This is a genomic window from Salinimicrobium terrae DSM 17865, from assembly GCF_000424665.1.
Taxonomy (GTDB): domain Bacteria; phylum Bacteroidota; class Bacteroidia; order Flavobacteriales; family Flavobacteriaceae; genus Salinimicrobium; species Salinimicrobium terrae.
In genome coordinates this window covers 1-86,683 of the sequence record NZ_AUKI01000004.1, presented here as the reverse complement: position 1 = coordinate 86,683, position 86,683 = coordinate 1, and the positions used below count along the sequence as shown (strand labels likewise).

The following is an 86,683-nucleotide window of genomic DNA, read 5'->3' as shown; positions in this document are numbered from 1 at the left end:
CCTTGCCGGTCGAAATAGTTATAGCAAAACAGATCCTGATGCCATCTTCATGCGGATGAAGGACGATCATATGCAAAATGGGCAACTTAAACCGGGGTATAATGTTCAGATCAGTTCAGAAGATCAGTTCATTGTAAATTACACCCTTCACCAACAAACCAATGACCTCCATACTCTAAAACCACATTTGGAGAGCTACCAGTACTTATACCAAAGTCTTCCGGAATCTCTTACTGCTGATGCCGGTTACGGAAGCCAGGAAAATTATGAGTTACTATCAAACAAGGGTATCAATGCCTACGTGAAGTTCAACACCTTTGACCAGGAACAGAATAAAACAGAGAGCAAGAAGAAGAAAAACGCTTCTGCCTTCCATCGCGATCAGCTACATTACAACAAGGAGGAGGATTATTACGTGTGTCCGATGGGGCAACGAATGGATAAAATATCTCAAGGGAAGAAAATCACAAAATCAGGTTATAAGCAAACCTACAGCAAGTATAGGGCAAAGAATTGCACAGGTTGTTCTACTAAAAGCGTCTGTTTTAAAGGTAAGAATGAACGGGTTGTAGAGCGAAATCATACTCTGGAATACTACAAACAAAAGGCACGGGAGGATCTTTTATCGGAGATAGGTCAAGCCAAACTAAAAAAACGAACCGCAGATGTGGAACCGGTCTTTGCTCATGTCAAACACAATCGAAACTTTAAAAGATTTACCCACCGTGGACTGGATAAAGTGGAATTAGAGTTCGGATTACATGCCCTGGCGCATAATATTAGGAAGAAGAGTGCCTAAAATCACTCAATCTTTACTTTTTCAACAGGTAAAGAAGCAGAAAACACAACAGAAATCGACAAAAGAAGAAGACGCCTCATTTTGGTAAATGAGACGGCTTCTTCTTTTTTTATTTACATAAAAGAAGAATTTTTAGATCTTTTTTACTCTCACCGCATTCATTCCTCTGGGACCTTTTTCCAGCTCAAAAGTAACTTTGTCATTCTCCTCGATCTCATCTATAAGTCCGGTGACATGCACAAAATACTTTTCCTGACTGGTACTATCCAGAATAAAGCCGAAGCCTTTGGAGTGATCAAAAAAGGAAACTTTTCCCTCCTTGCTAAAGTCATTTTCTTCTTCCGAATCCTCTTTCTTGGGAATTCCTATTTCAATACTTTCAGCGTCAACCTCGATTTTTTGTGAAGGATCTGGCGGAGTATCGCTCAAATTGCCAAATTCATCTACATAAGCAAATTCAGAGACAGAATCCCCACTTGCCTTTCTTTCTTCCTTCTTCTTCTGCTTTTCTTCACGCTTTTTTAAGCGCTTTTTTTCTTTTTCAATCTTGTTGTACGTCTGTTGCGATTTTGCCATTAGCGAATTAATTGGGTTTTAAATGAATATAAAGTTTTTAGTTGAAGTTCAAAAAGAATTTCGGGAAAAAATATAAAAGAAGTTTTACCTAAAATAATAAAGACTTACACTAAGAGTGCAAAGTTATGATTTATTTTTGTTTTATGAGCAAAAGACTAATGCCTGATAACCAATTTTTTAGCTTTTATTTTTAGTTTATAATTCAGACCTAAAAACTTCATTTTTGGATAGAATACAGTCACAAAATCATTTTTTTACTGGAACAAGATACACAGGGATCTTTGTTTTTTCCAGGATCTTTTCGGCTACTGTGCCAAGTAAGAGTTTCTCCAGGACTGAGTGGCTGTGGGTGCCCATTACAAGCAAACTGGCTCCCCATTCTTCCGCATAACTAATTATTGTTTTAGCTGTATCTCCTTCTGCCAGGTGTGTCTTTACATTTTCATCCCGTAGATGTTGTTTGGCTTTATCCATAAATTCTTCGGCTATATCCCTCATTTCCATAGCAACGTTCATGTCTGGCCCCATTCCAGAATACCCATCGTATCCCATGAATGTTGGAAACTGGGCTCCATAAAAGCCAACATCATCCAGTACATGGATAAGACATACTTCGGCATTAAGGTTTTTTGCCAGTTCATATCCCTGTTCGGCAACTTTCTGAGAAACAGGATTATAATCTATTGCAATAAGTACTTTTTTCATAGTAGTTGGTATTTCCAGACAATTTACAAAAAAGTCTGGAGGAAAAATAGTTACCTCTTTCTCTGATGAAGCCTTGTACCATTAATGATTCAGCTTAAAAATTGTTAGGTTTTTCTTTAGTTCCTGTTAAACTTGTACGTAAAATCTTATGTATAATTTATATTAAGCAGAACCAGAAAATATAAGACATACATGGGAAAAAAAGAACTCAAAAGAAGTTTAGGATTTTGGGATGTACTTATGTTTGGAGTTGGAGGGGTTGTAGGGGCAGGTATTTACGCTATAATAGGACAGGCAGCCGGACTTAGCGGGAACATGCTGTGGGTAAGTTTCGTAATCGCAGCAACTGTAGCTTTACTTACAGGTCTCTCCTACGCCGAATTCGTGAGCCGTTATCCCGACTCAGGCGGAAGTTTTGAATACATGAAGCAGGGGCTTGGGAAAAAGACAGCTTATGGAATGTCAATTTTTATTGTGTTTACAGGAATCGTAGCTGCTGCAGCAATAGCTATAAGTTTTGCAGATTATTTGAGTAGATTAATTGATCTTCCTAATTATATCATCGTAATAGGAATTATCCTGTTAATGGGATTTTTTAATATTATAGGTGCAAAATATAGCTCATATTATAATGGTTTTGCCACGATAGTCATTTTAATAGGATTGGCAGCAGTTGTAGTTGTTAGTATTCCTGAATTTGGCACCACTCCCCTTTTTGAGACAAATGATGATGGCTGGACAGGACTTTTTGCCGGGGGAGCACTAATCTTTTTTAGTTATATAGGTTTTGAAGATCTTGTAAAAATGGCGGAAGAAACTAAAAATCCTAAAGTAAATATGCCTAAAGCAGTTATTATGAGTGGTATAATAGTGCTCATAATTTATGTTTTAATAGCGATAAGTGCAGTGAGTGTGCTGGACTGGAAGCAGCTGTCAAATTCCAATGGACCTTTGGCTGCAGTAATTGAAGCAAAGTTAGGTGCCTGGGGTGCGACTTCCCTTGTGTTTATTGCCCTGTTTGCAACCAGTAAAACAATTTTGAGTAATATCCTGGGAACATCGAGATTGCTCTACGACGTAGCAAGAGACAGTAACAAAGCCTGGCTTAAAAAATTCACGACTATCTCGGGAATTGGCAATGCCCCAAATTATGCTATCATTGCTATAAGTCTGGTAGCTATAGGATTTGGGCTCATTGGAAAACTACAGGTAGTTGCGAGCATTAGTAACATTTTTATTTTTATAGTTTTTGGAATGGTGAATGTTGCCCTACTCAATTTGAGACACAAAAAGAGAAATGAAGAGAATGAAAAACCGCCTTTTTACATTCGGCTCAATGCGAACAATATTCCTTTACCCACTGTTCTCGCACTAATCACGATCCTTATCTTGTTTGGGTTTAATATTTATAACCTGTTTCAGGGAAATCTTTAAAAAGTTATTGTTTAACTACAACAAGATTCGCAGTTGAACCCGTTAAGAGGTTCCACTCCTTTCGAATTACTTCTCTACCCTGATCATCATAAACCCTGAGTTCAGCAGTATTTGGACCGGATGTACCCTGGTTAAGAGCCTCAAATTCTATATTGTTCAGGCCACTGTCAAGTTTAACCATTATTGGTGTAAAAGTAGCACCAAGAGACATGTTCCTGTTAATTACTATTCCGTTCACCGTGATTTTTACTTTGTCACCATCAATATACTCATGATCACGACAGTATAATTCAACAAATACTCCGGTAGTTTTGAAATCCCCTAAATACTGGTCTCTGCGGAATTCTTCCCGGGCCTCTTTATCTTTTGTAAATGCCTTAGGAGTAAAATCTTTCCCTTTGAAAGTCATGAGACCATTTTCATCTGTTCTCATACTGAAGGATTTCTCTTCTTTCTCCCCCAGTTTTAATGGTTCACTTTCTGAACTTAAAATGCCTTTTTTGGAAGATAAACTATGGTTCCCCTTAGATTTTAAAAAGGAGGAAGATTCGCTTCCGGTTTTTGGGGCCATAAGTTCCCCAGGAGCTTTTACGGGAGCTGTTGGGTTATCAACCTGAGCCTGAATTGTATAAAAGGTAAGGCAGAAAATAAATAGAAATAAATTTTTCATCACCAGTATATTCTACAGCATTTATATCAAAAATTCAACCAAAATGCTTTCTGAAGCAATTTTAAAAAGGCAGCTAAAATTTTAACTGCAATTTAACCGCTAAAGATGGGGTAAATATAAGATAATCTGTAATTTAAAATAAAACAAAACCATGACTAAGAAAGAAGAACAACCAAAGAACAACAAGGAAGATATGAATCGGGATAATAACCAGAAATACAATTCTGATATTACTCCCGAAGACAAGGCGACATTAAATAACCAGAGCCAGGACCAGAAGAAAGGGGATTATTTTAAAGACAGGGATGAGCCAATTGACTATGCAGGTGCAGATCTGGATATTCCCGGGGAAGTTGACCGGAAATTTAATCCTACTACCAATAAGCCACAAGATGTGGAGAAACAAAGAAGACCAAAAGAATCGGCGAATTCTAATGACAATATTGAATCGCAAACAGAAACAGTATATAAAGGAGAAAAGGCCGAGAAATATAAAGATCCTTCCGATAAGACCAGGGACCAGAAGTAAAAAAGAAATATAAAAAAGTCACCTTTTTGGTGGCTTTTTTCATTCAAGGCGGATTTATAAGACAAGGTTTCCCTAAAAAAGTTAAGTTTTAAGGTCTTAAAAGATGTTTGCTTTTCGTTTTAAGTATTTGGTCCAAAGGATTTTACTAGCAGTTTTCTCTATACCGTATATGTCGGCTTATGTCGATAACATAGGAGGTGATCGCCGAAATTCCCAGGGTCTCCCCCTCTGCAAATTTATAAATATCGCAGAAGCCGAAATGCTTCTTTTGCCCCAGCCTGTTTCTGCTTACAACCACTCCTTCCACAATCCCGTGAGTATCATTGAAAAAGACATTTTCGACCTCAATTTCAACGGCCGGCATCTCTTTCATCTGGTCTAAGACCTCTTTAAACTCCGCTCTTCCCGAAATATCCTTCTCCCCTACTATTGTCCAGCAAATATCGTCTGTAATATGCTCCATAAAGAATTTTTCATCCCCTTCTGCGTAAGCCCTGTTTACGTCTCTTAAAAACTTCTCTTTTTCAGTCATTTTAAACACTTATTTTAATCTTAACTTATTGTAAAGCAATTAAATAAGTAAATAAATATACAATAAAAATAATTTAAATCGGTCAAGGATAAATTCAGTTTCAAAAACGGATTAAGGGAATTAAAAAAAAATCTGGAATAGGCCTGTAAAAATTTTGTCTGTAAAATCATCTTTTTTGAAACCTTTGAAAATAAAAGGATTTAGCACAAAAATTTTTAACTTTGGGATCCTTTAGATACTTGAAATTTATGCACGTCCACCATCTACTCGATAAAAATTCAATTGCCAATACATTTATTTCTCAACTTCGGAATGTAAATATTCAAAGCGACAGACTTCGCTTCCGAAGAAATATCGAAAGGCTGGGTGAGATCCTGGGGTATGAATTGAGTAAAAAGCTAAGTTTCAAAAATGTAGAGGTACAGACTCCTCTTGGTACCGCAAATGTACCGTTACACAAGGAGGAACTGGTTATTTGCTCCATTTTGAGGGCAGGCTTACCACTTCATAACGGCTTACTTAATTATTTCGACGCAGCAGATAACTCTTTCATTTCTGCATATCGTCACCATCCTAATGACGATGCTCAATTTGAAATTATAGTTGAATATCTGGCATCTCCTTCTCTGGAGGGCAAAACATTAATTCTTGCAGATCCTATGCTGGCCACGGGTCGGTCTTTTGTAAATGTGTTACAGGCTTTGGAACAAATGGGAACACCAAAAGAAATCCATTTAGTTTCGGTCATTGCTGCAAAAGAAGGAATTAAACTTCTGGAGGAAAATTTTCCCGAGAATTCCCATCTTTGGGTAGCTACTATTGATCAAGAGCTGGACGAAAGAGGTTATATAGTTCCCGGTCTGGGAGATGCCGGAGATCTCTGTTTTGGACCCAAGGAACAACATTAAACATTAGAAAGGATATCCAATCGCGAAGTTAAATACAGGTTCTGTTGGCCTGGGATCCCAGCGCTCTCCCTCTTCCAGCCAGGGAATACGCAATGGTGCTGCAAGATCGAACCTTATAACAAAGCTTTGAATATCAATTCTTAGCCCTACTCCTGCCCCCACTGCTACCTCGTTCAAAAAATCTGACTCAAAAGTACCTTTTTCAATTATTTCTCTTTGTTGATCGGTCAAATTTGTACCTGGAGGAAGATTTCTTTCAGTATTCCAAACATTTCCGGCATCTGCAAAAACAGCTCCTTTTAAGATCTGAAAGATCGGAAAACGATACTCGACGTTAGCCTCTAATCTTATATTTCCCATTTGGTCGTAATAGGAAAGATTCTCATCGGGCTCATAGGCTCCCGGACCAAGAGAGCGGATATTGAAAGCCCGAATACTGTATGGTCCTCCGGCAAAATATTGGCGACTAAAAGGCATCACATCAGAATTGCCATAGGGTACACTTAATCCTGCAAAAAACCTGGTTGCAATGGTTTGCTCCGGACTCAATTTAAAATGATATCGGAAATCTGCATCGGCTTTTGCGAATTGTGCAAATCTAAGGCCCAGGAACCTTTTCGGAGTTTCGCCGCCGCTCATGGCATCCAATGCATTTCCTGCTATGTCAAAGTTGGCATTTAAGAAAAATTGGTGAGTATCGGTGGCATCCACCATTCCGTTGTAGATAAAGGAGTAAGTGAGTCCTGCTATAAATTGCTGTTCAAAACTACGTGCGAGAAAAGTATTTTCTTCCAGGATTGCTTTAAATCTATCTGATTCATTTCCTACCTGCACATAATCTACCGAGAATGGATTGAGTTCGTGAGTAATGTACCTGTTAGCTTTCCAAATGTATCCAAAGCTACCCGATACAGAAAAGAGACTGAACAGGTTAGTACGATTAAGATATTCAAATCCTGCGCTAATCTTGGTCTTAGGAATAGAATAGTCAAACCAGTTGCTTTTTATTTCAATTATAGGAAACACCATTCTGGGAATGATAAAATCTGAGTTTAATCCTAGGAGCAGACTCGTATTCCCAACATCGGTGTCAGCCGAAATTTGCTTTTCGTATCCTACTTTACCAGTAAGCTTCAATATCTCCCCACCATGAAAAAGGTTCCGGTTAGTGTAAGTTAGTGCCAGGTGGGGGCCTGCAAAACTATTGGATTTAGTAACGGCCTGTAATTCTGCACGAATAGCTCTTTTATTTAAGGGTGACAGGTAAATATTGGCTTCAAGGTAGCCAAGGCTATCTGTAGAGAGAGAATCCAGAACATCATATCTTAGATTTACAAATTTATAAGTGCCCAAAGAGGTAATTCGTCTGCTGGTTAGAGCAGATTCTTTTGGGCTATATAGCTCCCCTTCTTCGATTAAGATAAAAGGATCCAGCTTTTCTGGCTTGAAAAAAACATCATCCTGGATGTAATTCCTTCCATTGTACCGAACACTGTCTGTATCGACAGAATCTGTACCCACACTATAATTAGGATAAATGTTTACCCGTTTAATAATATATGGTTTTATCGCTTCCTCCGGCACCTGTTTCTTCAGGCGCAGGAAAAGATCAAATTTTTTCCGGTCATATTGGTTAGTATCAGCTTCAAAAATCAAGAAATTGTTACTAAAATTGTAGTAGCCTCGTTCTTTTAAAGCATTATCTATTCGCTCTCTTTCAAACTTTAGCAGGGGCAGACTAAAAGGATCACCTTCCTCTATTAAAGATTCTGAAAGAGTTTCTTTAATTTCTTTGTAGATCCTAAGAGAATCATTATCCATTCGATATTTCTCCACGACATAGGGTTCTTCGGGAAGTGTCGCAAAGTATTGAACAGATGCCAGTTTTGCATCCCTATTTTCTTCTATCGAGAAATCCACAGTACTATAAAAATAACCTCTGTTTTCCAGTCGGTTTTTTATTAGCTCTTCGGTGTGGTATGGGTCAACATCTGAAAGATAAACCGGCTCCTCACCAAATTTTTTACCCAGAAACTTATTAATAAATCCGGGATTTTCCTTCTGTGCTTTATAGTGAAAATAAAGTCCCCAGCGGGTTCCTAGAAACTTTGCATTAGGATCGGGGGTTATTAAGGTTTGAAGTTGATCTTTGAGATCATCCTTATTTGCAATTTCATCTTCGGAGTTTAGTTCAAGATCTGCCCCGGTGTACAACAGTTTGTCTTCAGGAATGAACTTTTTGACGTTGCAGGCCTGCAGAAGTATAACGGCCAAAAATATAATAAGTCCTAAAAATCCTCTTTTTGACATGCTATTGTTCAGTTTTTTCAGGTTCTGTTTGGTTCGACTGTTCATCTTTTTCCTCTTCCCCTATTATTTGCTCCCAAAGCTCCCGGAACCTATTAAATTCCTGGGTAAAAATAAGAGCAAGACCACTCACTATCAACTGGCCATCAATGACATTCTCATAACTCCTTCTTCGGAAAGCTTCAAGTCTAAACTGGCCATCCTCTGTGAGGAGATATTCCAGGCTAACATTCCCAATAACAGGAGAGCTTTCCTCAACCTGACTACTTCCCTGCAGGTCAACCTCACTGCCTACGCTTACAATGAGACGATCGTTAAAAAGCTCTTTTTGAGCCGTAATATCAAGCTGTGTGCGTTCTTCCGGACTTGTTCCCTGGTAATCGGTATAAGAATCGAGACCAAAATTCAGATCCACACCGGTCTCCCCTAATAATCTATCTGAATATACATTCAACTGGTCTGAAATTGCTTCGTTTAAATTGTCCCTGGCGAATGAAAGTGTACCTCCACTGGCACCGTCACTTCCCGAATCGGGAAAGAACCTGTTGAGGACCAGTAGCGAGAATACCTGCTTATTAAGTTCGTTTTCCTGTTGATTTAATTGCTGTACTCTTCCGTAAACCTGACCACCAAGAGATCCCTGTGCATCTTCTGGCATATCGAGTCCGAAAGATATACTGGGTGCATTGATTTCCCCTCCTATCCTGAGGTAAACAAGGAATTCCAGCTCCTGTCGATATCTTTGCCGAACATCCATATCTGATCCCGTAATTTGGGGAGCCATTAGAGCCGAAGCAGACGTTTCCACACTATAAGAAGCAGTAATATTAAGGTCGGCATCAAGTGGGTCACCCGCCCATACGATACTACTACCCGGCAAAATATCGAATCTCCTGGTCACCAGGTTGTACAGGCTCAACTCATAATGGCCGTCCTGCAGTTCAAGCCGTCCGGACATTGTGGTTCTTCCATTAGGATAAATATCAAAAAGAAGGTCGCCGTCACCAGTTCCCCGGAAGTTATCCCCTGTTTCTTCATCAATAATAACCGTAAAGGTTGCATTTTCCTCTACAGAGATATAAGAATTCATTTTAAAGCCCGAGAAAGAAACAGCATCTTCCTCTGCTTCAGTTTGGGTAAGGATTCGGTTTGGATTTTCCCTGTTCACAAAAACTACAACTCCCTCCCGCTCCTCAAGTTCAACATTTGCTTCAGGAATAATATAGGTTAAATTTGTTTCTTCTCCTACAGTAAGATCCATTTCTACAACAGGCAACTCAAGATCACCCGTTAGGGAACCGGTGATATCAACAACTGCTTTTCCATAAAAAAGTTCATTGGCCCCCTCCTGGGAATCTACAGCTGTAAAATTTTCAGCATTAAAGCTCAAATCAAATTCTGGATTGAGATAAGTCTCTGTAAGTACTGCCCCGTCCAGTATAAGTTCGTTATTATTCAAATCCTGGATCACAAAATTTTCAAGGTAGACTCCATCGTTGTTGATCCTCAAATCTTCATCTGGAAATTCAAAAGGTGCTCCTAAGGCAGCAACTGTAAAAGCTGCGTTATTAAAATGTATGTTTCCCTCATATTGAGGATCTAAGGTGGTACCTGTAACCGACACTTCTCCCGAAAAACTGCCGCTGGTCGCACTTATGGCTTCATCTGCAAACGCTTCAACTACTTCCATCCTTATTTCGTTGAGAATTAGTTGTAGATCGAGATTTGCTGTCTGATTTGTAGCTACATAGGTGCCTGTGAGATCAAGATCTGCATTCCCTCGTAGGGCGAGGTCCATGTTATAGGAATCTACGCCTATACTGTTAGCATCTAGAGAAAGTTCTCCCAGCTGCACTCCCAATACGCCAAATTCGTTGATTAACAAATCAGCAATAAGACCTGTACTACCGAAAGGCTCCTCAATTACAAAGCTACCATTTACATTTCCTGCGGCAAGCACCTCTTCAGGATTGAGGTACGCAAATATTGACGCAAGGCTAAAATTCTCGAATTCTATTCCAATGTGTTCACTGGCTATTCCATCCACGTCATTCGAAGCCTGGAGCATTTGATTATTGCGGGTTAACAGAAATTGGTTAAAATTCCATTCATTCTCACCGATCAAAATCGCATTTTCCGGATCTATATCCCAGGGTTCCGAATTGAGTATAAGATCCTCAGGATTTATGTGAATCCTGAGCACATCATCTTCTTTTGTAGTTAAGGAACTTATGTGCATTAGCCGTTCGTCCTCATAATTTGAGGTAAAATCCAGGAATAGTTCTTCATTCACCAGTTCCCCTTCAAGAATGGTTTCCTTAATTGCAAGTGGTCCAACATTGAGACGTTCCAGACCAAGATCAAACGTGAGCTGTTCTCTGTTTGAATCCATATTGAACTGTAGGCTGTCAATTTCGCTTCCAAAGTAATGTAGGTACGGCAAACTTACCTGAGCAGCAAGTTGCTTGGTACTCTCAGCAAAATCTACTCTTACCTTTAAAGTATCCATTTCTTCCAACTGCGGAAGAAAAACTTCCTCTAAAATGGGGGAAGGGCTAACTTCTGCACGTAATTCTATATTGACAGGATTTTGCACTGTATCCAAACGTCCACCATCGTAGTAGCTTTGATAATGCCTGTCCAGAGCATTTATAAAATCCATAGGGCCGGCATTGGAACTCAAGCGAAGGTCGAGCATGCGATTGTCAACATCAATTGAAGTAGTGTCCGGCCTTACATGGGCCAGGAGATCGACTGTTCCCAGGAGGTAAGTTTCATTATCATAGACGAAAACCCCTTCGTTAATTGAACCAACCATATCGAAATTTTCGGCATTACCCTCGAAGGTGGCCCTGAGATCGAGCCCCGTATTGATTTGCCTGCTGGTAAAACCGAGTGCCTGAAGATCGGCGCCTATGAGGTTAAGATTCAGGGCAACTTTGGGAGCGATGGAATCCAGTTCCACGAAGGTTTCAAGCTCCATATTTAAGTTTTCATCTTTGTAATCAACATTTGCAAAACCTTCACCATCTTCAAGTTCTACATAAAGCTCAATATCCTCGAACTGATAATCATTATAAGTAAAACTGGAAATATTCCCCTCCACCATCGCATCAAGCTCATTTACAGTATCTCCCGAGCCTGCCGCCTGTACATCTAAACTTATAGGTCCTAAAGTTTCATTTTGAAGAAGTTGCCCCAATTCCAGTTCTGTCACCTTTATATCGGCATTAAATGCAATACCGGGAGCGGTAACAAAACGGCCATCAATATTTATTTTCCCTGCGGAAGAATTGAGGATAGCATCAATTGAAATATCATCAGCCGACCCACTGAAACTTCCTGATAAATTAATATTTTCCGGAAGCTGAATTCCAAGATCCAGTTGTTTGATAAAAGGACGAATGTCGCCCCGGGCGGAGTTAAATTTCAATTGTGGGAGATCAAATCGAAGGTTTTCGGGATCTGTGGCATTATAAATAGTACCCGAGGTGGCCGAAAGAGCAGTATTGCCCCAGTTCACATTTGCACGTTCTATAGATATTTCAGATAATTCCCCGCTGGCGTAAAGACTTCCCGAGACGCTCTTTTTGGAAAGTTCAGCAATATATTCGTTCTGCCGCAAGTCTGGTTGAAACCTGTACAAGTCCTGTAAATCCACATTAAATTCGGGCAGGTTCAGGTCAACTGTAGCATTTTCAGGATTTTCTATAAAAGAATCAAGAGATTGATAATCTATGACCAAACTTCCTTCTATCATATTGTCATTTAACCTAAGCAGCAAATCCTCCAGCAGCATTCTTTCTTCATTTATGCTAACAACGAATTCGGTTTTCTTCAAATTCAAGCCTGAAGTTTCTTTAAAATTAAGAGCTTCTACTTCGGCTCTAAGAGATTGATCGGCCAACAAGAGCTGCGGAATTCTAAGATCCAGGTCTTGCAGTCCTACAGCTTCAGGATTGAAGCTCCCGGATGTAGGACTGCTGTCATCGACGCGATATCTAAAGCTGTTATCTTCCAGAACAACATCTGAAGCCTTCACCTGCCATTCCGGCCATTGAAATCCCTGGGTTCCTCCAGAAGTTGATATGGTATCCTGCTCGGCTTGAGCTACAGCTGTCGTTTTTGTTTGTAAGTAGATCTTTGAATCATTCAAGGCAAGTCTGTCAATTTTTAGAATAGTATTTTCCAGATCGGCAGCGGGTAGTTCTAAAAGAAGATCCTGTATATCAATATCGGCCACTATCCCATCGGGAACAGAAGTGTAGGATCCTTCCACATTATTCAGTTCCAGGTTTTCCACTGCCAAAAAGGGCAATGGGATAGTATCTTCCCGGGGTGTATTGGGAGCCGGTTTTGTTTGAGCATATCTAAATCTGGTATCTTCCAGAAGAGCTTCGCCAGCTTCAAAGTGCATACTGTCAAGCTCAAATTCCTGCATCTCAAGTAGTAATCTGCCCAGGGCGACTTTAGTATCAATACCCAAATATTTATCATCATAGCTGAGTCTGAAATTGGAAATATTAATATCTCCGAGCCGAATTTCCATTGCCGAAGCAGCAGTATCTGCGGGTGTAGTGGTCGCAGTAGTATCTGCTGTTGCAAAAGCTTCGGTAAGAAAATCAAAGTTAAATCCCTGGATAGTATCTGTCCGGTCGATATTGGCTACCCCTCCGTCCCAGTCCAGGCTGTTAAGATAAAAGCCATTTCCTTTTATAAGGGGCATTAGAGAAATATCGGCTTCAAGTTCCCGGGTATATATTAAGGTATCTCCTTCTTTATCTTCCATATAAAGACCTTCCAGACTTATATCCCCGTCGAAAGTGATAAAAAGACGATCGACTTCTACAACTGTATTTGTTTTATCGGTTATGTAATCAACCAGTTTATCGACAATAATCCCCTGCCCCCAGGGACTGCGGATGAAGAGTAATAAAAGGAAAATGAAGATTACAATCCCAAACAGGATCTTAAAAAATAATTTAAGGCCGGAACCTTTCTTCTTTTCTTCCTTTTCATTTTTTTTTGTTCCCAAAGAATATCTTTCTACTTGCTCTAATGTATTTCATTTAATCTTTATCCTGAAATTCCTGAAGATAAAACACTGTTAAACAGCAGCTTTCAAAAATGGTACTTTTGACCGCGAATTTCCTGAAGATTTTTCAGGGAAAAAGATAAAAATTTCCCCGCAAGCAGCCATTTTATTAGGAATAATTTAGCAACAGGCAAAGGTAACTAATAATCTTACGTTAAAAATGGGGAGCTGAAAAAGGGTTTTCTATAATTTCGACTTCAATAAACCGTTTTTTATGTCCAAAGCTCTAAATCGTAAGCTTGAACATTTAAAACTAAAATTAAAAATCATGAAAAAAACTCTTGCCGTAACGGTACTGGCAGCAACAATGCTGACATCTTGTGTTTCGAAAAAGAAATATGTGGCACTTGAGGAAGATTACAATAACACCCGAAGTAATCTACAACAAACTCAAGTAGAAAAAGAAAGACTTGAGGAAAGATTAAATGCCATAGAACAACGGGTAGCAGATTACAACGCCAGAATTTCCTCTTTGACCGAGGAAAATGATCAAATGCTGGAAATGAATGATTTAACGGTTATGTCCAGAGCTAACAAGCAAAAGATGAGGGAAACCCTTACAAGGATTGATCCCGTGCTACTTGCTGAGGCTGAAACCCTTGAGGATTCGATAAATCTCGCGGTGGCCTACAATCTGGAAAGCCAAATAAGCAGTGGAAGTTCAGAAGATATTGACATTACAGTTGATGAAACAGTAGTGATGATCAATGTTTCTGACAAATTGCTTTTTAATAGCGGAAGTCACAGAGTGAGTCGCGACGCCTACCCCCTACTTGAAAAACTGGCAGAAGTGATTAATTCTGAACCGGCCATGGAGGTTATGATAGAAGGTCATACCGACTCTCAAACTATGGTAGAGAACTCTTACATCCAGGATAACTGGGAACTTAGTGTAAGAAGAGCTACTGCTATCGTAAGATTGCTTCAGGATAGGTTTAACGTAGAACCTGAGAAGCTTATCGCAGCAGGACGCAGCAGCTATCAACCTGTTGCCGACAATGATACTAAGGAGAACAGGGCTTTGAACAGGAGAACCAAAATTGTTATCCTTCCAAATCTTGATAAATTCCTTGCTTTGTTAGACTCAAATCAATCGGCTGCAGCACAGCCCTTAGACCAATCCAATGATTAAAATCTGGTTTAAATGATTTTAGAAGGCTGTCCGGTTGGGCAGCCTTTTTTATTTACTATTGGCCACCGCACGTTTTAACCTCTGGAATGCGACCTTTGCTTCTGAAATTAATTTTTCAGAATCGAGGTTTGTTAAACGTCCATCTTTTTTGAGGATCTTGCCGTTTACAGCCACCAAATCCACATTCATTGGCTGAGCAGCCTCAACTATCAGACTTTTAGGCTGATTCCCTGTAGAAAAATTCAGATCATCTTTCCTTAACATGATGAGATCGGCTCGTTTTCCGGGCGTAAGGCTGCCGGTAATATGACCCATTCCTAAAGCATGCGCTCCGTTTATAGTCGCCATTTTAATAACTTCGGAAGGTTTCATATAAAATTCCTCTTTAGCTTCAGCATTAGCCAGGTTCAAAAGAAGTTTCATTACAGAAAAGAGATCGGCATTTCCGGAAAGCGGGGTGGTATCCACTCCTACTGCCAGATTTACTCCGGCAGAATACAACCTGTTGACCGGTGGAAATCCATATCCTATCCGCATTTCAGAATAAGGAGTCATGGTGAGGCTGGTATCGGTCTCTTTCAGGAGTTGGATTTCAGAAGAAGTAATAGCATTTCCGTGAATAATATTCACATCTTTTCCCAATAGTCTTTTATCCGCCAAGTGCTGAATTTGCCCTTTTTGTGCTTCAACAGAACTTGCGTGTATTGCGATTCCCATGTTTAGGTCCCGTGCTTTTTCCCAATCTTCAGCAAGATTTTCATATCCCGTACCCCGGGATCCCAAACCAAGCTCTAAAAGTTTATATTTTTCGTTTCCACGAATTTCCTGAAGAACTTCCCTTATCCCACCGAAATGTGTAGCTTCACTACCAGGCTGATCGCGATATCCACCATAGAGCACCTGGGCACGAATACCAGCCTCGGCTAAGGCATTACAGCTAGCCATTACAAAGGAGGGTTTTCTGGCATTGTGGTTGAAATCACTAAGACAGGTAATACCGGAATTAATGGCTTCAGCAGCAGCATAGCGGGCAGCCAGTTCCATATCCTCTTTCGTATAATACTTTGAATAAGCAGCGGTCATAGGAAAATATCCCTGTCCTTCACTGTATCCTGCCATACTTCGTAGCAATGAGGTCCAGAGGTGCCAGTGGCAATCAATGAGCCCGGGCATTACAATCGCTCCGGAACCATCAATTACCATAATGCCTTCTGGAGGAACTATATTGCTGCCTATTTGTGATATCCCGCCATTCATGACCAGGATAGAAGCATCTTCAAGATCTCCCACCTGCTCATCCATACTTATAATATGAGCGTTTTTAATTAGAAAAGAAGTTTCCGGGTCAAAGTCCGTAACATCTAAAAAATTGTTTAGGAAAGTAAACTCCAGTGGAAGAAATCCGGCGGCAGTAAATAAACCCGAATTTTTTAAAAAATTACGTCTTCCTTTATTCATGCTTAAAAGATAGCAGGAAAAGAAAATTTGATCTCCCAAAAAATTATTAAAAGATCAAAACCCACTACGGGAGAAGAGGTTTCGAACGAATTGAAAAATATTCCCGATCTATTTGTTTTTCCTCAACCAGTAAAAATCCAAGGAATGTTTTCCCGCACCGGTAATCAAAAGCACCGTGAAAATCAGCAAATACAATATTGCCATCTCTTTACGCTGAAAAGGATCGGAGGCATGAATAATAAAAGCAGCAACAAACATTGTGATCATTAATGGAATTACTGCTAAACGGGTTCCTAAGCCGAGAATAACCAGAATTGAGCAAACAAATTCTGCAAAAACTACCAAAGCTAAGCTGGTTCCCATACCTAAGCCAAACGGATCTGCAAAAACTATTTCTTCACTTCCAAATAAATTCATAAGCTTAGGAAAGCCATGGGTTAGCATTAGACCGGCAGCACCAAGTCTCAGGATCAACAATCCAAGATCTATTTTTGAAAGTTCCAGATTGGTAGTATATGTGTTGCTCATTAAATAAAATTTGTCCTAAATATATAAAAGATCCTTAAATTCAGTAAGTAGTTGAATTTGAGATTATACCGTTATAGTTAAGAGGCTTTGTGTATTTCATCGATACTATTATGCCTTTCATCTAATTTATTCTAAAAATTTCCTTAATATTGATTTAGAAGAAAATTGAAGTGAAAATTTTTTTAATCTGTTTTAATATAATACTGTTTTTCCTGGCCGGCAAGACCTATGGGCAAGCCAGTGCCACAGCTTCTTTTACTGCCTCGGCTACCATAATTCAACCTATAGGTATTACCACTACTGCTAATATGAATTTTGCTAACCTGGATGCAAGATCCGGAGGAGCTGTAATCCTTAGTCCGGAAAATACCAGGATAAGTACGGGTGGTGTGACTCTTGCCGATAACGCTACTGTTTCTGCCGCTTCTTTTGAGGTGACCGGAGAAGAAGGGTTTACTTTTTCTCTCACTCTTCCCGAAGATGAATATGTCTTATTTAATGGGAATGAGAAAATGATCATCAAGGACTTTACCAGCAGTCTGGGAGAAAGCCAAAGCTTAAGTGGAGGATCTAAAGTAGTTAGAGTTGGAGCTACTTTAAATGTTACCCCAAATCAGATGCCGGGAGTTTACAACAGTCGGTCATCAATAAACATTACCGTAAATTATAACTGATCCGAGTAGAAAATTTTACTGCTCTCCTCTTCCAAATTTTATTTATTTCAAGTAGTTTATCGATTTTTCACTTCGTGTAACGAATAATTTTTTCTTACTCCTGCTTTTAATCCATATTTACTCAGAATTCACTGCCCCCTATCTTAAGATTCATATCCCTGCCTATTAATAAATCTGAATATTAATTATTAAGCCGCTCCGGCTTAATAAGCAGTTTTGTTACATAATTAAACCAAAAGATAAGATACTTAGTTGAGAATTCGGTTGAAGCTATAGCTAAAAAAGGGTATTATGCAATTATTATAGGTGTGACTGTAGTTTTGGTCCAGGTAGTAATTGATTTCATCTATTTTAGTCAGCTGTAGCATATCTGGAAGAAATAAATTTCTCCTTTGAGTAAAAATTAACGGGTTTTGATTGTCGGCTAATTAGTCTTCCCTGTATGTATAAATTTTTTGGAGCTCCCAAGGGGGTAACATTTCAGGTAATTGCTTAATATATATTAGGATTCATTTACTTCTAAGACTGGATTACCGGTCAAATAACATTAACTCCAGACACCTTTAATTACTTCAAATGATAATTTTCAGGCTGTTAATGGGCAAATTTTAACCTTTTTGTGTATTTCAACGAATTTGCAGTACCCTCATCGAGTTTTGTTGTAGGAGCTTTCCTTAGGGAGTATGTTTGCCTCGTTAAATAAAAAGAAACCCAAATAGTAAAAAATAATACCCATTAATTACCTACACCATGAAAAAATTTACTTTTATCTTATTCGCTCTTATCGCTGGAACAACATTTGCTCAAACTGCTACTGCTAACGCGGCTGCTGATATTGTAAGCCCACTTTCACTTACGGCAAAACAAGATTTGAACTTTGGTAAGGTTTCAAACAATACTGCTGGATCTGTTATAATTGCTACAGATGGAACAGCTTCTGGATTATCTCAAATAGGTACTACTGCTCCAGCGGCAGCAACATTTGATGTGACTGCTGCGAATAATTATAATTATACTGTTGCTTTACCAGCCTCTGCAACTCTTAGCAATGGAACTGTAGACATCACAGTAGATACATTTAAACACAATGCTTATGCAGAAGGTGCAAGCAATGCAACAGGTTCGGGTACTGCACAAACTTTTGGAGTAGGGGCTACTTTAAATGTAGCTGCTAGTCAAGCTACTGGAAATTATACTGGTCAATTTGATGTAACGGTTGCTTACGAATAAAAAATAAAACACAGTATTAGAAAACGCCGCCCTTGTGGCGGCGTTTTTTAGTTTTAAGCAACTCATTAAACCTAACCTATAGTGATTAAACTCAACCATGGATAAAATAATAATCATATTATTTTCCTTATTGTTCTCTACCCAGGTTTTTGCCCAGACATCAGCTGCGGCAACAGTTACAAGTCGGGTGACGATCATCGATCCCATTAAAATTGATAAAACGGTAGATCTGGATTTTGGAAATGTAATTAGTGCCTATAATCCCGGTACTGTGATCCTGACCCCGGAGGGTTCAAGAGTAGCTAATGGCGTGCAGATTTCATCTTCTTTCCCCGGCACAGTGAATCCTGCAGAAGCCATTGTAACTCACGGAAATAATAATTACTCTATCACCTTTCCTGAGTCCTTTGTGCTTTTTAATAGTGATAATCCGGATCAACAGTTAATAATAGATCAATTTACCGTTGAACCCGAAGAAGGACTCATTTCTGATATTATAAAGATTGGTGCAAGATTAAATCTAGAGGCTAATCAGGCATCAGGATTTTACACCAATTCTTCAGGTTTTAATGTTACGGTTACCTATAATTGATTTAAGAAAACTTTAACTTTCTCGGCTTCTTTTATTTACATTTGCTTCAGTTTAAAAATTAGAAAATTCAGCCCCCGCATGAATACAAAATTACTCTCACTTTCAATTTTATTATTGCTTTTTTCCCTTCCTGAAATTTCCATAGCCCAGGGGGATCTAATGATCATGCCGAAAAGGCTGGTCTTCGATGGTTCCCAGAGATCACAGGAGATCAACCTGGCTAATACAGGTAGTGATACTGCTGTTTATGCGATTTCTTTTGTCAATTATAAAATGACAGAGAGTGGAAATTTTGAGCAAGTTGAAGTGCCTGAAGAAGGACAGCAATTCGCCCAGGATTTTCTCAGATATTTTCCCAGGCGTGTAACTCTGGCACCCAATGAGGCCCAGACTATCAGGGTTCAAGTCACTCGTACAGGAAACCTTGAGCCGGGAGAATACCGGTCTCATATGTATTTTAGGGCTGTGGAAGAGCAAACTGCGCTTGGAACAGAAGAAGCCGAAGAAAGCGAAGGTATTTCCATAAATATCAAAACGGTTTTCGGTATTAGTATTCCAATAATAATCCGTGAGGGGGAATCTACCACACAACTTGAATTATCGAATATTGAACTTCAGAGGGAAGATGAAAACCCAAAACTTTCTTTGGTGCTTAATCGTACGGGAAATATGTCGGTATATGGCAACATTCAAGTAGATCATATTTCTCCACAAGGAGATGAAACTGAGGTTGGAATAGTAAAAGGAGTTTCTGTTTACACTCCCAACAAGAAAAGAAATTTCAGTTTTGATTTGAGAAATTCACAAGATGTTAATCTCAATAGTGGAAAGCTCCGGGTTTCTTACACCGAAGAAAATGGAAAAATTCTAGCTTCTACAGATATAGACCTCAATTAAATGTCTGGAGCCAAAACATCATTACGAAATAGTCCTTTTTCACTTGTCTTTTTCGTTTTATTGTTTTCGGGGAACTTGTTAAGTCAGGTCCGTACAGCAAATGCAGGTAGTTGGATAGAAACCAATACATGGCAGGACGGTGTTGTACCTGGAATTAATGATGTGGTTTTGCAAGATGTATTGGTACAGAATGATTCTGTAGTTATTCCCACAGGATCAACTATAGAAATTAATAATCTTACTATTGATGGTGGTGGAAAATTAGTTGTTAATGGTACTTTAATTATCCACGAAAACTTCTTTATGACTAATACATCAGTAGGTTTTTCTATGGGCTCCTCTGCCGCTGTAATTGTTTATGGAAACTTTGAAATTAAAAATCAAGTAGAAATATCTTTATCCAGTTTCTTAGTTGTCTATGGTAATTTTACAAAAAGTGGTTCATCTAACCAAGGTGACGTAACAATAGAAGATGGAAATATTTACATTTTAGGTGATGTAAACGGGAACGGTTGGCCAGATGATTTTGGCTGTACAACAGATGGGTATGAGGGAAGCACCCCAGATGAATCCCAAGACTGCGATTATGGAGGTGAACAGGATTTTGAAGATAATCAGGATACCTTTCCTGAAGAACTTATTGACTATATAAACTGCTACGATCTTAGTGATATTTCGAGTCAAATAGTATGTCCTTCACAAACAGCCACATTCAATGTTGCTGAGATTGCTGATGTAAATTATCAATGGCAGGAAAAAACTGGTGATGGAGATTGGACTCCTATAGGTTCCAATTCCAATACTCTTTCTGTTCCTAATGTTTCACTAACTGATGAAGGAAACTTTTACCGTGTAATTGTTAAACCTGCCGCCGGTAATAATTCTAATTGCAAAATTTCTATTTCCCGGAATGTTAGTCTTAGTGTCAACTCTTCCGGAATTTGGACAGGCCAGGTAGACACAAACTGGAACAATACCGCCAACTGGAGCTGCAGTACACTTCCTACTTTAGGGATCGATGTACTTATTCCAGCGGGATTAACAAATTACCCTTCTTTATTTACAGGGGCAACAAACGCTCTGGCCAGGAAACTAACTATAGAAGCCGGAGCTTCAGTAATTATTAATAACAACTGGATTAGAATGGCCGGGGACCTTCAAAACTCCGGAATTTTGAATGTTGCAAATGGCAGTGTCTCTTTGGAAGGAACCACAGTCCAAAATCTTTTTACAGGAGCTTTTACAGAAGATAATGTTCTCAATCTCAACATTAAAAATTCAGCAGGAGTTACTTCCAATGCGAACATTCGTGTTTTAAATTCTCTAAAGGTGGAAGAGGGAACATTTGATACAGGTAACTCCCTGCTTCTGGTATCCGATTCTTCGGGAACTGCCTATATCGATGGCAGCGGAAATGGACAGGTCACCGGTACTACAACAATGCAGCGCTATCTCTCAAATGCCTTTGGTTATAAATACTTTAGTACCCCATTTCAAAATTCTACTGTAGCCAATCTGGCTGCCAATTTTAATCTTACGAATTCGGAAACCGGTTTTCCTCATCTTTATGAATATCTGGAAAACAGAAAAGATTCAGTAGGAAATGATCTTACCGGCTGGCAAAAATATTTAGACTCGGCTTCAGCTTTACAACCGGGAATTGGCTATGCGATCAATCCAAGTGGAGAAACCATCCCCTTGACCTTACAATTATCAGGACAGGTGAACAACGGTGTTTTAGAGGTTGCTCTTCAAAACAATACAGGAACCTACACAAATGGTTTTAATTTAGTGGGTAACCCATACCCTTCTCCCATTGACTGGAATCTTATGGTTCCTAACCTAAACGGAATTGACAATGCCATTCATTTCTTTACAGCCACTGCGGGTAACCGGTACACTGGAACCTATACTTCTTTTGTAGACGGAATTTCTACAGATGGTCGCTCTTCCAGTATTATCCCGTCCATGCAGGGATTTTTCGTGAGAGTGAGTGACCCGATTGATGGTAATAATTCCTCAACCGCAACTTTACAATTCACTAATGCTGTAAGGACGGGGAATCAGGCGCAACAGGCCTATTATAAAACACAAAATAAAGCTGAAGTCCCACAAATAAGACTTACTGCTGCATTTAAAGACAAAAAAGTAACAGATGCTACTGTGATCTATTTCAGAAACGGGGGAACTCCCGAATTTGAAAAAGAGATAGATGCACAAAAATTACTAAATACGGCTATAGACGTCCCAAGTTTTTACAGCCTGAGTAATAAGAAAGAAAAACTCTCTATCAATGCTGTTTCAGGTTTCGGGATTGAGACTGTGGAAATTCCCCTGGGAATTTCAACCGAAAGATCGGGTGAAATACTCCTGACTCTTTCTGAAACCAGAAACATTTTTGCATCACTTCATATTTACCTCAGGGACAATAAAAAGAAGGTGCTAAAAGATCTTGATGACGATCATGAGTATTCCTTTACCTCTCAAAAAGGGGAAAATAACGACCGCTTTGTATTGGTGTTTTCCTCCAGGAAATTATCGGCTGCAGAGATTGCCCTTGCCACGGAAGGTTTTATTGTTTACAATCACAAAAAAGAAATCGTGGTAAAACTTAATCTGCTGAACAATAACAAGGGAAAAGTTATCCTGAGTAGTATGTCGGGACAAATACTTCAGAGTAAATCTGGTACCGGTAAGGAGGAGATCAGGTTTAGCGGAATTATGACTACGGGAATTTACCTGGTGACGCTGGAGACAGAAAAAGAAAGTCAAACTAAAAAAGTAATGTTTAAAGATTAAGAAATGACGAAAAAAAACTTCTTCTTATTAATCTTTTTGAGCCTCTGGAGTACTGCATTTTTTGAAATGGTTGCCCAGGAGAATCCGCCTATTCCTGTGACTGTCGAGGTGCGGAATGCACAGGGTCTCAATTTTGGAGCTTTTACTGTTGGGAATGCTGGTGGGAATGTGATTGTTAGTCCCAATGGAGACCGAACGGGGGATACAGATGTTTATTTACTCAACCTCGGAAGTCCTCACCATTATGCTATTTTTGACGTATATGCTAATCCGGGAACCCTTCTTCAGATTCAACCAGTCAACAACATTTCACTCTCAGGGCCTTCAGGAAGCAGTGTCACTTTAAGCATTGATCTATATCTGGATATTAGCACCGGTCAAACTTTTATTACAACAACTAATCCTCATGAAGTATTTGTGGGGGGAAAATTACATATTCCCAATCAGGATGCCGGACCCCCGGGGAGCTATAACGGAACTTTCACCCTAACCTTCATTCACGAATAGAAAGCCAGAATTAATGCCCTCCTCCTCCCGCCTTTTATGTTCTGACGTTTTCCAGTTCCTGGTTGTCGTTATCCTGTTATTGTGGGTTTCCAACATTGCAGCTCAGTCAACTCCGCCGGAATATGATGAACTGGGTGTCGAAATGAACATTTCCAGGTTGGGAACATTTGAAATTCCTATTGCCATTAAAGGGGAAGATGCTTATTTACCTGTGGAAGTGATATTTGACATTTTGAAGATCAAACACGAAACTAATGGGGAAGTTCTTAGCGGATTTATCATTCATCCCGATTCCACCTATATGATCAATTGGCAGCAACCGGAGATCACATACAAGGGTGAAACTTTTAGCTTATCCAAAAATGATGTTTTAATCACTCCTTCCGGAAAATACCTTAAAGCTGATTACTTCGGGAATATCTTTGACCTGGATACTCAATTCTCCTTCCGAAGCCTTTCCGTAGAGCTGGAGACAGACAAGGAACTGCCTGTAATCAAAGAAATGCGACTGCAAAAAATGCGGGAAAATCTGGACCAGGTTAAGGGTATCGTAGTTCCAGATACTTTGATTCCACCACGTTATCCTTTCTTTAAAGCCGGTACTTTGGATTGGGGTGTTGTTACTACTCAGCAGACCGGTTTTGAAAATGATAACAGACTAATGCTCGGTCTGGGAACCATGTTCCTCGGAGGGGAAACCAATTTAATGCTCAATTATTCGAGCAGGTTGCCATTTTCATCACGTAACCAATTTTATCAATGGCGTTATGTAAACAATGATAACAAGTATCTTACACAGGTAACTGCAGGACGAATTTTCACAAGGGCTACCTCTTCCCTTTTTGCACCGGTTTCCGGAGTACAGGTGACCAACAGTCCTTTTCAAAGCAGAAGGTCTTTTGGAACTTATCTTCTCAGCGATTATACCGAACCACGCTGGACAGTTGAACTCTATGTGAACAATGTGCTGGTAGCTTTCACAGAGGCAGATGCCTCAGGTTTCTACAGTTTTGAAGTACCGCTTATGTACGGTAATACAGCAGTAAGCCTCCGCTTTTACGGTCCATGGGGAGAAGAGCGAATTGAGGACAGGGTGATCAATATCCCTTATAATTTTGTTCCCAAAAATGAACTGGAATACACGCTTAGCGCCGGAGTTGTAGAAAATGAAGAGTGGAACCGGTTTAGCCGGCTCAACCTGAATTATGGTCTTAGTAACGCCATCACTATTGGTGGTGGGGTTGAGTACCTTTCTGAAGTTACCAGTGGAGAGGTTATGCCTTTTGTAAATTCTTCGGCCAGGATTGCTTCGGGCTTATTGTTCTCTGGTGAATATATGTACGGGGTCAAAGGCGAAGCATTATTAAGTTATCGTTCCCCCCGTAATTTCCAGGTAGACTTTAATTATATAAACTATGATGAAGATCAAACGGCAATAAACTACAACTATCTTGAGGAAAGAAAAGTTAGTCTCTCTACTCCTATCCGTATTAAATATTTCACCATGTTTAGCCGCTTTAGTGTAAACCAGATCATTATGCCTACCACCGAGTTTACTACGGCACAACTCCTGCTTTCAGGTGCAGTTTTTGGCATTAGCACTAACTTTACAACTTATGGGCTGTATAATGACAGGATGGACGAGCCTACTATTTATAGCTCCATATCCCAAACTTATCGTTTGCCTCAAAAGTTCTTGTTTTCTCCGCAAATTCAATATGACTTTAGCCGAAATAATTTTAACAATCTAATTCTTGAAATTGAACGTCCTTTTTTTCGGCAGGGCTTTCTTAACCTCGCCTATGAGAATAACTTTTTAAGAGAAGCTCATATTTTCGAAGTGGGATTACGTTACGCATTCAATTTTGCTCAAACTTCGGCCACCTCAAGAATTGGAAATAGAAATTCCTCCTTTGTACAATCGGCTAGAGGGAGTTTGATGCTCGATGACAATACCGGGTATGTGATGGCCAGCAACCGCACAGCCATGTCCAGAGCTGCACTTACAATAATTCCGTTCCTGGACCTAAATCGCAATGGGATCAAAGATCCAATGGAACCGGGCGTTCCGGGCCTTGAACTTAAGAACCGAAGTGGCAGACTTAGTTATGACGAGGAGGAAACAATACTTCGAATCACAGAGCTTCAGCCATATATTGACCTCGTTCTGGAATTGGATCCTTTGAGTCTGGACAATATTGCGTGGAAAATACCGAATTCAAAGATCCTGGTAAAAACTCAGCCCAACCATTTCAAAGAAATATATGTTCCTGTTGAAGTCATGGGTGAAATTGGTGGAATGGTTTATTTCAAGGATGGTACCACGAGTGGTCAGGGCAGGATTCTAATTAACATCCTGGATCAAAAAGGGGAAAAAGCTGCTCAAATACTGAGTGAAGGCGACGGATATTTTAGTTATTTAGGCCTTGCCCCCGGAACATACACTGCAGAAATTGATCCCGCACAACTTCGGAAGTTAGGATATGAAGCCACTCCCGAAAAGGTGGAATTTGAAATAGAGGTCGACCAATATGGGGATATTGTAGATACCCTGGAATTTATCCTTTCCCCGGCAGAATAGTTATTTCTCCTCCTGTAGCCATTGGGTGTGAAAAAATTCACCTCTTGCTTTGTCTTTTCTTTCATAGGTATGTGCTCCAAAATAATCCCGCTGCGCCTGGATCATATTAGCCGATGATTGTTCGACAGTGAAACTCAGCAGGTAATTTGCTGCGGCACTCATCACCGGCACGGGAAAACCGGCTTCTAAAGCTTTGCCCACCACCTTTAGCAGGGATGTTCTGAAGTTGGAGATTTCCAGAACAATTTCCTCCTGCATTAAAAGATGCTGTTGATAATTATTGAATTTAGCAACCAAATCTTCCATAAGTTTACTTCTTATAATACAGCCATTTGTCCAGATTCTTGCAATTTCTGAAAGATTTAAATTCCAATGATATTCTTTTGAAGCTGCTGTGAGCAGATCAAATCCTATGGCATGATTTACAATACTTGTGGCTTTATAGGCCTCAAAAAAAGCACTTTTAAGCTCGTTTATATTTTCACCTTCTGAAGTTTTCAGGTCATATAATTTTGCAGCAGCGGCACGCTGTTCCTTCATTCCGGAAATATTTCTTGCCATCACTGCCGCACTAATAGTGTCCAGCGGAACTCCCAGTTCCAGAGCAGCATTGGTAGACCAGCCTCCTGTGCCTTTTTGCTTGGCTGCATCCAAAATATTATCAAGTAATAATTCTCCGTTTTCTTTCTTCCGAAGTATGTCCACAGAAATTTCAAGCAGGTAACTCTGCAGTTCCCGGTTCCATTCCTCAAAAAGGTCGGCAATTTCGTCAGGTTTTGCACTGGTGTGAAATCTTAACAGGTGATAAGTTTCTGCAATGAGCTGCATTTCGCCATACTCGATTCCGTTATGCACCATTTTCACAAAATGTCCTGCGCCATCGGGTCCTACATAAGTACAGCAAGGCTCTCCGGTTTTATCCCTGGCTGCAATTTTCTCAAGTATGGGCCCTACCCTTTTATAGGAGTTTTCCGGTCCTCCCGGCATGATGGAAGGACCTTTCCTGGCACCTTCTTCGCCACCTGATACACCTGCTCCCATGAACAATATGTTCTTCTTCTTTAAATCTTTTTCTCTCCTAATGGTATCTTTATAATGGGAATTCCCTCCGTCAATAATAAGATCATTCTTTTCCAGGTATGGAAGCAAATCTTCAATGACAAAGTCTACCACTTTCCCCGCATTGACCATGAGCAGAATATTTCTGGGTTTTTCCAGGCTTTCCACAAAGGCTTTTAAATTATCATAGCCCTGAAATTTCAATCCGGCATTTTCTGAAACAAAGTTTTTTGCGATATCTACTTCGATCTTATCAATATGTCGATTGTAAACAGAAACGCTATAGCCTTTGGAAGCCATATTAATGGCCAGACTCTGCCCCATCACTCCCAGCCCAAAAAGGCCGATTTCCGCTTTGTTTTTTACTTTTTCCATGATCTCATCTATTATTTGTTCAGGAGATTGATCGACATCTACATGGATACCGTAAGACGGTAACTCAAGGGATTCATATTGTGACTGCAGAAGTTCAGGCTTAAAATAATGTCCTTCTCTGCCGGCAATGCGTGCGCGAATGACTTCATAATCTGAATGCAAAAAGATCCAGGTGATATGATCTTGCGGCAGCACCTGTAACTGCTTCCGGTATTTTTCCTTTAAAGCAGAACATGCCAGAACAGCACCATATTTCCCCTGCCATTCGGTGATTTTTATACTCAAATTCTCCAGCCATTCTTCACGATCATCATCCTTCAAGGCAACTCCGGATTCCATCTTCTTTACATTTTCAACCGGATGAAAATCGTCGGCGTCAAAAAAGGGAATTTCGAGCTGCTTTGCCAGTAATTTACCAATGGTTGTTTTTCCAGCCCCAGAGACGCCCATTACTATATAAACATGCTTCTGAATCATTTATAGTTGATGTTTAGGATCTCCAATTCCTGCATTGCTCCTCCCATTTGTACTCTAGCCGTTTCTCCAGCTTTCTTTCCGGTAAGTGCTTTGGAAAGAGGTGCTAAAAATGCTATTTTTCGTGCCTTAATATTTGCCTCGTCGACACCAACAATTGTAAAAGATTGTTCTTTACCTTTTTGTGGTCCGGCCAGAGGTCGGAAACTAACTGTTGCACCAAATCTTACCTCGTCCTGGGACTGTTCTTTAGGTTCAAGGATTCTTGCTGAACTAATCCGCTCATTTAATAGATTGAGTTTTCCATCGATTACGGCGGCAGCGTGTCGTCGATCCTTATCACTGCTAATATCCAGATTCTTTCTCTCCTTTTCCAGGGTCTCCCGTTCCTCAAGGAGTTGCCTGTGCCCCTGCGGAGTAACATAATTAATCACCCCCGCAGGTAATGCTGCTCGTGGCGGAATAAACGGCGCTTCCTCCTGGTCTTCTTCTTTTACAAATCCGCGGCTCATAGCTCTCTTTTTCTTAAAGGTCACAAATTACCCGCACAATTCAAAAATTGTATTAAATCCTGTTAATTTTGGGACATGTCTCAAAAGAAGCTATTAGTTATAGGTTATGTGTGGCCAGAACCCCAATCTTCGGCCGCGGGTGCAAGAATGATGCAGTTGCTGGAATTTTTTTCTGCGGAAGGTTTTGCCATTACTTTCGCCACCACAGCTGCAGAAACTCCCTTTATGGCCGATCTCTCTTCCCTCGGAATTACTTCCGAAAAGATAGAACTAAACAACGAAAGCTTTGACAGCTTCCTGAAAAAAATCTCTCCCCAAATTGTCATTTTTGACAGGTTTATGATGGAAGAGCAATTTGGATGGAGAGTGGCTGAAGTTTGTCCACATGCGATCAGGATTCTTGATACCGAAGATCTGCACTTTCTGCGGAAAGCCAGGCAGGAAGCGGCTAAAACCGGCAAAGAAGTTACTCCTTCCCTCCTATTTTCTGATACTGCTAAAAGGGAGATCGCCAGTATTTACCGTTGTGATATCAGCCTGATCATTTCCCCCGCTGAAGAGGATTTATTAACCGGAACATTTGGAGTACCTGAGCATCTTCTGCTTTACCTGCCGTTTATGCTGAAGGAGATTTCGGAAGAAAAGAAAAAGAGATTTCTTCAGTTCAATGAGCGACAGGATTTTGTAAGCATTGGAAATTTTCTGCATGAACCGAACAAGGATGCAGTACTTCAATTAAAAACAGAAATTTGGCCGCTCATCAGAAAAAGGATAAAGGAGGCGAAAATTCACATTTTCGGCGCCTATACTCCTCAGCAAATCCGGGAACAGCATAATACTAAAGAAGGATTTTTAGTCCATGGAAGAGCAGAATCGGCCAGGACTGAAATTGAAAAATCCAGAATTTTACTTGCTCCTTTAAGATTTGGTGCAGGAATTAAAGGTAAATTCACAGATGCAATGCAGGTGGGAACTCCCAATGTCACAACGGCTATTGGTGCAGAAGGTATGGCAGCAGAATTACCCTGGAATGGCATAATTGCCGATAATCCTGAAGCTTTTGCTGATGCGGCGGTAAAGTTGTACGAAAATGAATCGCTGTGGAGAGAGGCTCAGGAAAACGGGTTTATGATTCTACAGTCAAAATTTTCGGAAGTAGTGCATCGGGAAAGACTGCGTGAGAAACTTCAGGAGATACAACCGCAACTGGAGCGGCACAGAAACTCAAATTTCACCGGACAAATGTTACAGCATCATACTCTATTGAGCACAAAATATTTATCAAAATACATTGAGGCTAAAAATAAGAATCGCCCGTAAAACGAGCGATTCTTTCCAAACAAATAAACTAACAACTCAAAGTGAGCAACTAGGTCGCGTTCAATATTTTAACTTCAAATAGCTTTTGATGCAGCAGTTTTAATGCCTGTACTTTATTTGTGGTATCCACGAGCAGGGAAATATTGTTACTGCTTCCGCCGTAGGAAATCATCCTCACCGGCAGGTCATTTAGCAGTTCAAAAAGCCTGAATGTCTCATGATCATTAATGACTCCCTCACCTACCACGCATATAATTGAATGATCTGAATCTACAGTGATCTCTCCATATTCATCAAGTTCAGAAAGGATCTTATCGAGGTTTCTTGCATCATCAATGGTTAGAGAAATGGCAATTTCTGATGTGGTGATCATGTCGATCGCCGTTTCGTGCTTATCAAAAACATCAAAAATCTTTTTCAGGAAACCGTGTGCCATCAACATCCGGTTAGATTTAATCTTTATAGCAGTAATCCCGTCTTTGGCTGAAATAGCTTTTAACCCAATTGTATGATGTTCGTCGGAAATGCAGGTACCGGGGGCATTGGGCGTGAAAGTATTCTTTAAATATATGGGAATACCTTTTTCCTTGACCGGGGAAACTGTTTGGGGGTGCAGAATCTTTGCACCAAAATATGCAAGTTCTGCTGCCTCTTCAAATGTAAGACTTGTAAGAGCCGTTGTATTCTCAACGAATCGGGGATCATTATTGTGGAATCCGTCAATGTCTGTCCAGATCTGTACCTCTGTGGCATTTACAGCAGCACCAATTATAGTTGCGGTATAATCACTGCCTCCACGTTTTAAGGTGCTAATATTTTTATTACGATCAATTCTGATAAAACCTTGTGTAACGTAAACTTCCGATGTCACTTCGCGTTCCAGAGTAGATTTCAAAAGTTTTTGAACAGTTTGGATCTCAGGATTTTCTACGTTGGAAACATGCATAAAGTCCTTGGCATCCAAAAGTGTATTTGAAACACCCTGTTCTTCAAGATATTGAGAAAAAATAAGACTTAAGAAGCTCTCACCGAAAGTGATGACTTCTGCTTCATAAAACGGCTTGGTCTTAAGCGTTTCCTCCAGTTGGTGATACAATTCATGGAAAAGATTCCGGGTAACTTTTTTAGTTTCCTTGTTCTCAATAAGTTCTTCAATAAGTTGCAGGTGCTTTAACTTTAGCTCCAGCATCAATCCCTGTCCTTTGTCTTCCTTTCCGTAATTATAAACTTCGGAAATTTCCAGAAGTTGATTGGTGACTCCAGACATAGCTGAAACCACTACAATTTTGCGCCCTTTTTGGCTATTGATGATCTCCCTGACGTTGCGGATACTTTCCGCAGAACCAACAGAAGTTCCTCCAAATTTTAAAACCTTCATACTACAAGTTAGATTTGCATAATTACAAGATGATCTTCGGGAATTGAAAAAAATGATATCTTTTTTATACCTTTGTACAAATTGTATATTATTTAACATTGAAGACAATAAGTACATGCGTACATGATATTATAAAGCACCAACCTTTCCTGGATGATGCTTTAGCCCGGAACATCATAAACTTCAGCTCCCTGGCTGCCGATTTGCAACCACAGGTTGAAAAGGAGATGAGAAAACCGGTCAAACAAGGTTCCATAATTATGGCACTGCGCCGTTACCATCCCAAAAGAAGCAAGTTCACAACAAAGAATTTCAGGGAATTAGGGGATATGATCGTAAGATCGGGGATTACTGAATATACTTATCTAAATTCTCAAAACATTATTGCACGTAAAGCTGAACTCCTACATGCAATAAAAGATCAAACGGGTATTTTTCTTAACTATTCGAGTAACTTCCAGGAAAGTAATTTCCTGGTGTCCACAAGCCTGCAAACTGTTATCGAGGATATTTTCAAAAATGAGCAGCTCGTAAGCATATCTGAAGAGCTTTCATCAATTACAATTGCGTTGCCTGAAAAGAATACGAAAACTGTAGGACTTTATTTCTACATATTTAAGCTTTTGGCTTATGAAGGGATTCCTGTTTACGAGATCATTTCAACTTCAAATTATTTTACAATTTTCCTGGAGAAGGAATATGTGAATCAGGCATTTCAACTCATGAACGAAATTAAATCCAGTTAATTCATATTATAAATCCACAACTCATTCTGGTGGTTCATTGGAAGGTATAGTTTTTTGTCATCTTCGAGATACAGAATATCTCCCGAACTCTTTTCTGAAGAAATTACTTCTTTAAGGTTTCCCTCCATATCAATGGTATAGATCTTTCCAGTAGCCCAGTCAGAAATATAATATTCTCCGTTACCTTTTGGCTGAATACCGTCCATATTACCAATCCCTTCCTTTGATATCCTGCTGATCTCTTTTGTGGTGCGGTCCACTTTGAGAATATTACCATTTTGATCATCACCCCAGGCGGCAACGAGGATAAAACCAGGGGTTACAAATAAACCATTAGGTCTTTCCAGGTCAGGAGTACTAAGCCACTCTTCAATTTCTCCCCCATCATGCATTTTATAAATGCTACTACCGGCCAGATCTGAAAAGAAAATATTTCCTTCTTCATCCATGGCAGGATCATTAAGAGATTCTGCTCCTTCAACAGGAATTCGTCTAAGAATCTCTCCGGAGTTGATATCCATTTCCACAAGTTGAGTAACGTCGGTAACATAGAGTCGGTCACCTTTAACAAGTAATCCCTTGGGATCGTTTAAACCGGTGATCCAGTTATGCTCCTGATCTTTCCATTTCCTTGAGATTCTTGAAATAAATCCGTCTCCTTCTGTTCTGTCTGCCATGTTAGAGACGTAGAAATATTCGGTCCCTTCATCATAGATTATAGATTCCGGATGGCTAAATCCCGTTAATTTAATTTCAGGAGCTTTACCATTCTCCTGCCCTGTTGCTGCCATTCCGCAGAAAAGGATCAATAAAATTAGATGTTTCATCTTTTTTGTTTCAAGTTAATAAAAAATAGATTTATAAAAGTATCCCAAACTTGCTTCTCAAAAGTCCACTTCCAGTTAATTTTAATGAAAATAAAAAATTGTAATGAGAAAGATCATTAGAGCCTTGTTGGCAGGTTGGGGCGCCAGGAAACTTGGAGGTAAAACCGGGTGTGGATGCTTTGGCACCATTATCATTTTCATCATCTTGTGGTGGCTATTGTCCAACCTGGGTATCTAATGGTTTTTTATTGGAAGAAGTATCCAAAGCCTATGGTGAACATAATGAGACCATAAAAATAATGTTCCAGGCTTACATTGAGCAGACTTCTTGTTCGGTAATAGTTATAAATAAAGATCCAGCCTGCAAGAAAGGTGGCAATTGGAGCAACCCAATTGGCATATATGAAGTGTGTCAAACCAAAGACTACTGCGTTGCTAAACATCAAAAGATACTTTTCGGGTACTACTTTATGATACCTGTGAAAATAGTAGACCCTGTAAATGATCTCCTGCGGAAAAACTGACGCCAGAGGATATAAAAAGAAGGTTATTACATAGCTTTTAAAGTTCTCTATAGGATATACAAAGAATAACTCCGGAAAAATCCAAAAGGTAAACCACACAAGCAGAACCGTAATAATGATCATCCTGGGAACACTTTTCCACAGATAATATCTATTGAATCTGGTAAGTACATTTCGGTCAAAGGTAGGATCCTTGAGCAGCAAAAAAAGAAAGAAAAATGCAATAAGCACTAAAGGGATGATTTTGTACCACCCATCCAAAAAAGCATTAGCTATAAAGGGGAAAAAAACATAGAAAACAATAAACTCCACAACCATAAATGCTGTAGAATTGTAGACGATTTTGGGGCTCATTTTTGGATTTACTCGAAAATAAAGATTCGGATCAAAAAACTTTAGAACTCTAACAAAAAAATAAGAAATATTAACCTGTCTCAAGATTTTCTTCTTCTTCGGCCCTGCTTCGTATTTTTCTTTGCCTCAGAAGATCAATTATATTAAAGAGAACCACACAAAAGGCTACCCAAATTAGGCCACCAATAAAGCCTCCTACAACATCTGACGGGAAATGAACTCCCAGATATATTCTACTTAATCCTATGAAGAAAATCAGGGTTACAAATAACACCGTGAGGAATCCGCGCAGCAATTTATTCATTTTGATGTGGAAGATGATATAGATAAGAAATCCGTAATAAGACATAGCACTCATGGCATGTCCACTAGGGTAGCTCAAGGTCTTTATAACTACCATATGTTCCAGGGCAGGTCTTGCCCTGTCAAATACTTCTTTTAGCGCAAGATTTACAAGAAAGGAAAGGATAACTACTCCAATAAGCTGTAAAATAAATTTCTTGTTTTTCAGTTTATAAAACAAGAATAGACCGGTTATTATAGTAATAGTAATATACGCGTATAAATCTCCAAGATCTGTCACGAATATAAAGAAGTTGTTAAGCCCCGGGGTTCGAAAGGAGGTAACATAATCTGTAACTCTGTCGTCAAAGTGTCCTATAGTTTCCCCCTGCACTTCTTCTGTTAAACCTACAAACAGGTTAATCCCTAATACGAAGACTAGGAAAGCAATGAAAATAAGGAAATAAAAAGGAAAATCTGGATGTTTCCTGGAGACATGCTTCTTAAAAAAATCCACGAACTCATTGATGTACTTTTTCGTTACCTGTACCATTTGAAGTTAATTTTATCCTCCCGGTTCATCTTTGGCGGGAAAAGCTATTTCTACTTTTCTTCTGCCCCACTTAAGAGCTTTTTCTTTATCAAGCCCCATATAGATGTCGATCTTGTTTCTCCACCTTGGGTGCATTTTATCATTTACAAAAAAAACTCCTTCAAAACCTTCAATTTTTACTGGAGTATTATGTTTTAATCCTTTTCTAATAAGATCTCTTGAAACGGCAATTGATTGTACTTCGGGCCTAAGGGAATCTCCCCAGGCCGTTATAAAAGGATTACCTTCTCCCTGCTGCTTAAGGGAATTATAGGCGGAAGCCGTAACAGTGATCTTTTGCCAGTCTTCAAAATTGTATTTTTCAGCTTCAGGTTCATCGCAGCTTCCCATGGCACCTACCAAAATAAGCGGCAGTACCAGGAACTTTAAAACGAGTTTAATTGAGTACATTATGACCAACATACTAAAAAAATGAGCTTTTTACAATTATAAGGTTCAGTCTTAACCCTCCTTTAAGAGAGATATTAAAAGTATGTAATTAAACTTCTGTTTTTTCTGATTATTTTTTAGTTAATAAAGAATTTTTCCGAATTGAAGGACTAAGTGGTCATTCTTTGGCTGTCTGTCTTATTAATGTTATCTTTGCACTTTCGAAATGAGATATTTCTCAGCGCTGTTAAGGTCCTTCCTTTTTAATTTCTGTTTGATTTCCATTTCCCAAATATTTAATTGATAAAAACTTTATTATGAGTCAGGTTAAAGAAAATGATACTGTAAAAGTACACTACACCGGAAAACTTACCGATGGACAGGTCTTCGACAGTTCTTTAGAGAGAGAACCTATTGAATTCACTATGGGACAGGGGCAACTTATCCCCGGATTTGAAAAAGGTTTACTCGACATGAAAGTAAATGAAAAGAAAACTGTTGAAATTCCATCTGAAGAAGCTTATGGTGCTCCAAGAGAAGAATTGATCCAGGAGGTAGATAAAAGTCAGTTACCTGAAGAAATTAAGCCAGAACCCGGAATGGGACTAGTTTCAAAAGCCCCAGACGGTCGCGAAATGAACCTTGTGGTGAAAGAAGTAAAAGAAGATTCTATTGTTGTGGATGGAAATCATCCATTAGCAGGAAAAGATCTTATTTTTGATTTAGAAGTGGTTGAGATCAAGTAATTGGACAACTCTATCTTATAAAAAAAGACCTGCAAAAAATTTGCAGGTCTTTTTTTGCTTCATATCGAATCGAAATTAATCGTTATGCATGAATTTTTGTTTTGAAACAAGCTGTTCCCGGGTTTCCTCATTCGCAGGATCGGGCACACAACAATCTACCGGGCACACGGCGGCACATTGAGGCTCATCGTGAAAACCAACACACTCGGTACATTTATCGGGTACTATATAATAGATCTCATCGCTAAGAGGTTCCTGTGCTTCATTTGCACTCGCTGCTTTTCCATTAGGCAGTACTATGTCGCCACTAAGATCTGTTCCATCTGCATATCTCCAGTCATCTGCACCCTCGTAAATGGCGGTATTAGGACATTCGGGTTCGCACGCTCCACAGTTGATGCATTCATCGGTTATTATAATTGCCATAGCTTATTTTTGTTCTAAATTTGCACAAATTTAAAGCCAAAACAGTTCTTAAACAAATAAGGGAGATGACAATCGAGAAGCGTATAGAAAGCTTAGTAAATCTGGGACGGTTTTTTGATCAATATAAAAGGTCTGGGTATGAAAAGGATATCAACCTCCAATACAACGACCCCTATTTTGATCTGCTCCAACAGAAGATAGATTCGGCCGTACATCACAATGGTTGGTTCACTAAAGAGAATGTCCTTTTTTCATTGGAACAATGGGCTGAGGCTTTAACCCAGGAAAATCTTCAAAAATGGATTTCTGAATATAATTTTGATAAAGTAGAATCAAAGACGGTGGGAGTAATTATGGCAGGAAACATACCTTTGGTAGGTTTTCATGATTTTCTCTCGATCCTGGTAAGTGGTCACAAGGCGCTGGTGAAGCAATCATCAAATGATAAACTACTTTTACCTGTTGTTGCCGACTATCTTAAAGCTACTTCCCCTGAATGGGATGAAAAGATTGAGATCCTCCCCCACTCTGCCGATGGGGCTTCAAAAATGACAAATTATGATGCTGTTATTGCTACAGGCAGTAACAACACCGCCAGATATTTTGAGTATTATTTCGCCGGAAAACTTTCGATAATAAGAAAGAACAGAAATTCTGTTGCTGTACTCACAGGAAAAGAAACCTGCGAAGAGCTCTCTTTCCTGGCTGAAGATATCTTTAGATACTATGGCCTTGGCTGCAGAAATGTTTCTAAATTATATGTTCCCAAGAATTATGATTTTACTGGTTTTTTTGAAGCTATTTATAGTTGGAATCCAATCATAAATCAGGCAAAATACGCGAACAATTATGACTATAATAAAGCTGTCTACCTAATGAGCCAATTCAAGTTGCTGGAAAATGGATTTTTAATCCTCAAGGAGGATCGATCCCTGAGTTCTCCTATAGCCACTTTATTTTATGAGCGTTATGACGATCTGGAAGAAGTAAAAAACGAACTGGAAAGCAGAAAAGAAGAAATACAGTGTGTCGTTGGAAAAAACATTATTGAAGAAGAAATTTCTTTCGGAAAGACTCAGCAACCAAAATTATGGGATTATGCAGATAATGTTGACACTCTTGCTTTTTTGACCCGAAATGTTTAAAAATTTCAGGTTTTCACTAATAAAACCGCCTAAATTATCATTTCAATAACAGGGAATTGCCAATGATTTTCTCATATTTGTGTTTGTTAAAATATACATATGAAAAAACATAATTACAGTGCCGGTCCTTGTATCCTTCCGCAGGAAGTTTTTGAAGAGGCATCACAGGCAATATTGGACTTCAACAATTCAGGACTATCGATCCTCGAAATTTCTCACCGCAGTAAAGATTTTGTAGATGTAATGGAAGAAGCCCGCAGTCTGGCCCTTGAGCTACTGGGACTGGAAGGCAAAGGCTATAAAGCGCTCTTCCTTCAGGGAGGGGCAAGTTTGCAGTTCCTTATGACACCCTACAACCTACTTCAAACTAAAGCAGCTTATCTTAATACTGGTACCTGGAGTACTAAAGCCATTAAGGAAGCAAAGTTTTTTGGGGAAGTAAAAGAGGTTGCCTCCTCTGCCGACAGGGATTTTAAATATATTCCGAAGGGGTATTTCATACCTTCAGACGTGGATTATTTCCATTGTACCAGTAATAATACTATCTACGGTACACAGATCAAGGAATTTCCCAATACACCAAAACCCATTGTTTGTGATATGAGCAGTGATATTTTCTCAAGACAAATGGATTTCTCAAAATTTGATTTGATCTATGCAGGAGCACAAAAAAATATGGGTCCTGCGGGAACTACTCTTGTTGTGATCAAAGAAGATATTCTTGGAAAAGTTGACCGATCTGTGCCTTCAATGATGGATTACCGCGTGCATCTTAATAAAGCCAGCATGTTCAATACACCCGCTGTTTACGCAGTATATGTATCAATGCTTACTCTAAGATGGCTGAAGAAAAATGGCGGCATTGCAGGTATAGAAGAACAGAATGAGAAAAAAGCCGGGCTTCTGTATTCAGAAATAGATATAAATCCTCTTTTTGAGGGCTATGCAGATACAAAGGACCGTTCCACCATGAATGCCACCTTCACGCTCAATAATGACGATTTAAAGGAAACTTTTGATACGATGTGGAAAGAAGCCGGCATCAATGGTCTTAATGGCCATCGCAGCGTAGGGGGATATCGTGCCTCCATGTATAATGCACTCTCCCTGGAAAGTGTACAGGTACTTGTTGACGTGATGAGTGAACTGGAAAGGAAAGCCTAAACATAAAACCATAAATGAAAATTTTAGCAAATGACGGTATTGCTTCAGGTGGAAAAAAGCAACTCGAAGAAGCCGGTTTTGAAGTTATATCAACAAAAGTAGCCCAGGAGCAATTGCCCGGGTACATTAAAGAGAATGATATTAGCGGAATTATAGTCCGCAGTGCCACAAAAGTGCGCAAGGATCTGATTGATTCCTGCCCCAACCTGAAGATCATAGGTCGTGCCGGGGTTGGAATGGACAATATTGATGTAGACTATGCCCGGAGCAAAGGGGTGCACGTTTTCAATACACCGGCAGCTTCTTCAGCTTCTGTCGCCGAACTGGTATTCGCTCATCTTTACGGCGGAGTAAGATTTCTTTATGATTCCAACCGTAATATGCCTCTTGAAGGTGACTCACGATTTAAGGAACTTAAGAAAAATTATGCCGGAGGCCGGGAATTAAGGGGAAAAACCCTTGGAATAATTGGCTTTGGTCGAATAGGCCGTGAGGTAGCAAAGATCGCATTGGGAATAGGAATGAAAGTTATTGCCAGCGACAGTTCAGAGGGGGAAGCGGAAATTACTCTGGAGTTCTATAACCATCAGGAAATAAAAATCCCCATAAAGACAGAACCTGTTGAAGAATTAATTAAACATTCAGATTTTATTACCCTGCACGTGCCGGCGCAAGAGGAACCCATTCTGGGAAGAGAAGAATTTCAGAAAATGAAAGACGGTGTGGGTATAATTAATGCAGCCCGCGGCGGAGTAGTCAATGAAGTAGCACTCGTTGAAGCTCTCGAAAGCGGGAAAGTAAGTTTTGCCGGCCTCGATACCTTTGAAGAGGAACCTTCTCCCGCCATTAAAGTGCTTATGAATGAAAAAATATCATTAAGTCCTCACATTGGCGCGGCTACAAATGAGGCCCAGGAAAGAATTGGCTATGAACTGGCCGAAGAGATAATAAAAGTCCTGAATTAAACTTCTCTAAAATGACATATTTAAAGATGCTTCTGTTAAAAGAAGCATCTTTTTTTTGGTTAAAAAATAGATGCAATAAATTGTAAATCTGGGTTTTTCGTAAATTAAGAAGAAATGACCGAGAGAGATAGTTTGGATCTTTAATTACAAGACTAGTCCACGTTCAAAATCTCGAATTAAATAAAGAGATAAAGATTCCTATTGACGTAGCTGGCAAGATCTTTGGTGTTAAAGTATGATCGGTGGATTCTTAAAAGGATAATATACATGAAAAATCTTTTGTACATATTTTTGTTGGGCCTGTTCATTTACAGCTGTTCCTCTACCCGTGATAGGGATATGCTGGGGGGGCAAACAATGGTGGAAAATGATACTGTGAGAATTGCTAATGACAGCCTTGAATATGAGATACTAATAATTGATCCCGGTTTTTCCTATTTTCTTAATGCCATAGCACGCCCTGAGGGTTACCATTCTCTCGGTTACCTGGAAAACAAAAATTCTTTTTTGGTAACAGATTATAATAACCGTGTAAATCAACCTCTGCGGTACAACCCAAATATCTATGAAATGCCTATAAATTATGACCACCATATTGATTACGGCTATGATGTCAATTATAAGCTGTATAATTACTTTGTTTATCTCTCCCAAAAGTACAACCAGCGCTTTTCTGTTCCTACAAGATTGTGAATCAGCAATATTTAAACATCCACCCCGGAGATAGTTCTTCATTTTCTTTATTATATTTGCAGCATGAATAAATTGAAGCAACGTTGGGGGATTTCTTCTAACTGGCAAATTTTAATTATTTTCATTGTTTTCGGTCTTACCGGCTCCTCATCCCTGTTTTTAACAAAACCGGTTTTAGAATTTATTGGGTTTAACCGAATGAATTTTTCTTCGGACCTTTTCGGAGCTTTTAGTTATTACGCTTTACGCTTGTTGATGATCTTTCCCGTTTATCAGGTTCTTCTGGTTGCTTATGGCTGGTTATTTGGTCAATTCAGGTTTTTCTGGCAATTTGAAAAAAATATGCTTTCCCGAATGGGCTTCGGAAGGATTCTGAAATAAAGATGAAGTTGTGGCAAAAAATATCTCTTGTCCTGTTTACAGGATTGATCCTCTTCCCTTCGGCAGTAGATCTCGCTCACGTCTTCGCCGGTCATCAACATTACAGTTGTAATCATTATGCCGAATCACATTTCCATCAAAAGACAGTGGATTGTGATATATTCCACCTTCAGCAGAACCCTTTTTCCTTTCCACCACTTGACTCATGGTCATTACACGAGCCCGAGGTTGAGAATACTTCCATAGGAAAGGAATATAATTTTTTAAGTGCGTATCAAAAACTGCATTTTTCACTTAGAGCACCTCCTGCCAGAGGTTGAACCATATTGAAGAATTTTATTTCAGTTTACAACGTATTTAAAAAAATCCATGAAAAACATCATTTTTGGACTGCTATTACTGGCGGTCACAACAGGCTATAGTCAATTTTCAGCCAAAGGAATAGTTATAGATTCAGACACAGAACAACCAATAATAGGAGCTACAGTGCAGCTCCAGAAACCCGAACGTACCGCAATTACCGATCTTTCGGGAGCATTTTTACTCGAAGATTTATCTGAAGGTTCTTACTCTGTGGTCGTGTCTTCTTTGGGATACGGAACCAGAACCTATAAATTTGAATTACCAAACACACAAAATCTACAAATAGAACTTTCTCCGACTGCCATAGAGATGGAAGAAATTATAGTCTCCACCCCTTTCCATCAACTACAAAGTGAGAACGTAATGAAGGTGGAACGAATTACTGCAGAAAGTCTTAAACGAACAGGAGCCTTCCAGCTAACCGATGGAATTAGCCAGATTGCAGGAGTAGAAACACTTACTACTGGTTCGGCCATAGGAAAACCTGTAATTAGAGGCCTTAGTTCAAACCGCGTATTGGTTTATACACAGGGAGTAAGGTTGGAGAACCAACAATTTGGAGATGAACATGGTCTCGGAATAAGTAGTTCTGGGATTGAGAGCGTTGAAGTGATTAAAGGTCCTGCTTCACTTCTCTATGGAAGTGATGCCCTGGGAGGGGTCTTGTATTTAAATCCGGAACGCTTTGCTCCTGCAGATTCTACCCTCGTAGATGCTGAAACCATATATTATTCCAATACCGAAGGTTTAGAAGCTAATGTGGGAGTCAATACTTCGGCCGATAAATTAAAATTTTTGGCTCGTGGGAATTTTGCAACCCACAGTGATTACGAAACCGGTAACGGACAAAGAGTGACTAATACCCGCTTTACTGAATATGACCTAAAGACCGGTTTAGGGTATCGTAGTGACAACTATAAAGGAGACCTGCGTTATAATTTTAACAGTAGCTTCGCAGGCATTCCGGAAGATATAGGACTGCAAAGCACGTCCAAGAGTAAAATGATCCCTTACCAACAGGTGGATAACCACATTCTAAGTCTGGATAACTCTTTTTATTTCAATAACTCCAGCCTTGATGTTAAGTTAGGTTATCTTTTCAATAACCGTAAAGAATTTGAAGAGCATCACGAGGAACATGAGGAACACGGGGAAGAGGAACACGAGGGAGAAGAACACGAGGAGGAACACGAGGAGCATGAGGAAGAGGTTGGTCATGAGGAGGAAGAGCCTGCCCTTGAAATGCATCTGGAAACGATCAATTACGATGTTAAGTATCATTTTCCTGCCCGGGGGAAATTTGAAACCATTTTAGGAATTCAGGGAATGTTCCAGACTAATAAAAATTTAGCTGAAGAAATTCTCATTCCCGATGCCACAACCACAGATGCCGGAATTCTGGCTACCACGCACTATCATCTTGAAAGAATTGATTTTCAGGCAGGGTTGCGTTATGACATTAGACGGATTTCTGCTGAAGGTTATGAAAATCACGACACTGAGACGGAAGTGCCTGCACTTGAGCGGGATTTCAACAGCTATAATGGTGCCCTGGGGGTAAAATTAGATATTACCTCCCACTTTACCGGAAGACTTAATTTAGCGAGCGGATTTAGAGCTCCCAATTTAGCTGAACTTACCTCCTATGGAAGTCATCATGGAACCAACCGTTTTGAAATAGGCAATCCCGATCTTGATAACGAGCAAAACTACCAGTTGGACCTCGCTTTGGAATACAGGAATGAGCATTTCGAAGTGTTTACGAATGCATTTTATAATGCCATCAATGACTACATTTTCCTGGACCCAACAGGAGAAGTTTTTGATGAAAATCCTGTTTTCGCATATCGTCAAAATGACGCCAGTCTATATGGAGGCGAGATTGGAATACATATTCATCCCCACCCCCTGGACTGGCTTCACCTCGAAAGCAACTATGAACTAGTAATAGGAAAACAGGAAAATGACGAATATTTGCCACTTATTCCCGCACAATCCATTTTAAATACTTTATGGGTGGAAATTCCGGAAGGGAAATTATTAAAAGAAGGTTATGCAAGTCTTAGTTTAAAAACTGTTTTTGAGCAGGATAACACAAGTGCTTTTGAAACCGATACAGCAGGCTATTCTCTCTTGAATGCAGGCTTTGGAACTTCGGTCCCGTTAGACGGCTGGGAAATTAATTTTAGATTAACAGGTACAAATCTACTGGATAAGACTTATATATCTCACCTGTCCCGTCTTAAACCGGAAGGTATACCTAATATGGGTAGAAATATCTCTTTAGGGTTAGGAGTGAAATTTTAAAAGATTGAATTAAAAATAAAAAGCCGGTTGCTAAGAGCAACCGGCTTTTTTAATTTATCGAAATTCGTCTATTTAGCTTCTCACTCTTATAGGCCTTAATTCCCCATAATCCTCTCCTTTTTGCCATACGAAGGTGTAAAGCCACATTAAAGTAAAGGTTGGAATAATATCGCTAAATGGCAGGATTTCCTCAATAAATACCAGGACAGAGGCTAATTTCCCCTTTTTCCCCGGATACATGGCAGACATTTTCTTTGCGGCATAAGGTGCCCACAAAAGATCCAAAAATCCGCCAACCAAAGGTACTGCTCCACTTGCCATACCAATAGCATCGTAAAAAAGTCCTTTAATTAATAATTTCCTTTTATCTGTGTTCATCTGTTATAGCTTTTCACCTGGTAACACAAGAAAAGTGCCAGTTTAGGTCAGAGTTCATTTTTGACTTTTTTGGAAAAACTGTTTTTAAGTTTCTGAACCTTTGGATCAATGATCACTCTGCAATATGGCTGATTTCGGTTTTGATTGTAATAATCATGATGTTCCTGTTCGGCGATATAAAATTCTCCCGCCGGGGAAACTTCTGTCACTATAGGATCTTTAAAAGTCTTATCTTCTTGCAGTTTCCTGATCACTTCTTCTGCTGTTTCTTTTTGAGCATCAGAATGGTAAAAAATGGCACTACGGTAATGTGTTCCTACATCATTTTGCTGCCGGTTGAGCGTTGTGGGATCATGAGTAGCAAAAAACATATACAGTAGCTCTTCAAAAGTGACAATTTTAGGGTCAAACTTTATTTCTATTGATTCTGCGTGACCAGTTCTTCCGCCAACTACTTCACGGTACGGTGGATTTTTAATGTTTCCGCCGGTAAACCCTGATGTTACCTGCTTCACTCCTTCTACCCGCTGAAAAACAGCTTCGGTACACCAAAAACATCCTCCGGCCAAGGTGGCCTTTTCCAATTGTTGTTCTTCCATATTTTCTTTTTCCAAAAAATAGGGAAAAAGCAGCAACCTTCCAATTATAAAATTACAGGATTTCGTAACATTGCATTTCAGGAAGACACTGCCTTTAATTAAACCTAATGCTCCCTAAAAACGCGCTGTTAATATTGCTTTTTATGATCACAGCATCACTGTTTTCACAGCACAATGGACTTCGGCAGAAAAAAACATATACGACTACAAGAATTGAAAGTAAACCCGTAATTGATGGGGTGCCGAATGATGTTATATGGCAGAACATTCCCGTAGCTACCAATTTTGTAATGTATGAACCGGGAGATGGCAAGCCTTCCCGAAGTACACATCAAACCGAAGTTAAAATCGCATACAACGACGAGGCAATTTATGTGGCCGCATATCTATATGATGAAGAACCGTCCCAAATAAGACGTGAATTCGCCCAACGTGATAACATTCCCACCACAGATTACTTCTTTTTTGATCTAAACACTTATAATGACGGAGAAAATCAAACCCGCTTCTATGTTACGGCTGCAGGTACTCTTGCCGATGCAAAAATGAAAGGTGAGAATGAAGATTTTGCATATAATGTAGTATGGGAAGCAAATGTTTCCTTAGATGATGAAGGCTGGTATGTTGAAATGGAGATCCCCTACTCTGCCTTAAGGTTTCCCAAAATTGAAGAGCAGCTTTGGAGTATGCAATTAGGCCGCCACATCAGTTATCTCAACGAAACCTATGTTTGGAATTATATCAATAAATCTGTGGGGATAAGCACCCACTACAATGGCCTTTTAAAGGGGATAGAAAATATTGACGCGCCGGTACGGCTGAGTTTTTATCCATACGTGTCGGGCGAGGTCAATTATTTTGATGATGAAGCAACCACTGCTTTCAATGCAGGAATGGACTTCAAGTATGGAATTAATGATGCCTTTACTCTGGACGCAACATTAGTTCCCGACTTTGGGCAGACAGCCTATGATGAAGTTGAGCTGAATCTCGGTCCCTTTGAACAGACGTTTGGCGAAAACAGGGCATTTTTTACTGAAGGAACTGAACTTTTTACCAAAGGCAACCTTTTCTATTCCCGCAGAATTGGTGATACACCTATTGGATTTAATGAAGCCCAGGATGCGAGGCTGGAAAATGAAGACATAATAGAGAATCCTGAAACTACGAACCTCCTGAATGCTCTGAAGATCTCCGGAAGAACGGAAAACGGTCTGGGAATAGGGTTTTTTAATGCAATTACTAAAAGCCAAAAAGCCAGGTACTACAATAGAATTACTGGAAAGGAAAGAGAATTTGTGACAGCACCTTTGGCGAATTACAACATCTTTGTACTAGATCAGCAATTCGACCAAAAATCTTCTGTTTCCATCATCAATACCAATGTTACCAGGGAAGGACATTTTAGAGATGGTAATGTCACCGGATTTCTGTTTGATGTCTATAATAAAGCTAGTTCTTTTAACTTTTCGGGAGAGGCTAAGATGAGTCGGATAAATTACACCGATAGGAATAAAACAGGTTTTGCATCAGAATTCGGCTTTGCTCGCACCAAGGGAAAATTCCGCTATGGGATTTCTCATGAATTTGCCAATAAGACCTATGATATCAACGACCTGGGGTTGAATTTTATTAACAATTACAACAACTTTTTCTGGGATACCTCCTACCGCATTTTTGAGCCCCATGGAATTTTCAACAGTTACAATATCAGGTTGTATGGCAATCATCAGCGGCGCTACGATCCCGACGTTGTAGTAACAAATAACCTGGGATCCAGCTTCTTCGCAATGACCCGAGACCGTTTTGCTTTTGGAGGTTCCGTAAATTACAGCACTCCCTTTAAAGATTTTTTCGAACCCCGCCGTGAGAATTCCTTTATTACTTATTCAGAAAATGCTTCAGCTGAAGGTTGGATTTCTTCAGATTACCGAAAAAGAATTGCAGTTGATTCACGGCTGGGTTACAATAAGTATCTGGGAACGCAGCACGGTCAAATTAACTTCAGCTTTAGCCCGCGGTTGAGAATTAGCAACAAGTTCATGATCATTTACTCCTTTGAATTTATGAATGAAAATGACAGGGAAAGCTTTGTAACATTACTCCCCAAAAATGTCATTTTTGGCACCCGTTCCATGCAGAGTGTTGAAAATTCCCTGCAGGGAAATTACAATTTTAATACCCATGAAGCATTAAGTCTTAGCTTCAGGAATTTTTGGTCTTCAGCAGACTTTGGAAATAATAGCTTCACCCGCCTGCAAAGTAATGGCAGTTTAGTTCCCTTTGACTACAAACTTAATGAGGAAAATGATCCTGATGCAAATTTCAATATATGGAATCTCGACCTGAGTTACCAGTGGCGGTTTGCTCCCGGTAGTGAAATGATTCTGCTTTATCGTAATTCCCTTTTCAAGGTTGATAAGCAGAGTGAACTGGCTTATCTGGAAAGTCTCGATAATTTGTTTGGGCAGCCCGCAAGGCATAATCTTTCCCTACGTGTTGTTTATTATTTGGATTATAATACCATAAAAAATACTATTAAAGGTTAATATTGCAACAAGATCCTAAATATGATAGAAGCTCGAAACATTCATAAAAGCTACAATGACCTTCATGTTTTAAAGGGAGTAGACCTGCATATACCAAAAAGTGAAATTGTTTCCATTGTTGGCGCATCCGGGGCGGGAAAGACAACTTTGCTTCAGATTCTTGGAACCCTCGAAAAACCTGACCGAAATAAAGATAGTCTATTAAAGGTGAATGGGATAGATGTCTATTCCCTGAACTCCAAGGATCTGGCGAGATTTAGGAACGAGAATATTGGATTTATTTTTCAGTTTCACCAGTTGTTACCGGAGTTTACTGCCCTTGAAAACATTTGTATTCCGGCTTTTATCGGAAACCGAAACAAAGCTGAGACTGAAAAAAGAGCCAAAGAACTTTTGGGCTTCCTTGGACTTTCAGAAAGAGCAGATCACAAACCAGCCGAAATGAGTGGCGGGGAACAACAACGTGTTGCCGTAGCCCGCTCTCTTATTAACAATCCGGGAGTTATCTTTGCCGATGAACCTTCGGGTAACCTGGATAGTGAATCGGCAGAAAATCTGCACAAGCTTTTTTTCGACCTCAGAAAAGAATTTGGACAAACATTTGTCATCGTTACCCATAACGAAGAACTCGCGAACATGGCCGACAAAAAATTGACTATGGTAGACGGGAAAATCGTTTAAAATTTAAATGTTCCTGTAATCCATAGAAATATTTAGTATAAATCCCGAGTCACATCTCATTAAAAATTTCATGTCATTAATGACAAAAACCGAACTTAAAGAATTTCTTGACTTTAAGGTTGATCAATACAACACAGCCGAATTTATTGAAACAGATCCTGTGCAGATCCCTCATCTTTTCAGTAAAAAAGAAGACATTGAGATTTCGGGATTCTTAACAGCGACAATTTCCTGGGGTAACAGGAAAAGTATTCTCAAGAATGCCAATTCATTGATAGGATTGCTGGAATATGCTCCTTATGATTTTGTTCAAAATCATTCAGAAACTGACCTGGAAAAGTTGGAAAAATTTGTTCATCGCACTTTTAATGGTGGCGATCTAATTTATTTTATTACAGCTTTTCAAAACATTTACAGGGAGCACCAAGGCCTGGAACACATATTTAGTAAACATTCAAGTAAAGATAGCTTACAACCTGCAATCCACGAATTTAAGAAAATATTTTTCGAATTACCTCACGAGAAAAGGACCGAAAAACATGTGAGTGACCCGTTAAAGAATTCCGCAGCTAAGAGGATCAATATGTTTTTGCGTTGGATGGTACGAAATGACTCAAGGAATGTAGATCTGGGTATTTGGAAAAGTCTTTCCCCCGCTCAACTTAGTTGTCCGCTGGATGTACATTCGGGGAATGTTGCCAGAAAACTGGGACTTCTAAAGCGCAAACAAAATGACGCCAAAGCTTTGGCTGAACTTGATACAAATCTTCGGAAACTTGACCGTCAGGACCCGGTAAAATATGATTTTGCATTATTTGGCCTTGGCGTCTTTGAGAATTATTAGTCCTACTGTAGGAACTTTCTCAAATATTTTAAGTTTAATTCCAAATTTTTTAGAAGCAATTGATATCTTTAACTAGTTCTAAGGTTGATATTTATGCCCAATTCCCAAATTCAGAAAATTGGAAGCCGTCAACACCCGGCTCCCGAAGAATTTCAGATCCTAAAGACCTCTGCAGACAGCGATTTTTCTGATCTTCTTTTTCTCTGTTCCCAGGTAGTTCAGGCTCCGGCTGCGGCTCTGGTAGTTGTGGAAAATGAACGGGCGTGGATTAAAAGTACTTACGGTTTACCAATTGAAGAATTTGATACAGGGACTTCGCTGTGGGAACAGGTGCTTGAGCAGAATGAGGTTCTTATTTTTAACGAACAGGAACTAAACATTCCAGGATTTGAAAATGAAAATATCATTGCTGTACCGGTAATTACTGCAACAGGTGAAAAACTCGGCATTATTGGCCTTTTTGACCCCAAGAGCACCAGGTTAGCCCAAAACCAAAAACGTTCTTTAAAAGTTCTCGTTAATCAAATCCTAAATGATATTGCTTTTAGAAAACAACAAAACCAGTACCAGCGTATTCAGCAGGATCTGGAACAGCGTTTTAAGGAGCTGGAGAGATTTGCCAGCGTTGTATCCCATGATATTAAATCTCCCCTTGCTAACATTATTTCCCTCGTGGAATTATTAAAAGAAGAAAATAAGGAAAAATTTGATGAGGAGACTCAGCAGTATATTGAATTTCTTTCCCAGGCTTCTCACAGTTTAAGGAACTATGTTGACGGGTTGTTGGTTTTTTACCGTAGCGAACGAATTCTGGAAAAAGAGGAGGAAGATGTGGATTTAAAAACCTTCTTCAAAAACATCGTAAATCTTTACACCGTAAGCCCAAATATCCAGATCACTTACCCGGAAAAAGGGATTCTAAAAAAGGTAAATAAAGCTGCTCTTACCCAAATTTTCTTTAACCTTATAAGTAACGCGCTTAAGTATAATCATAAGGAAAAGCGCAGAGTAGAAATTGAATTCAGAAGTCTTGAGAATTTCTACGAGTTTGAGGTTAAAGATAACGGTGACGGAATACCGAGAGAGAGCTTTGGTAAAATATTCGACCTGTTCACCACTCTGGATCTCAATGACCGGGATGGCAACCCTGGAAGTGGCATTGGCCTGGCAACCGTTAAAAAAATTTTGACGCACCTGGGAGGAGATATTACAATTGAATCTGAACCGGGAGAAGGCAGTAATTTTAAGTTTCAAATTAAAAGGTCTTGCTAAGACCTTTTTTTATATTTGACAAAAGAATGCCTGCGCATGTACTTTAAATATCCGGAACTGCTTTATGCCTTGATTTTACTGGTGATCCCAATCCTGGTACACCTGTTTCAACTCCGAAGGTTCAGGACTACTGAATTCACCAATGTCAAATTCCTTAAAAAGGCTGTCCTACAGACCCGAAAAAGTTCCCGAATAAAAAAGTTTCTTATCCTTTGTACCAGGCTGCTACTTCTAGCCTGTGTCATTATTGCCTTTGCGCAACCCTACTTCCCTCCTGCTTCGGGCGAAATTAAGGAAACTGAAACGGTAATCTACCTGGATAACTCCTACAGTATGCAGGCCCAGGGAAAGAACGGCATACTTTTAAGAAGAAGCATTCAGGATCTCCTGGAGAATATTCCCGAAGAAGAAATGGTGACCTTATTCACCAATGATGAAGAATATCGGGAAATTACTGTTAACAGTTTACGTGAAAGAGTACAAGAAGAAAATTTTTCACCCACAGAACTCTCCTGGAGAGCTGTTGAATTAAAAGCTCAAAACCTTTTCCGAAATTCAACTAATTCTCAGAAAAACTTCATTGCGATTTCCGATTTTCAGCATCTGCAGGATTCTGTCTCTGCCCTGGGAAATGATATCAACACCTATCTTGTACAGTCAAGTCCGGAAAACTTCTCCAACGTTGCAGTAGATTCTGCCTGGGTTTCAAACCGGGGACTGGATGAAACTGTTCTTAATGTGTCTTTTTCGGCTTTTGGAGATAGGCAGGAGGAAGTTGCCGTAGGTTTATATAATGGGGATCGCATGCTCGCAAGAAAAACAATAGAACTAAATGAAGATCTAAAAGGAAGAACCACCTTTAATCTTGCCGCAGGTGCCATACCTCATGGGAAGATAGAAATTGAAGACAACGGACTACAATTCGACAACAGGTTGTACTTCAGCATTAACGAAATCGCTCCGGTGAATGTGGTAGTGATTGGAGATACCGAATCAGATTTTCTGCAAAGGATCTATAATTCTCCTGAATTTAATCTGGCGATTCTTCCTGAGAACAATATTGATTATAACCTCCTCTCCCAGGCGAACCTTGTTATCCTGAACCAGCCCGAAAAAATTCCTTTTTCTATGCTCAATCTTCTTCAACAACTGGTTAAAGAAGAAGTTTTACTGGTAATTATTCCCACAGTAGAGGGAGAAATCAAGGATTACAACACGCTCCTGAAAAATCTGGAACTACCAACTTTCGGACCTTTGAACACAGAGGAAAAATTGATCACCGATATCATATTCGAGCACCCACTGTATAATAGTGTCTTTAACGAAAGGGTTTCAAATTTTGAATATCCAAAAGTACAGAGCTCCTTCCCTTTAAGTAAAGCGACCGCAGGTATTCTTGAATATCAAAACGGACAGGCTTTTCTTTTTGAACAAGACGATGTTTTCGTATTTACAGCAGCATTAGACAGAGAGAATTCCAACTTTAAAAATTCTCCCCTCATTGTTCCTACTTTTTACAATATTGGGAATACTGCTATTTCAGGGTCTAACATGTATAATATATTGGGTAGATCCCAAACGATTGGAATTCAGGCGAATCTTGAAAAAGACGAGATACTTAAATTATCCTCTCCTGAAACCACTTTCATCCCGCAACAGCAAAGTTCTCAGAACAAGGTCCAACTTGTACTTGATGAGCTGCCAAAAAGACCGGGACATTTTGACGTACTGCAAGACGAAACTATACTGAAGACTCTTAGTTTTAATGTACCTAGGACGGAGAGTGATCCTGTAAATACATTATTAACCGAAAGAGAAAAAGTTTCCGTACACTCCTCCATTCCGGGAGTTTTTTCGAAAATTGAATCGGCTAATGAAGTAGACAGCCTTTGGAAATGGTTTATTATTTTTGCATTGTTTTTCTTACTTACTGAAATACTCATTCTTAAATTCTTCAAATGAAAATACTCATCAAATCTGCCCGGATTATTGATAATGAAAGTCCATACAACAATAAAGTGATGGATATCCTGGTGGAAAATGGTATTATTAAGGAAATCGCTCCCGTAGTGAAAGTGCGTAAACCTGACCTGGAAGTCAATTTTGAAAATCTGCACGTTTCCCAGGGTTGGTTTGACAGTAGCATTAATTTTGGGGAACCGGGGTTTGAAGAAAGAGAAACTCTTGAAAACGGATTAAGAACAGCAGCTTATAGCGGCTTTACTGCAATAGCTTTAAATCCGGGTCACGATCCGGTGACCGACAATAAAGGTGCTGTTACTTTCTTGAAAAATAAAGCTGAAAAACAGCCCGTCTCCTTACTGCCTATTGGTGCACTTACCCGCAAAAGTGAAGGAAAGGATATGGCTGAACTTTATGACATGCAACAGGCAGGAGCCGTAGCTTTTGGAGATTTCAAAAAGTCCGTTTCCAATCCTAATTTATTAAAACTGGCGCTACAGTATTCTCAAAATTTCGATGGACTTGTTATGTCCTTTCCGCAGGAAGACAGGATCGCACTCAACGGGCAGGTCAATGAGCATGAGAGTAGCACCATGTTAGGATTAAAAGGAATTCCGGCTTTAGCCGAGGAACTACAAATCACCAGGGACCTTTATATTCTTGAGTACACAGGGGGAAAACTTCATATACCCACGATTTCCACAGCAAAATCTGTCGAAATTATTCGAGATGCAAAGGAAAGAGGTCTGGATGTTTCATGCAGTGTGGCCATTCACAATCTTTTTTTAACAGATGAAGTTCTTAATGAATTTGATACCAATGCCAAAGTACTCCCGCCTCTTAGGACAAAATCTGATGTTAAGGCTTTGATTTCAGGCGTTAAAGATGGCACCATTGATATGGTAACTTCAGATCATATTCCTATTGATGTGGAGCACAAAAAAGTGGAATTCGATAATGCCCTTTTTGGCACCCTGGGCCTGGAATCGGCTTTAGGAGCCTTGCTGAAGTTGTTCTCGGTTAGAACAACAGTCAAAGTTCTTACTTCCGGTAAATCAAGATTTAATCTAGGGGAAAATGTTATTGATGAAGGATCTCCGGCTAACTTCAGTTTCTTTGATCCGGACAGGGAATATATCTTTCAAAAAGAGCATATTTTAAGTACTTCTAAAAACAGTTTATTCATGGGAAAAGAATTGAAAGGAAAAGTTTATGGTATCTTAGTGGGTGAGGAATATTTAGCTTCCTGAAATCTGTATAAAAGCAGGAAATTCGGTAAATTTATGGCTTAATTATTTCACCATGGAAAGCGTCGCAAACGAGGGAAAAGCTGCAGCAATTTGGGCCTATTTAACTATAATAGGAACTATAATTGCCTATTTTCTCAATAATGATTCAAAGAACCCATTTGCCTCTTTTCACATTAGACAGGGGCTGGGAATTCATATTACTTTCTACCTGCTGGGGATGATCGTTTCATGGTTTAACTCCTGGTTGATATCAGCTCCATTTTATATTTTTATTGTTGTTTTGGTAGGGTATGGCTTAATTGGTGCTATACAGGGAGAAAGAAACGAAGTGCCTATTTTAGGAAAACAATTTCAAAAATGGTTTAGTACAATTAATTAATGGAAGCAGAAACATTTACTTTATATCACTTAATAAGAAAGCCTAAGAAGCATGTAGAAAAAGCCCCTCTTCTAATTATGTTGCACGGTTATGGCAGCAATGAAGAGGATCTGTTCTCTTTTGCAGAAGATCTTCCCGACGAACTTTTTATAATTTCCGTAAGAGCACCGTATCCCATGGCTCCCTATGGAAACGCATGGTATGCTATTCACTGGCAGGGAAGTACAGACGGGAAATTCAGCGACGATAATCAGGCGGTGGTCTCCCGTGAAAAGATCATGCAATTTCTGGATGAGGTTATTGAAGAATATCCTGTAGATCCAACCAATGTTACCCTTGTTGGTTTTAGTCAGGGATGTATCCTTAGTTTTGCTGTAGCCCTCTCCTATCCCGAAAAGATCAAGAATGTTATTGGCTTAAGCGGCTACATTAATAAGGAAATCCTGAAGCAGGAATATGAGAAGAATGATTTTTCAAACCTCTCTGTTTACAGTTCTCACGGTACGGCAGACCAGGTAATCCCTGTAGAATGGGCGCGAAAGACCAAGCCCTTTCTAGATACTTTAAAGATTGAGAACACATTTTCTGAATTTCCTGTAGGGCATGGCGTTGCACCACAAAATTTTCAGGAGCTTAGAAAGTGGCTCGAAGAGCAGCTTTAATTTTGGGGATATAGCACGGCCTTTTCAGAAAAGACCTCCACATTACCTTCTTCATCAATTTCGAAGCTAATTAGTAAGTCGCCCCAGTAAGTTCCATCAGTAAAACTTGCAATGGCCCATTTATGGTTGAGAAGTTTCACCTTGTTGATCCTGAAAGGTCCACTCATTCCCTCATACGGGACCAGGTCGTTATCTTCCTCTGCAGTATTTCTGCTTATAAGAGCCTCCTCTACTTTTAAGATTATTTCAGCAGGATCAAAACCACGGTTTTCCAGGTAGGTAAGCGCTTCTTCATTAGAAATAAGCGAAAAGGTGTCCTCCTGAATAATAGATTCTGCTGCACTATCACCACTATATTTTTGTTCCTCCAGTTGTTCCCTTAGGAATTCAATTTCTTTATCTTTTGATGCTACTACTTTACTGCCGTTCACGTAGAAAATTACCGCTAGTAGGATTGTGAAAACGAACAGGTACATTAAAAAACTTTTCCGCATTTAAATTTTTATTTGAAGGTTGTCATACGCCAGGAAGACATTTTCGGGCAGTTCGGCCTGCACCTCGTCATGAAAACCCATGTGATGGCTTATGTGAGTAAGATATGCCTTTTCAGGCCCTATTTTTTTAATAAATTGAAGAGCTTCTTCCAGGTTAAGATGGGAATGGTGGGGCTCTTTTCGCAGTGCATTGATCACGAGTACATCAACACCTTTAAGCTTTTCTGCCTCTTCTTCTTCTATGGTCTTTGCGTCTGTCACATACGCAAAATCCCGAATCCTGAATCCAAAAACCTGCACACGATTGTGCATTACATTTACAGGATTAACATTTATTCCTTTGACCGTAAACGATTTGTTCTCAATTACATGTTCCTGCACACTGGGGGCACCGGGGTACTTATTTTCGGAAGCAAAGATATAGTCAAATCGTTTTTGAAGAGAAGTTAGGACCCGGGCATGTGCGTATACAGGAATGTCTCCCTGGCGAAAAAAATAAGGTCTTATATCGTCGAGTCCTATGGTGTGATCATTATGTTCATGAGTATATAAAATAGCATCAATGCGCTGCACTTTATTTGACAACATTTGCTGCCTGAAGTCAGGACCACAATCAATAAGAAGGTTAAGTTTGTCTACTTCAATCAAAACTGAAACCCTTAATCTTTTATCTTTAGGATTATCGCTTTGGCAAACCGGATGATCACTGCCTATAACCGGGATTCCCTGCGAAGTTCCTGTGCCTAAAAATGTAACCTTCAAAGCTCTGAATTTTTCCACAAAACTAAGTATTATTTTTTTGTTTGGCCCTGCATTTTAGTACCTTTGGATACAATTTGGCGTTCTCTACAGAGGAATCCATTTTGCACAAAAAAAAACAGCTATGCCAATAACTATAATGGGTGACAGGGAGTTTGAAAACGTCCCGTCGATCAAGAGTAAGGCTTTACGAATTAACCTGAATGAAAATATTTACGGAACCTTTTCTGAAATTGGTGCGGGACAGGAAACTGTCCGTAACTTTTTCAGGGCCGGAGGAGCTTCAGGAACGATTGCAAAGGCGATGAGTGCCTACGATAAGGACTTTAGTGACGCGATCTACGGAATTGAAGATGACAGAAGGTATGTTACCGAAGAGAGATTAAAAAAGATGCTTACTCATGAGACAAATCTCATCGAACAAAGGATCTCCCGCGAAAAACACCCCAATAAATTATTTTTTACTTACGCCAACACTGTTGCCACTATTGATTTTGCTAAGAAGTACAAAGGCCATGGCTGGGTTGGAATAAAATATCAGGTGCATCCCGAAGAAGGTTATAATGAAATAAGCCTTCACGTGCGTTTTCATGAAAATGATGCGCGCCTGCAACAAAATACCCTCGGTATCCTTGGTGTAAATCTTATTTACGGAGCGTATTATAAATATGATAACCCCAAGAAATTACTCCGTTACCTTTATGATCACATTGATAAAGATCAGATAGAAATAGATACCATTAATTTCGCCGGACCTCGTTTTGAAAAGGTTGATAACAGGTTAATGAGTCTGCAGCTGGTCAAGAATGGAATGACCGAAGCAGTTATGTTCGCACCCGATGGGAACAACGTATTACCGGCTAAAATTCTTTATAAAAAGAATATCCTTGCCCTGCGCGGTAGCTTTAGACCGGTAACAAAGGTGAATATGGACATGTATAAACGTTCCATGGAGCTTTTCCTGAGTGAAAACAGGGTTTCTGAAGATAATACCGAAGTTATATTTGAAATAACCCTCTCCAATCTTCGTGCGGAAGGAGAGATAGATGAAAGAGATTTTATGGACAGGGCAGAGTTACTTTGTTCCCTAGGCCAGACCGTGATGATCTCCAATTTCCAGGAATACTATAAAGTTGTGGAATATTTTTCCCGCTATACGAAAGAACGAATGGGTCTCGCAATGGGTGTAAACAACCTTGTAGATATTTTCGATGAGAAGTACTACAGGCATCTAAGCGGAGGAATCCTGGAAGCCTTTGGTAAGTTATTCTTTAAAGATCTTAAAGTATATCTGTATCCGTTTAAAGACCGTGAGACCGGAGAAATTACGACCAGCGAAAATCTTAAAGTTCATCCAAGAATGAAGGAACTATACAAGTTCTTCAAGTATAATGGTAAAGTTGTGGATATCTCTAATTATGATCCTGCCATCCTGGATATATTTTCCAGAGAAGTGCTGCAGTTGATTGCAGAAGGTAAAGGCGGCTGGGAAGAAATGCTACCTGAAAGAACCACCGCTATGATCAAGGAACACGACCTGTTTAGTCATTATAAACAAAAAGCCGCACAGAAGATCTAATTTTTTTAGTTAGTACCAGAACCGCTTAAATTGCTTCAGAAATCTTTACGAAAGGTTTTAAAAAGCAGATTAAGTGGTTTCTTTTTTATAAGTCCCGAAAAGCTCTTCCAGCTTTTCTCTTCTGAAATTAAAAATCTCCTCTAGTTTAGGACGAACAACGAATGGATGTACTGCCTGTCCCAATAAACCCAGCGGTAGTTTATAATCAATTATATCTTCCATTTCCACTCCCCCGTCTATTTCTCTGAAGAAATGTTTGTGATGCCAAAGAGAATATGGCCCAAATCGCTGTTCGTCTACAAAATACTCCGGCTCCTTTACGTGTGTTATTTCCGTAACCCATTTGGTCCTGATGCCGGCAACCGGAGTGACGATATATTGAATAATCTGTCCGGCGAACATAGGACGACCTCCACCCGCTGTGATATCAAAACCCATATAGGAAGGTGTAATGGTTTTAAGATTTGCAGGATCTGAAAAAAAATTCCAGGCTTCTTTGAGCGAAATAGGCAATCGCTGGAGAGTTTGTAGTTGATATAATTTCATAAATTTTCTTCAAAGATAATAATGTTTAAATATTTAATGTGTAATATAAACATTTCAATTATGATTGAGTTCCATTATAGACGTACAAAAAAGAAGAATTATTTAAAAGTTTTCTGAAAAGGCACGTAACCACTCTTATAATTGCGTTAATTCTTCAGGTAATAATTGCCAAAACCGCGAGATTTGACCAAAATAATTTTAACGATGAAGAATTCCATATTCCCCCTAATCTTTATATTCTTATTTTCCTTTTCCACCTATTCCCAAACTTATTCCTCTAATACCGGCGACAAATCCAGTTCTCCCTATGAAATCAGCTGGGCAGTTGACGGTCCTTATCTGGGCTTATCCTTAGGACTTAATGCTCTGGGATTTAAATTCATCCAGGATAAAGAAGGTCTCACTGTCGCAGAAATGAATAACTTATCAAAAGATGATGTCCCAAAAATAGACAGGTTTTTAGCCGGTAACTATAGTCCAGAGGCGAGTACATTAAGTGATTATCCTTTTTACGGATCCTTTGCTGTACCGGTAGTAATGATGCTGGCAGATAAAAATATGCGATCTAATGCAGGTCAGATTTCAATTTTGTTTGTAGAAAGCATGGCAACTACCGGAGCAATGTACACTATCACTGCCGGGTTGATAGACAGACCGCGACCTTTGGTATATAACACTTCTGTACCCGAAGGGGAGCGCACCGAAAGCGGTGCCCAAAGATCATTTTTCGCAGGACACACCGCAGCAACTGCCTCTGCTACCTTTTTCGCAGCCAAAATCTATAACGACTTTTATCCAGACTCCGCAGCTAAACCTTATGTATGGACTGCCGCAGCTATTGTTCCTGGATGGGTAGCCTATTTAAGATCTAAAGCGGGAAAGCATTTTTTAACCGATAACATCGTGGGCTACGCAATTGGTGCAGCCAGTGGAATTTTGATTCCTGAATTTCACAAAAAGAAAGAAAGCAATCTTGTAATCGCTCCCACAATGGGACTGGATGTACAAGGAAATGAATACCAGGGACTTTCTCTGCAATACTCCTTTTAAGATTTAAGCCTCTTTTTCCCGCTGAAATTTCTATTTTTAGGCTTTTAATTAAATCCTGAAAATGAAAAAAATTATTTGCTTGGCGATCTTTTTCGCTTTTTTTAACTCTGAAGCTACGGCACAGAAATCAGTTGAAGTTCCTGTAGATACTACGGTTGCTACCTCTCACAGGGTCAATATCAATGGCCAGAGAATAGATTACACTGCTATTACCGGTACCCAACCTGTTTGGAATGACTCCGGCGAAGCTATTGCCAGTTTGTTTTATACTTACTATAAAAGAGACGACGCCCGGGACCTGAAGAATCGGCCGTTGGTAATCTCCTTCAATGGTGGACCTGGGTCTGCTTCTGTTTGGATGCATATAGCCTACACCGGGCCACGCGTACTGGAAATAGATCCCGAAGGTTTCCCCGTACAGCCTTATGGCATTAAAGAAAATCCTTATTCTATTCTTGATATCGCCGATATTGTGTACGTCAATCCTGTAAATACCGCATTCTCACGAATAATTGAGCCTGAAGGAGAGAAAAAACGGGATCGTGATCAATTTTTTGGTGTGAATGCAGATGTTAGTTACCTCGCCAAATGGATCAATACATTTGTTACCCGATATGACCGGTGGCTGTCTCCTAAATACCTTATCGGGGAAAGTTATGGAACGACCAGGGTTTCGGGATTAGCATTGGAGCTGCAGAATTCACAGTGGATGTATCTCAATGGGGTGATTCTGGTTTCACCTACAGAGATTGGAATAGACAGAGAAGGTCCGGTAGAAGTTGCAAACCGTCTCCCCTACTTTACCGCTGCCGCATGGTATCACAATCTACTTCCGGAAGACCTTCAAAAAAGGGATTTAGAAGAGCTGCTTCCGGAAGTGGAACAATACGCCATAAATGATTTATTACCGGCCCTGGCAAAAGGAGGCTTTTTGGAGGAGGAAAGGAAACAGGAAGTAGCCGCAACTATGGCACGCTATTCCGGAATCTCGCAGGAAGAAATCCTTCAGCATAATCTGGAAGTTCCTTACAGATATTTCTGGAAAGATCTTCTAAGAGATCAAAAAGGTTTAACGGTAGGAAGACTTGATTCCCGATACGTAGGGTTGGATCGCAAGGAAGCCGGGGATTCCCCCGATTATAATTCTGAACTTACTTCCTGGCTGCACTCCTTTACACCTGCGATAAACCATTATCTTCGAAATGATCTCAATTTCAAAACAGACCTTACTTATTATATGTTTGGTCCTGTGCACCCTTGGGACAGGAGCGGTAATAATACCGGAGAAAATCTGCGACAGGCTATGGCCCAAAATCCTAACCTGGACGTCTTGATCCAAAGTGGATATTTCGATGGGGCCACCACTTATTTTGATGCCAAATACACGATGTGGCAGTTAGATCCAAGCGGGAAGATGCGCGACAGGTTGAGCTTTAAAGGCTATCGAAGTGGACATATGATGTACCTGAGAAATGAAGACCTTAAAAAGGCAAATGATGACCTGAGAGAATTTATTCTTAACTCATTGCCAAGGCCGGGAGCACCCGCAACTTATTAGATAAAAGTATAAACTAAAAAAGCCATTCCTTTTTATCAGGGAATGGCCTTTTTAGTTTCTGAATTTATTCGAGAATATTATGCTTTGGTCGATTTTATAGAATTTAAGAGTTCTTCCAATACTTTTTCCACTCCCAGTTCATCATTACTACCGGCATGATGCGTAGCAACATCTTTAACTTCCTGATGTGCATTTTTCATTGCGTAGCTGTAACCTGAGTGCTGAAATAATTCAATGTCATTCAGGTAATCCCCAAATGCTACTGTTTCCTCTTCTTTAACTCCCATTTTCTCCTGCACTGCCTTTAAAGCGTTTCCTTTCTGTGCTTCTTTATCATTAAAATCTATCCAGATTTCCCCCGATAGTTTGACCTGCAGGCGATTTTTAAAATGTTTCAGGTGCGGCAGGGAATTCTTTTCTGCTCCGCTTAAGTCACATATAGTAAATTTAAGAAAGAGGTCATCCTTCACTTCCAGAAGATCGTCCACAACCTTATACTTCTCATAATGATTAAGAAAAGGTTCCATAAATTCTGGATCTGTACTTTCAATATAGGCTTGGTCCCTTCCGCAGAGAATAAGGTATTTACCGCCAAGCTTCCGGACTTCTTTAATGATCTCATGGACTACCTCCTTCTCCATGGGAACAATATGCAGTTGTTCATCTCTATGCATTACAATAGCACCATTCTCGGCTATATAGATAAGCTCATCCTTAATCGCGTCCATACGTTCGCTAAGGCTGTAATACTGTCTGCCACTTGCCACTGCAAATTTTATATCCTGCTGCTGTAGCTCCCTGAAAATTCTTATAAACTGCGGACTCACCTCATGTTTACTGTTCAATAAAGTGCCATCCATATCGCTCACCACGAGCTTTATTTTTGAATAATTCATGTTTTTTACCTCTTAAAAGTGGCAAAAATAAGGGAAGTTCTGAGTAAGAAATAAAGTTGAACGTTAATTTGTGGTGAAGATTTGATTTTAAATAATGAGCCCATCCTCTCTGGGACAGGGTTTAAGAAATATTTGACTCTATTTTTTTATAATCCTGACATTTCTCATTGTGGCACTTATCACACATCATTAATTTATTAGCCGAATCAACTAAAATAATAATCATGAAAACGTTTAAAAGAATTCCGACCATAAGTATCCTTTTTCTCCTGCTCTTCGGTATAACCATTACCGAATCCTTGGCACATTGTGACAGAAAGAATGGTCCCGTGGCTGTTGCTGCCCGGGAAGCGCTCCAAACAGAAAATATTGACAAAATTTTGATCTGGGTTGGTGAGAAACAGGAAGAAGAGCTAAGGGAGAAATTTCAGCAGAGTGTGCAGGTCTATAAAAAAGGAGGAGAATCAAAACAGCTTGCAGAGGAATATTTTATGGAAACTTCTGTTCGGCTTCACAGGGAAGCGGAAGGTTTACCTTTTACCGGATTAAAAGATGCCCAACCTAATCCTGAAGATATTGAAGCTGCAGAAAATGCATTGGATTCGGGAAATATTGATCCCGTAGTCAGCCTTCTAAGTGAAGAAATAAATCAAAAAGTCACCCATTGGTTCAGAAAGGCCAGGGAAGCCAAAGAAAACAGGAGTAGCAGCATCGAAGCAGGTAGAGAATGGGTAGATACTTATGTGCGATATATCACCTACATTCATGGACTTTATCAAACAATACAGCAAGGACCTCCACATGGTGTCGGGGAATAAGGCAACTTCTAAAAAGGTAAGAATTTTCGTAACATAAACTATAACAGAAGTTTACGAAATAATTAACCACGGCAGAAGTAGAAAGGTTATACTTTAAACCTGAAAAGAAAAGTCATTAACCATTAATCCCACTAATTATGTTTTACCACGTAAAAGAATTACAATTTAATGCACGCGTATCTAAACCCGATCCCGCTTTTGCCACACTATTGTTGGAGCAATTCGGAGGTGCCAATGGAGAATTAAAGGCAGCCCTTCAATATTTTGTCCAGGCCTTTGCGGTCAAACAGGTCCATCCTGATAAGTATGACCTGCTTATGGACATTGCTACTGAAGAGTTTAGTCATCTTGAGATTGTAGGTGCCACCATCCAAATGCTTTTAAAAGGAGTTCATGGGGATCTTAAAAATGCTGCAGAGGAATCAGAAATTATGGAATTACTTAAAGGAAAGGCCTCAAAAGAAGGCTTTATTCATAATGCTATGGTGAATCCACAGTTCTTTAATCTTTCGGGCGGAGGTCCCACTCTTACGGACAGCAACGGAAATCCATGGACGTCGGCTTATGTTACAGCCAATGGAGATCTAACGGTAGACCTTAGATCAAACATTGCTGCTGAATCCAGAGCAAAGATAGTCTATGAATATTTATTGCAACATACAAATGATCCTCACGTAAAAGACACTCTAAGATTTCTAATGACCAGGGAAGTAGCTCATTTCCAGATGTTCCAGGCTGCCCTGGCTACCATAGAGCCCAATTTCCCGCCCGGAGTCCTGCAAAGTGATCCAAAATATAGTAATAAATATTTCAATCTTTCCAATGGAGAGGATGTCAGAGGACCATGGAATGAAGGTAAAAGTCCGGAAATGGGCGAAACCTGGGAGTACATTTCAGATCCTATTGAACATGTCAGAAAAACAAAAGGAATGACTGAAGGGCATGGGAAAACTAGCAGAGATCCCAAGGAAGTGGACAAAAAGAACAAGGAATTAAGTAAGAAGAAGTACGATGAAATTAAAAAAGCCATGCCAAAAGGTGAGGCACAATGGAGTAAATATTAATCTTACCCCCCTCTATGAATAAATTCAAGATTGAATATTTTACAGATCCTCTTTGTTGCTGGAGCTGGGCTTTTGAACCTCAGTTTCGGAAATTACGATTTCTTTTAAAAGACCGCCTGCAACTGATCTATGTGATGGGCGGTCTCTTAAAAGATTGGCAGAACTTCAATGATCAAATGAATGACGTTGCTCGACCTGCTCAGGCCGGTCCTCTCTGGATGCAAGCAAGACATATGTCCGGTCAACCTATCGACGAAAATATCTGGATATCAAACCCGGTAGATACTTCTTACCTGGCTTGCATGGCAGTAAAAGCAGCTGCCCTCCACTCCAAAATTGCAGAAGAAGCAATGCTCCGGAAGTTGAGAGAAGCTGTCATGATGAACAAAACAAATATTGGAGAACTGGATGAGATCCTGCAGTTGGCTCAGGGATTAGAGCACGAAGGAATACTTAAAAAAGCTATATTTAAGGAAGACCTTTTTTCAGATAAAGTTAGCTGCCTATTTAAACAGGATCTTGATCGAACCAGGGCTAGTGGAATCACCCGCTTCCCCACTCTCTTAATCCACTATTCGGACAAAACATACCAAATTACAGGATACAGGCCTTTCAGTGAATTAAAGAAGACATTTTTACTTATGGATCCTGATCTTGATTTGAATGAAACAATAGAGGAAGACATATATCTAAATAGTTGGGAAAGTCTTACAGACAGAGAATTAGCTGAAGTTACCAAGCCTCAGGAAAGATTGAATTATTAATTAAAAAAGGAAATTTATTTGATTTGATATTGGAATCGTTCAGGCCTGTTCAATAAAGAATTAATTTTATAACTGACCAAAATCATTCTTTTTCAGATTTCAAGACCTTAACTTTAAACAAGTTAAATTGAAATCTTATGAAAAAAATAATCTACGCCACAGACTTTTCAGAAAATTCTGTGGCAGCCCTTCGATATGCAACTGAACTCGCCCGGGTAATAGGTGACGACCTCATTGCACTTCATGTCTACCCTCCTCAGGAAACGGAAAAATTGGGTTCAGATTTCCTAAAAGAACATCAAAAGGAGCTTCAGGGTTTTTGCAAGCTTCACCTGGGGGAAATTTATGATCCACAGATGATATCACCGGCAGTTGTATCAGGTCCGGATGTAGCCGAAGAAATTCTTAAATTCACCAAAGATCTTCAGGTAAGAATGATTGTTATGGGAGCGTGCGGTGCAAGTAAACTTAAGGATAGGTTTGTGGGAACAACGACTAACGAAATGATTGGTAAATCTTATTTACCAATACTTGCTGTACCCCCACATTTCACTTTTAAGCAGCCTCAGAATATCTTTTTTGCAAGTACTTTTGATGATCAGGAATTAATTTACCTCAAAGAATTAATCCCGTTGGCAAAATCATTAAATGCTAAAATTGAGGTTGTACATATTACTCACAAAAAAGAAGATGAAGCTTTAAAAAACCTGAAAATGTTTCAGGAAAAAATTGAGTCGGAAATCCCTTATTCCAATATTGATTATAAGACCCTTTATTCTTCTGAAGTTTTTGATACTTTGCGAAAAGCCATTGAAAAAGATCATCCCGATATTGTAATGATGCCTGAAAAAAGAAATATGAATCTTTTTAAAAGAGGGCTGGTAAGGGACAGGATTAAAAGGATGCAGTCCTGTAGTCCAATCCCTTTGCTTACTTTTCCTGCTTTTGTTTAGTACCACAAGTTTTTGAAATGATCGAATTTTTGATAGAACTGGGGATCATCTTATAAAGTCTTCACCAAACAAAAAAACCACGTCTTAAAAGACGTGGTTTTTTGCGTGTCGTGATCGCGAGAGGATTCGAACCTCTGACCGTCTGCTTAGAAGGCAGATGCTCTATCCAACTGAGCTACGCGACCATTAAAGCGGTGCAAATATAATGAGGTTTTTAAAAAGGACAAGCAAAAAAAATATTTAATTCGGCTATTGTAGCTAAGTAAAAGAGATTCAGTAAATTATTCCCTGGAGCCTTTATTTGTAATCTTAATTAATGCTTTCCCGTTCAGTTTTACCTCTTGCTGGTGGAACAAACCCTTTAGGAGTCATATCCAAAAGTACTATTAAAACTTTCCTAAACTTCAGCTAATTGAAGAGCCTTTATTATATCAGAAGTTTCGAATAATTTAAATTTACTAATGAGCATTTTTAGAGGGAGTCGGCATCTATTTCATGTTTTTGGACTTCTTAAAGAAAAGCAAATTTAGTTTATGGAAGTGAGCACATCAAAAGAATTACAAGCCTTTGGAGAAACCTCTATTGAAAAGATCATAGAAGAACTCCGGGAAGAATGCGAGATCGAAAAGCATTTACCCGGGGGAGGCTACCTACACATGAGTGACGAACTGCCTTATCTTGTAATTTACAGAAATGAAGATGAAGATATTGAAAAAGGAATGGATAGGGCTACCGTGCGACTCATTCTTAGCGAAGCTTCTTTTCTTATTATTGGCAATAAAGACTTTGAAGGATACCAGCGCCTCATGTTCTGCCTTAGTGAAGCTATGTCTTCGAAATTTAAATCTTTTTTGATCATTGAAGTCTTTGCAGGCGACCCTGAAAGTCGCAAATTTAAAATTAAAGGTCCTGCAGGTAAGCTCTCTACTACAATCAAGGTTTTACAGGAACAACTTGATGATGTAGATTCAGGCTACAGAGCTTTACAATTGGGAGAAACCGAAGTACAGGATACCCTGCAAAGGCAACCGGAGGGCAAAAAGCCTCTTTTGGACCTGCCGCAATTAAAAGATTCAGGTTGCCTCCTTCTCGGAGTTGAAGTTCCTCCCGTTTACCGCAGTAAAGAAGGAGAAGATTACCCTGTTTTTTTTAGAAGCTTTAAAGACGATTTTGTAGTCGCATTACATAAAACAATATTCCATTTTATAAGAATACAAACTTCCAGTGGTGTAAAAAGCTACAGGGCTCTGGGTCAAAAACACCTTCAGGAGAAAGTTAAGGAGATTGACCGTCAACTGGCTGAAATAGAAACTTCCTACGAATTCCTTTGGTTGGTTTCACCGGCCAACATCCGGCACATTAAAGATACTTTTTTTGAAACCAACTATGAACAGGTACTCAACTACCACTACCGTCTATTGCCATTTGATCCAGACGTTCTTAAAAGAAGACTCTACAATTTAAAACTAGAGGATGTAGATGACCCTGCCCTCTCCTATATTTTCAGAGAAAAACGCGAAGAGCTGGATTTACAGATCAGCATGCTTAGTGAAAGAGGTTCCGATAGTTTTTTCTACAACAGCATGATGTTGTTTGGAAAGATAAGCAACGACCTGCAGCGGGAAGCTGAAACAATCCTTAAGGAAGTAAACGAAAAAGAAGATCAGGATTTTAAAAGCATCATGAAGGCCGAAGATTTTAAAATTTTGGCAAATCGCGAATTTGACTATTTCAGGGAACAGGACAAAAATTTTTCCAGTAAAGTACATGTCCGTGAAGATGTGAATATTCTTATGGTCTCGCGCGGAGAACTTTATCTTCCAAGTGATTATAAACTTAATGCTAATGAAACACATGCCTTAATTCAGCACGAAATTGGAACTCATGTCCTCACCTATTATAATGGGCAACAACAACCTTTAAAATTATTATCTATAGGTCTAACAGATTATGATACTCTTCAGGAAGGCCTTGCTGTGCTGTCAGAATATCTTGTAGGTGGTTTAACCGCCAACAGGATGCGGACTCTCGCGGGAAGGGTGGTGGCAGCTTCGGCCAGGATGCATGGAGCCGATTTCCAGGAGATCTTTCGGCTGCTTAATAAAGACTATAATTTTACCCCACAACGGGCTTTTAATATTACGTCAAGAATAATGCAGGGCGGTGGTTTTACTAAAGACATTTCCTATTTAAAAGGATTGGTGCAATTAAAGAAACATCTGGAAGAAGGTGGAGAATTAGCTCCCCTGCTTTCAGGAAAATTTGCCTTAGAACACATGCCGATTATAAACGAATTAAAGGAGAGAAGAGTGCTTACTCCTGTAAAGCTTACCCCAAGATATCTAAAATCTGAAGAAACCAGGAAGAAATTGGGTAAAATCAGGGAGGGTATTCCCCTTTCACAATTGATCAATGCATGAAAATATGTTTTGTAGTTAATAGTGTGGAGAGCGAAGGCGCGGGAACCACGGTTTATATGATGCACGAGGCCTGGAAAAGGAATCACGAGGTGTATCTCATGGGAGTGGGTGATTTCAGTTTTACCCAAAATGAGGCCCTCAGTATTATTAGCACTTCCCTACCCAAAGGCTTTAAACCTCAAAATCCTGAGGAACATCTTGACATATTACAGGGGGAAAAAGCAAAAAAGAAAAAAATTGTAGCCAAAGAGCTCGACGTACTCTTTATACGTAATAATCCAACCGAAGAAGATACAGGCCGTCACTGGGCCGAACAAGCTGGTGTAGCGTTTGGACGCATCGTTCAACAGGAAGGGGTTCTGGTACTCAACGATGCCTTTGCACTTTCAAATGCTTTTATTGATAAGCTTTATTTCGAAGAATTACCGGCACATGTAAAACCGGCCTCCCTAATTACCCGGGATAAGGAAGAAATCCTTGAATTCTTTGAAGCACACAAGAAAAAAATGATCCTTAAGCCTCTTGAGGGATCTGGGGGTCGCGGAGTTTATCTTATCGATAAGAACGAAAAGAATCTCAACCAGATCATTGAAAACCTCACAGCAAAAGGTTATATTATTGCTCAGCAATACTTACCTGCCGCAAGGGAAGGCGATGTACGGGTTCTTCTTCTTAACGGAAAGATCCTTAAAAAGAAAAACAAGTATGGCATCATTAAAAGAGTGAGTGGTGAAGGAGAATTTCGCAGTAATATTTCACAGGGTGCAACTCCAGAATCAAGTGAGCACACTGAAGATATTCAGAAAATCGTTGATATAATTGGCCCGAAATTGAAGAGGGACGGTCACTTTTTTGTGGGACTTGACGTGGTAAAAGATAAGCTTATTGAAATCAACGTGTTAAGTCCGGGTGGTCTGGACGGACTTTACAAAATCGGAGTTGATAATTTTTCAGATGTTATTATTGAAGCGATTGAAAAAAAGGTGAAATATAAGCAGATGTATGGTTCCGGAATATCAAATCGGGAGCTGGCAACAATGGAGTAAGTAATTTATAAAAAATAATAAACCGGGAGAAATCCCTAAAAAAGACTATTGATGAAAATATGTTTTGTAGTAAATAACGTAGAAACCGAAACCTGTGGTACCACAGTTTATCTTATGCAGGAAGCTCGGAAACGAAAGCATGATGTTTATGCCATGGGAGTAGGAGATTTCTTTTTTGAGCAGGACGAGGAGCTTTCGATATATTCTACCTACGTCCCAAAAAAACTGGAAGCAAAAACACCTGAAGAATACCTTAAACTCCTCCAGGGAGAAAAGGCTAAAAAAGAACGAATAACAGCTACAGATCTTGATGTGCTGTTCATTAGAAATAATCCTACCGAAGAAGGTTCTTCGAGGCAATGGGCCGAACAAGCCGGGGTTGCTTTTGGGCGCATGATGCAGCAAGAAGGAGTGCTGGTTTTAAATGATGCTTATGCCCTATCTAATGCTTTTATTGATAAACTTTATTTTGAAGAACTTCCTGCCAGTATAAAACCTAATTCTATTATAACGCGTAAGAAAGAAGACGTTATGGATTTTTTTGAAAATCATAAGAAGAAGATGGTACTTAAACCTCTTGAAGGATCGGGAGGAAGAGATGTTTACCTTATCGATAAAAACGAGAAGAACCTTAACCAGATCATAGAAAATCTTTCTGCACAGGGTTATATAATTGCACAGGAGTATCTTCCGGCTGCAAAAGAAGGTGATGTAAGAGTGCTGTTGTTGAATGGTAGGGTCATGGAAAAAGATGGTAATTACGGCATCATAAAAAGGGTAACGGGCGAAGGAGAATTCCGAAGTAATTTTAATCAGGGAGGTACGGGTGACAAAAGTCCGCTTACAGATGAAATGAAGAAGATCATTGAAATAACCGCTCCAAAGTTAATAAGAGACGGTTTATTCTTTGTAGGACTTGATATCGTCAAAGACAAGCTTATTGAGATCAATGTGTTAAGTCCAGGCGGAATGGATTACTTTGAGGAAATTGGTCTACCCGATTTTTCAGATGTGGTTATTGATGCTATTGAGAAAAAAGTAGAATACAAGAAATTGTACAAAGGCCAGATATCGAACCAGGTATTAGCCACTATGGCATAAATTCAGAAAATTAGAGATGAAAGATAACAACCGAATTATAGGAGAATACTCTACCAATAAAAAAGGACCATTATTATTTGTCACTGCGGGTGTTCATGGAAATGAACCCAGCGGAGTAAAAGCACTAAAAAGGGTTTTTGCTGAACTGGAAAAGACGAAACCGGAGATCAACGGCAGAATTGTTGGAGTTATGGGTAATACCGCTGCCTTGCAGAAGGAGCAACGCTATATAGATGAAGACCTCAACCGAACATGGACCGAAGAAAATGTAAAAAACCATGATCCCGAAACACAGGAACAACGGGAAATGCACGAAATAATAAATGTTCTTGAAAAGCAATCAAAAAGCAGTTATACAAAACGTTATTTTCTGGACTGCCACACCACCTCCTCAGATAGTTTGCCTTACATATCTGTACAGGACGTACACGACAATGACAGCTGGGCTCATAAGTTTCCTACTTATATCGTAAGGGGATTTAGTGACATCGTTTATGGGGCTATTGATCATTATATGAGCCGTACCGGTTTGACCGGATTTGTCTTTGAAGCCGGTCAGCACACCAATCAGGCCTCTGTGGAAAATCATGAGGGAATGATCTGGCTTGCATTAAAGGAAGCAAATGGTCTTGAGGTGAAAAATGTATCCTGTTATCCCGAATGCGTGGAGCGTTTTACCGAAAAGAACGCACCTTCCCAAAAGACTTTTGAGATCACATACAGACATGAAATAAAGAAAGGAGATAATTTTAAGATGGAGCCCGGATTTAAAAATTTTCAGAAGATCAAAAAAGGCCAGTTACTTGCAACGAGTAATGGTCATGAAATAAAAAGCGACTGGAACGCCTATATCTTTATGCCCCTATACCAATCCCAGGGGAATGATGGGTTTTTTATTATCGAAGAACAGGATTAAAAAATTGAATAGGGGGAATTATTTTCTTACAATTCCCCTTATTTCCCCGGTGGCACAGTCAATCCTCAAAAATTCGCCAGCCTCGACACCATATTTTCCATTTGGCACCTCATAATCTGCTACTCCTTGTTTAAAAGAAGATCGAATTAAAATTTCAGTGTCATCGCGCGGGTCAATCAATGGACTATTACAGGCTTGATCACTCAAAGTAGTTCCCGCCACAGCTTCAAATTTTTCTGGAGCGTCTACAGCCGCCCGAACCACCGGCTTCATTGTGCGGGTTTCAATGGTACTGCCACAGCCAAAAGTTATGATCATAAAAATTCCAACGAATAAAATTTGAATTTGGTTTTTCCTAATCGTTCAAAATTAATCCACTGAAAATTAAAATAATTTTCAATTCACTTTAAAAATTTTACCCTCAAAATAAGTATCAACAAAATAGCCTTTTTTGAAAAGTTAATAAACGGTAGGAATTAGCATTAAAAGATATTTTTAAATTGTTATTCAATAAAATTCCTACAGTTTCTCCTTGTTCTTATTAGACAAGACCTCCATAATTAACCCATTGATTATTAGCCTTATTAAAATTGTTATTGGCTCTTGTGACGGAGCGGTCCGGAATTTTTTTCTCGACGATTATGTTCTTTATTCTGAGTAAGCTATGGTCGTCAAAAGAGCATTTTCAGCTTGTCTTGAATCTAGTCGCGTATGTTGAACCACAACCGGAACTGAAGATTCTATCACACAGGCATAATCTGTACCCAAAGGCACAGGTTCTGGATCCTTCAAATCATTGAACCTTAAATGTTTGGTTCGCTGTGCTTCTACCGTTATTTTATATGGTCCCACCGGATCTTTATCTGAAAAAAAAATAGTGAGTTCTACATTGGCATTTTCATTTGAGGTATTCAAAATACATGCGGTTTCATGGCTGGTGAATTCGGGTTCTTTACCTGTGCCATATTTTGGGATGTAGCCTTCGGCAATCACCCAGGTCTTTTTTCCTAATGTTCTCATCTGTCCAGTTTAATCAGCAACCCCTGATTTTGGGCTATTGTTATTTTATTTTTCAGTTTTTGACCCTCGAGATCTTTCTGGATGGATATTTTTACAGTTCCCTGCCATTCAAGCTGAGGTTCAAATACTTCTTCGGAAACTCCTAAATTCAGGACCACCAGGAATTCATCCTGCTCATATTTTCTAAGGTAAGCTAAAATATCTCCTTTTGAAGGTACGGGAACATAATCTCCGATATGCAGCGCCGGCTCTTCGGTTCTTATTCTCAGGAGCCTCCGGTGCAATTGCAGCATAGAATCTTCCTTATTCCACTGCTTCTTTACATTAAGCTCCTTATAGTTAACCATGAGCGGAAGCCAGGGTTCTCCTGAAGTAAATCCTGCATTTTCTGAGTCATCCCATTGCATTGGGGTTCGTTCGGGATCCCGACTACGCCCCACTCCCGGCTCGTTCAAAGCCTGTGGATCCTGTATCTTGTCCTTTGAAATTTCAACATCTTCCATACCCAATTCGTCCCCATAGTAAAGAGTAGGAGTACCTCTGAGCGTCAAAAGCAGCATTGCCGCATTCCCGGCCTGCTCCTTTCCTACCCTGCTGGCAATTCTAGACTTGTCATGGTTCCCCAGCACCCAGTTAGGCCATCCATTCTCTGGCAAAGCTCCTTCGTATTCACTTATTGCAGTTCTTATTTTAGCCGCATTCCACGGCAACTCCAATAGTTGAAAGTTAAATGGTAAATGTGCTTCCTCATTTTCATGTCCATAATATTTGACCAGCTTATCAACGGGAAGATAAATCTCCCCTATCAACAGCCTTTCGTCATATTCATCAATTACATTACGCATTTTTGATACTATATCATGAACTTCATCCTGGTCTGTAGAATAAGCAGGTATTTGCCTGCTGTATGAATTCATTCCTTTTTCATATTCGGGATTGGATGGATCGTTCCTAAATTGATCATCCTTGATCATATGCCACATTACATCGACTCTAAATCCATCCACTCCTTTCTCAAGCCAGAATCTCATTACATCAAACATAGCTTTTTGAACCTCGGGATTACGCCAATTGAGATCGGGTTGTTCTTTCAGGAAGGCGTGATAGTAGTATTGCCCGGTTTTTTCATCATATTCCCAGCCCGGACCTCCAAAAACACTCAGCCAATTGTTTGGAGGACCACCATCGGGCGTAGGATCTTTCCAGATGTACCAATCTCGTTTTGGATTATCTTTTGAACTTCTGGATTCCAGGAACCACGGGTGCTGATCTGATGAATGGTTAGGCACCAGATCCAGAATAAGTTTCATTCCGCGGATATGTACCTCATTTAATAATTCATCAATATCATCCATATTTCCAAACATGGGATGAATACCGGTATAGTCGCTTACATCATAGCCAAAGTCGGCCATGGGAGAGGGATATATGGGAGATATCCATACAGCATCTATTCCGAGGTTTTTTATATAATCAAGTTTTTCTATGATTCCCCGCAAGTCGCCTATTCCATCTCCATCACTGTCTTTATAGGAACGAGGATAAATTTGGTAAACTACTCCTTTGTGCCACCATAAGTAATTGTCGTACTTCATAAAAAGTTATGTTTTTTGTGCATCCATCTATACCCATAAGGATTCAGCTTCACTTCAGCCTTTTCGGGATCAAAACCTTCATATCTTACATCTCCAAAAACATCAATAACGTCCTTAAATAGTTCTATATCCACTTCCAGCTTAATGGTGATCTCTTTGCCTGAGAAATTATGGAAAGCTACACCCATACCTTTATCAGATTGAGTATAGTGTCCAAGAACACGAGGATCCCCGGTATCAATGATGTGACTGCGGCCCCACCCAAATTCTGCAAATTCCTTCCGGTAGTCTATTGCCCTGGAGATCCAGGTAAGGAAAGAGTTGGGATCTCTCAATTGGTTGCTAACATTAACCTTTTCATAGCCATACTCTCCTCCCGAAATAACATTTCGAATCAGGTTTTCTGTGGGTGCAGAAGAGAATCCGCCGTTCTTTTCATTAGACCATTGCATTACTGTGCGTACGCTGGAGCGCCCTTCCATAGAAAGATCCTCCCCCATTCCTATTTCTTCGCCATATCGAAGCACAGGTGTTCCTGGTAGCGTAAAAAGAAGACTGTGGGCCAGCTCCATTTTTTCTCGATTATTGCCAAGAATGGAAGCCAGTCTCCTCCTGATACCGCGACCAAAAATCCTCATGTGTTCCTTGGGTGCAAAAGCTTTAAAAACTTCTTCTCTTTCGTTCCTGCTTAATTTACTTAGGTTGAGTTCATCATGATTGCGTAAAAATATTGCCAGCTGCTCTTTCTCTGTAATCTCTTTGGGAATCCTCGCCATTGCCCTTGCCACAGGAGTTGCTTCTTCTCTGGCAAACGCGAGATATAAATAGTTATTTACGAAAAAATTAAAGAGCATGTGCATCTGGTCTTCGTTGCCAAGGTATTTATTATATTGGTTAGGATCGAGATCTACTTCGGCAAGTAGAATAGCATCCGGTTTTTGAGTTTCCACAAATGTTCTGAAATTCCGGAAGATCTCATGGGGATCACCTTCAAAATCCATTCTTCCTTTTTCCTTAAACATGTGAGGAGCGGCATCTACTCTAAAACCTGAAACTCCCAATTTTAACCAGAAATGCATGATTCGGAAGATTTCCTCCTGAACTTGCGGATTAGCAATATTTAGATCGGGTTGGTGAGGAAAAAATGAATGAAAATAATAAGCTTTTGCAGTACGATCATACTTCCAGCTGATGCTCTCTTCACCTTCAGCTGCCATAATATTTTGCTCAGGATCTTCGGGCTTTTCATCTACCCAGATATAGTAATCACGATATTTGGAGTTTTTGCTTTTTCTCGATTCCTGAAACCAGAAATGTTCCGTAGAAGTATGATTTACTGCCAGATCGATTAAAACCCTTATTCCCACTTCTTCGGCTGCATCTATTAGCTGCGCGAAATGACCCAGATCTCCAAGCCGTGGGTCGATCTTGTAGTAATCCTTCACGTCATAGCCGTTATCCCGGTTTGGGGTATCAAAGATTGGCAAAAGCCAGAGGCAGGTAACCCCCAGGCTTGAAAGATAAGGAAGTGCATTTTTTAGACCCTTGAAATCTCCGGTGCCATCACCTGTTGCATCTTTGAAGGTTTCTACATCCAGAGAGTAAATCACAGCATTTTTATACCAGTATTTATTCATCTTCAGTAAGTTAATCCTGTTGAAAATTTGGAAGTACTTGTTTTCCGAAAAACTCAATAAAATCTTCCTGTTGCTTATTTACATTGTGAATGATCACTTTTTCAAATCCCATCTCACCGTATTTTTTAATCTTTTCGATAAAAATATCTGCATCAGTTCCAATGATAACATGATTTTCGACATCTTCTTTCCTGGTATTCTGTCCCATTGCATCAAATTTTTCCGGACTATCAATATCGGCAATTAGTTTGCTTGGATATATGTTGTTCTTCCACTGCTCCCATGCTCCGTTTAAAGCTTCTTCCCGGGTTTTAGCATAGGATATTTGTACCTTTAAAGCCATTGGATTTTTAGCCCCGTCTGTTCCTCGAAAGGCTTTTATCATCTTTTCTAATTCTTCAATAGGTTTGGAAATGGTGATCATACCGTCTGCCCACGTTGACAACCAGGCAGCAGTTTTTTCAGTTATTGCTGCACCGAATACTGTGGGCATTTGAGTAGGTTTGGTAAAAAGCTTTGCCCGTTCCACTTTGAACATTCCATCATGGTTGAGGTAATCATCTTCCTGCCACAGCCGCTGCATAACTTCTACAGATTCCTGAAGCCTTTTATTCCTGTCTCTTTTGGAAGGCCATTTTTCTCCTGTAATATTTTCATTTAGAAGCTGTCCACTTCCCTGGCAAAGAAAAAATCTACCGGGAAACATTTGATCAAGAGTGGCTGCGGCCTGGGCTATAATTGTCGGGTGATATCTCTGCCCGGGTGCATTTACAATACCGTATTCCAGACTCGTTGCCTGCATGGCGGCACCAAGCCAACTCCATGCAAAACCACTTTCCCCCTGTTTGTCACTCCAGGGATGAAAATGATCTGAGGATAAAACCGCTTTAAATCCTGCATCTTCTGCTTTTTGGACAAGCTCAAGCAGGTGGCGGGGAGTAAATTGCTCATGAGAAGCGTGAAAACCAATTTTCATATAAATGGGTTTTTGTTAATGGCTACTTCTAAATTATGAAGCTTTGGAGGATAAATGGAATATTTGTTATTAAAAAAAAGATAAAAAGTAGATTCCAATAAATAGCTTCTATTCATCCATGACCTTCATCATAAGGCACCTTTTAAACTAGAGGTATCTTTAGCTCAACCAAATTCTTTATCATGAATAAACCTTTAAAAAGACATGAATCTTTAAAACCTCTAAGCAGAGATCATCACCACGGACTGCTGTTATGCTGGAAAATAAGAGAAGATCTAAAAAGAAATATCCCGCACGAAAGAATAAAAAGATATACCGATTTTTTCTTTACTTCTCAATTAAGACCACATTTTAAGTTTGAAGAGGAGGAGATTTTTCCTCTTTTAGGAGAGCATCACCCTATGAGCGTAAGGGCCATAAAAGAACATGCCCGTCTTGAATCTCTTTTTAAAATGGAAGCAGATGCAGAAACCTTTAATTCCATCGAAAAGGAATTGAATCGCCATATAAGATTTGAGGAGCGGGAACTCTTCAAAGAGCTGCAGGAAACCATTCCCGAAGAAAAACTTCGAAATATTACTAATAAAGAAGAGGAAATCATCACCCCTGATCCTGATGATTGGGACGATAAATTCTGGCAAAAAAAGTAAAAGTCAAAGCCACCGCTTCCGTCTAAAGTAGAACAGCATTCCTATAATTAGCAAAGACATTACTATTAATAATATAGGATAGCTGTGTTTATACCCCAGCTCTGGCATATATTCGAAATTCATCCCGTAAATCCCGGCAAGAAAAGTGAGGGGAATAAAAATGGAAGCCATGATGGTAAGCACCTTCATTACCTCATTCATTTTGTTACTAATCGTGGTCATATACATATCCATGAGACCCCAGGTCATTTCCCTGTAAATCTCAATATTTTCTGACACCTGTAACATGTGGTCATAAAGGTCTCTTATGTAATTGATAGTTTGCTCCTGCACCAGGTCGTGATCCATTTTCTCCATGCGACTCACCACTTCTCTTAGAGGGTTCACAGCACGTCTTATTCGAAGCATGGTTCTTTTTAATTCCTGAATTTCAAGAATGGTATCATCTTTTGGCTGGGCATCAAAAAGACGTTCTTCCATAGCCTCTATTTTATCACTCATATCATCAATCACCAAAAAATAATGATCCACTATAGCGTCTAAAAGGGCAAATACAAGATAGTCTGCACCCCGGCTTCTTATTCGACCCTTGGCCATGGAAAGCCTCTCCCTTACCCCCTCAAAAACATCTCCCCCGGCCTCCTGAAATGTGAGTACATAATTTTTCCCCAGCACCATACTAATATGTTCATTTTCAAGCCTGCCATCTTCCCGGTAATAAAGCATTTTTGCCACAATGAAAAAATAATCCTTGTATTCATCTATCTTGGGACGTTGTGTGGTGTTGACTATATCTTCTATGATTAAAGGATGTAGCTCGTAATACTTTCCAATCTTTTCTATTTCTTCCGTATTACTTAAGCCATCAATGTTGATCCAGGTGGTACGATCTTCTTCTTCAAATTGAAATGCATCCTCTGGTCTCCTTGAAGTGAATCTTTCAAAAAATTCGGCATTGTAATCAATGACCTCCAGTACTGTTTCTACCTGTTCTTTATTTCCCACATAGGTTACCGTTCCCGGTGCCTGGTGAAGAGCCTTGGTTGACTTGGGCCTTCTAGAGAGGTAGCGCGTTCTTTTAACCATAGACGAATATTTCTTTAAATGTAAGAATTTCCCTTTACCTGCGGCTTATGATAAAAAGTTGTATTTAACCGGGTCTTATCATTGAGCATTGGCATGGTTTCATTTTCTTTGTAAAATGGTAGAGGAGGCACAAATTTTAGAAACATTAAAGGAATATTTTGGCTATGACAGCTTTAGACCACTGCAACGGGAAATCATCGATTCCGTTTTCGAAGGCAATGATAACCTGGTGATTATGCCAACAGGTGGTGGAAAGTCAATTTGTTTTCAGCTTCCTGCTATTTTGCTTCCGGGGATCACTATTGTAATTTCTCCGCTTATAGCTTTAATGAAGGACCAGGTAGATGGATTGACTGCTAACGGAATTCCTGCCGCATTTCTTAACAGCAGTCAGCAGGAGAAAGAGCAGCAGGAGATCTTCAGCAAGATCGAAAAGAATGAAATTAAACTTCTTTACGTCGCTCCTGAAAGCCTGCAGTACATCGACACGGTCTTTTCGGCAGGAAATATCAGTCTCATTGCTATTGATGAAGCACACTGTATTTCCAGCTGGGGTCATGATTTCAGGCCTGCTTATACACAACTTGGTTATCTGAAGAACCGTCATCCCGAAACCCCGGTAATTGCCCTTACCGCTACGGCCGATAAAGCTACACGCCAGGACATTTGTGAACAATTGAATATTCCTCATGCCAGAAAACATATTTCTTCCTTCGACAGGAAAAACTTAAGCCTTGATGTTCGCCCAGGAAATAAGAAATTTGAACAAATATTGGCCTTTTTGAAAGGTAGAAAGTCTGAAAGTGGTATAATTTACTGCCTTAGCCGTAAGAATACAGAAGAACTTGCAGCCAAATTAAAAGCCAAAGGTTATAAAGCTGAAGCTTATCACGCCGGGCTTTCCCATAATGACCGGATAAAGATTCAGGAGGATTTTATAAACGACAGGAATGAGATTATTTGTGCGACTATTGCCTTTGGAATGGGAATTGACAAATCAAATGTAAGATGGGTGATCCATTACAACATGCCTAAGAATCTGGAAGGTTATTACCAGGAGATAGGTCGTGCCGGTCGTGATGGCTTACCATCTTCTACTCTACTCTTTCATAGTTACGCCGATGTGGTGCAACTGCAGAAGTTTGCTGAAGGTTCGGGAAACTCGGAAGTACAGCTTGCAAAACTGGAGCGCATGAAACAATATTCTGAAGCGCTTAGTTGCCGCCGAAGGATCCTGTTAAGCTATTTTGGAGAAATAATTGCCAAAGATTGCGGAAACTGTGACGTATGTAAAAATCCTCCCGAATTTTTCGACGGAACTTTGCTTGCCCAAAAGGCACTTTCCACTGTGTACCGACTGCGGGAGCAGGAACCGGTTTCCATGGTTATCGATGTTTTACGTGGAGCACAGAATGCACAGGTGCTGGAGAAAGGTTATCAACAGTTGAGTACTTATGGAATTGCAAATGAGGTTTCCTGGAGAGACTGGCAGCAATATATGATCCAATTGATCAATCAGGGATTTCTGGAAATCGCTTTTCACGATAAAAATAAAATCCGTCTGACCAGCCTTGCCAAAAATGTGCTTTTTGAAGGAGAAAAAGTTTCGCTTGCAGAGGTGACGCAAGCCGAACTGAAAAAGGAAACGGTCACAACAGAAAAAGCTTCAGAAAATACCCTTTTTGAAAGGTTAAGAAAGCTGCGGCTGGAACTTTCAAAAAGTGAGGGAATTCCCGCATACCTCATTTTTAATGACGCCACCTTAAGAGAAATGGAAAAGGAACGGCCAATGACCGATGAAGAGTTTATGCAAATTAGTGGTGTGGGAAGACAAAAAATGCAGAATTACGGTTATAAATTTATGAAGGAGATTATTGCGCATGGCAAAGAAAAGAGGGAGAAGAAAGCGCGCAAAAAAGGAAATACATATAAAGAGACCTTTAAATTATACAAGGAAGGATTAAGCATTGAAGAAATTGCACAGGCAAGAAATCTTGCCCCCACTACTATATTTTCCCATCTTTCAAAGCTTTACGAATCTGATGAAGATGTTGATCTGAAAAAATTTATTTCGGAGGGAGATCTTGAAGAAGTTCGAAAAGCTAAGTCCGAACTTGGTGATCCCGAAGGTCTAAAACCCTATTTTGAACACTTTCAGGAAGCTATGGATTATGGTACCATTAGGGTAGCATTGACGATCCTGGGGAAAGAGGAGTGATCAGTGCTCAGTGCGCAGAAAATGTTTTGTCCGCAAGATCCAACCTAAACCCGAAATTCTAAACTTCAAAATCCACTTTGTTTAGAATCAATCCGCTGCCGGGGGCAATGTAAGTCATAAGCATTTTTACGTCTGGGTCGAAACTTTTTTCCATTTCAGCAAATGATAATTCTCCCCTACCCAATTGAACCAGGCTGCCCATTATGAGCCGGATTTGGTTGCGTAGAAATCCCGTTCCTGTAACTCTAAGAAGATAAGATCTATCGGGGAAAAAACTGGCGGTTATTTCCGTATTTACCCGTATCTCACAAATCTCGATTTCCCTTTCCAGAATTGTATGAGGTGTTGGTTTTGTGCAGTAGTTGTGAAAGGAATGCTTTCCTTCAAAAAGTTTGGCTCCTTCCATCATAAGTTCAATGTCCAGTTTTTCAGGAAAAGTGGCCATTAAAGGTGCTGCAAAAGGATGACTTTTTCTTCCGAAGGAAAATAGATACAAGTACTCCTTTTTCTTTGGATGCTGAATAATATTAAAACCGGCATCAACTTCTTTTATACTTAGAGCTCTAATGTCTGGCGGAAGGTTCTTGTTAAACACTACCAGGAAATCGGCCATATTTTCTAAAGGTTCATGGTCTGTGAACAGTTCAAAAGCAGATTCATGAGCAGATACCATAGCATCTGTGCGGCTGGAGCCCAGAATCTTGAACTGTAGATCTCCAAGAACAAACTTGAGGGTTTTCTTTACCAGCCCTTCTACAGTTTTTAGACCCGGCTGCCTTTGCCAGCCGTGCAGCCTGTAACCCAGATACTGAATCTTGATCAAATAATAATATCGCTGTCGCTTCACAATTTGTGTTTAAACGAAATTAAAATAAAAAATTGGCCCGGTACTCATAGACGGCAGCTTTACAAGAAAAGTCTTTAACTTTTAGTTAAATAATAATGGCTGCTACTTTTGTATCTTCACTTACATGGAAAAATTGAAAAACTCAAAAGGGAAACAGATCATTCTCTATGGTGCGCTTACGATCCTGGGGATTTATTTTCTTTTCCTGGGTCTGGCAAAAGCAAGTGGATTTTTTATACCCTTAGTAACAGCACTAATTCTATCTTTGCTCATGATGCCGCTGTCAAGACGAATGGAGAAAACTTTTCTTAACCGCGCCGCTTCTTCTTTTATTAGCACTATTATTATTCTTCTGGCTTCTGTAGGTTTTTTGGCACTTGTTTCCATGCAGGTGAAAACAGTCATTGATGACTGGCCAAAGATTAAAGAGACAATGACCCCGAAGATCGAGCAGGTTAAAGGATTTTTGTTTGAGCATACACCTCTGAAAGAGGAGGATCTTGAAAAATCTGAAGAAGGGCCCGACATTCCTTTAATAAGTGCAGATTCTAATGCCGGCCAAAAAGCGGCATCCTTCCTTGGTACTGCAGTGAATTTTTTCGGAGATTACCTGCTCACCTTTATTTACATTTTTTTCCTGCTTAATTACCGGCATCGGTTTAAGGAATTCTTACTACTTCTTTTCCCTGATTCAAAACGTAGTAAAGTAAAGGAGGTAATAGTAAGTTCGGCCAATGTTACCCAGAAATATCTTATAGGAAAATTGATTCTCATAGGACTTCTGGCAGTGTTATACGCTATAGGCCTGGGAATATCCGGGGTAAATAATTTTATATTGATTAGTCTCTTGGCAGCTGTTTTCAGTTTACTGCCCTATATTGGAAATATTGTAGGCTTTGGCCTGGCTCTAATTTTCGGTTATTTAGTGTCGGGGGAGACTGGTGTATTAATAGGAATTATGATCACCTTTGGTGTTGCTCAATTTGTGGAAAGCTATATCCTTGAGCCTTATGTTGTGGGAGACCAGGTGGATCTTCATCCCTTCTTCGTTATACTTGCCGTTATCATTGGTGGCATGGTTTGGGGAATTGCCGGCATGGTTTTATCTATTCCTGTTTTAGCCATTTTAAACGTTGTATTTAATAATATTTCTCCTCTCAAACCCTTTGGTTTTTTGCTGAGCCAGGATGAAGAAGAAGATTGAAATGGAATTCACTCCGGAAGAGCAATTTCTTGGATTTTTAAATACTTCCCAAATCTTTGCTGAAAATGCCATTTTTGACTACCCGCTTTACCATACCACCACCTTGGTACCGGAAAAAAATCTTATAAAAATATCTGCGCCCATAGAGAGCGTTCTGGGGAAACGAATGGAGCATTTTTTCGCCTGCTATGTGTCCCAGTTTACTTCAGAAGAGATTATTGCCCAAAACCGGCAAATCATTGAAAACAGAATTACTTTGGGAGAACTGGATTTTCTGCTGAAGGAATCTGATTCAGGAGAACTTTCACATGTAGAACTCATCTACAAATTTTACCTTTTTGATCCCGGGACAGGAACTTCAGAATTAGATCATCTCGTAGGCCCGAATAAGCGTGATAGTCTAAACCGAAAACTGGAGAGGCTTCAAAAAAAACAATTCCCCTTACTTTTTAAGGAGGCAACCAAGAAACACTTAACCGCTTTAAATATTGATCCTGAAAATGTGGTTCAGAAAATGTGCTTTAAAGCATCGGTTTTTCTTCCGAAGCAGATGGGAAAAACCTCCTTTGATCACATCAATCCCCATACGATTGCAGGATATTGGATAAAGGCTTCAGAATTCACTTTTGAAATCTTCGGGCAAAACACCTTTTTTAGCCCCCGTAAAAAATACTGGTCTGTATTTCCCGAGCAAAATAACACCTGGCTTTCTTTTGAGGAAATAGAGCCACAAATCAATATTCTGCTTTACAAAAAATTTTCGCCTCTGTTATGGATGAAAACACCCGACGGGAATCTTGAACGTTTTTTCATTGTGTGGTGGTAAGCCTTAGCAGAATATTAACGACAAAACCTGCGGTAATTAAGGAAAAATTATGACCACCGACCCTTTGGCTTCTGGGTCATCTTAGTATCTTAATTAGGCAATTATAAATCAGGAAGAAACCCTTGTTTCAGGATGATTCTTCCGCAAAAAAATAACAGATCATGCCAATTTTGACAAAAGAACAATTTGAGGACTTAGCAAAATTTGACAGCAACCCTTGCGTCTCAATTTTTATCCCTACAGAGCGGGCGGGAAAGGACGTTTTAGAAGAAAAAGACAAAATCAATTTAAAGAGTCAGTGGAAAAAAGCTGCCGAAGAGCTAAAGAAAATGGGATTCTCCCAGGATAAAATCGATAAGATTGGAAAACCGGTAACCAACCTTATAGACGATCGGGATTTTTGGAGACACCAGAGTGATGGTCTCGCCCTTTTTCTTGCCGATGGATTTTCGCGACAGTATACCTTACCGATTTACTTTGAAGCCTTTACTTATGTAAGCGATCATTTTTACTTAAAACCCCTTGTTCCTATGTTTAACGGGGATGGAAGATTCTATCTTCTACACTTACAACTTGAGGAGGTAAAACTTTATGAAGCCACTCAATATTCTATTGGAGAGGTTGAAATAGGTGATCTTACCCCCGACCGTTTGGAAGACAGGGTAGGTTACGACTATGAGGAAAAGAACCAAAAGCATAAAACTCAAAGGAACAGCATAGGAGCCAGTGCCGAGGGTTCTTCCACCCAACATGGGTACGAACCGGCGAGCCGGGATAGGAAAAATGAAATCCTGCGTTTTTTTCGTGCAGTAGACAAAGGCATTTACGAAATCCTGAACAAGGAATCTGTACCTTTAATTGTAGCCTGTCAGGATTCTTATTTCCCAATCTATCAGGAAGCTAGCCGGTACAAAAACCTCTTTCCCAAACCCGTTCCCGGAAATCCCGAAGCAGATTATGATAGCTTCTTTGGACTTCATGTGGCGGCGTTGGAGACTCTTGAACCACATTTTAGAAAAGAAAGAGAAGAGAAAATGAAACAGTTCAACGAACTTAATCCTTCCCGTACTTCTACAAGTGTATCTGAAATCATTCCTGCTATTTATGAAGGAAAAGTGGATACCCTCTTCCTTCAGAACCGGGAAGACATTTGGGGAGATTACAATGAGAAAATGGCATCTGTAGACGTGCATGGAGAAAGAAGAAATGGAAGTCTTTCTCTAATGAACCTGGCAGCCGTAAAAGTAATTGAACAAAATGGAAAAGTTTATTTAATAGAAGAAGAGTTTATGCCAAACAAGGATTCAAAAATGAATGCTGTTTACAGATATTAATTCTGTAGTTTATATAAAAAAGAAAAAGCTGCTCAAGGGCAGCTTTTCCTTTTTTATGAATACCGGGCAATTTTTCCCGTAACGTCTTCGTAAAATTTCCTGATCTTTAAAAAATCCAGATCCTTATCTTCAGTGGGATAAAGAGGTTTGGAAACCTTCACTTTTTTTTTGCCAAAATCAAATGCTATCATTACAATGGGTACATTTGCTTTTTTGGCAATATAATAGAAGCCTGTCTTCCATTCTGTCACCTTTTTCCTGGTTCCTTCGGGAGCAATTGCAAGACGAAATTCATCTTTTTGATCAAATAATGCTGCAATAGCCTCCACTTTTTTTTGTCCCGGAGTACGATCTAAAGCAGTACCTCCCATCCACTTGAAGTACCATCCAAAAGGAGGTTTAAATAATTCTTTTTTGGCTACAAATTTTATATCTACTCCTAAAATTCTCCTCACTAATAGCCCAAGATAAAAATCGTGCCAGCTGGTGTGCGGTACCACAATGACAACCGCTTTTTTTAATGAGTCCGGCCAGCTTCCATGGAATTTCCATCCCATTATTTTGAAATAAATAAACTTAGCCAGCCAGTTCACTCTCCCTGTTGCTCTTGGTTATCTCTCCTCCCCGTCGCTTTCTTTCTTCATAAAGCAGGGCTAATTCCCTTCCTGTTTGCCCTCTAACCGAAGTGTTTTCTTCAGCTCTTCTAATGAGATAGGGCACCACTTCTTTTACAGGACCAAAAGGAACAAGTTTAGCAACATTGTATCCGGCTTCTGCCAAATTATAACTAATGTGTTCACTCATCCCGAACAACTGAGAAAACCATACCCGGTCATCATCCTTTTCAATGCCTTTATCTTCCATCACCTGCAAGGCGATGTAATTACTTACTTCATTATGGGTACCTATAAATACCGAAATATCTTCAATATGAGCCAAACAATAGGTTAGAACACCATTGAAGTTCACATCTGTGGCTTCCTTGTTCTCACAAATTGGCGACATATATCCCATTTTTGAAGCTCTTTGATTTTCCTTTTCGAGATAAGCTCCACGAACAATCTTTGCTCCAACTATAAAGCCCTGATCTTTAGCCCGACTGTGAAGATCTTTCAGATATTGCATTCTATCCCAACGATAACATTGTAGCGTATTAAATATAACTGCTTCTTCCCTGTTATACTTAAACATCATTTCCTCAATAAGAACATCGGCAGCATCCTGCATCCAGCTTTCTTCGGCATCGGCTAAAAGCCTTACCCCCTGTTTATAAGCCTCATCACAAATTTTGTTCACCCGGTTCTTCACCCTTTGCCACTCTTCTTCCTCTTCAAGAGAAAGACTTGCATTGGCAGAGACTTTTTGCCAAAGTTCAAAACGACCAATTCCGGTAGGTTTAAAAACTGCAAATGGCAACTCGTCCCGTTTAGAAATAAATTTGACTATGTTGGTTTTACGTTCTATAGCCTTTTCGAATTCACTCTCCTTCTCCTTCCCTTCTACTGAATAATCCAGAATACTGTGGAGATTTTTACTATACATCTTTTCTATGGTAGGAAGACAATCTTTTTCGGTCACCCCGGCACAGAACTGATTAAAAATGGTCTTTTTTATGAGCCCCTCTACAGGCAAATGAGCCTTAAGAGCCAGGTTGGTCATCGTAGTGCCTGTTTTAACCAGAAAAGGACGATCTATCATCTCAAAAAGGAAGATTGCCCGGTTTAATTCTGAATCAGTTTTTAGCCTGAAAGCTGTTTCAGTATTATTAAATATTTTCTTTGTGATCATTTCTTCAAATTAGGGTCAACAAAGATAATTATTGAGTGGAGATTGTTAGAAATTTTCTCCTTATTTTCGGTCATTTAATGCATAATTATTTAAGATCTATGACCAAAGCATCTGCCCAATCTCCTGTATTCTTTAATAAGGAAGGATACGCCGAATTTAATCAGTTTTTAAAGCAGGCAAGCTTTTCTAAAATATTTGTTCTGGTAGACACTAATACGCATCTATACTGTCTCTCTCCCTTTCTTCAGAAGATAGAAACAAATATTAAAATTGAGATTTTGGAAATAGACGCCGGTGAAGAGATTAAAACTCTTGAGACCTGCAGTTCCCTTTGGGAGACATTATCTGAACTTGGTGGCGACCGTAAAAGTCTTTTGGTGAATCTGGGAGGAGGTGTAGTGACAGATATGGGCGGATTTGTGGCGGCAGCCTTTAAAAGAGGTATTTCCTGCGTGCATTTTCCCACAACCCTTCTTGCTATGGTAGATGCCGCCCTGGGAGGAAAGAATGGAGTAAACCTGGGAGCATTGAAAAATCAGGTGGGAGTTATCCAAAATCCCGAAATGATTATAACAGATATATCATTCCTCAATACTTTACCCGCAGCCGAAATGCGCAGTGGACTGGCAGAGATGCTTAAACACGGATTAATTGCAGATGAAGATTACTGGAACCGCCTTAAATCAATGAAAGATCTGGATTTTATGGACCTGGAGGGTTTAATCAAGGAATCCGTACTAATTAAAGGAAAAGTGGTAGAACAGGACCCCATGGAGAAAGGATTGCGCAAGAGCCTGAATTTTGGACATACCCTGGGACACGCCATTGAATCATATTTTCTTGAATCTCCTCAAAAAGAAAAATTACTGCATGGGGAAGCTGTAGCTTCAGGAATGATCCTGGCAGCATATCTCTCTGCAGAACTTGAAGGATTTCCAAAGGAATTACGTGATGAAATAAAAGATTATATTCATTTCATGTATGGGAAGATCAGCTTTTCTAGTGAGGATCAAAAAAAGATTTTTGAATTACTGAAATATGATAAAAAAAATGAAGGAGGAAAAATAAATTTCGTTCTTTTGCGAAAAATTGGAGAACCCGTTATTGATCGGGAAGTACCTAATACACTCCTCCTGGAGGCATTTAATTATTACCTTGCTTCCTAGAGGAATGAAATTTTTAATAAAAAGATAGACTTTAAATTTTTTATTTAATTTAACGGCAGCGGAATAATGAATTGTTATTTTCGCTTAGAAGGAGGACCAAAAAACTACTTATGAAAAGAATCATTGTTGATTACAAAAAGCTAACTCCAGAGATCTTGGGGCTACTGGTCGAAAAATACCCCGACGGATATGATGATGATCAAATCATCTCATTTAAAAATGCAAAGAATGAAACGGTGGAAGCTGTTGAGGTAAGAACTGAGGATAGTATTTATCTGGTAAAAGTGAGCACCCGACTTGAAAATACAATGGCAAATTACGATGAAGAAGATTATGATGATTCAGATTTTAATGAGCCAATCGTAGATCTGCCCGAAAAAAATGAAGAGGTGGGGGAAGACATGGATGATGTTGAAGATCCCGAAGACGAAGATCCCGAAGATCTATAAAGATCCGGAATTAAAAAGCCGCTCAAAAAATGAAAATTTTGAGCGGCTTTTTTGTTCTATGGCAAAATCACTTTTACCTAAGCGTGCTGGTCTTCGTGTTTTCCTGGATCATGCCTAATTGTTGTGGACTAGACAAATATTCTAGTTAATCTATACAGGAAAAATTCGACATTTTTCACTCCTCTAAATTGACTTCTAAAGGCCTTTATTTTTGCATTAAAAGATTCTGCTGAAGCGTTTGTGCTTCTATTTTGGAAGTAGTTTAAGATCGACCTATAATTTAGCTGTATACTGTTGGCTACTGTATTGAAGGCTTTAAAACCTGTATCCTCGACTTGTTTGTACCAGTGCGCCAGCTTGGTAAAGGCCAC

At 39.6% G+C, this 86,683-nt stretch carries 81 protein-coding genes and 1 tRNA gene; 49 read left to right on the top strand and 33 right to left on the bottom strand.

The window, feature by feature from the left end:
• Window positions 1–799: transposase (locus H148_RS0101940; RefSeq protein ID WP_029033294.1), on the top strand; the 799-nt coding region annotated here is incomplete at its 5' end.
• A 132-nt stretch (window positions 800–931) separates the two neighbouring features.
• Here H148_RS0101940 and H148_RS0101935 read toward each other — a convergent pair.
• A complete protein-coding gene (locus H148_RS0101935; RefSeq protein WP_029033293.1) occupies window positions 932–1,375 on the bottom strand; it encodes a cold-shock protein in 444 nt (147 codons plus the stop codon).
• Window positions 1,376–1,621: 246 nt separating this feature from the next.
• Window positions 1,622–2,080 (bottom strand): universal stress protein, encoded by a 459-nt coding sequence (locus H148_RS0101930; RefSeq protein WP_029033292.1) that lies wholly within the window; start codon window positions 2,078–2,080, stop codon window positions 1,622–1,624.
• Between the two features lie 192 nt (window positions 2,081–2,272).
• Here H148_RS0101930 and H148_RS17040 point away from each other — a divergent pair, with 192 nt between their 5' ends.
• Complete coding sequence (locus H148_RS17040; protein ID WP_051286120.1) at window positions 2,273–3,514, top strand: APC family permease; 1,242 nt, start codon at window positions 2,273–2,275, stop codon at window positions 3,512–3,514.
• Between the two features lie 4 nt (window positions 3,515–3,518).
• Here the strand turns inward: H148_RS17040 and H148_RS0101920 are convergent, their stop codons facing one another.
• Window positions 3,519–4,184: a hypothetical protein gene (locus H148_RS0101920; protein ID WP_029033291.1), complete on the bottom strand. Its 666-nt coding sequence runs from the start codon at window positions 4,182–4,184 to the stop codon at window positions 3,519–3,521.
• 151 nt (window positions 4,185–4,335) lie between these two features.
• Here H148_RS0101920 and H148_RS17035 point away from each other — a divergent pair, with 151 nt between their 5' ends.
• On the top strand, window positions 4,336–4,713 hold the full coding sequence (locus H148_RS17035; RefSeq protein ID WP_037324500.1) for a hypothetical protein: 378 nt from the start codon (window positions 4,336–4,338) through the stop codon (window positions 4,711–4,713).
• A gap of 145 nt (window positions 4,714–4,858) precedes the next feature.
• Here H148_RS17035 and H148_RS0101910 read toward each other — a convergent pair whose 3' ends face one another.
• Window positions 4,859–5,245, bottom strand: coding sequence for a nuclear transport factor 2 family protein (locus H148_RS0101910; RefSeq protein ID WP_029033290.1), 387 nt, complete (start codon window positions 5,243–5,245; stop codon window positions 4,859–4,861).
• A gap of 248 nt (window positions 5,246–5,493) precedes the next feature.
• Here H148_RS0101910 and upp point away from each other — a divergent pair, with 248 nt between their 5' ends.
• On the top strand, window positions 5,494–6,153 hold the full coding sequence (gene upp / locus H148_RS0101905; RefSeq protein ID WP_029033289.1) for a uracil phosphoribosyltransferase: 660 nt from the start codon (window positions 5,494–5,496) through the stop codon (window positions 6,151–6,153).
• A 3-nt stretch (window positions 6,154–6,156) separates the two neighbouring features.
• Here upp and tamL read toward each other — a convergent pair whose 3' ends face one another.
• Both tamL and H148_RS17030 read right to left on the bottom strand, forming a co-directional pair.
• Complete coding sequence (gene tamL, locus H148_RS0101900) at window positions 6,157–8,463, bottom strand: translocation and assembly module lipoprotein TamL (protein WP_029033288.1); 2,307 nt, start codon at window positions 8,461–8,463, stop codon at window positions 6,157–6,159.
• Window position 8,464: 1 nt separating this feature from the next.
• Window positions 8,465–13,495 carry a translocation/assembly module TamB domain-containing protein gene (locus H148_RS17030; protein WP_051286118.1) on the bottom strand — a complete coding sequence of 1,677 codons (5,031 nt, stop codon included), beginning with the start codon at window positions 13,493–13,495 and terminating at the stop codon, window positions 8,465–8,467.
• 328 nt (window positions 13,496–13,823) lie between these two features.
• Between H148_RS17030 and H148_RS0101885 the strand changes: the two genes are divergently transcribed.
• The gene (locus H148_RS0101885; RefSeq protein ID WP_029033287.1) at window positions 13,824–14,687 is read left to right on the top strand and encodes an OmpA/MotB family protein; all 864 of its coding nucleotides are present in this window, start codon (window positions 13,824–13,826) and stop codon (window positions 14,685–14,687) included.
• Between the two features lie 48 nt (window positions 14,688–14,735).
• On the opposite strand, the gene H148_RS0101880 is transcribed toward H148_RS0101885, so the two are convergent.
• Both H148_RS0101880 and H148_RS0101875 read right to left on the bottom strand, forming a co-directional pair.
• Window positions 14,736–16,145 (bottom strand): amidohydrolase family protein, encoded by a 1,410-nt coding sequence (locus tag H148_RS0101880; RefSeq protein ID WP_029033286.1) that lies wholly within the window; start codon window positions 16,143–16,145, stop codon window positions 14,736–14,738.
• Window positions 16,146–16,253: 108 nt separating this feature from the next.
• Window positions 16,254–16,673 carry a DoxX family protein gene (locus H148_RS0101875; RefSeq protein ID WP_029033285.1) on the bottom strand — a complete coding sequence of 140 codons (420 nt, stop codon included), beginning with the start codon at window positions 16,671–16,673 and terminating at the stop codon, window positions 16,254–16,256.
• A gap of 170 nt (window positions 16,674–16,843) precedes the next feature.
• On the opposite strand from H148_RS0101875, the gene H148_RS0101870 reads away from it, so the two are divergent.
• The 7 genes from H148_RS0101870 (at window position 16,844) to H148_RS0101840 (ending at window position 25,953) form a co-directional block, all read left to right on the top strand.
• Entirely contained in the window at window positions 16,844–17,347 is a 504-nt protein-coding gene (locus tag H148_RS0101870; protein WP_245583372.1) for a DUF4402 domain-containing protein, read from the top strand.
• 750 nt (window positions 17,348–18,097) lie between these two features.
• Complete coding sequence (locus H148_RS0101865; RefSeq protein WP_029033283.1) at window positions 18,098–18,577, top strand: DUF4402 domain-containing protein; 480 nt, start codon at window positions 18,098–18,100, stop codon at window positions 18,575–18,577.
• Window positions 18,578–18,674: 97 nt separating this feature from the next.
• Window positions 18,675–19,169 (top strand): DUF4402 domain-containing protein, encoded by a 495-nt coding sequence (locus H148_RS0101860; RefSeq protein WP_029033282.1) that lies wholly within the window; start codon window positions 18,675–18,677, stop codon window positions 19,167–19,169.
• 78 nt (window positions 19,170–19,247) lie between these two features.
• On the top strand, window positions 19,248–20,066 hold the full coding sequence (locus H148_RS0101855; protein ID WP_029033281.1) for a fimbrial biogenesis chaperone: 819 nt from the start codon (window positions 19,248–19,250) through the stop codon (window positions 20,064–20,066).
• A complete protein-coding gene (locus H148_RS0101850; protein WP_083961536.1) occupies window positions 20,067–22,865 on the top strand; it encodes a T9SS type A sorting domain-containing protein in 2,799 nt (932 codons plus the stop codon).
• A gap of 3 nt (window positions 22,866–22,868) precedes the next feature.
• On the top strand, window positions 22,869–23,372 hold the full coding sequence (locus H148_RS0101845) for a DUF4402 domain-containing protein (RefSeq protein WP_083961534.1): 504 nt from the start codon (window positions 22,869–22,871) through the stop codon (window positions 23,370–23,372).
• A gap of 13 nt (window positions 23,373–23,385) precedes the next feature.
• Window positions 23,386–25,953, top strand: a complete 2,568-nt coding sequence (locus H148_RS0101840) for a hypothetical protein (protein ID WP_029033278.1) — start codon at window positions 23,386–23,388, stop codon at window positions 25,951–25,953.
• Here H148_RS0101840 and gndA read toward each other — a convergent pair whose 3' ends face one another.
• Both gndA and H148_RS0101830 read right to left on the bottom strand, forming a co-directional pair.
• Window positions 25,954–27,864 (bottom strand): NADP-dependent phosphogluconate dehydrogenase, encoded by a 1,911-nt coding sequence (gene gndA, locus H148_RS0101835; RefSeq protein WP_037324499.1) that lies wholly within the window; start codon window positions 27,862–27,864, stop codon window positions 25,954–25,956. It lies immediately after the preceding gene.
• Window positions 27,861–28,373: a GreA/GreB family elongation factor gene (locus H148_RS0101830; RefSeq protein WP_029033276.1), complete on the bottom strand. Its 513-nt coding sequence runs from the start codon at window positions 28,371–28,373 to the stop codon at window positions 27,861–27,863. The genes gndA and H148_RS0101830 overlap by 4 nt, the downstream gene beginning before the upstream one ends.
• A gap of 75 nt (window positions 28,374–28,448) precedes the next feature.
• Here H148_RS0101830 and H148_RS0101825 point away from each other — a divergent pair, with 75 nt between their 5' ends.
• Window positions 28,449–29,693 (top strand): glycosyltransferase, encoded by a 1,245-nt coding sequence (locus H148_RS0101825; RefSeq protein WP_029033275.1) that lies wholly within the window; start codon window positions 28,449–28,451, stop codon window positions 29,691–29,693.
• A 49-nt stretch (window positions 29,694–29,742) separates the two neighbouring features.
• On the opposite strand, the gene H148_RS0101820 is transcribed toward H148_RS0101825, so the two are convergent.
• The gene (locus H148_RS0101820; RefSeq protein ID WP_029033274.1) at window positions 29,743–31,071 is read right to left on the bottom strand and encodes an aspartate kinase; all 1,329 of its coding nucleotides are present in this window, start codon (window positions 31,069–31,071) and stop codon (window positions 29,743–29,745) included.
• A 98-nt stretch (window positions 31,072–31,169) separates the two neighbouring features.
• On the opposite strand from H148_RS0101820, the gene H148_RS0101815 reads away from it, so the two are divergent.
• Window positions 31,170–31,817 carry a hypothetical protein gene (locus H148_RS0101815; protein WP_029033273.1) on the top strand — a complete coding sequence of 216 codons (648 nt, stop codon included), beginning with the start codon at window positions 31,170–31,172 and terminating at the stop codon, window positions 31,815–31,817.
• On the opposite strand, the gene H148_RS0101810 is transcribed toward H148_RS0101815, so the two are convergent.
• On the bottom strand, window positions 31,814–32,644 hold the full coding sequence (locus H148_RS0101810) for an NHL repeat-containing protein (RefSeq protein WP_029033272.1): 831 nt from the start codon (window positions 32,642–32,644) through the stop codon (window positions 31,814–31,816). The two genes, H148_RS0101815 and H148_RS0101810, sit on opposite strands and share 4 nt — an antisense overlap.
• A 103-nt stretch (window positions 32,645–32,747) precedes the next feature.
• On the opposite strand from H148_RS0101810, the gene H148_RS18935 reads away from it, so the two are divergent.
• Window positions 32,748–32,882 (top strand): hypothetical protein, encoded by a 135-nt coding sequence (locus tag H148_RS18935; protein ID WP_281169087.1) that lies wholly within the window; start codon window positions 32,748–32,750, stop codon window positions 32,880–32,882.
• Between the two features lie 7 nt (window positions 32,883–32,889).
• On the opposite strand, the gene H148_RS0101805 is transcribed toward H148_RS18935, so the two are convergent.
• The 3 genes from H148_RS0101805 to H148_RS0101795 form a co-directional block, all read right to left on the bottom strand.
• Complete coding sequence (locus tag H148_RS0101805; RefSeq protein WP_051286117.1) at window positions 32,890–33,522, bottom strand: CPBP family glutamic-type intramembrane protease; 633 nt, start codon at window positions 33,520–33,522, stop codon at window positions 32,890–32,892.
• A 70-nt stretch (window positions 33,523–33,592) separates the two neighbouring features.
• Window positions 33,593–34,357, bottom strand: a complete 765-nt coding sequence (locus H148_RS17025) for a phosphatase PAP2 family protein (RefSeq protein WP_037324496.1) — start codon at window positions 34,355–34,357, stop codon at window positions 33,593–33,595.
• Between the two features lie 12 nt (window positions 34,358–34,369).
• Entirely contained in the window at window positions 34,370–34,807 is a 438-nt protein-coding gene (locus tag H148_RS0101795) for a 3D domain-containing protein (protein ID WP_245583371.1), read from the bottom strand.
• A 296-nt stretch (window positions 34,808–35,103) separates the two neighbouring features.
• Between H148_RS0101795 and H148_RS0101790 the strand changes: the two genes are divergently transcribed.
• Window positions 35,104–35,532 carry an FKBP-type peptidyl-prolyl cis-trans isomerase gene (locus tag H148_RS0101790; protein WP_029033269.1) on the top strand — a complete coding sequence of 143 codons (429 nt, stop codon included), beginning with the start codon at window positions 35,104–35,106 and terminating at the stop codon, window positions 35,530–35,532.
• 75 nt (window positions 35,533–35,607) lie between these two features.
• On the opposite strand, the gene H148_RS0101785 is transcribed toward H148_RS0101790, so the two are convergent.
• Window positions 35,608–35,958: a 4Fe-4S dicluster domain-containing protein gene (locus tag H148_RS0101785; protein ID WP_029033268.1), complete on the bottom strand. Its 351-nt coding sequence runs from the start codon at window positions 35,956–35,958 to the stop codon at window positions 35,608–35,610.
• 65 nt (window positions 35,959–36,023) lie between these two features.
• On the opposite strand from H148_RS0101785, the gene H148_RS0101780 reads away from it, so the two are divergent.
• The 7 genes from H148_RS0101780 (at window position 36,024) to H148_RS0101750 (ending at window position 42,976) form a co-directional block, all read left to right on the top strand.
• On the top strand, window positions 36,024–37,103 hold the full coding sequence (locus H148_RS0101780; RefSeq protein ID WP_029033267.1) for an acyl-CoA reductase: 1,080 nt from the start codon (window positions 36,024–36,026) through the stop codon (window positions 37,101–37,103).
• A gap of 99 nt (window positions 37,104–37,202) precedes the next feature.
• Window positions 37,203–38,267: a 3-phosphoserine/phosphohydroxythreonine transaminase gene (serC, locus tag H148_RS0101775; protein ID WP_029033266.1), complete on the top strand. Its 1,065-nt coding sequence runs from the start codon at window positions 37,203–37,205 to the stop codon at window positions 38,265–38,267.
• Window positions 38,268–38,281: 14 nt separating this feature from the next.
• Window positions 38,282–39,232: a D-2-hydroxyacid dehydrogenase gene (locus H148_RS0101770; protein WP_029033265.1), complete on the top strand. Its 951-nt coding sequence runs from the start codon at window positions 38,282–38,284 to the stop codon at window positions 39,230–39,232.
• A 267-nt stretch (window positions 39,233–39,499) separates the two neighbouring features.
• Window positions 39,500–39,925, top strand: coding sequence for a DUF6146 family protein (locus tag H148_RS0101765; RefSeq protein WP_029033264.1), 426 nt, complete (start codon window positions 39,500–39,502; stop codon window positions 39,923–39,925).
• A gap of 63 nt (window positions 39,926–39,988) precedes the next feature.
• Window positions 39,989–40,306, top strand: coding sequence for a DUF6787 family protein (locus H148_RS0101760; protein ID WP_029033263.1), 318 nt, complete (start codon window positions 39,989–39,991; stop codon window positions 40,304–40,306).
• A 2-nt stretch (window positions 40,307–40,308) separates the two neighbouring features.
• Window positions 40,309–40,626, top strand: a complete 318-nt coding sequence (locus H148_RS17020) for a hypothetical protein (RefSeq protein WP_037324493.1) — start codon at window positions 40,309–40,311, stop codon at window positions 40,624–40,626.
• A gap of 49 nt (window positions 40,627–40,675) precedes the next feature.
• Window positions 40,676–42,976 (top strand): TonB-dependent receptor, encoded by a 2,301-nt coding sequence (locus tag H148_RS0101750; protein WP_029033262.1) that lies wholly within the window; start codon window positions 40,676–40,678, stop codon window positions 42,974–42,976.
• A 72-nt stretch (window positions 42,977–43,048) separates the two neighbouring features.
• Here the strand turns inward: H148_RS0101750 and H148_RS0101745 are convergent, their stop codons facing one another.
• Both H148_RS0101745 and msrA read right to left on the bottom strand, forming a co-directional pair.
• Complete coding sequence (locus H148_RS0101745; protein ID WP_029033261.1) at window positions 43,049–43,354, bottom strand: hypothetical protein; 306 nt, start codon at window positions 43,352–43,354, stop codon at window positions 43,049–43,051.
• Between the two features lie 47 nt (window positions 43,355–43,401).
• Entirely contained in the window at window positions 43,402–43,953 is a 552-nt protein-coding gene (gene msrA / locus H148_RS0101740; protein WP_037324502.1) for a peptide-methionine (S)-S-oxide reductase MsrA, read from the bottom strand.
• Window positions 43,954–44,096: 143 nt separating this feature from the next.
• On the opposite strand from msrA, the gene H148_RS0101735 reads away from it, so the two are divergent.
• The 8 genes from H148_RS0101735 to H148_RS0101700 all read left to right on the top strand — a co-directional run bounded on the left by H148_RS0101735 (window position 44,097) and on the right by H148_RS0101700 (window position 53,552).
• Window positions 44,097–46,502: a DUF5916 domain-containing protein gene (locus tag H148_RS0101735; RefSeq protein ID WP_245583370.1), complete on the top strand. Its 2,406-nt coding sequence runs from the start codon at window positions 44,097–44,099 to the stop codon at window positions 46,500–46,502.
• Window positions 46,503–46,523: 21 nt separating this feature from the next.
• The gene (locus H148_RS0101730; protein ID WP_029033258.1) at window positions 46,524–47,183 is read left to right on the top strand and encodes an ABC transporter ATP-binding protein; all 660 of its coding nucleotides are present in this window, start codon (window positions 46,524–46,526) and stop codon (window positions 47,181–47,183) included.
• 79 nt (window positions 47,184–47,262) lie between these two features.
• A complete protein-coding gene (locus H148_RS0101725) occupies window positions 47,263–48,027 on the top strand; it encodes a TIGR02757 family protein (protein ID WP_029033257.1) in 765 nt (254 codons plus the stop codon).
• A 93-nt stretch (window positions 48,028–48,120) separates the two neighbouring features.
• Window positions 48,121–49,299: a sensor histidine kinase gene (locus tag H148_RS0101720; RefSeq protein WP_037324490.1), complete on the top strand. Its 1,179-nt coding sequence runs from the start codon at window positions 48,121–48,123 to the stop codon at window positions 49,297–49,299.
• A gap of 36 nt (window positions 49,300–49,335) precedes the next feature.
• Entirely contained in the window at window positions 49,336–51,261 is a 1,926-nt protein-coding gene (locus tag H148_RS0101715; RefSeq protein ID WP_029033255.1) for a BatA domain-containing protein, read from the top strand.
• Window positions 51,258–52,511 carry a dihydroorotase gene (locus H148_RS0101710; protein WP_029033254.1) on the top strand — a complete coding sequence of 418 codons (1,254 nt, stop codon included), beginning with the start codon at window positions 51,258–51,260 and terminating at the stop codon, window positions 52,509–52,511. The genes H148_RS0101715 and H148_RS0101710 overlap by 4 nt, the downstream gene beginning before the upstream one ends.
• A gap of 52 nt (window positions 52,512–52,563) precedes the next feature.
• Entirely contained in the window at window positions 52,564–52,890 is a 327-nt protein-coding gene (locus H148_RS0101705) for a magnetosome magnetite crystal formation protein family (RefSeq protein WP_029033253.1), read from the top strand.
• Window positions 52,890–53,552 carry an alpha/beta hydrolase gene (locus H148_RS0101700; RefSeq protein ID WP_029033252.1) on the top strand — a complete coding sequence of 221 codons (663 nt, stop codon included), beginning with the start codon at window positions 52,890–52,892 and terminating at the stop codon, window positions 53,550–53,552. Before H148_RS0101705 ends, H148_RS0101700 begins: the two co-directional genes overlap by 1 nt.
• Here the strand turns inward: H148_RS0101700 and H148_RS0101695 are convergent.
• Window positions 53,549–54,046, bottom strand: a complete 498-nt coding sequence (locus tag H148_RS0101695; RefSeq protein ID WP_029033251.1) for a hypothetical protein — start codon at window positions 54,044–54,046, stop codon at window positions 53,549–53,551. The genes H148_RS0101700 and H148_RS0101695 overlap by 4 nt on opposite strands.
• A complete protein-coding gene (locus tag H148_RS0101690; protein WP_029033250.1) occupies window positions 54,047–54,808 on the bottom strand; it encodes an MBL fold metallo-hydrolase in 762 nt (253 codons plus the stop codon). It lies immediately after the preceding gene.
• Window positions 54,809–54,929: 121 nt separating this feature from the next.
• On the opposite strand from H148_RS0101690, the gene H148_RS0101685 reads away from it, so the two are divergent.
• Complete coding sequence (locus H148_RS0101685; RefSeq protein WP_029033249.1) at window positions 54,930–56,384, top strand: TonB-dependent receptor; 1,455 nt, start codon at window positions 54,930–54,932, stop codon at window positions 56,382–56,384.
• A 69-nt stretch (window positions 56,385–56,453) separates the two neighbouring features.
• On the opposite strand, the gene H148_RS0101680 is transcribed toward H148_RS0101685, so the two are convergent.
• A complete protein-coding gene (locus H148_RS0101680; protein ID WP_029033248.1) occupies window positions 56,454–56,930 on the bottom strand; it encodes an SRPBCC family protein in 477 nt (158 codons plus the stop codon).
• 204 nt (window positions 56,931–57,134) lie between these two features.
• Here H148_RS0101680 and H148_RS0101675 point away from each other — a divergent pair, with 204 nt between their 5' ends.
• Together H148_RS0101675 and H148_RS0101670 are read left to right on the top strand one after the other, a co-directional pair.
• Window positions 57,135–57,980, top strand: coding sequence for a phosphatase PAP2 family protein (locus H148_RS0101675; RefSeq protein ID WP_029033247.1), 846 nt, complete (start codon window positions 57,135–57,137; stop codon window positions 57,978–57,980).
• A 61-nt stretch (window positions 57,981–58,041) separates the two neighbouring features.
• Window positions 58,042–59,538, top strand: coding sequence for a S10 family peptidase (locus H148_RS0101670; RefSeq protein WP_156877182.1), 1,497 nt, complete (start codon window positions 58,042–58,044; stop codon window positions 59,536–59,538).
• Window positions 59,539–59,615: 77 nt separating this feature from the next.
• On the opposite strand, the gene H148_RS0101665 is transcribed toward H148_RS0101670, so the two are convergent.
• Window positions 59,616–60,434, bottom strand: a complete 819-nt coding sequence (locus H148_RS0101665) for a Cof-type HAD-IIB family hydrolase (RefSeq protein ID WP_029033245.1) — start codon at window positions 60,432–60,434, stop codon at window positions 59,616–59,618.
• A 224-nt stretch (window positions 60,435–60,658) separates the two neighbouring features.
• Between H148_RS0101665 and H148_RS17015 the strand changes: the two genes are divergently transcribed.
• From H148_RS17015 to H148_RS0101645, 4 genes are all read left to right on the top strand, one after another.
• Window positions 60,659–61,252 carry a DUF6448 family protein gene (locus H148_RS17015; RefSeq protein ID WP_051286116.1) on the top strand — a complete coding sequence of 198 codons (594 nt, stop codon included), beginning with the start codon at window positions 60,659–60,661 and terminating at the stop codon, window positions 61,250–61,252.
• A 137-nt stretch (window positions 61,253–61,389) separates the two neighbouring features.
• Window positions 61,390–62,316 (top strand): manganese catalase family protein, encoded by a 927-nt coding sequence (locus H148_RS0101655; protein WP_029033244.1) that lies wholly within the window; start codon window positions 61,390–61,392, stop codon window positions 62,314–62,316.
• 14 nt (window positions 62,317–62,330) lie between these two features.
• A complete protein-coding gene (locus H148_RS0101650; protein WP_051286115.1) occupies window positions 62,331–63,080 on the top strand; it encodes a DsbA family protein in 750 nt (249 codons plus the stop codon).
• 137 nt (window positions 63,081–63,217) lie between these two features.
• A complete protein-coding gene (locus H148_RS0101645; protein WP_029033242.1) occupies window positions 63,218–64,033 on the top strand; it encodes a universal stress protein in 816 nt (271 codons plus the stop codon).
• A gap of 111 nt (window positions 64,034–64,144) precedes the next feature.
• Here H148_RS0101645 and H148_RS0101640 read toward each other — a convergent pair.
• Window positions 64,145–64,218 (bottom strand) — tRNA-Arg (locus H148_RS0101640).
• 348 nt (window positions 64,219–64,566) lie between these two features.
• Between H148_RS0101640 and H148_RS0101635 the strand changes: the two genes are divergently transcribed.
• The 4 genes from H148_RS0101635 to H148_RS0101620 are packed head-to-tail and all read left to right on the top strand — an operon-like array spanning window position 64,567 to window position 69,516.
• Entirely contained in the window at window positions 64,567–66,453 is a 1,887-nt protein-coding gene (locus H148_RS0101635) for a peptidase MATCAP family protein (protein ID WP_051286114.1), read from the top strand.
• A complete protein-coding gene (locus H148_RS0101630; RefSeq protein ID WP_029033240.1) occupies window positions 66,450–67,499 on the top strand; it encodes a glutathione synthetase in 1,050 nt (349 codons plus the stop codon). Before H148_RS0101635 ends, H148_RS0101630 begins: the two co-directional genes overlap by 4 nt.
• A gap of 51 nt (window positions 67,500–67,550) precedes the next feature.
• Window positions 67,551–68,600, top strand: a complete 1,050-nt coding sequence (locus tag H148_RS0101625) for a glutathione synthetase (RefSeq protein WP_029033239.1) — start codon at window positions 67,551–67,553, stop codon at window positions 68,598–68,600.
• Window positions 68,601–68,616: 16 nt separating this feature from the next.
• Window positions 68,617–69,516, top strand: coding sequence for a M14 family metallopeptidase (locus H148_RS0101620; protein ID WP_029033238.1), 900 nt, complete (start codon window positions 68,617–68,619; stop codon window positions 69,514–69,516).
• Between the two features lie 18 nt (window positions 69,517–69,534).
• On the opposite strand, the gene H148_RS0101615 is transcribed toward H148_RS0101620, so the two are convergent.
• From H148_RS0101615 to H148_RS0101595, 5 genes are all read right to left on the bottom strand, one after another.
• A complete protein-coding gene (locus H148_RS0101615) occupies window positions 69,535–69,834 on the bottom strand; it encodes a hypothetical protein (protein WP_029033237.1) in 300 nt (99 codons plus the stop codon).
• Window positions 69,835–70,164: 330 nt separating this feature from the next.
• On the bottom strand, window positions 70,165–70,536 hold the full coding sequence (locus H148_RS0101610) for a sensory rhodopsin transducer (RefSeq protein ID WP_029033236.1): 372 nt from the start codon (window positions 70,534–70,536) through the stop codon (window positions 70,165–70,167).
• A complete protein-coding gene (locus tag H148_RS0101605) occupies window positions 70,533–72,131 on the bottom strand; it encodes an alpha-amylase family glycosyl hydrolase (RefSeq protein ID WP_029033235.1) in 1,599 nt (532 codons plus the stop codon). Before H148_RS0101605 ends, H148_RS0101610 begins: the two co-directional genes overlap by 4 nt.
• On the bottom strand, window positions 72,128–73,768 hold the full coding sequence (locus tag H148_RS0101600) for an alpha-amylase family protein (RefSeq protein ID WP_029033234.1): 1,641 nt from the start codon (window positions 73,766–73,768) through the stop codon (window positions 72,128–72,130). Before H148_RS0101600 ends, H148_RS0101605 begins: the two co-directional genes overlap by 4 nt.
• Before the next feature lie 10 nt (window positions 73,769–73,778).
• Window positions 73,779–74,744, bottom strand: a complete 966-nt coding sequence (locus tag H148_RS0101595) for a TIGR03885 family FMN-dependent LLM class oxidoreductase (RefSeq protein WP_037324483.1) — start codon at window positions 74,742–74,744, stop codon at window positions 73,779–73,781.
• Window positions 74,745–74,926: 182 nt separating this feature from the next.
• On the opposite strand from H148_RS0101595, the gene H148_RS0101590 reads away from it, so the two are divergent.
• A complete protein-coding gene (locus H148_RS0101590; RefSeq protein ID WP_029033232.1) occupies window positions 74,927–75,394 on the top strand; it encodes a hemerythrin domain-containing protein in 468 nt (155 codons plus the stop codon).
• A gap of 3 nt (window positions 75,395–75,397) precedes the next feature.
• Here H148_RS0101590 and corA read toward each other — a convergent pair whose 3' ends face one another.
• Window positions 75,398–76,480 carry a magnesium/cobalt transporter CorA gene (corA, locus tag H148_RS0101585; RefSeq protein ID WP_029033231.1) on the bottom strand — a complete coding sequence of 361 codons (1,083 nt, stop codon included), beginning with the start codon at window positions 76,478–76,480 and terminating at the stop codon, window positions 75,398–75,400.
• 115 nt (window positions 76,481–76,595) lie between these two features.
• Between corA and recQ the strand changes: the two genes are divergently transcribed.
• Complete coding sequence (gene recQ / locus H148_RS0101580; protein WP_029033230.1) at window positions 76,596–78,698, top strand: DNA helicase RecQ; 2,103 nt, start codon at window positions 76,596–76,598, stop codon at window positions 78,696–78,698.
• Between the two features lie 58 nt (window positions 78,699–78,756).
• Here recQ and H148_RS0101575 read toward each other — a convergent pair whose 3' ends face one another.
• Window positions 78,757–79,545 carry a tRNA pseudouridine synthase A gene (locus H148_RS0101575; RefSeq protein ID WP_029033229.1) on the bottom strand — a complete coding sequence of 263 codons (789 nt, stop codon included), beginning with the start codon at window positions 79,543–79,545 and terminating at the stop codon, window positions 78,757–78,759.
• Between the two features lie 124 nt (window positions 79,546–79,669).
• On the opposite strand from H148_RS0101575, the gene H148_RS0101570 reads away from it, so the two are divergent.
• The 3 genes from H148_RS0101570 (at window position 79,670) to H148_RS0101560 (ending at window position 82,909) form a co-directional block, all read left to right on the top strand.
• Complete coding sequence (locus H148_RS0101570; protein ID WP_029033228.1) at window positions 79,670–80,749, top strand: AI-2E family transporter; 1,080 nt, start codon at window positions 79,670–79,672, stop codon at window positions 80,747–80,749.
• On the top strand, window positions 80,733–81,575 hold the full coding sequence (locus H148_RS0101565; RefSeq protein WP_029033227.1) for a DUF1853 family protein: 843 nt from the start codon (window positions 80,733–80,735) through the stop codon (window positions 81,573–81,575). The genes H148_RS0101570 and H148_RS0101565 overlap by 17 nt, the downstream gene beginning before the upstream one ends.
• Before the next feature lie 161 nt (window positions 81,576–81,736).
• Complete coding sequence (locus H148_RS0101560) at window positions 81,737–82,909, top strand: baeRF3 domain-containing protein (RefSeq protein WP_029033226.1); 1,173 nt, start codon at window positions 81,737–81,739, stop codon at window positions 82,907–82,909.
• Window positions 82,910–82,962: 53 nt separating this feature from the next.
• Here H148_RS0101560 and H148_RS0101555 read toward each other — a convergent pair whose 3' ends face one another.
• Both H148_RS0101555 and H148_RS0101550 read right to left on the bottom strand, forming a co-directional pair.
• Window positions 82,963–83,466: a 1-acyl-sn-glycerol-3-phosphate acyltransferase gene (locus tag H148_RS0101555; RefSeq protein ID WP_051286113.1), complete on the bottom strand. Its 504-nt coding sequence runs from the start codon at window positions 83,464–83,466 to the stop codon at window positions 82,963–82,965.
• Window positions 83,467–83,485: 19 nt separating this feature from the next.
• A complete protein-coding gene (locus tag H148_RS0101550) occupies window positions 83,486–84,697 on the bottom strand; it encodes a proline dehydrogenase family protein (RefSeq protein WP_029033224.1) in 1,212 nt (403 codons plus the stop codon).
• A gap of 98 nt (window positions 84,698–84,795) precedes the next feature.
• Between H148_RS0101550 and aroB the strand changes: the two genes are divergently transcribed.
• Together aroB and H148_RS0101540 are read left to right on the top strand one after the other, a co-directional pair.
• Window positions 84,796–85,863 carry a 3-dehydroquinate synthase gene (aroB, locus tag H148_RS0101545; RefSeq protein WP_029033223.1) on the top strand — a complete coding sequence of 356 codons (1,068 nt, stop codon included), beginning with the start codon at window positions 84,796–84,798 and terminating at the stop codon, window positions 85,861–85,863.
• 110 nt (window positions 85,864–85,973) lie between these two features.
• Window positions 85,974–86,312: a hypothetical protein gene (locus H148_RS0101540; protein ID WP_029033222.1), complete on the top strand. Its 339-nt coding sequence runs from the start codon at window positions 85,974–85,976 to the stop codon at window positions 86,310–86,312.
• 128 nt (window positions 86,313–86,440) lie between these two features.
• Here the strand turns inward: H148_RS0101540 and H148_RS0101535 are convergent.
• A partial coding sequence (locus H148_RS0101535) for a transposase (RefSeq protein WP_245583369.1) occupies window positions 86,441–86,683 on the bottom strand: 243 nt, incomplete at its 5' end.

What these genes read in the sequence shown, in the direction of transcription:
- H148_RS0101805 (WP_051286117.1), bottom strand. Translation starts at nt 33,522, where the DNA reads ATGAGCCCCAAAATCGTCTACAATTCTACAGCATTTATGGTTGTGGAG.
- H148_RS0101670 (WP_156877182.1), top strand. Translation starts at nt 58,042, where the DNA reads ATGAAAAAAATTATTTGCTTGGCGATCTTTTTCGCTTTTTTTAACTCT.
- H148_RS0101620 (WP_029033238.1), top strand. Translation starts at nt 68,617, where the DNA reads ATGAAAGATAACAACCGAATTATAGGAGAATACTCTACCAATAAAAAA.
- H148_RS0101790 (WP_029033269.1), top strand. Translation starts at nt 35,104, where the DNA reads ATGAGTCAGGTTAAAGAAAATGATACTGTAAAAGTACACTACACCGGA.
- H148_RS0101635 (WP_051286114.1), top strand. Translation starts at nt 64,567, where the DNA reads ATGGAAGTGAGCACATCAAAAGAATTACAAGCCTTTGGAGAAACCTCT.
- H148_RS0101765 (WP_029033264.1), top strand. Translation starts at nt 39,500, where the DNA reads ATGAAAAATCTTTTGTACATATTTTTGTTGGGCCTGTTCATTTACAGC.
- H148_RS0101935 (WP_029033293.1), bottom strand. Translation starts at nt 1,375, where the DNA reads ATGGCAAAATCGCAACAGACGTACAACAAGATTGAAAAAGAAAAAAAG.
- H148_RS0101695 (WP_029033251.1), bottom strand. Translation starts at nt 54,046, where the DNA reads ATGCGGAAAAGTTTTTTAATGTACCTGTTCGTTTTCACAATCCTACTA.
- H148_RS17040 (WP_051286120.1), top strand. Translation starts at nt 2,273, where the DNA reads ATGGGAAAAAAAGAACTCAAAAGAAGTTTAGGATTTTGGGATGTACTT.
- H148_RS0101930 (WP_029033292.1), bottom strand. Translation starts at nt 2,080, where the DNA reads ATGAAAAAAGTACTTATTGCAATAGATTATAATCCTGTTTCTCAGAAA.
- H148_RS0101655 (WP_029033244.1), top strand. Translation starts at nt 61,390, where the DNA reads ATGTTTTACCACGTAAAAGAATTACAATTTAATGCACGCGTATCTAAA.
- H148_RS0101590 (WP_029033232.1), top strand. Translation starts at nt 74,927, where the DNA reads ATGAATAAACCTTTAAAAAGACATGAATCTTTAAAACCTCTAAGCAGA.
- H148_RS0101855 (WP_029033281.1), top strand. Translation starts at nt 19,248, where the DNA reads ATGAATACAAAATTACTCTCACTTTCAATTTTATTATTGCTTTTTTCC.
- H148_RS0101785 (WP_029033268.1), bottom strand. Translation starts at nt 35,958, where the DNA reads ATGGCAATTATAATAACCGATGAATGCATCAACTGTGGAGCGTGCGAA.
- serC (WP_029033266.1), top strand. Translation starts at nt 37,203, where the DNA reads ATGAAAAAACATAATTACAGTGCCGGTCCTTGTATCCTTCCGCAGGAA.
- H148_RS0101795 (WP_245583371.1), bottom strand. Translation starts at nt 34,807, where the DNA reads ATGTACTCAATTAAACTCGTTTTAAAGTTCCTGGTACTGCCGCTTATT.
- H148_RS0101840 (WP_029033278.1), top strand. Translation starts at nt 23,386, where the DNA reads ATGCCCTCCTCCTCCCGCCTTTTATGTTCTGACGTTTTCCAGTTCCTG.
- H148_RS0101610 (WP_029033236.1), bottom strand. Translation starts at nt 70,536, where the DNA reads ATGAGAACATTAGGAAAAAAGACCTGGGTGATTGCCGAAGGCTACATC.
- H148_RS0101820 (WP_029033274.1), bottom strand. Translation starts at nt 31,071, where the DNA reads ATGAAGGTTTTAAAATTTGGAGGAACTTCTGTTGGTTCTGCGGAAAGT.
- H148_RS0101570 (WP_029033228.1), top strand. Translation starts at nt 79,670, where the DNA reads ATGGAAAAATTGAAAAACTCAAAAGGGAAACAGATCATTCTCTATGGT.
- H148_RS0101605 (WP_029033235.1), bottom strand. Translation starts at nt 72,131, where the DNA reads ATGAAGTACGACAATTACTTATGGTGGCACAAAGGAGTAGTTTACCAA.
- H148_RS0101665 (WP_029033245.1), bottom strand. Translation starts at nt 60,434, where the DNA reads ATGAATTATTCAAAAATAAAGCTCGTGGTGAGCGATATGGATGGCACT.
- H148_RS0101540 (WP_029033222.1), top strand. Translation starts at nt 85,974, where the DNA reads ATGAAAAGAATCATTGTTGATTACAAAAAGCTAACTCCAGAGATCTTG.
- H148_RS17025 (WP_037324496.1), bottom strand. Translation starts at nt 34,357, where the DNA reads ATGGTACAGGTAACGAAAAAGTACATCAATGAGTTCGTGGATTTTTTT.
- H148_RS0101560 (WP_029033226.1), top strand. Translation starts at nt 81,737, where the DNA reads ATGCCAATTTTGACAAAAGAACAATTTGAGGACTTAGCAAAATTTGAC.
- H148_RS0101555 (WP_051286113.1), bottom strand. Translation starts at nt 83,466, where the DNA reads ATGGGATGGAAATTCCATGGAAGCTGGCCGGACTCATTAAAAAAAGCG.
- H148_RS0101710 (WP_029033254.1), top strand. Translation starts at nt 51,258, where the DNA reads ATGAAAATACTCATCAAATCTGCCCGGATTATTGATAATGAAAGTCCA.
- upp (WP_029033289.1), top strand. Translation starts at nt 5,494, where the DNA reads ATGCACGTCCACCATCTACTCGATAAAAATTCAATTGCCAATACATTT.
- H148_RS17020 (WP_037324493.1), top strand. Translation starts at nt 40,309, where the DNA reads ATGAAGTTGTGGCAAAAAATATCTCTTGTCCTGTTTACAGGATTGATC.
- H148_RS0101630 (WP_029033240.1), top strand. Translation starts at nt 66,450, where the DNA reads ATGAAAATATGTTTTGTAGTTAATAGTGTGGAGAGCGAAGGCGCGGGA.
- H148_RS0101910 (WP_029033290.1), bottom strand. Translation starts at nt 5,245, where the DNA reads ATGACTGAAAAAGAGAAGTTTTTAAGAGACGTAAACAGGGCTTACGCA.
- H148_RS0101865 (WP_029033283.1), top strand. Translation starts at nt 18,098, where the DNA reads ATGAAAAAATTTACTTTTATCTTATTCGCTCTTATCGCTGGAACAACA.
- recQ (WP_029033230.1), top strand. Translation starts at nt 76,596, where the DNA reads ATGGTAGAGGAGGCACAAATTTTAGAAACATTAAAGGAATATTTTGGC.
- H148_RS0101860 (WP_029033282.1), top strand. Translation starts at nt 18,675, where the DNA reads ATGGATAAAATAATAATCATATTATTTTCCTTATTGTTCTCTACCCAG.
- H148_RS0101595 (WP_037324483.1), bottom strand. Translation starts at nt 74,744, where the DNA reads ATGAAAATTGGTTTTCACGCTTCTCATGAGCAATTTACTCCCCGCCAC.
- H148_RS0101600 (WP_029033234.1), bottom strand. Translation starts at nt 73,768, where the DNA reads ATGAATAAATACTGGTATAAAAATGCTGTGATTTACTCTCTGGATGTA.
- corA (WP_029033231.1), bottom strand. Translation starts at nt 76,480, where the DNA reads ATGGTTAAAAGAACGCGCTACCTCTCTAGAAGGCCCAAGTCAACCAAG.
- H148_RS0101810 (WP_029033272.1), bottom strand. Translation starts at nt 32,644, where the DNA reads ATGAAACATCTAATTTTATTGATCCTTTTCTGCGGAATGGCAGCAACA.
- H148_RS0101845 (WP_083961534.1), top strand. Translation starts at nt 22,869, where the DNA reads ATGACGAAAAAAAACTTCTTCTTATTAATCTTTTTGAGCCTCTGGAGT.
- H148_RS0101850 (WP_083961536.1), top strand. Translation starts at nt 20,067, where the DNA reads ATGTCTGGAGCCAAAACATCATTACGAAATAGTCCTTTTTCACTTGTC.
- H148_RS0101730 (WP_029033258.1), top strand. Translation starts at nt 46,524, where the DNA reads ATGATAGAAGCTCGAAACATTCATAAAAGCTACAATGACCTTCATGTT.
- H148_RS0101770 (WP_029033265.1), top strand. Translation starts at nt 38,282, where the DNA reads ATGAAAATTTTAGCAAATGACGGTATTGCTTCAGGTGGAAAAAAGCAA.
- H148_RS0101565 (WP_029033227.1), top strand. Translation starts at nt 80,733, where the DNA reads ATGAAGAAGAAGATTGAAATGGAATTCACTCCGGAAGAGCAATTTCTT.
- H148_RS0101615 (WP_029033237.1), bottom strand. Translation starts at nt 69,834, where the DNA reads ATGATCATAACTTTTGGCTGTGGCAGTACCATTGAAACCCGCACAATG.
- H148_RS0101645 (WP_029033242.1), top strand. Translation starts at nt 63,218, where the DNA reads ATGAAAAAAATAATCTACGCCACAGACTTTTCAGAAAATTCTGTGGCA.
- H148_RS0101750 (WP_029033262.1), top strand. Translation starts at nt 40,676, where the DNA reads ATGAAAAACATCATTTTTGGACTGCTATTACTGGCGGTCACAACAGGC.
- H148_RS0101745 (WP_029033261.1), bottom strand. Translation starts at nt 43,354, where the DNA reads ATGAACACAGATAAAAGGAAATTATTAATTAAAGGACTTTTTTACGAT.
- H148_RS0101735 (WP_245583370.1), top strand. Translation starts at nt 44,097, where the DNA reads ATGATCACAGCATCACTGTTTTCACAGCACAATGGACTTCGGCAGAAA.
- H148_RS0101885 (WP_029033287.1), top strand. Translation starts at nt 13,824, where the DNA reads ATGAAAAAAACTCTTGCCGTAACGGTACTGGCAGCAACAATGCTGACA.
- H148_RS0101675 (WP_029033247.1), top strand. Translation starts at nt 57,135, where the DNA reads ATGAAGAATTCCATATTCCCCCTAATCTTTATATTCTTATTTTCCTTT.
- H148_RS0101720 (WP_037324490.1), top strand. Translation starts at nt 48,121, where the DNA reads ATGCCCAATTCCCAAATTCAGAAAATTGGAAGCCGTCAACACCCGGCT.
- H148_RS0101875 (WP_029033285.1), bottom strand. Translation starts at nt 16,673, where the DNA reads ATGAGCAACACATATACTACCAATCTGGAACTTTCAAAAATAGATCTT.
- gndA (WP_037324499.1), bottom strand. Translation starts at nt 27,864, where the DNA reads ATGATTCAGAAGCATGTTTATATAGTAATGGGCGTCTCTGGGGCTGGA.
- H148_RS17015 (WP_051286116.1), top strand. Translation starts at nt 60,659, where the DNA reads ATGAAAACGTTTAAAAGAATTCCGACCATAAGTATCCTTTTTCTCCTG.
- H148_RS0101715 (WP_029033255.1), top strand. Translation starts at nt 49,336, where the DNA reads ATGTACTTTAAATATCCGGAACTGCTTTATGCCTTGATTTTACTGGTG.
- H148_RS0101725 (WP_029033257.1), top strand. Translation starts at nt 47,263, where the DNA reads ATGACAAAAACCGAACTTAAAGAATTTCTTGACTTTAAGGTTGATCAA.
- tamL (WP_029033288.1), bottom strand. Translation starts at nt 8,463, where the DNA reads ATGTCAAAAAGAGGATTTTTAGGACTTATTATATTTTTGGCCGTTATA.
- H148_RS0101780 (WP_029033267.1), top strand. Translation starts at nt 36,024, where the DNA reads ATGACAATCGAGAAGCGTATAGAAAGCTTAGTAAATCTGGGACGGTTT.
- H148_RS18935 (WP_281169087.1), top strand. Translation starts at nt 32,748, where the DNA reads ATGAGAAAGATCATTAGAGCCTTGTTGGCAGGTTGGGGCGCCAGGAAA.
- H148_RS0101920 (WP_029033291.1), bottom strand. Translation starts at nt 4,184, where the DNA reads ATGAAAAATTTATTTCTATTTATTTTCTGCCTTACCTTTTATACAATT.
- H148_RS0101880 (WP_029033286.1), bottom strand. Translation starts at nt 16,145, where the DNA reads ATGAATAAAGGAAGACGTAATTTTTTAAAAAATTCGGGTTTATTTACT.
- H148_RS0101685 (WP_029033249.1), top strand. Translation starts at nt 54,930, where the DNA reads ATGCCAATAACTATAATGGGTGACAGGGAGTTTGAAAACGTCCCGTCG.
- H148_RS0101680 (WP_029033248.1), bottom strand. Translation starts at nt 56,930, where the DNA reads ATGAAATTATATCAACTACAAACTCTCCAGCGATTGCCTATTTCGCTC.
- H148_RS0101650 (WP_051286115.1), top strand. Translation starts at nt 62,331, where the DNA reads ATGAATAAATTCAAGATTGAATATTTTACAGATCCTCTTTGTTGCTGG.
- H148_RS0101705 (WP_029033253.1), top strand. Translation starts at nt 52,564, where the DNA reads ATGGAAAGCGTCGCAAACGAGGGAAAAGCTGCAGCAATTTGGGCCTAT.
- H148_RS17035 (WP_037324500.1), top strand. Translation starts at nt 4,336, where the DNA reads ATGACTAAGAAAGAAGAACAACCAAAGAACAACAAGGAAGATATGAAT.
- aroB (WP_029033223.1), top strand. Translation starts at nt 84,796, where the DNA reads ATGACCAAAGCATCTGCCCAATCTCCTGTATTCTTTAATAAGGAAGGA.
- H148_RS0101625 (WP_029033239.1), top strand. Translation starts at nt 67,551, where the DNA reads ATGAAAATATGTTTTGTAGTAAATAACGTAGAAACCGAAACCTGTGGT.
- msrA (WP_037324502.1), bottom strand. Translation starts at nt 43,953, where the DNA reads ATGGAAGAACAACAATTGGAAAAGGCCACCTTGGCCGGAGGATGTTTT.
- H148_RS0101825 (WP_029033275.1), top strand. Translation starts at nt 28,449, where the DNA reads ATGTCTCAAAAGAAGCTATTAGTTATAGGTTATGTGTGGCCAGAACCC.
- H148_RS0101700 (WP_029033252.1), top strand. Translation starts at nt 52,890, where the DNA reads ATGGAAGCAGAAACATTTACTTTATATCACTTAATAAGAAAGCCTAAG.
- H148_RS0101760 (WP_029033263.1), top strand. Translation starts at nt 39,989, where the DNA reads ATGAATAAATTGAAGCAACGTTGGGGGATTTCTTCTAACTGGCAAATT.
- H148_RS0101550 (WP_029033224.1), bottom strand. Translation starts at nt 84,697, where the DNA reads ATGATCACAAAGAAAATATTTAATAATACTGAAACAGCTTTCAGGCTA.
- H148_RS0101830 (WP_029033276.1), bottom strand. Translation starts at nt 28,373, where the DNA reads ATGAGCCGCGGATTTGTAAAAGAAGAAGACCAGGAGGAAGCGCCGTTT.